This window comes from Halomonas sp. 113 (assembly GCF_904067645.1).
GTDB classification, from domain to species: Bacteria; Pseudomonadota; Gammaproteobacteria; order Pseudomonadales; family Halomonadaceae; genus Vreelandella; species Vreelandella titanicae.
In genome coordinates this window covers 227,436-340,002 of sequence record NZ_LR881453.1, presented here as the reverse complement: position 1 = coordinate 340,002, position 112,567 = coordinate 227,436, and the positions used below count along the sequence as shown (strand labels likewise).

Here is a 112,567-nt window from a genome sequence, read left to right as displayed (position 1 = left end):
ACATCCAGTGACTCCCAGCGCTCCAGTGAGCCTAACGAGACGCGGCTAATACGCCGCCCCTCCAGCAGCACCGGATTAAGCCACACCAGCGGCGTCACACGCCCAGTGCGCCCAACGCGAAACTCAATGCCGCGCACTTCCGCTAGCGCCTGCTGGGCGGGATATTTCCAGGCAATGGCCCATTCAGGCGGTGATGATGACCAGCGGCGTACACCGGGTCGCTCGGCTTGCTTAATCACCACCCCGTCGGTAGCAAACGGCAACGGCCCGTTAAACCAACTATCGCGCCAATAACCGGCATCATGGCGGTCATCCAGCGGATGAGTGTAGTCAGCGCTATCAAAGCCCAGTTCACTTAGCCGTGCTAAACGTTCCTGCATTGCGGTAGGGCCATCGGGCCAGCCCCAGACAAACAGGCCAATACGCTCAAGGGTGGCCGCTGTGGGGGAGGCTTGTGCCATTGCTCCCGCCACGGCACCCCGTGCACCCGATGCGGGTGAACGCGACTGCACGTGTTGGCTTAACCGCCAATACAGCTCGCCTTGGAGTACTGCAGAAATAGGCTCGGGTAGCGTATTGGGAATGGCAGGGAGTTGCCGGGCACGGGCCGTCCAATCCTGGCCCCGCTCGCCATCGCCACGGCTAACGGCTTCGACCAGTTCGCCATTTTCATAGCGCAACGTAATCGCCACGCCGTCCACTTTGGGCTGGATCCACAGGTCTTCGCGGCGGCTGGTAAAACGTCTGACGCCATCGTCATCGGCTTTATCAAGCCCACGCTGCGCAGCCGGATGCTCAAGAGTGCCGCTGCTACGTGTAACGCGTGTAAGCGGGCGATGATCCGGTACAGTGCCCAGGCAACGCTGCCAAGTGGCTAGGCGCTCAACCGCTTGGTCGTAAAGGGCATCATCGATCAGCGCGGCGCCCTCGTCATGGTAGGCAGTGTCCCAGCGGTGAACCTGCTCAGCCAGCGCCTTGCTTTCGCGGCTTAGGCGCTCCTCCGGCCAATCAGGGCATTGGGCAGCCTGTGCGGAAAAAGTGACAAGCCAGATCAGGCTACCCAATAGCCAAATTCGTACACTCAACAACATTGCTTACCCCCGCGGTAACACATCAGCTTTTAGGCTTAGCCTAGCGCAACGGACATAAAAAAAGCCCCTCGGCCGAAGCCAAAGGGGCGATTTAATCCATTTCTTACAAACGGTGTAGCGAATCTCTTACAAACCGGCGGCCTTACGCAGTGCTTCAGCCTTATCAATCTTTTCCCACGGGAAGGCGGTAAAGGTTTCGGTATGCGCTTGGCCTTTATCGTCGTTCCAGGTGTAGCTGTGCTCGAACGGTGCCCGGCCAAAGTGGCCGTAAGCGGCGGTGAGCTGATACATCGGGTGCAGCAGATCAAGCATTTTGGTGATCGCGTAGGGGCGCAGGTCAAAGTGCTCGCGAACCAGTGCAACGATCTTGGCATCGTCAATTTTACCGGTGCCGAAAGTGTCGATGGAGACCGAGGTCGGCTCGGCAACGCCAATCGCGTAGGAGACCTGAATCTCACACTTGTCAGCCAGGCCTGAGGCTACTACGTTCTTGGCCACATAGCGGCCCGCATAGGCGGCGCTGCGATCCACTTTAGAGGGGTCTTTGCCCGAGAACGCGCCACCACCGTGGCGTGCCATGCCGCCGTAGGTGTCGACGATAATTTTACGTCCAGTCAGCCCACAATCACCTACCGGGCCACCAATCACGAATTTGCCGGTCGGGTTGATATGGTACTGGGTGCTGTCATCCAACCACTCAGCGGGGATCACCTGCTCGATGACCTCGCGCTTGATCATTTTGCGCAGGTCTTCCTGATCAATATCTGGGTCGTGCTGGGTAGAGAGAACGATGGCATCGACACCGCAGGGCTGGCCTTCGGCGTTATAGCGGAAGGTTACCTGACTCTTGGCATCCGGGCGCAGCCACGGCAACAGGCCATTTTTACGCAGTTCGGCCTGACGTTCGACCAGCCGGTGAGAGTAGTGGATCGGTGCCGGCATAAAAGAGTCGGTTTCGTTAGTCGCGTAGCCAAACATCAAGCCCTGGTCGCCAGCGCCCTGATCTTCCGGTTTGCTGCGGTCAACGCCTTGGGCAATCTCGACACTCTGCTTGCCAATCAGGTTAACCACGCCGCAGGTCGCGCCGTCAAAGCCCACGTCGGACGAGTTATAGCCAATGCTGATAATCACATCACGCACGAGGGTTTCTAAATCGACCCAGGCGGAGGTGGTAATTTCACCGGCAATGATCGCCACCCCGGTTTTCACCATGGTTTCACAGGCAACGCGGGCCTGTTTATCGCGGGCGATAATGGCATCTAGCACTGCGTCAGAGATCTGATCGGCAATCTTATCGGGATGACCTTCGGAGACGGACTCGGAGGTAAACAGGGAATATTCGCTCATCGCGCACTCTACCCTCTGTATGACGGCTGTATTTAATCCACAGCATCAGCAGGAAATCATGGCAGGTGTCCCCTGCCCGTATTAGTGAAGCGATAGCATTACTTTTCTACCGCGTCGGGAGGCAGAGTCTACACGCTGTCGGCGATGCTTCCCAGAACGTGATCCCCAGAATTTGCCGCTACATTTGCCGCAACATGGGAAGTCAGCGACAATAGCGCCTTTATAATTTCTGTTTTCAGGCGAGGAGCACCCCCATGCCGTCCCGTTTTGAGCTAGCCAATGCCATTCGCGCCCTGTCCATGGATGCCGTTCAGAAGGTCAAATCCGGCCACCCGGGCGCCCCCATGGGTATGGCTGATATCGCCGAGGTGCTATGGAATGACTACCTCAAGCACAATCCCGAAGACCCCAAGTGGGCCGATCGTGACCGCTTTGTGCTCTCCAATGGCCACGGCTCCATGCTGCTTTACTCGCTGCTCCACCTCAGCGGCTACGAGCTAAGCCTGGAACAGCTGCAGAATTTCCGCCAGCTGCATTCGCCCACCGCGGGCCACCCGGAATTCGGCTACGCGCCCGGCATTGAAACCACCACTGGCCCACTGGGTCAGGGTTTTGCCAATGCCGTGGGCTTTGCCATCGCGGAAAAAACTCTGGCGGCGCAGTTTAACCGCCCCGGCCACACCATCGTTGACCACCACACATGGTGCTTTGTAGGTGACGGCTGCTTAATGGAAGGGATCTCCCACGAAGCGGCCTCCCTGGCCGGTACTCAGCAGCTGGGTAAGCTGATCACTGTATACGACGATAACGGCATCTCTATCGATGGTGAAGTGGAAGGCTGGTTTACCGACGATACCGCCAAGCGTTTTGAAGCTTACGGCTGGCACGTGGTGCCCAATGTAGATGGTCACAAGCCTGAAGAAGTGAAAGCCGCTATTGAGCTGGCCAAGAGCCACGACGATAAGCCGAGCCTGATTATCTGCAAAACCATTATCGGCTTTGGTGCGCCCAACAAGCAGGGCAAAGAGGACGCCCACGGTGCGCCCTTAGGCGATGACGAAGTGGCTCTGGCGCGTACCCAGCTCGACTGGCCCCATGCCCCGTTCCATATTCCCGAGCCGATCTACTCCGCTTGGGATGCTCGTGAAGCTGGCAAAGCAGCTCAACAGGCGTGGGACGCGCGTTTCGCCCGCTATGCAGAAGCCTTCCCCACGGAAGCGCGGGAGTTCACCCGCCGGATGAAGCGCCAGCTGCCCGCGGAACTGCCCACTGAAGCCTTAATTGAGCAGGCCCAAGAGCGTGGCGAGACCATTGCCTCACGCAAAGCCTCGTTTGAAGCACTCAATGTGATCGGCCCGCAAATGCCGGAACTGTTGGGTGGCAGTGCCGACCTGGCGCCGTCTAACCTGACCTTCTGGAAAGGCGCCCAAGCGATCACCCCGGAAGACGCCAGCGGTAACTACCTGCACTACGGTGTCCGTGAGTTTGGCATGGGGGCGGTCATGAACGGCATCGCCCTACACGGCGGCCTGGTACCTTACGGCGCGACCTTCCTGATCTTTATGGAGTACATGCGTAACTCGATTCGCATGGCGTCGCTGATGGGCCAGCAGGTGATTTACGTGTTTACCCACGACTCCATCGGCCTGGGTGAAGATGGCCCGACTCACCAGCCCATTGAGCAGCTCACCAGCCTGCGTACCACGCCGAACCTCAATACCTGGCGTCCCTGTGATGCGGTGGAAACCGCCGCCGCCTGGGATGCGGCCATCAAGCGTCACTCTGGCCCCACGGCGCTGGTGCTGTCACGCCAGAACCTGCCCCACCAGCAGCGCACTAAAGCTCAGTTGGCAGCCATTCAGAACGGTGCGTACGTTCTTAAGGACAGCGAAGGAACGCCCGAGTTGATACTGATTGCCACTGGTTCTGAAGTCGGCCTGGCCATGGACGCCGCCGCCGAGCTCGAGCAGCAGGGCAAAGCGGTACGCGTGGTCTCCATGCCCTCGGCCTATCGCTTTAACGGCCAGGACGCCGAGTACCGTGAGAGCGTGTTGCCCAAGGCGGTGACCAAGCGTATCGCCATCGAAGCCGCCCATGCCGACTACTGGTACAAGTATGTGGGTCTTGACGGCCGCGTGATCGGCATGACCACCTACGGTGAATCCGCACCAGCGGGGGATCTGTTCAAGCACTTCGGCTTTACCGTCGACAATGTGGTCAAGCAAGCCAACGAACTACTCGGCTAAGCCATGCCAGCACTCAGTGGCTTTCTATGGCTGATTAGCTACTGGCTTATCGGTGAAGTGGTAATCCATTTCACCGCTTTGCCGATCTCGTCAGGCGTGATCGGCATGTTGCTGCTCTGCGCTACGCTCGCCGTTCGAGGCCGAGTCCCTACTAGCATTGCCGCTGCCGCCCAACCACTCATTGCGCTACTCGCCATGCTGATTATGCCTGGCGTTGTGGGTGTGTTTTTCATCATCGGTGAACTGGCCGGGCAGTGGAGTGCCATTCTTATTGCCTTGGTGTTGGGTACGTTACTCAGCGTGATAACCACGCTGTGGCTGCTCAAGCGACTAATCGGGCAGCCGCATGTCCGCTGATACACCGCTGCTCACTCTATTAACCACCACCCCGCTATTTGCGGTGGGGTTAACGCTCGCCGCTTATTTGCTTGGTAGTGCTCTGTTCCAGCGTTTAAAGCGCCCTTCTTGGCTTCCCGCTATTTTGATCGCGGCGCTGCTACTGGCGGGAGCGTTAGCGCTGATAGGGCTGCCTTACGCTACCTATCAGCAGGGGGCCACATGGCTAACGGTGCTATTGGGGCCAGCCACGGTGGCGCTGGGTATGCCGCTTTATCAACAGTTGCCGCGGATTGTTGAATTATGGCGACCGCTGGCGATTTGTTTACCCATCGCCGCAACGCTGGCAGCTTGCTATTCACTGGCAATTGCTTGGTTACTGGGCAGCTCGGACACCATACTCGCTTCCATTGCCGCTAAATCGGTAACCGCGCCTATCGCTATCGGCATTACGGAACAGCTTGGTGGTACGGTAGCCCTGCTGTTGGGTGCGCTGCTGGTCACCGGGGTGATCACGATTCCCTGTGTCAGCCTCGCTGCGCGTTGGCTGCATATTGACGATGAGCGCTTGATCGGTTTCGCCCTGGGGCTTAACGGCCATGCCATTGGCACGGTAAGGGCATTTGAGATCAGCCCCACCGCTGGGGCTTTTGCATCACTGGGCATGAGCCTTACCGGTATTTTCACCGCAGTACTGCTGCCACTCGCCTGGCGATTAATAAGCATGGGCAGCTGATAGGCACCGGCAGTTAATAAGAATCGTCCGCTGAAATACGTTATCATCACAACGAGTTCTAGCCTATTTCGATTATTGTTGATTCACTTTTAAGAGCCACCCTTCTGCATGGCTAATTCTGCTCCCAGGTATCGCATCGCCATTAACGGTTACGGACGCATTGGCCAATGCGTGTTGCGGGCGCTCGTCGAGCGGCGACACCCCGAACTTGAAGTGGTCGCCATTAATGAACTCTCTGATCTCGCGACCATCACCTATCTAACCCGTTACGACACCACCCATGGCCGCTTTCCCGGTGACGTCGATAACGACGGTCAGTACCTTATCGTCAACGGCCAGCGCATCCAGGTACTCTGCGAACAAGATCCACACAAGTTACCCTGGAAGGCGCTTGATGTGGATCTGGTGCTGGAGTGCTCCGGGAGCTTTAAAGATCGTGCCATCGCTGAGCTGCACTTAGCGGCAGGCGCTAAGCGGCTGCTGTTTTCCCAGCCAGCGGAAAATGATGTCGATGCCACCATTGTGTGGGGCATTAATGAAGGCGAGCTGGCGCTTTCCCAGCGCATACTCTCTGCCGCTTCGTGCACCACCAACTGCCTGGTGCCGCTGTTGACCGTTCTGGATGAAGCTCTCGGCCTTGAGCACGGTGTCACCACGACGATTCATTCGGCGATGAATGACCAGCCGGTGATCGATGCCTACCACCAGACCGACCTGCGTCTGACCCGCTCGGCAATGCACTCCATTGTGCCGGTGGATACCGGCTTGGCGCTGGGTATTAGCCGCTTGATGCCCAATCTTGCGAACCGCTTTGAGTGCCTGCACGTACGTGTTCCCACTATCAATGTCTCTGCCATGGACGTGGCACTCACCGTCAGCCGCGACACTCACCGCGACGATGTAAATAACCTGCTGCTGGCCGCCAGTCAGCAGCGCTTAAAGGGCGTGCTTGGCTATACTGAAGCGCCTATGGCGTCGGTTGATTTTAATCACGACCCTCGCTCAGGCATCCTGGACGCTACCCAAACCCGAGTGGCTGGCAAGCGCCTTATCAAACTGCTGTGCTGGTTCGACAATGAGTGGGGGTTCGCTAACCGTATGCTCGATATTAGCCAGCGACTGGCCAGACTTTCGACAGAAACGTAACCTATTTGCATTAACTGTTTATATTGAGTTCCACGGCCTAAACACGAGGAAACCGCTTCCATGAATGTAAAAAAGATGACTGACCTTCCCCTGGAAGGACAACGCGTGCTGATTCGTGAAGATTTGAATGTGCCCATCAAACATGGCCGCGTCTCCAGCGATGCCCGCCTGCGCGCCGCACTGCCGACCATTCAAGCCGCCGCAAAGGCTGGGGCGAAGGTGATGTTGATGAGCCATTTAGGGCGCCCCACCGAAGGTGAACCCGCTGAGGAGTTTTCCCTCGCGCCGGTGGCTGAGCACTTGGGTGAACTGTTAGGCCGCTCAGTGCCGCTGATCAAAGCCTATCTCGGTGAAACGGTCGGCGAAACGCTGGATCTCGCCAATGGCGACGTCGTACTGTTAGAGAACGTGCGCTTTAACAGCGGCGAGAAAAAAGATGATGAGCAGTTGGCGAAACAGTACGCCGCGCTGTGCGATATTTTTGTGATGGACGCTTTTGGCACCGCCCACCGTGCCCAAGCCTCTACCCATGGCGTGGCGCGCTTTGCCCCCAGCGCGTGTGCTGGGCCTTTACTTGCCCAGGAACTCGATGCACTTGAGAAAGCCCTAGCACACCCGACTCGGCCCATGGCAGCCATCGTCGGTGGCTCAAAGGTCTCTACCAAGCTGGATGTCCTCACCGCGCTGGCGGATAAATGTGATCAACTGATTGTCGGCGGCGGTATCGCCAACACCTTTATTGCCGCCGCGGGGTACAATGTCGGTAAATCACTCCATGAGGCTGATTTGGTGGGCCAAGCCAAAGCACTGATGGAGAAGGTCTCGATTCCACTTCCTACCGATGTTGTCGTTGCCACCGAGTTTTCTGAGTCGGCCAAGGCCGTTGTCAAGCCGGTCGATCAGGTGGCTGATAACGAGATGATTCTGGATATTGGCCCAGACACCGCTGCACATTTGGCCAGCATGCTTAAGGATGCAGGCACTATTTTATGGAATGGGCCTGTCGGCGTCTTTGAAATCGACCAATTCGGTAAAGGTACCCAGGTAATCGCCCAGGCTATCGCTGATAGCGCAGGTTTCTCTATTGCCGGTGGCGGCGATACCTTAGCGGCCATTGATAAATATGCTATTGCGGATCGCGTTTCGTACATTTCAACCGGTGGCGGCGCCTTTCTTGAGTATGTCGAAGGCAAGCAGTTGCCTGCCGTTGCTGCACTCGAAGCCGCCGCCAAACGCGGTTAACATTACACGACTTGAATCTGAACACTCACCATCGTTCAAACTGGTAGCTCAGTCTTTAAACCCAATTTTGACAACCCAGTCTTTACAACATAGATAAGGTAACTTCATGGCTTTGATCAGCATGCGCCAGATGCTCGACCACGCCGCCGAATATGGTTACGGCATTCCGGCGTTCAACGTCAACAACCTTGAGCAGATGCGCGCCATTATGGAAGCCGCTGATGCCACCGATTCGCCGGTCATCGTGCAAGCATCTGCCGGTGCACGCAAGTACGCGGGTGCGCCCTTCCTGCGCCATCTGATTTTGGCGGCCGTCGAAGAGTTTCCGCATATCCCTGTGGTCATGCACCAGGATCACGGCACCAGCCCTGCGGTCTGCCAGCGTTCTATTCAGCTCGGCTTCTCCTCGGTGATGATGGATGGCTCGCTGGGTGAAGATGGTAAAACGCCCACCGACTACGATTATAACGTCAATGTTACCCGCCGCGCGGTGGAAATGGCTCACGCCTGTGGCGTTTCCGTCGAAGGCGAGTTGGGCTGCCTGGGCAGCCTGGAAACCGGCATGGCCGGTGAAGAAGACGGTATTGGCGCGGAAGGCAAGCTGGATATGGAGCAACTGCTTACCGACCCAGAAGAAGCCGCAGAGTTTGTGAAAGCGACCCATGTGGACGCACTGGCGATTGCCATTGGCACCAGCCACGGCGCTTACAAGTTCACTAAGCCGCCTACCGGTGACACGCTCTCTATCCAGCGTATTAAAGAGATCCACGCGCGGATTCCGGACACCCATCTGGTCATGCACGGCTCTTCTTCTGTTCCCCAGGAGTGGCTGGAAGTGATTAACCAGCACGGCGGTGAGATCCCCGAAACGTACGGCGTGCCAGTCGAAGAGATCGTTGAGGGCATTAAGCACGGCGTGCGTAAGGTCAACATCGACACCGACCTACGCTTGGCGTCTACCGGTGCCGTGCGTCGCTTCCTGGCTGAGAACCCGTCAGAATTCGACCCACGTAAGTTCTTGAAAGAGACCGTTACCGCGATGCGCGATCTATGTATCGCCCGCTACGAAGCCTTTGGTACGGCCGGCAATGCCAGTAAGATTAAGCCGCTCAGCTTGGAAGAGATGTTCCTGCGCTATGAGCGCGGCGAACTGGCTCCCGAGGTAAAATAAGCTTGTAATTGGCCCACTTTCGAAAAAGACGACCAACCGGTCGTCTTTTTTTGTGGCTAATTAAATAGATATTGCAATGCAGCATAGATGCGCTAACACTGGAGATGAGGTCACGATGTCTCGTGTTCCAGCAAGGAGGCCACAACGCTGATGAAACCCACAACTTCCCTTCCCCTAATGCCCACTCCCCCGGTAGCGATGTTCGATATATGGAAAGTCGGTATCATGGCCTTTGAGCTATGGTCGACGTCTTTGTCGACGATCACTATGCGAAATCATTTATGGCAAACACAGCCGTTTTTCAGCCCCAAAATGATGCAAGAAAATCAACGTATGGTCACCGAAAAACTCGAGGCCAGCATGGAAGCTGGCCTCGTCATGCAAAAAGCGCTGCTCAACTCAATGAGCGGCAAGCAGGCTCCCTGGTGGGTGACCAGCCAGCGCACAATGAAGCCTTACCATCAGCGTAGTAGCGCTAACTCGCGCCGACTCGCCAAGTAACGCTTAGGCACTGACGTTATGCATTATCGTCGGTGCCATCCTCGTCATCTTCGCTATTCTCTTCTTCGCTGCTATGAATGGCATCTTCTGGGCTGCCAGTGCCGCCCGTGCCCGCCTCTGGGTTTCGCTCTTCACTCTCACCCGATTCTAACTCGACGTCAGCTTCGCCCTCGCTAGTGGCTACTTCTTCGTTTTTCTCTTCTTCCTCTTCTTCTTCACGGACGCGTGCCTGCTCATCAGCGCCTTCGGAATCGCTAGAAGAAGCGCCTTCACCTTCATCACGCTTTACTGATCCCGCTTTAATGCCGTACTCCTCTTCAAGCGCTTCATCATCCAGAGGTTCGTGCTGTTCACCCTCAGGCGCATGATTATCAGCAAACACATAGCCAGTGGTCGTTAATAAGGCAGCGCTAAGTGCAAAGGGTAGAAACCAAGGGGTTAATCGCATTAGGCATTCTCCATGTCGTGGTTATGAAAGAATAGTGCATCCCCACTATCTCTTCAGCGCAGCTGAGGCATTTCCATCGCTTGTACTACTGCGTCTGCTGACGCTAGATGGCCTACAACAGTAGCCAGTAAAATGAGTGTAGCCATTTAAGCTGGCTCAAGAGTCACGTTCAGGCAAGCAAAAAATAACAAAACAGTGTTCACAAATGACGTAAAATCCCGTTCAATAGCAGTATGGATGGCTTCAACTAACACTGGCAGTGCATCAGCCGCTGCAAGGAACCACAATGCCGCTCCCACTTTTGCTGTTTGACTGTGATGGCACTCTTGTCGATAGTGAGCCGCTACTGGCTGAAGAGATGGCTGCCGGGCTCAATTCAGTAGGCCTGCCTTTCGCGTCTACTGATTATCTTGGCGAATTTCGTGGAGCGCGCTTTCGACGCATCGTTGCTGAACTGCAACAACGCTACGGTAACGTTGACCCTGACCAGCTTGACCGCATGGAAGTCTCTATGCGAGCCAATCTAGCCACCCGGCTTGCCCAAGAGCTGACCACCATCCCCGGCGCCCAAGAAGCGCTGGATACTCTGGCGGCTTATCCCAGTGCAGTGGTTTCTAATGGACCTGAAAGCAAAATTCATACGGCTTTAGAAGCGACAGGGCTCAGCCACTACTTCGGTAAACGTTTTTTCAGTGGCTATACCGCTAATTGCTGGAAGCCCGAACCCTGTTTACATCTACATGCAGCGAGTATCATGGGCTATTCAGCGCATGACTGCATTGCCATAGACGATGCCTTAGTAGGCGTACGCGCGGCGCTTCAGGCGGGAATGACGGTGATCCACTTAAACCGTTTCCCGGATGCCGAGACAACGCCTGAAAACGCTATCATGATTAGTAATATGTATCAGCTACCCGCTGTAGTGGAGCGACTCACCCGTGAGTATTGGCAAACCCCTGTGCCCCAACACTCAATTGGAGGATAAAAATGGCCTCTTTACGAGACCAGCTCGGTGGGCTGGTTTATTCCACCGAACATGGCAAAACCTGCCCCACTTGCCGCGAGCCACTCAATGACTGCCACTGCGATGATCTGAGCGAACAGCAGCGGCTGGCGGCGCTTGATGGCATAGTACGCATTCGCCGCGAAACGAGTGGCCGTAAAGGTAAAGGCGTAACCACCGTCAGTGGCATTCCTCTGCCTGGCGAAGAGCTTAAAACGTTAGCTAAAACGCTTAAAAAGCGGTGTGGAACGGGTGGGGCAATTAAAGAGGGTATTATTGAAATTCAAGGCGACCACCGAGACACCCTGCGTCAGGAGTTAAGCGCCCTTGGCTACCAAGTTAAACTCGCTGGGGGTTAGCCTCTACGCCACTATAACTTTCCATCGGGGCTTACCATCGGGTAAGTCGCTATAGAGCAAGGCACTGCAATGGCTTGGCTGGAATACGTGCTACCCCTAATTTTTTTATTCCCCATGGCGGCAATGGCCAGTATTGTCCTTGCGCTGCGCAGCCTGCATGATGCTCGCGTTCACTCCCCATTCAACGCCCCCCTTCATGAGCCGGGCCAAGCGTTGCGACACCGCCTTGACCAGGCGTTTTCCAGCTTATTTTTAAACGGTGCCTTAGGGCCGATTATCAGTCTTGCCCCGCTTGTGTATGGTATGGGACGCATGCTGTTTGTGGATAAACAGGATTGGGTTGAGTGGGCGCTGTATGGGCTACTTAGTACGTTGCTGGTACTGACTTTTTCATTATTGCTGGTACGCGACTATCAGCGTATCCGACGGCTAAAGTTAGGCTTAGCCTGTGAGCTCGCCGTTGGCCAAGAGCTGGAGCGCTTAGTCCGCCCTGATGCACACCCTTACTATGTATTTCACGATGTGCCTACCGATAGCTTCACGATCGATCACGTCGTAGTAACGCCCCATGGCGTATTTGTGGTTGAGACACGGGCAAGAACACTCGCTATCGGCACCGATGGCAATGAGCTCAATACAGTCGCGGTGGAACGCGAGCGGTTGCGCTTTCCCCATTGGCAAGAGCGTCGGCCACTGCATAAAACTCGCCAAGGGGTTAACTGGCTGACTCACTGGTTAGAGCGGCGCTGTGGCGTGCCCGTCCCGGTACGGGGCGTATTGGTGCTGCCGGGTTGGAAAATAGATAACAGCGAAGCCGCTCCTGATATTTTAGTGGTCAGCGGGGACACGCTTGCTAAGCAGCTGACCGAGCTGACCCCAGGCCCACTCAACGATGCCATCCATGACAAGGTCATTAATGTGCTTCTTGAGCGCGCTCAGTTGATGGAGTTGAAGCACCTGAGCCAACCTTCGGTTTAATTAAACAGTACTCAATCACCGCGCAGTCGGCCGCCCATCTCCTGGGCTAGATCCACCGCGTAGTGGTCTGTCATCCCACCGATAAAGTCCAGCATTCGCCGATAGCTATCGTAGAGTGACCAAGATGGCAGGGGCGTGTTTTCACCTATCAGGGCCAGTACACGCTGGTGTTTAAACGATGAGTGCCCTGTGTGGTGAAGCTCGTGTGCAGCGCCAATAAAGGCTTCCAACAGGATACCCAGTGTCGTATAGGCGCCAATCTCGAGCTTCGCCTTACGCTCATTCTGGAAAATGCGCTCTCGAGCCAACTGCTTCGCCGCTTGAACACCCCATCCCAGGTCAGGGTGGCACAGCTCCAACAGATCCTCACTGAGTGTGCCGCTCAGCAGGGCCTGCTCGTGCTGCACAAACACCGTGCCAACATCATTGACCGCGCGCTCCATCGCAGCTCCTCGCAGCAGTGCAATGCGGCGCCGCTGTGACACATTACGATCTTGCATTTCGGCATACTCGGGCGGAAACTCTCCGGCAATTTGGCGCAGTATTTCGACAACCTCTTCATAGCGCAAGATGCCCATCTCCAAACCATCTTCCAGATCCAACAGGGCATAGCAGATATCATCTGCCGCCTCGACCAGCCACGCCAGTGGATGGCGACACCAGCGCTGCTCGCCTTGGGGCAACAACCCTACCGCTTCAGCCACCTCTTTGAGCAGCACCTGCTCTGACTGATAGGCGCCAAACTTGCCCGCTCGACCACCATAACGAACCGTCCAAGGGTATTTAAGCAATGCACCCAAGGTGGCCGCAGAAAGCCGCATACCGCCATTAAACTGGTTATATTCGATCTGGGTAATCACCCGAAAACCCTGGGCGTTGCCTTCATAGGTCAACAGATCTTCGCGCTCAGCGTTTGAAAGGCCTTCTAACAGGCCACTGCTTTGAGCGCGCTGAAACCAATCACGGATTGCATACTCTCCCGCATGGCCAAAAGGGGGATTCCCGATGTCATGTCCCAGGCACGCTGTTTGGACAATGACGCCAAGGTCAGCAGGCGTAATCCATTCAGGCAGGCGATCGCGCAGCAACTCCCCCACAATCATGCCCAAGGAGCGGCCTACACAGCCAACCTCCAGCGAGTGAGTTAGGCGCGTATGAATATGATCGTTTTCGGTTAGCGGATGCACCTGGGTCTTGCGCCCTAGGCGTCTAAATGAACCTGAGAAAACAATACGGTCGTGATCTTTATGAAACGGGCTACGACCGATTTCACGGGTACTTGTTGAGCGTTGATCGTGAAGACGTCGTGGGGAAAGTAACTGTTCCCAGCGCATCTGAGTCATGGGCATTCCTCCTGAGGAGTGCATTCTGACATAAAACGCCGGAAAACCGCACGTTAGTGTGAGGCGTGAGGCGTGAGGCGTGAGGCGTGAGGCGTGAGGCGTGAGGCGTGAGGCGTGAGGCGTGAGGCGTGAGGCGTGAGGCGTGAGGCGTGAGGCGTGAGGTGGTTGAGTCGCTTGCCTTGATATTTGATGATTTGTCACCAACATCAGCAAGCGCCCACATGAATTACCTGATCAAATTGTTAAAGAGCTGTTTCGCTGTGGTGGCTAGCTAATAAACCAACTGGGCCACACGGCTTGCCGTTGAACTGGCTTGCCTCAGCGAGGAAGGCGTATTCTACGCATTTCCTGGTGGTTGTCAAGGGCGTTGTTTTCGATGCAAACCTGACCACATCCAAAACCGCTGGCTTTCGTAAAAGCACTAACTACCTGACAAACCGAAGCTTTTACACTTCATTCACCGCTGGTAACGCTTGGCGTCCCCGGCAGCGGATGCGTACTTTACGGATTCGCTGACGGGTTGGCAAGGGCTTTTTGACAGAAAGTTCAAATAAGCGTCACACGAGCGTAACGTTTCTTACCAGCTTGAATAACATAGCTCTTACCTGTCGCCAGCATAGTGTCTTTGGCAACGACGTCGCCGTCGACTTTAACTCGGCCATTACCCAGCATGTCTTTGGCTTGGGCACTGTTATTCGCAAGCTCAGCTCTATTAAGCACTGCTGCAATAGGTGCTTGCTCACTGCCCTCAAAATCGACCGTGACTTCCGGCAGATCTTCTGGCAGCTCGCCATCAGCCAGTTGATTACCCGCTGACTTGTGCGCACTGGCGGCTGCTTCATCGCCGTGGTAGCGGGCAATTAGCTCACGGGCCAGCTCCATTTTGATATCCCGCGGGTTCGCGCCCTGCTCAACGCTCTGCTTGAGCGCGTCAATCTCTTCGTTCGATTTCAAAGAGAGCAGCTCAAAATAGCGCCACATCAAGCTATCCGGCATGGAGACCAGCTTATTGAACATGGAGCCCGGCGCTTCATCGACACCAATGTAGTTGCCCAGGGACTTCGACATCTTCTGCACGCCGTCTAACCCTTCCAACAGCGGCATGGTAATGACCACCTGGGGCTCCTGGCCGAAGTGTTTTTGAATTTCGCGCCCCATCAGCAGGTTGAACTTCTGGTCAGTGCCGCCCAGCTCCACGTCCGCCTCAAGCGCTACCGAGTCGTAGCCCTGTACCAGCGGGTAGAGAAATTCGTGAATGGCAATGGACTGATTGGCTTTATAGCGCTTTTCAAAGTCATCCCGTTCCAGCATACGGGCGACGGTGCTTTGGGCAGCCAGCTCAATCATTTTGGCAGCGGAGAGCTCGCCAAACCATTCGGCGTTAAAACGTACCTCGGTCTTTTCAGGGTCGAGGATTTTAAACACTTGCTCTTTATAGGTTTCGGCGTTGGCTTTCACATCCTCTTCAGTGAGCGGTTTGCGCGTCACGTTCTTACCGGTAGGGTCACCAATACGCCCGGTAAAGTCACCGATCAAAAAGATAACCGTGTGCCCCAAATCCTGAAACTGGCGCATTTTGGTCAGCAATACGCTGTGCCCCAGGTGTAAGTCAGGGGCCGTGGGATCAAAACCCGCTTTGATACGCAGTTTGCGGCCTGAAGCCAGCTTCTGTTTTAGCTCATCCTCTACCAGGATTTCATGCGTACCCCGCGACAGCAGCGCTAAAGCCTGATCCACCTCACTCATTGCCTCTCTCCACTATAAAGAACCGCCCTTACCGGGCTCAGGTGATAAATAGCCGACGATGTTACCATGCTCGCTCGCCTTGGTTGAGCCTTGGTTTCGCTCTCACCCTGGTTTAGTCTCAGCCCAGCTTTGTACGAGTTCGCTTATGAAAACGCCTACCGCTACGCCGCTTTACTATATTGGCCTGATGTCCGGCACTAGTCTGGACGGTATCGATGCAGCACTTATCGCCATCGAAGGTGATTCGCCGCCGCACCTGTTGGCAACCCATGCCGAACCGATGCCGGACGAGCTTCATCGCCTACTGTTTAAACTGTGCCATGCAGAGCAGGTCAGTTTTGCGCAGCTCGCAGCAGCGGAACACGCGTTCTGCCAATGCCAGGCCCAAGCCGTGCAGCACTTATTAGCACCCCTTTCAGTGGGTATAGAACAGATCAGTGCTATCGGCAGTCACGGCCAAACCATTGAGCATGCCCCCGCAGGCCACGGCGACGGCCCGGCGTATACACTGCAGTTGGATAATCCAAGCTTGCTGGCAGAACTCACCGGCTGCACGGTGGTCGCCGATTTTCGTCGCAGAGACTTAGCCGCAGGAGGTCAAGCTGCACCGCTGGCACCAGCGTTTCATCAGGCGCTATTTGGGCGAGCAGATGCGCATCAGCTGGTGCTTAATTTAGGCGGCTTTGCCAACTTCACTTGGCTTTCTAGCCAGCCAAGCGACCCCGTGATCGGTTTCGATACCGGGCCCGCAAATGTTTTATTGGATGGCTGGTTTGCCTTGCATCAGGGCGGTCGCTTTGATCAAGATGGCGCCTGGGCCGCTAGCGGCAAGGTAGATGAAGCGCTGTTAGCTCGGTTGTTATCAGAACCGTTTTTCCAGCAGCCGCCGCCGAGAAGTACGGGGCGTGAGCTTTTCCACCTGGCTTGGCTCCGCCAACATCTCAGCGGCCAGGAATCCGCCGCCGATGTTCAGGCGACGTTGGCCGAACTCACTGCCGTCAGTGTTGCTCAAGGCATTGAGCAACTGCAGATCAGTGACGGTTCACTAACGCTGATCACCGCTGGTGGCGGCGCTCACAACGGCTACTTAATGCAGCGCCTTGCCTATCATCTCCCGCGCGCAACGCTCACTTCGCCAGCGGCGTACGGCTGGCCTGAAGACTGGATTGAAGCGGGCGCCTTTGCCTGGTTGGCGCACCAGCGTCTGCACCACCTGCCAGGCAACTTGCCCTCAGTCACCGGCGCGCAGGGCCCCCGGGTATTGGGCGGAATCTATGCCCCCTAATACTCATTGTTTGAATACGCCCCTAGACCTCAAAGAAAAGCAGTGGGTACGTCACAAGGCTTAGGCTTTTATACGAAAAGTCGGCGAGCGAAGGTCAGGCAAGGCAAAAAAACGGCGAAAAAGCGGAGTTTACGGAGTGTAAATGAGCATTTTGATCGGACTCGCGCACGAGCCGTTATTTAACACAGCATGGCCGAGCGCAGGCAGTTTTCGTACAAAGCCTAAATTATTCATCTTTTGCGGCGAGAGTGCCTTTAGCCTGAGCCTGGGCTTCCTCTATGCTTACAACGCCCTCATTGACTAACCGAGACAGCGCGGCATCCAGCGTTTGCATACCCAGGCTACCACCGGTTTGAATGGCTGAGTACATCTGTGCCACTTTGTCTTCGCGGATCAAGTTGCGCACTGCAGAAGTGGCCATGAGGATTTCGTGGGCCGCTACGCGCCCGCCGCCCTGACGTTTAAGCAGCGATTGCGACACCACTGCCTGGAGCGATTCCGAAAGCATGGAGCGCACCATGGCTTTCTCTTCGCTGGGAAAAACATCGATGATCCGGTCGATTGTCTTGACGGCAGAGGTGGTATGCAGCGTTCCCAGCACCAGATGACCGGTTTCAGCAGCGGTCAGTGCTAAGCGGATAGTCTCCAGATCACGCAGCTCGCCGACCAGAATCACATCCGGGTCTTCACGCAGCGCGCTACGCAACGCATCGGCAAAGCTATGGGTGTCGCGATGCACTTCGCGTTGGTTAATCAAACAGCGCTTGCTAACGTGGACAAACTCGACGGGGTCTTCAATGGTGAGAATGTGCTCGTAACGATGATCGTTAATGTAATCGATCATGGCGGCCAGCGTGGTGCTTTTGCCCGACCCCGTTGGCCCAGTCACCAGCACCAGTCCCCGCGGTAACATCGCCAGGCGCTCGAACACCTCACCGAGCCCAAGGGTTTGTATGGAAAGTACTTGATTGGGAATGGTGCGAAACACCGCCCCCGCCCCGCGAGCTTGCGTAAAGGCGTTAACACGAAAGCGGGCGATCCCCGGCACTTCAAAGGAAAAATCAATTTCCAGGTGCTCTTCGTAGTCGCGCCGCTGACGATCATTCATGATGGCGTAGATCAATTTACGAACATCGTTATTATCGATAGCGGGCACATTGAGCCGACGAATATCGCCATCAACACGTATCATGGGCGGCAAACCGGCCGAAAGGTGCAAGTCAGAGGCATTCTGCTTTGCCGAGAATGCTAGCAGTTCGGTAATATCCATCTCTCTTCCCAGCTGCGGTAAGGTGCTTGAGTATGACAGACATCGCGCTTAACGAGTCACTCGGCCATTCATACGCTCAGGCGCTTGAACGCCTGCATAATGCATTAGAAAACGCGGGGCGCGCCCAGGGTGCAGCCAAGCTACTGGCCGTCAGCAAAACCAAGCCTGCGGCGATGATTCGTCAGGTTTGGCAGTTGGGTCAGCGTGAATTTGGTGAAAACTATTTGCAAGAAGCGCTGGAAAAGCAGGCCGAACTTACTGATCTTGACGGCATTGTATGGCATTTCATTGGCCCCCTGCAGTCCAACAAAACCCGCTCTGTGGCCGAGCACTTTGACTGGGTACACAGCGTCGATCGGCTAAAAATTGCCAAACGCCTTAACGAGCAGCGCCCAACGCACCTTGCGCCGCTCAATATCTGCCTGCAGATTAATATCAGCCGAGAAGAGAGCAAAGCTGGTGTGCTGCCCGAGGAGTTAGAGGAATTGGCCAAAGAAGTCGCCACGCTGCCTAATCTGCGCCTGCGCGGTTTAATGGCGATCCCCGCTCCAACAGAGGATATAAGTGCTCAGCGCCAGCCTTTGGCAGCACTACGCGAAGCTTTTACCGCCTTACAAAGCAGCTTGCCAGACGCGCCCCTTGATACGCTCTCGATGGGCATGAGCGACGATTTAGAAGCAGCGGTGCTGGAAGGCGCCACGCTGGTGCGTTTGGGCACTGCAATTTTCGGCGCTCGCCCATCGGCTTAGACGAAAAGTAGCCCACTTTTTTACGTAGAACACTTTTACTTAAGGGACACCTACCATGGCGAATAAGATTACCTTCATTGGGGCCGGCAATATGGCCAGCGCCATTATCGGCGGCCTAATCGACAGCGGCGTCGCGCCTTCTACTATTACCGCCACCGCGCCGAATGACAGCGAACTGACATCGATTAAACAACGCTTAGGCATCAATACAGACACCGACAACAATGCGGCGGTGGCTGAGGCCGATGTGGTGGTACTCGCGGTGAAGCCGCAAATCATGCGCAACGTATGCGAAGCGTTGCGCGACAGCGTTCAGCGCCAGCAGCCGTTGGTCATCTCGATTGCTGCCGGCCTGGATGCCGGCACGATCGACCAGTGGCTAGGCGGCCAGAATGCCATCGTACGCTGCATGCCCAATACGCCCTCGCTGGTCGGTTATGGCGCCAGCGGCCTCTATGCCAATGCCAACGTCAGCGATGCCCAGCGTGACGTGGCCACCCAGTTAATGGAAGCGGTCGGCATTGTGGAGTGGGTGGAAGAAGAAGCCCTGTTAGACGCAGTCACCGCTGTTTCTGGTAGCGCCCCGGCCTACTTCTTTCTGATGTTCGAAGCCATGGAAGAAGCCGCGGTTAAACTCGGCCTACCTGCCGCTACCGCGCGCCGCCTGGCTATTCAAACCGCGCTGGGTGCCGCCACCATGGCGCAGCAGAGTGATAAAGACCCCGCCACGCTGAAACAGAACGTTATGTCGCCGGGCGGCACCACCGAACGTGCCATTCAACATATGGAAGAGGCACAATTGCGCACCACGATTGCCGACGCCATGCAGGCCTGCGCCGACCGCGCCCAGGCAATGGCCAAGGAACTAAGCGGCAGCTAATGCAGCCATTCGGCTAACACAGCCTAAGCTACCGGATCATCAAGGAGACATAATAATGGGCAATGAATTGGGCAGTGCAGGGTTAATGCTGGTAAATACCCTCATCAATATTTACCTCTTTTTACTCATGCTGCGCTTCCTGCTGCAAGCGTCGCGGGCGGATTACTACAACCCGTTAAGCCAATCGGTGGTCAAAATCACCCAGCCGGTAGTGGGGCTATTTCAAGGCTTTTTAGGCCCTGTGGCTGGCCGCTTCGACCTCGCCACCTTAGCAGCAGGCTTTGTATTGAAAGTGGCTAGCATCATCGCCATTTTTATGGTGATTGGCGTTGGCATGCCACCCATTGCTGGACTGCTGATTGCCGGTGCGGCCGCCTTGGCGAATGCAATTTTAAAAATCTACTTCTTCGCCCTGATTGTGATGATTATTTTGAGCTGGGTAGCGCCCAACGCCAGCCATCCAGGTGCGCTGCTGGTTATGCAGTTGGTAGAGCCGATTATGGCCCCGGTACGCAAAGTGATTCCTCCGCTGGGCATGATCGATCTATCGCCTATCGTGGTGTTTATCGCCATTAACCTGATCGATGGTTTGGTGGTCGGCGCCCTGATTCGTGCGGCGGGCATTTCCGGCGCGCTGGTCGGGCTGTGATGGCAACTGCCATCTCCGTATTCTTAGCAAGGAAGCCTCTGATTAACGTAATGAGTGCAGGCCAGACAAGGCAAAAATCAACGAAAAAGCGGAATTTACAGGTTGTAAATGAGCATTTTGAGGCGATTTTTAACGCCGTATGGGCAAGCGCAATAGTTAATCAGAGGTTTACAGGATCTACTTCAGTCGCCCTCTTTCAGCAGGACTAGCGCCTTCAATGCCTGACTCAGATACGCTTGCATTTGCAGACCGACCGGCGGGCTCCGTCGGCGTGGTCACCCCGCACGTGGCACGCTTCGACACGCCGCTCGCTCTCGCCTGCGGCAAAGTGCTGCCTGCCTACGAGCTGATTTACGAAACCTACGGCACATTGAATGCCGATCGCAGTAACGCGGTACTGATTTGCCACGCGCTCTCGGGTCACCACCACGCCGCGGGCTACCACAGCGAAGAAGACCGCAAGCCCGGCTGGTGGGATGCCCATATTGGCCCCGGCAAAGCGATCGACACCAACCGTTTTTTTGTTGTGTCGCTTAATAACCTTGGGGGCTGCCATGGCAGCACCGGGCCGGTCAGTCATAACCCCGACACCGGTCGACAATGGGGGCCTGAGTTCCCCATGGTCACGGTGAGCGATTGGGTAGCTAGCCAGGCGCGGCTTGCCGACCACCTGGGGATTGAGCGCTGGGCCGCCGCGGTGGGCGGCAGCTTGGGCGGCATGCAGGTGATGCAGTGGACAATGACCTACCCGGAACGGGTGGCTAATGCGGTGGTGATTGCCGCCACGCCACGGCTCTCGGCGCAAAATATCGCTTTCAACGAAGTAGCCCGTCAGGCGATTCGCTCTGATCCGGAGTTTTTTGACGGCTGGTATGCCGAGCATGACACCGTACCCAAACGCGGGCTTAAGCTCGCGCGCATGGTGGGCCATATCACCTATCTGTCCGAAGACGCCATGGGCAGCAAGTTTGGCCGCGATTTGCGTAGCGACGACCTTAACTTCGGCTTTGACGTTGAGTTCCAGGTGGAGTCCTACTTGCGCTATCAGGGCGATACCTTCTCCACCGCCTTTGATGCCAATACTTACCTGCTGATGACCAAAGCGCTGGACTACTTTGACCCATCCGCCACCCAAGGGGGCGACTTAGCCAAAGCCCTGGCCCCAGCGCAGTGCCCGTTTTTGATTGTTAGCTTTACCACCGACTGGCGCTTTCCGCCCTCGCGCTCCCGCGAGCTGGTCGATGCGCTCATTCGTGCGGGCAAAGCGGTTAGCTACGCCAACATCGACTCGCCCCATGGGCACGATGCCTTCTTACTCTCAGAGCCGCGCTACGACGCCATCTTCAGCGCCTTTATGAACCGCGCTGCCGGCGAACTTAGCCTCGCCGAAGCGGGTACAGATGAAGCAAGCGAAGATGCAAAGAGCTCAGAGGAAACGCCATGATGCGCGCCGATCTTGAACTGATTTATGACTGGGTGCCCGAAGGAGCGCACGTGCTCGACCTCGCCTGTGGCGACGGCGAGCTGCTGGAGACCCTGGCGAACAATAAAGGCGTGACCGGCTATGGCTTAGAGATCGACCATGACGGCATTAATGCCTGCGTCGCCCGGGGCGTCAGCGTGATTGAGCACAACCTGGATGACGGTTTAAGCAGCTTCTGCGATAACAGTTATGACCAGGTGATTATGACCCAGGCGCTGCAGGCGCTGCGCCGTCCGGACAGGATGCTCGATGAAATGCTGCGTGTCGCCGAAGAGGGCATCATCACTTTCCCCAACTTCGCCTACTGGCGTCACCGTGTTCATTTGGGTCTGCGCGGCTATATGCCGGTATCCAAATCGCTGCCCCACGCCTGGTACGACACGCCCAATATCCATCTCTCAACGTTCAACGACTTTGAGCATCTGTGCCGCGAGAAGGGCTTGATGATTGTTGATCGCGCGGTGGGCGTGGGGGATCATCAAGGTCACTGGAAATCGCGGCTATGGCCCAATCTATTTGGTGAAATTGCCATTTTCCGCGTTCGTCGCCGCTAGATATTCATCGCTCTTAAACGCAACCCAAGGAGCCACGCCATGTTACGCAGATTAATGATGAGTGCCGCCCTTGTCGGCATGCTCTTCGCCGCCGCTGGGGCCCACGCTGAGCAGTTCGTCAGCGTGGGTGATTACGAGATTCACTACAGCGCGGTGAACAGCAGCTTTTTGACCCCGGAAGTGGCCCAAGCGAACAATCTCCAGCGCAGCGCCAACCGCGGCCTGGTCAATGTGAGCGTGCGCGAACGCCAGGAGGATGGCAGTACCCGCCCCGTTAACGCCAGCGTACAGGGCCACGTAAGCGGCTTGACGGGCGCTCAGGAGTCGCTCAGCTTTCGCACCGTGCACGACGGCGATGCCACCTACCACCTGGCGCCTTTTACCCTACTCGACGATGAGAACATGCGCTTTGAGCTAAGCGTGCGCTACGACCGCAACGCCGCCCCCGAACCGGTGAACTTTATTCAGCGTTTTTATATTGATCGCTAAGTCGTACCTAGAAACATATAAATTAGCATCCAAAGCGCCGAGGGTTGGTGTAAGCAAGGGTCTTTCGCCATGGATGGCGAAAGTAGCGCCCAAGGAAGGGTTCACAGCGCCCTTGCGTCACCTGCCCTCGGCAAGCTCATGCCACTTTAAAGCCGTACAGGCAGGCTGCGGGTTAACCGCACTCCAATGGGGCGCTCTTGCTCCCGCACCACCTCAATACCATAGGCCAGCACTTCCACCCCGCTGGCCGAGACCTCCGCTAGGGCTGCCGCATAAGTCGCGTCGATATGGGCTGCGGCGGCCACATCGGCAATACCTTCGTGGGCGACACAAAACAGCAGCACCGCCCGTTCGCCCTGCTCTGCCAGCACTCGCAGCGAATGCAGATGCTTGGTACCGCGCACACTTACCGAGTCCGGAAAGTAGCCGTGGCCGTCCTGCTCTTTGAGGGTGACCTGCTTCACCTCGATATACGCCCGCCCCCGCTCTGGGTCATCCAGCCTAAAATCGAGGCGGGCGTCGGCCACTTTCACCTCCCGGCGCAGAGTGGCGTAGCCTGCCAACGGTGCCAAAGCCCCCGCCTCCAGCGCCGCTTCCACGATGCGGTTAGCGCGGCCGGTATGCACCGAGGCGAGCGCCACCTGCCCATCCGCTTGCGGCAGCTCGATAAGCTCCCACGTCCAGGCAAGCTTGCGCTTGGGGTTATCGCTGGGTGACAGCCACACTCGGCACCCTGGCACGTTCACCGCCTTCATCGAGCCGGTATTGGGGCAGTGGGCGACGACTTCGCGACCATCATCCAAACGCACATCGGCGAGAAAGCGCTTATAACGCTTGATCAGCGTGCCCGGCACCAGCGCCGGATAAGTCAGCATCACAGCCTGCCCACAAAGCGTGCAATCCGAGCCACCGCCTCTTCCAGCCGAGCCACATCATTGGTGAACGCAATGCGCACATGGTGTTCGCCGCCACGTACGGCAAAATCAATACCCGGGGTAATCGCCACGTTCTCCTCCTGCAATAAGCGCTCGCAGAAGGCCTGGCTATCGCGGCTGTAGCGGGAGATATCCAACCACAAATAAAACGCCCCCTGGGGCGGGAGATCCGGTGCCAACCCCAAGCCTGCAAGGCCCTCCAGCAGCACTTGGCGGCGCTCTTTCAGGGTTTCACGGCGCTGTTCAAGAACACCACGACACTCGGGCGTAAACGCCGCCAGGGCGGCATGCTGCGAAGGCGTCGGCGCGGCCAGAAACATGTTCTGCGCCAGCCGCGTTAATGGCTCCACTGCATGCTCTGGCGCCACCAGCCAGCCCAGGCGCCAGCCGGTCATACCAAAATATTTTGAGAAGCTGTTGACCACAAAGGCGTTGGCGGAGAGCGAGGTCGCTGAGAGCGGTGCATCGTCGTAGTTGAGGCCCTGGTAGATCTCATCGACGATGACCTCGCCTTCGCGCTCAGCGACCGCTGCCAGCACTGCAGAGAGCTGTTGCGCGCTCAACGTGTGGCCGGTAGGGTTAGAGGGCGACGCCAACATCGCCAGGCTTGTGTCCTCATGCCAATGCTGGGCGACCAGGGCAGCGTCCAACTGCCAGCCGCTATCTCGCCCCACGGATACCGCATCAATCTCAGCGCCAGCTAGCGCCATAAAGTGACGATTGCAGGGGTAGTTAGGGTCAGCCATCAGCACCCGCGAGCCGGTTTCGACTAATAACTGGCTGGCCAGCAGCAGCGCCCCCGACGCCCCGGGCGTTACCAAAATACGCGCAGGATCCACCGTAGCGTTAAAGTGCTCGGCGTAATGTCCGGCGATCGCCTCGCGCAGTGCGGGCAGCCCAGCCGCTGGGGTGTAGCGGGTATGGCCACTGGCCAACGCCTGCTGCCCGGCAGCGATAATTGGCTCGGGGGTAGCAAAATCCGGCTCGCCTACTTCCAGGTGAATCACATCGTGGCCGGCGGCTTCCCGCGCCTGGGCCATTTCCAGCAAACGCATGACCCGAAAAGGGGCAACGTGATCGACACGCGAATTCCAGGCCATAACGGCTCCTTCATCTAATCATTTTTGAAACTGGACAAATATTGAAAAACTAACTAAAACATGGCGCTAGTCATATTCAAGGCCAAACATTCATCGAAAGCTCACCATTATGCTTGCAACCCAGTCATTTTTCAGCTAAACAAGCATCCCTTTGGCGTGAGATCGTGACAATCGCTCATGGTCGATCAGTAGTCACATATGTAAGGGGCAGTCCCATGCCAGTAGCAGAAAAGAAACCGGAAGCGTCCAAGTCCTTCACACCGTATGAGCCAGCGCCGGGTGAAGAGTATATGAACGAGCAGCAGCTAGCGCACTTCCGTCAGCTGCTGCTGGATTGGAAACAGGATCTCATGGAAGAGGTGGATCGTACCGTACGCCACCTGCAGGAAGATGCGAACAACTACGCCGACCCCGCCGACCGTGCTACCCAGGAAGAGGGCTTTAGCCTGGAACTGCGTACCCGGGATCGCGAGCGTAAGCTGCTCAAGAAAATTAACGAGACGCTAGATAACATCGATGATGATGATTATGGCTTCTGCGAAGCCTGCGGCGTTGAAATCGGCATTCGTCGTTTAGAAGCTCGCCCCACCGCCACCCTTTGTGTGGATTGCAAAACCCTGGCGGAACTCAAAGAGAAACAGCTAGGCGGCTGAGCACTAAAAGACCGTGCTACTCGAACGCGGGCACCTTAGGGTGCCCGTTTTTGTGAATGGCTTTTTGTAAATAACCAGCCCCTCTCAACAATGACGCTACCATGATTGATTTTGCTCGCTACCGGGGGCGCTTTGCCCCTACGCCCTCTGGCCCGCTGCACTTTGGCTCTTTGGTCGCCGCCTTAGGCAGCTATTTAGATGCCCGCGCGGCCGATGGGCAGTGGCTGGTGCGCATTGAAGATATCGACCCACCGCGCTGCCCTGAAGGTGCGGCGAGCACTATTCTTCGCCAGCTGGAAACCTTCGGGCTGGAGTGGGACGAAGCGGTAATGTGGCAGCACACTCGCGGCGATGCTTACCAACAGACGCTTGACCAGCTTGTCCAACTCGGCTTGGCCTATCCCTGCAGCTGTTCGCGCAAGCAGTGGCAGGCGTTTGATATCTACCCCGGCTGGTGCCGCGATGGCGTTTGCGATGCGAATAAACCGGTGGCCTGGCGGCTGCGCAGCGACCGTGGCGAACGCCCTATCCGCTGGCAAGACCGGCTGTTCGGCGAGCAGCAGTTTGACCCGGCTGAACTAGGCGATGTGGTATTAAAGCGCAAAGATGACCTATGGGCGTATCAGCTCGCCGTGGTAGTGGATGACGCCGAGCAGCAGATTACCGATGTGGTACGCGGGCTCGATTTGCTCGATAACACCCCTTGGCAGCGCCAATTGCAGAGCGCACTTCAGCTACCGCAGCCGCGTTACCTGCATCTGCCACTCATTGTGACCGCTGAAGGGCAAAAGCTCTCCAAGCAAAACCTGGCCCCGGCCCTGGCAGAAGACGAGCAGAAAGTGCGCCAGCAGCTCTTTCAGGCGCTGGAAGCGCTTGATCAAGCGCCGCCACAAGAACTGGCCTCAGAGCCCTCCGCGACTCAGCTACACTGGGCGGTAGCGAACTGGTCGTTGGCACGTTTAAACCCAACGGCACACCGTTTAAATCCCTCTTCACCTCCAGTAGGAGATTGATATGTATGTCTATCGCATCATGCTGTTTTTGGTGTTTGGCGGCTACCTGCTCTCTCCGCTGCTGATGAATGGCTGGAGCGACCCTGAGGCCGCCTGGTACCGACCGTTTGCGATTTGGGGCGGATTGATTGCGTTAACTCTCTGGCTGGAGCAGAAGAGAAAGCTTGATGAACGTTGAGATGCACGTTGAGATAGTCGGCGTCCTACTGCTTGGGCTGGGTTACCTGGCACTGCTGTTTGGCTGCGGTTTTGCGGTAGAGCGCGGCTGGGTGCCGGTGCGTATTACCCGCCACCCGATTGTTTACACCCTTGCCCTGGGTGTTTATGCCAGCGCCTGGGCGATTTACGGCAGCGTGGAAATGGCTGCCCACGCGGGGTTTGGCTTCCTCGCCTACTACCTAGGCGCAGCGGGCGCCTTCTTGCTCGCCCCTGTGCTACTGGTGCCCATCCAGCGCATCACCCGCACCTATCAACTAACGTCATTGGCGGATCTGTTTGCCTTTCGCTTTCGCTCTCGTTGGGCGGGTACGCTGGTCACCATCGTCAGTCTACTGGCGGTGCTGCCACTGCTCGGCATTCAAGTCCAAACCCTGGGCGAAGCCATCAATATCATCACCGCCAGCCAAGCGGGAGGTAGCGTTGCGCTACTTTTTTGCGCCGTAATTGCCGCCTTTGCGGTTATTTTCGGTGCCCGCCACAGCCAGTCTCACGGCCGCCACGACACTCTGCTTAGCGCCATTGCGTTTGAATCCATTGTTAAACTGCTGGCCATGCTGGGGCTCGGCGTGGTGGCACTATGGATGGTGTTTGACGGCCCAGGCGACCTGCAGCTGTGGCTGGAGGGCCCTGGCGCTCTCCTCCAACAACAGACACCCAAACTTGACCCGGCCCAGTGGCGAACCCTCCTGCTGCTGTTTTTTGCGGCGGCGTTTATGATGCCGCATCTGTTTCATATCAGTTTTTCAGAAAGTCTATCCCGGCATACCCTGCTACAAGCGAGCTGGGCGCTGCCGCTTTTCCTGCTATTAATGGCGCTACCCGTACCGTTGATTTGGTGGGCTGCGCAGTCGGTCAATCCCGACATACCCATCGCCGCCTATGCCGCCTACCTAATGACCGAACACTGGTGGGTAGGGGCACTGGCGTTTATCGGCGGGCTAGCCGCCGCCAGCGGCACCATGATTATGATTGCGCTGGCGCTTTCCGGCATGGTGCTTAATCATATTGTACTGGTAGCGAGGCCCCCGGAAGCGCGCAGTGATCTTTACGGCTGGCTGCTGTGGCTGCGCCGTGGGCTAGTGGTCGCTGTGATTATCAGCGGCTGGGTGTTTTACCAGTGGGTAGGTCGCCATCATGGGCTTATCGGTTTGGGATTAGCCGCATTTGTGGGGATGGCCCAGTGCCTGCCTGGCATGCTGGCGCTGCTCTACTGGCCGGGCGCTAACCGTAAAGGCATGATTATTGGCCTCATCGCAGGCGTCGGCGTATGGCTATGGGGGCTATGGCTGCCGCTCATGCTCTCGCTACCCGTACCGACGCTGCCCTTTACCCCACTTACCGACGCTGGTGCGCCGGTTTGGTACAACGTCACGCTGCTCTCGTTAGCGGTCAATATCCTGTTGTTGATTGTGATATCGCTGTTTACGCGTATTTCTGAAGGTGAGCAGTCCGCCGCGGAAGCGTGCTCCGTCGATGCCGTTATCCGCTCCAAGCGCTTTCCACTGGAAGCCGCCATGGCGAGCGATTTTTCGACTCACTTAGCCCATGCCCTCGGCGATGAGGCGGCTAGCCGTGAAGTGAATCGGGCATTGCAAGCACTCAACTTAACGCCTCAGGAGCGCCGTCCCTACGCGCTGCGTCGCTTGCGTGACCGTATTCAGGCCAATCTCTCGGGCCTAATGGGCCCATCGGTGGCACGGGATATTGTTGATCGCTATCTACCCTACCGCCACGACGACACCCCTGAAACCGACGATATTCACTTTGTTGAAAGTCGCCTGGAAGCCTACCGTTCGCGGTTAACGGGGCTAGCCCGGGAACTCGACGGCTTGCGCCGCCACCACCGCCAAACCCTGGCCTATCTGCCTGTGGGGCTGTGCGTGCTAGGCGATGACGATGAACTACTAATGTGGAATCAGGCGCTCTCTCAACTCTCGGGTATTAGCGGTGAAAGCGTGATCGGTTCACGCCGCGACAGCCTACCTGCCCCCTGGCCCGGCCTACTCGGTGGCGTGCTGGAAACCACGTCAACACCGCTCTACAAACAGGCGGTCACGCTGCACGGTAAAGACTATTTTTTGACCCTGCACAAAGCGATTCTCAGCGGTAGTGACAGCCGTGGCGGCAGCGTTATTCTGATTGAAGACCATACCGAAATGAAGTGGTTAGAAGATGAGTTGGTGCATGCAGCACGCCTTGCCTCCATCGGCCAGTTAGCCGCTGGGGTCGCCCACGAAATTGGCAACCCGATTACCGGCATCTCGTCGCTGGCGCAAAACCTTCGCTACGACACCAACGACCCCGCCCTGCTGGAGACCGCCGACCAAATCCAGCAGCTAACCCAGCGGGTCACCAAAATCGTTAACTCACTGGTTGGTTTTGCCCATGGGGGACGCCAATCGGTACCGCTCCCTGCCTCACCTGTGGCACTTGCATCCATTAGCGAAGATGCACTGCACTTGATCCACCTCGCCCGCTCGGGAGAGGATGTTACCTTAACCAATGAAACGCCTGACGACGTGGTGGTGCGCGGCGATGCCCAGCGATTAACGCAAGTGATGGTCAACCTGCTGAGCAATGCCCGGGATGCCTGCGGCAAGGGGGGAGAAGTTCACATGACCGCAGGGCGCCACGAGCAGCTTGCCTGGTGGCGGATAACCGATAACGGTCAGGGCATCGATCCGCGAGTTCGCGAGCACCTATTCGAGCCCTTTACCACCACCAAACCCGCTGGCGAGGGCACCGGTCTGGGCCTTTCATTGGCCTACCAGATTATCAATGAGCACCAGGGTAAAATAGACGTGGCTTCGCCACCCCCCGGACAGCCTCGCGGCACGGCCATTACGTTATGGCTGCCGCTTTACCAACAGGATGATCAGCCAACCCATGCCCAGGATTCTGATTGTTGAAGATGAAGCGATTATTCGCAGCGCGCTAAAGCGCCTTCTGGAACGCCACGACTATACGGTCAGCGAAGCAGGCAGCGCTGAGGAGGCCAGCCAGCTTGAGCTCGCAGGGTTCGACCTCATCATCAGCGACCTGCGTCTGCCGGGCGAACCGGGCACCTCGCTGATCACCGCCGCAGCCCCCGTGCCGGTATTGATCATGACCAGCTACGCCAGCATGCGCTCTGCGGTGGAAGCGCTCAAACAGGGGGCCGTGGACTACGTTGCCAAGCCCTTTGACCACGCGGAGCTATTGGAGACCGTTGAGCGGATCCTGCACAAGCAGTCGATGCAGCAGAGTCCGCCCCCGGATATCACCGATGCAGGCGGCAGCCGGCAAACCATGATCGGCAACTGCGTTGCCATGCAGCAGGTCTACACCCGTATTAGTAAAACCGCCCCGGCCGATGTCACCGTATTGATTCTTGGCGAGTCAGGTACCGGCAAGGAGCTGGTGGCACGCGCCATTCACCAGCAGAGCAAGCGCGCCAAGGCACCGTTGATCTGCGTCAACTGCGCGGCGATTCCTGAAACGCTGATCGAGTCAGAGCTGTTTGGCCATGAGAAAGGCGCTTTTACCGGCGCCAGCGCTGCGCGCACCGGGTTAGTCGAAGCCGCTGATGGCGGTACGCTATTTTTGGATGAGATTGGTGAACTACCGCTGGATGCCCAGGCGCGTCTGCTGCGCGTTCTTCAAGAGGGTGAAATTCGTAAAATTGGCTCGGTGGAAACCCGCCACGTCAATGTCCGCCTGATTGCGGCCACCCATCGTGACCTGCGAGCACTGTCAAAAACCGGCGAATTCCGCCTTGATCTTTACTACCGGCTGAACGTGATGCAGATCGAACTGCCGCCGCTACGCGAGCGCGAGGACGACGTGCTTGAGATCGCCGACATTCTGCTCGACAAGGCGTGTAAGCGCCACGAACGCACGGGCCTGCGTTTGTCCCGCGCAGCCCGCCAGGATCTGCGCGACTACCCTTGGCCGGGTAACGTTCGCGAGCTGGAAAATGCCCTTGAGCGCGGGGTGATTCTTGCCGAAGGGCATCTGATCCACCCGGATGACCTGGGCCTAGCGCCGACCACCCCACGCCCCCATCCGTCCTCTGGCGCGTCCAGCACACCTGCTGCCAGTGGTGGCGGTGATAAAAGTGCTGAAGAGAATGAAGATGATCTCTCTTTAGAAGATTATTTTCAGCACTTTGTCCTCGAACACCAAGACCAAATGAGTGAAACCGAATTGGCACAAAAACTGGGCATTAGCCGTAAAAACCTTTGGGAACGACGCCAGCGGCTTGGCATACCGCGCAAAAAAACCGCCCGGCGCCCAGGTTAAGCACCTGGGCATTGCTATCCACTCGCGCCTCCACACCACCCCTACGACCATCGTCTAATATACTGATTTAAATAAGAAATATTCTGCCTTTCGCTACCCAGGTACTGTTACCTTCCCACACAACGCCGCGCACAAACGGGCGCGAAAGGGGTAACACTTCTCGCGCCGTAAAGTTCCGCAGCGACTTAAAAAACTCCAACCTTCTGAAATTTATAATTTATTAAATAGGTGGCACAGGGTCTGCAGTATTACTGGGTAAGAAAAACAAACTGGGCATAGCGCCAGGTCACCAACAAAAACAACATGACCTCGCCACAACCTGAGCCACAACAAAAACAACAGGGCCAGGTAGAGATAACGGTACTAACAAGAACAACAGGCTTGAATCTCATTACTTGCTTGCGCAGGCAACACAGGCGCAGCGAACAACAACAAAAGTTAGCAAGTGGCCCGAAAGGACGCGACGTACAATGTGACTTGGCATCCTAACAACAACAATAGCTGTCAGTGTGTACACCCCGGCGCCAATAATAATACCCCGGGGGGAGAAAAGTTCGCGGTTGGATTATTGTTTTGAATACGAGGCGGTCGGAACCATCGTGATCCTTACGCCTACCGACTGCGGTGCGTATTCAGGGCGATGTGCCATCATGAAGAAAAATAGCAGCACGGACGCTGATTAATTGCTTGATAGGGGAGGCTCTTTTAGCCTCCCCTTTCCGTGTTTGGAGCCTGGGTTTAAAACCTGTGTTAGCCCCCGCCAGCGTCAAGTGCTTTGCAAGCCGCTACTTTGCAAGCCGCTCTTTGCAAGCCATGAAGGGTCGGCTACACTCAGCCACTCGTGGTTTATGTTCAGTACTCGTTTGAAGTGTTTTCTAACGACTATTTTTACGACCATTTTTTCGTACCTGCGAGTTGAAATCGTCGCATGTTTAAAGGATTTACCCGTTTCCTACACAGCCCGGGGGAGCAATTGAAAACCTTGCTTGATCCCCAAGAGAGCACCACCAGCGCCCTCACTCCGCGCAACATCCCTCGGTCAGAGCACCCTGTTTCTCGCCAGCATATTAGCGATGCCGCGTTAAAAGTGCTTTATCGCCTTAGCGGCGCGGGTTTCGACGCCTATTTGGTGGGCGGTTGCATTCGTGATGCGCTGCTGGGCAAGATGCCCAAAGATTTTGATGTCGCCACCAACGCCACTCCAGAGCAGGTTCGCGATCTATTTCGTAACTCGCGCCTGATCGGCCGCCGTTTTCGGATTGTCCATGTGCGCTTTGGCCGCGAGGTCATTGAGGTCACCACCTTCCGTGGCAAACCCCAAGACGAGCATGGCGACCACATTGCCCACCAGTCCGATGAAGGGTTACTGCTGCGCGACAATGTATGGGGCAATATCGAAGAAGACGCGCTGCGCCGCGACTTTACCGTTAATGCGCTCTACTACAATATCGCCGACTTCAGCATCACTGATTTTGCCAATGGTGCCGAGGATATTAAGACCCGCACCCTGCGCCTGATTGGCGACCCGGCGACACGCTACCGCGAAGACCCGGTACGGATGCTGCGGGCGGTGCGCTTTGCGGCTAAGCTCGACTTCACGCTAGACCCCGCCACCGAAGCACCGATGTACGATCAGGCACCGCTGCTGCTGCAGATTCCACCAGCACGGCTATTCGATGAAGTCCTCAAGCTGTTTATGTCGGGCCACGGTTTGGTCACCTTCCGGCTACTCAGCCACTACGGCCTGTTCGGCATGCTGTTCCCCGAGGCCGAAGAAGCCATGGCCGATGCCGCCTGGGCCGAAGAGCTGATTGAGCAGGCGCTGACCAACACCGATAAACGTATTGCCGAAGAGCGCCCCGTCACCCCGGCCTTCCTGCTGGCAGCGTTTTTATGGGCCCCGGTCAAGCATCGCCAGGAAGCGCTGGAGCAAGAGGGCATGCCGCCCATTCCGGCGCTTCAAGCAGCCGCTCAGCAGGTGGTCTCCCGTCAGTTAGAGTTCACATCGATTCCCAAGCGCTTTGGCATCCCGATGCGGGAAATTTGGGAATTACAGCAGCGCCTACCCCAGCGGCGCGGTAAAAAGGCCTTTCAAACCCGCGAACATTCGCGTTTCAGAGCGGGCTATGACCTGCTGCTGCTGCGCGAACAGGCGGGCGAGATACCCAGTGGTTTAGGCGAATGGTGGACGGCGTTTCAGCGCGGCGATGAGCACGAACAGCGTCGCCTGCTGCAAAAAGTTGGCGGCGACCCCGCCAGCCAGGGCGATCGTCGCCGCAAACGGCGCCGTAAGCCGAGCGCGCCAGAGTAGTGGGAACTCCTCCCCAGCTCGCCTATATTGGCTTGGGTAGCAATCTAGAGTCGCCTATCGAGCAGGTTCGCGAGGCCCTCAACGAGCTGGCAATGCTACCGCTAAGTCGATTAGTGGCAGCATCATCGCTTTACGCCAGCCGCCCGGTGGGGCCGCAGGATCAGCCGGACTTTATCAACGCGGTGGCCGCGCTGGAGACACGGCTCTCGCCGCTGGCGCTACTCGACCAGCTTCAGGCGTTAGAGCAGCAGCATCGCCGCCGCCGCCAGCGCCACTGGGGGCCCCGCACGCTCGATCTTGACCTGCTGCTCTACGCCAATGAGCACATCAACTCGCCGCGTTTACGCGTACCGCACCCGCAAATGACTGCCCGGGCCTTTGTACTGCTCCCCCTCGCAGAGATCGCCCCCTCTCTAGACCTTCTCCAACAGCCGCTATCCACCTGGCTTGAACGTGTTGAGAACCAAGGCTTGGAACGCTTATCTAACGCCTAATGTGCGGCTAACGCTACCATTTGACACAAATCTCGACACCGACACCCCATTCAGGTAACAATTGCCGGTTACGCCACTTCGCGTATGCAGGGATGCAGCATCAATAATGGTCGGCTGCCTATGTCGCAGCGGCCTCACGTAAAACATGAGAGCACGCCATGAAAACCGTCACCCTAAGCACGCTGCAGGCCTATAAGCAGGCTGGCGAGACATTCAGTTGCCTAACCGCTTACGACGCCTCCTTTGCCCATGCGGCAAGCCAAGCAGGCATTGATGTCCTGCTCGTCGGTGATTCGCTGGGCATGGTGCTACAGGGCCATAACAGCACTCTGCCCGTCACTATTGAAGACATCGTTTACCACACCCGCTGCGCTGCGCGTGGTAAAGGCCATAGCCTGTTGATGGTGGATCTACCTTTTATGAGCAACGCTACCACCGAGCGCCTGCTGGAAGATGCCGGTGCCGTGATGCGCGCGGGGGCGGAGCTGGTCAAACTGGAAGGCGAAGCGTGGATGGCCGATGGCATTCGTGAACTCACCCGCCGCGGCGTACCGGTATGTGCCCACCTGGGCTTAACCCCACAAACCGTGCATCAGCTAGGTGGCTATAAAGTGCAGGGGCGCGACGCTGCTCACGCTGAGCGCATCATTAATGACGCAAAAGTGCTTGTCGAGGCGGGCGCCTCGGTGATTCTGCTTGAGTGCGTCCCTGCCAGCCTGGGCAAAGCGGTCACCGAAGCGCTGGATGTACCGGTGATTGGCATTGGCGCAGGGCCGGATACCGATGGTCAGATTCTGGTAATGCACGATGTGCTCGGCATCACCCATGGCCGCACACCGCGCTTTGTAAAAAACTTCATGGCTGAGGCTGATAGCATTCAAGCAGCTTTCCAGGACTACCACGAAGCCGTCAAAACCCGCGCCTTCCCGGCTCAAGAGCATTGTTTTTAAGAACCGTTTTTAACAACTGTTTTTAAAACAGCTCGACTATCGACCATTTTTTGTTATTGACGCGAAACGACTATGCGCACTTTGCGAGACATTGATCAGCTACGCAGCACGCTGCGAGATTACCGCCAACGCGGCCAGCGTATTGCCCTGGTACCCACCATGGGCAACCTACATGCCGGGCACCTAGCGCTGGTCGCCTGCGCGCGCCAGCACGCCGATATCGTGGTCACAAGCCTGTTTGTCAATCCGATGCAGTTTGGCCCAGGCGAAGATTTAGACGGTTACCCGCGTACCTTTGATGCCGATCAAGCGCAGCTTATCGAGGCCGGCTGCAACGTGCTGTTCGCCCCGACGGTGAGCTCGCTCTACCCCAACGGCTTGGACGCCCAGACCCGCGTGCATGTGCCCGTGGTGGGTGAGGGTCTGTGTGGCGGCTCACGACCCGGCCATTTTGACGGTGTCTCCACCGTGGTTAGCATGCTGTTTAATTTGGTGCAGCCCGACGTCGCCTGCTTTGGGGAGAAGGATTACCAACAGCTGGCGGTGATTCGTAAGCTGGTGTACGACCTGCACATGCCGATCGAGATTATCGGCGTGCCCATCGTGCGCGCAGAAGATGGCCTGGCACTGTCATCACGCAATGGCTATTTAAGTAGCGAGGAGCGTGCAATCGCCCCTGCGCTTTACCGCACGCTGTGTACGCTTCGCGATGCGCTAGAGCGCGGAGAACCTATCGAAAAGGTACTACACCAGGGCAACACCGCGCTGTATGATGCGGGCTTTACGCTAGACTATTTGGAACTGCGCGATGTCACGCTAGGCCCCATTAACCTAGCGACCCGCCATGCGGTACTGCTGGCCGCCGCCAAGCTGGGCCCGGCGCGATTAATCGATAACCTCACTGTTCAACTCCCGGCCAGCGCTGCCACTACTGGCAGAGAATAAACAAACAACGGGTAAAAATAGGAACTCACATGCATACCATCATGCTCAAAGCCAAGCTGCACATGGCACGCGTCACTCACGCGGTACTCAACTACGAAGGCTCTTGCGCCATCGATGGCGACCTGCTGGATATGGCGGGTATTCGTGAAAATGAGCAGATCCAGATTTACAACGTCGAGAATGGCGAACGCTTCACCACTTACGCTATTCGCGGTGAGGAAGGCTCCAAGCTCATTTCGATCAACGGCGCTGCGGCCCACCTCGCCGCCCCTGGCCACCGGATCATTATCTGCAGCTATGCCCACTACTCCGAAGCCGAACTGGAAAACCACCAGCCTGCTTTGGTGTATCTCCAGGAAGGCAACCACGTCAGCCACACCAGCAATATTATCCCGGTACAGTTGGCCTGATCACAACTGGCCTAATCTTAGCGCCTCTAATGCTTTCTTCTGACGGGCCACATGTTGGCCCGTTTTTATTTGCCCATAAAGGTTTATTGCCGCAACGCACCACCTTCCCCTATGCTGAAGAGACGGCTGACAGAGTACGAATAAAAGAGTACGGCTGACAGAGCACGCCTATCGGGCATCTGGTATCAGACTGTCTGTTAATTACTCCAGGAGTCATCTTATGCAAGAAGTAGTCATTGTTGCGGCACGCCGCACCGCTGTGGGCGCTTTCGGCGGCTCCCTCGCAGGTATTCCAGCGAGCGACCTAGGCGCTTTGGTGATCAAGGATATCCTTGCCTCAACCGGCGTTTCTCCCGATCAGGTTGACGAAGTACTGCTGGGCCAGGTGCTCACCGCGGGCGTTGGTCAAAACCCGGCGCGCCAAGCGGCTATTAAAGGCGGCCTACCGGACTCGGTACCGGCCATGACCATCAACAAAGTGTGTGGCTCAGGCCTTAAGGCACTGCATCTCGCTACGCAGGCCATTCGCTGCGGCGATGCCGAACTGATTCTGGCCGGCGGTCAGGAGAATATGTCTGCCTCGCCCCACGTACTGCCCAACTCCCGCAACGGTCAGCGCATGGGCGATTGGAAGGCAATTGATTCCATGGTACACGACGGCCTGTGGGATGCGTTCAACAACTACCATATGGGTATTACCGCCGAGAATTTAGCCGAGAAGTACGGTATCACCCGCGAAGCGATGGATGAGTTCGCCGCAGCGTCACAGCAGAAAGCCGCTGCCGCCATCAAAGAAGGTAAGTTCAAAGGCCAGATCGTGCCGGTGGAAATTCCCCAGCGCAAAGGCGACCCGGTGGTGTTTGATACCGACGAGAACCCACGGGAAGTTACCGCGGAGAAGCTTGGCGGCATGCGCCCTGCGTTTAAGAAAGACGGCACCGTTACCGCCGGTAACGCCTCGGCGCTCAACGACGGCGCGGCGGTGGTTATGCTCTGCTCCGCCGAAAAAGCTAAGCAGTTGGGGCTAGAGCCACTGGCACGCATAGCGGCTTACTCCAACGCAGGCGTTGACCCTGCCATTATGGGTATCGGCCCCGCACCGGCCACTCGCCGCTGCCTGGAAAAAGCCGGCTGGAGCCTGGATGATCTGGACTTGGTCGAAGCCAACGAAGCGTTTGCCGCCCAGGCGCTATCCGTCAACAAAGAGCTCGGCTGGGATACGTCTAAAGTGAACGTCAACGGCGGCGCGATCGCTCTAGGCCACCCCATTGGTGCCTCCGGCTGCCGCGTACTGGTCACGCTGCTCCACGAAATGATCGCCCGCGACGCCAAGAAAGGCCTCGCGACGCTGTGCATCGGCGGCGGTCAGGGCGTAGCCTTGGCTATCGAGCGGCCTTAAAAACCTACCCTTCGCTCGCTTAGCTAAGAGCTAATATAAGCCCTCGTCAATTGACGAGGGCTTTTTCCGTTCGGGATACACAAATTTCTTTATCTTGTTCTACTAACATCATCATTACCGGGCTAAATGGCACTAGTCGTCATTGGTCTCTGACGCGACAAGAGAAAATCGTTGTTGAGTCGCCCATCTCCCCTCAGTATTCACGATCAACGCAAAATTGTTGCAGTAACACTGAATCGCTCTCTGCTTCGCCATCAACAAACGCACCTCATCTTCTATTCGCTCAAGCGCCTCTGGCTCACTCTCTCTGGCGACGGTGAGGTGAGGTATGCTGCCCGTATGGAGACCACCGTAGGGTGGGTAGTCTGGGAAGGCATCGACGAATGCTTTAATCAGCGAGATAAAAGGAGCGCTAGGGCTTGGCTGAAGATACACCGTGTCCGTGAATCGGCCCACACCCGATAGCCAAAACTCAAAAGCAGTGGCTTGTTTAGCAATCGCTTTAAGCTTGCGAAGATCTTTCTCGACAATCTCGTTAGGTGATACAAAGGGATAAAGTAGTGTTATGTGCGCGGGCACGCCTATAGCCGCTGTGGCGTCATAGCGCTGACGAAGCTCGTCAACCACGGGTTCGGCTTCGCGAACAGGAACGATCAAGGCCGCTTGCGGTGCCACTCGGGTCATGTGCACATCGTCCAGTTAGGCCAGCCCGCAGGGCTGTTAGCGTGAATACCCCGCTCGCAGGCAGCAAGCGCCGCGGTGGCGCCAACGGCAAACGACGATGGGAAAACGGGATCATGGCCGGTCAACGTGATCTTGTCCAAAGCCTCCGCCGGCAAACCACCCAGTGACCAGAGCGCAGTCAGTGCATCGCGTGCTGTCATCGTATGAAAACTCATGCTAATGCCTCCAACAACGCCCACCCCTGAGGCCACTCCCCCAACTGACTTGCGGCGTTGATATGCCCGCAGGCGCCCACGTCAACAAAGTCGGCTTGCCATGTCGCAGCCTGCTGCCGGGCATAGTCCGTCGTCGCGTAGGGGTCGTCACGGCTGGCTACAACCAGCGCTGGAAATGGCAGAGGCCGAGCAGGAGCGTTGCGGAAATCGCTCGCTTCGGGTGGGAAAGCCTTTGCGCCAGGGTCAGGTACTGCCACCAGCAACGCGCCGCTTACCTGCGCCACTCGATGAGATCTCTCATCGCTGCTCTTCTTATCGCTAATAGTGACCTCCTGTACCCAGTGCGCCACCAGCAGGCACGCAAGACTGTGAGCAACGAGCAACACCGGTGCCTCAGCTTCATCAATGGCGGTATCCAATGCCTGCAGCCAATCGTTGAGATTCGGCTCATCCCAGGAGCCAGGCTGAAAACGGAGGCTATTAGGCCGCTTTAGCCCCCATAGTGACTGCCAGTGGTCGGCATCAGAATTGCCGAGACCGGGCAGAAATAGCAGCTGGGTCGCTGGCTTGTTAGTTGTCATTGCAGGTCTCCTTACGCGGTCGATAGCGCAGCTCGCCAGGAAAAGTCGTGGGCGGATTACCGGTGCGCAGCCACTCCATGGCAAGTGGCCAGAGCACGTCGCGAAAGCGCTTATGGAAAAAAGCGAAATGACCGATGCTTGGCTGGCCCACCGCAGTTGGCGCTAGCCGCAGGTGATAGCGTTCGCTACTACTGTAATACTCTAGAAGGCGATCAAGCGCGGGACGAGTGCCGAAAGGGTCATCATCGATGCCCAGCGCCAAAATCGGTGCCTGCACACGCGTGAAGCCCCGCACCAGCATCTCAGCTTCGGGCTCGCCCTCAGGTGTTTCACGTTTACGCCGCACGTTGTGCTCAAAGCGCGGCCCCATTCGCGCCCAATCCAGTGCTACGCCTTTGGGTGTATCTTCCATCCACCCCAGACGCTTGGCGGGTACGTAGCCGACAAAAAGTGCCAACAGTGGCATCGCTAGATGCCAACGCAAGAACATAGATCGCCGAGCCTCGGGTGCGTAGTCCCGCCAGTAGGCATACTGTGCGCCCATGGTGAAGATGCGACGCACGCGATGGGCGGACTGGGCAAGGCCAATCACGAAACCGCCCGCAGAGTGACCCACCACATCGATAGGCTGACCAGGAAAACGTCTGGCGACGTAGCGTAGAACGCCTTCAAAATCATGCTGCCCCCAGTCGATCCAGTCGGCCTTGAGTTTGCGCAGCGAATGGTGGCGCGAATCGCCGATTCCCCGGTAGTCGTAGGTCACTACGTCCCACCCTTGCTGATACAAATAATCAGCAAAGGGCATGTAATAGCGGCAGCGCACCGAGGTGGCGGTGTTAATGATCACCACAGGGCCAGGGTGAGACGACGAAACACAAGGTCGGCGCCATACCCACCCGCGCAGCGCATAACTATCCGCCGCGCTGATATAGACGGGCTCAGGCATCAATGTTCTGTCGCCTTGCAGCTATACCGTTCTTAGCCCCAGTAACCGTAGCATGAAAGTCCGCAATCAGTTGCTGGGTGACAGGGCCCACGGGCCATTCGGTCTTCACCTTATCTTCCACCAATGCCACCACCGGCTGAAGCTCGACCGAGGTGCCGGCAGTCAACACTTCGGTTGCAGCACGCAGTTCCTCGAGTGTAACCGCTCGCTCCTCTACCGGCAGGCCTCTCTGACGTGCCAAACCCAACACATGGCGCTTGGTGATGCCATCAAGAAAACAGGTCGGCAGTGGGGTTACCAGTACGCCATCACTGACCAAAAGCAGATTAGTGGCTGTCGTTTCAGCGACTAAGCCGTCGCTATCGAGCAGTAACGCATCATCACAGCCTACTGCCAAGGCCGCATGGCGGGCTAGCGTGCCGATCATATACAGTCCAGAACACTTAGAGGCAGTAGGCGCCGTATTAGGGGGCGGGCGTCGCCAGTTGGCCAACTGCAGCCGAATACCTACCTCTGCCCGCCCCTGGGACGCCGCCGTAGGCCAATCCCAAGCGGCAATCGCCACATGGACACGTGCTTGAGGCGCCGCGATAGACACACTATCCGCGCCACGCCAGGCGATAGGGCGGATATACGCATCGGTTAGCTGATTGGCCCATAGCACCGCGTCAATCGCTTGGCTGAGCTCGCGGTGCGACCAGGGCAGCCGATAGTCCAGTAGTGCGGCGGAACGCTCTAAACGCTCCAAATGCGCGTCACCCAGAAAAACACGCCGCCCGTAGGCACGCATGCCTTCGAATACCGCTCCCCCCATGTGTAACGCATGACTAAGCACGTGCAGGCGCGCCTCACGCCAAGGAAGCAGCTCACCATCGAGCCAGATCAACCCATCTCGGTCATCAAGAGCGTTTAGCATGGCACCCACCCAGTAGCAGATTATCGATATCGTCAGTCTGTCCTCTGTATGTTTTAAAAACGAGTGAGTAAATCTCAAACTGGGCTGAGTTTTGCTCAGCGATTTTTACAGCGTGGTCAGCGCGGCTTCTTGTATGATCTGTTTATCAACCTTCGAGGGTGGGGGTAGCGATTATGCGGATTCCCGTGCCATTAAATGCTCTACGCGCTTTTGAGGCGACGGCGCGGCATCTTTCAATCAAGGAAGCGGCCATGGAGCTTTCGGTCACTCCTTCGGCAGTCAGTCACCAACTGCGCATACTGGAGGAGTTGTTTGGCGTCGTGCTTCTGCGCCGAACAGGAACGCGTCTTGAGCTTACCGACGCGGGACACAAGCTAACACCTTACCTGCAACAAGGCTTTACGCAGATTGCCAAGGGGGTTGACTCACTTCGCCAAAAGCGCCGTGACGGGCCGCTACGTCTCAACATGTTGCCTACTTTTGCAACCAACTGGCTGTCGCCACGGTTAAGCCTGTATCCCTTCGAGCGGCGTGGATTCTCGCTTGAGATATCCACTACGCAGGATGAGGTAGACCTTGCCGCGGGGGTGGCCGATGTGGGCATCTGGTACGGCAACGGGCATTGGCCGGAATTACAGGCCGATCTCCTCTTTGAAGCAACCATCGACCTTTATGCCCGTCCAGGCTTTGCTACCGGCTCCCATCGCGATCGCCTTGACCGTGTCAGCCAGGCCAATCTGTTTGTCTCCCGCCACTGCCTGACATGGCAACGCTGGATGGAGAGCCTTCCCGACGGCCCCTTCAAACCCGCTGTGGTCACGCAGGTGGATTCCGGCGGATTAACCCTGCAGGCCGCCGCCGATGGGGTGGGTGTATCGATAGTGGTCTGCGAGCTGGCCGATAGCGCCGTGCGATTGGGGCGGCTAACGTCGGTATTCGAACATCCAGTCAACGCAGACGTTGGTTTCTGGTTAGTCTACCCAGATGCACTGCGCGAGGATCGCCGTTTGGATAATTTGCGTAGTTGGCTGCGCGAGCAGCCAACATAGCCAGATACTTGCGCATTATTTATCGCTTACTTAACGACGCTTCTCCCCCACGATGCGTGACGGTGTTCGCCAGACCAACAGCGCCCCCAACAGGAATAATCCGGATGCGGCCCACATGGCAATGGGAAGGCTAGTGCCATCGACGATACGCCCACCCAACATGGCACCCAAACCAATCGACATATTGAAGGTAAACGCCATCAACGCTGTGGCGGCTTCGGTGTTGGGTGCTGTGCGTATAATCCAAGTTTGAATGCTGACTGATACGCTGCCAAACACCGCGCCCCACACCATGAGTAGCATGACGCCGCTACTCGGTTGAACCCCCAGCAGAGGGAAGACAGCCACTACGATGAGCAGCAGGCTGGGAATCGCCAGCACCGCGCGGTAGGGATGCCGCCCGGCGAACATGCCCGCCGCGATATTACCCACAATGCCCGCCGCCCCGTAAAGCAGCAGCAGACTGCTCACATGGCGCTGGGAAATACCGCTGATCTCTTGCAGGATGGGGCTAATAAAGGTGTAGGCGGCAAAGTGGCCAACCACTACAAAGGCGGTGGTTAACACCGCGACTCGCACACCGCGATTGCTAAACTGCTGCGCCAATACCCGCAAACGCACAGGTTCTCGCGGTGGTAGCGGCGGTAGCCAAAACCACAGCGCAGCTGCCGTTAACAGGCTTAGCCCTCCCAGCGCCCCAAAGGCGACCCGCCAGTTGCTTAGATCCCCCAGCAGCGTGCCCAGTGGCACACCCAGCACCGAGGCCGCCGCGACACCACCAAAAATCATCGTCATCGCTTTTGGCACCTGAGCCTCTGGCACTAGGCGTGGGGCAATGCTGCCCGCCACCGCCCAAAAGCCACCAATACTAAGCCCCACAAGCACGCGGGCGGCAAGCAACAGGATAAAGCTGCTGGCCAATGCCGATAGCACACTCCCGGCCACCATTACGGCCATCAATGCCGTGAGCATAATGCGCCTGTCCAAGCGCCCCACCGCTACCGGCAACAAAGGAGCTGAAAAGGCAGCGACCACGCCGGGCACGGTGACCATTAAGCCTGCCATGCCAGGGGTAACGCCCATGCTCGATGCCACTTGAGAAAGCAACCCAATCGGCAGTTGCTCTGCGGTCACCAGTAAAAAAATGCCGATCATCACGGCCACCACCGCCCACCAACGCGGCGCTTGTTGCTGCTCCATCTGCTGCTCCCTGACTGTCTAAATCCCGGCGAACCAAGCGATACCTAACCACAAAACACTATCTAGCAAAAACAGTACCCAGCAAAAACAACGCCCCCGCAGCCAGAGGCTACGAGGGCGGTCTCAGAAACCTAGCTAGCGATTTAAATCGCCGCTTCAGTTTCCGCTGCTTCCGCGGTAAAAGCGGCTTTCTCTTCTTCGCTGATCTCTTTCATCGACAGCTTCACGCGGTTGCGGTTGTCGATATCCAGCACCTTAACGACCACGTCATCGCCTTCGTTCAAGAAGTCGCGCACGTTGTTAACCCGCTCGGCAACGATTTGCGAGATGTGAACCAGGCCATCGGTGCCGGGCATGATGTTAACGAACGCACCGAAGTCAGCAATACGCACGACCTTGCCATGATATAGCTTGCCGATTTCCGCTTCAGCGGTAATCGCCAGTACGGTGTCGATGGCGCGCTTGGCGGCGGCTTTATCTTCCGCGTAAATACGCACGGTGCCATCGTCGTCGAGATCAATAGAGGCGCCGGTGTCTTCGCAGATTTTGCGAATGGTTGCGCCACCTTTACCGATAACGTCACGGATCTTGTCCGGATCGATTTTGATCGTTGCCATGGACGGCGCGTTGTCGGAGACATCGCTACGGCTCTGGCTGATCACGACATTCATTTGCTCGAGAATACTCAGTCGCGCGGTCAGTGCTTGCTGCAGCGCGAGCTCCATAATCTCTTCGTTGATGCCTTCGATCTTGATGTCCATCTGCAGGGCGGTGACGCCCTCTTCGGAACCGGCAACTTTAAAGTCCATATCGCCGAGGTGATCTTCGTCACCCAGGATATCAGTCAATACCGCAAAACCGTCCGGGTCTTTTACCAAGCCCATGGCAATACCGGCGACCGGTGCTTTTAACGGCACGCCTGCGTCCATCAGGGCCAGCGAAGAGCCACATACAGAGGCCATGGAGCTGGAGCCGTTAGACTCGGTAATTTCAGACACCACACGAATGGTGTAGGGGAAGACGTCTTCTGACGGCAGCATTGCCTGCACACCACGACGCGCTAAGCGGCCATGGCCGATTTCGCGACGCTTCGGGCCACCCATGAAGCCAGCTTCACCCACCGAGTAGGGAGGGAAGTTGTAGTGCAGCATAAAGCGGTCTTTACGCTCACCTTCCAGTGATTCGATTAGCTGTGAATCACGCAGCGTGCCCAGTGTTGCTACGGCAATCGCCTGGGTCTCACCACGCGTAAAGATGGCAGAACCGTGAGCTTTCGGCAGCACACCGACTTCAATCGCCAGCGGACGAACGGTTTGATTGTCACGACCGTCAATACGCGGCTCACCTTTTACCACCCGTGAACGCACAACGCGTTTTTCCAGGCTAGCAAAGGCACCTTTGACGTCATCTTTACTGAACTTGTCGTTAACCGGTTCGCCTTCATCGGCTGCCAGTTGTTCAATCGCCTGGTCTTTCAACTCAGCCAATGCATCCTGGCGCTGCATTTTGTCGGTGATGCGGTAAGCATCGCCCACTTTCGCTTCAAACGCATCGGCCATGGCGGCTTTGAGCGCCTGGTTCTCTTCGGCGGCCTGCCACTCCCAGCGCGGCTTGCCCGCTTCAGCAACCAGTTCGTTAATGGCACTGATCGCGACCTGCATTTCCTGGTGACCGAACAGAACGGCTCCCAGCATTTCGTCTTCGAGCAGTTCTTTGGCTTCCGACTCAACCATCAGCACGGCTTTTTCAGTACCGGCGACGACCATGTCGAGCTCAGAGGTGGCCAGTTCTTCAACCGTTGGGTTGAGGAAGTAGCCTTTCTCTTCGTTAAAACCAACCCGGGCTGCGCCAATCGGGCCACTAAACGGCACGCCAGAGATACTCAGCGCCGCGGAGGTGCCAAGCAGTGCGGCGATATCCGGATCGTGGTTACGGTCGGTGGAGAGAACGGTACAGACGACCTGCACTTCGTTCATAAAGCCTTTAGGGAACAGCGGACGGATTGGGCGATCAATCAGACGCGAGGTCAGCGTCTCTTTTTCAGTGGGACGCCCTTCGCGCTTGAAGAAGCCGCCAGGAATCTTGCCCACTGCGTAGGTCTTCTCTTGGTAGTGTACCGAGAGAGGGAAAAAGGGTTGGCTCGGGTTTGCCTCTTTGCGAGCGACAACGGTACACAGCACGACGGTGTCATCCATGGTAACCATGACAGCGCCGGTAGCTTGGCGAGCAATACGCCCGGTTTCGAGCGTGACGGTGCTACGACCGTACTGGAACGTTTTCTTTACCGGATTCACAGCGACTTCCTTCAGCATTATCAATATCTACTTGTCTATTCGTTTAGGTCGTTTTGACTCGTTACCATTCTAGGCGCTGGAGCGCGATAGGGCTACCAGTTCCCTACTTGCCGTAAACACGAAACATAAAAAAACGGGCAGCTCACAAGGAGCTGCCCGTTTCTAATCGTTGCCGTTAACGCTTAACGACGCAGACCCAGACGCTGAATCAGGGACTGATAGCGTTCGAAATCTTTACGCTTTAGGTAGTCCAGCAACTTACGACGCTGGTTAACCATGCGGATCAGACCACGACGAGAGTGGTGATCCTGTTTGTTGGTCTTGAAGTGATCCTGCAGGCCATTGATGTTGGCGCTCAGCAGTGCAACCTGCACTTCAGGGGAACCGGTATCGTTATCGCCGCGGCCGTATTCAGTGACGATCTCGGCCTTCTTCTCAGCGGTTAAAGCCATCTGTCTCTCCAGTAAGCAATATGCCTAAAAATGAATGGGTGAGACCACGCATATTTGCAGTCTCAAGCTACTATTTTCTACGTACACGTTTCGACGTGCACGTCGGATCTTGCAATTTTCACGTAGACGGTCGCCTCCTTGCAACGCTGTTTACGAGATAGCGACAGTACTTAACAGTCGCTTAGGTGCCACTTCCTGAGCACCTTTCACTACGCCAAGGCCGATAAACGTCTCGGCGTAATAAAGTCGGGCTACTTCGTCCGCGGCTAATGCGCCGGTTTCGAGAGCAGCGGGCTGACCATGAGCCAAACGAGAATGGGCGGTGTCGTCTACCTTCAGTAACGGTAAATGGTCCACCAACACATCCACGGGCATGAGCTCAGCTTCCAGTGCCGCTTGGCCGGCCAATGCTTCCAAGGCCTCTAGCGTCCACATCGCGTCGGCTAAAAAAGGCCCCGTTTTGAGCCTTCTTAGTTGACTGATGTGTGCACCACAGCCAAGCGCTTGGCCAATATCTTCGGCTAACGTGCGGATGTAAGTGCCTTTACTGCAGCTTACTTCCAGCTCAAAAGCAGTGCCTTCAAACGATAGCAGGCGCGCATCATACACGCTTACGCGCCGGGCTGCACGCTCTACCTGCTTGCCTTCCCGGGCCAGCTCGTAAAGTTTTTTGCCCTGATGCTTGAGAGCCGAATACATCGGCGGCACTTGGTCAATCTCACCGCGAAAACGGGTGAGCACAGCTTCCACGTCATCGACGCTTAGGCTGGGAACCTCATGCTGCTCAATAATCGTGCCTTCCGCATCGCCGGTATCGGTGATCACCCCTAGCTCTACCCGGGTGCGATACACCTTGTCGGCTTCCAGCAAGTGCGATGAAAACTTGGTCGCTTCGCCTAGGCAAATCGGCAATAAGCCGGTTGCCATCGGGTCTAGCGTGCCGGTGTGCCCGGCTTTTTGAGCCTGGAACAGCCGACGTACACGCTGCAGCGCATGGTTGCTGGAAACGCCCTTGGGCTTATCCAGCAGCAGTACGCCATTAACGGGCAAACCTCGACGTTGACGCGCCACTAGCGAGTTTCCTCACTTTGCTGGGCGTCGCCGTCTGGGTCACTGTCTTGGCCAGCGTCTTGATAATCGTCATCATCGTTTTGATAGCGTGCACGATCCGTCGTCACCGCTTCATCAATCAATGAAGAAAGCTGCTGACCGCGCACCACGCTCTCATCGAAATGAAAACGCAGCTCCGGTACGTGACGTAGCTTGATGCGCTTGGCAATCTGGCTTCTTAGAAAACCAGCAGCACGCTTAAGCACCTGCAGATTCTCTTTAATACGCTCGGGCTCTTGCTCACCCAACAGAGTGACGTAGACGTCAGAGTAGCCAAGGTCACGGCTAACGGTGACACCGCTAACCGTGACCATGCCCAAACGCGGGTCTTTCACTTCTCGTTGGATCAGCACCGCCAGCTCCTTTTGGAGCTGGTCGGCTACCCGGTCGGTACGCTTAAATTCGCGCATGTTTAGCTCCTCGCAACCTTACAGGCTACGCTCGACCTTCACTTGGTCGAAGACTTCGATCTTATCGCCGACTTGGACATCGTTGTAGTTCTTCACGCCGATACCACACTCCATGCCGTTGCGCACTTCCTGCACATCGTCTTTGAAGCGGCGCAGCGATTCGAGCTCGCCTTCGTAGATCACCACGTCATCACGCAACACGCGGATCTTCTTATTACGATGCACGCTGCCTTCAACCACCATACAGCCGGCGATGGCACCAATCTTCGGCGCACGGAAGACATCACGCACTTCGGCAATACCGACGATTTCTTCTTTCCACTCAGGTGCGAGCATACCGCTCATCGCCTGTTTGACCTCGTCGATCAGCTGGTAAATAACGCTGTAGTAACGCAGATCCAAGCCTTCGCGCTCAACGATCTCGCGGGCAGCGGCGTCAGCACGGACGTTAAAGCCGACTACGATGGCTTCCGACGCAAGCGCCAGGTTGGCATCGGTACCGGTGATACCACCGACACCCGAAGAGACCACGGCGACTTCAACTTCACCGGTGGAGAGCTCTTCCAGGGCGCCTTTGATCGCTTCCAGAGAACCTTGAACGTCGGCTTTGAGGACGATGTTGACCTTGGCCACTTCGTCTTGGCCCATCTGGCTGAACATGTTCTCCAGCTTGGCCTTCTGCTGACGCGCCAGGCGCACTTCGCGGTATTTGCCTTGACGGAAGTTAGCCACTTCGCGGGCTTTCTTCTCGTCTGCAACGACCATAAAGTCATCACCGGCATCCGGCGTGCCGCCCAAGCCTTGAATCTCTACCGGCATGGCCGGGCCAACCGCATCGACTTGCTGGGCAAGTTCGTTGGTCAGCGCACGTACACGACCGTAGTGCAGGCCAGCCAGGACGATATCGCCCTTTTTCAGCGTACCGTTCTGAACCAGTACGGTAGCGACTGGACCACGACCTTTATCAAGGCGCGATTCAACCACCACGCCTTTACCCGGCGCAGAAGGAACGGCTTTAAGCTCAAGCACTTCAGAGACCAGTTGGATTGCTTCCAACAGTTCTTCAATACCTTCACCGGTCTTGGCGGAAACGTGAACAAACTGAGTATCACCGCCCCACTCTTCGGAGATCACGCCGTGCTGCGAAAGCTCATTCTTAATGCGATCAAGATCGATACCATCTTTATCGATCTTGTTGACCGCTACCACCATGGGCACTTCAGCGGCTTTGGAGTGTTCAATCGCCTCAATCGTCTGAGGCATCACGCCATCGTCGGCAGCCACAACCAGAATAACCACATCTGTCGCCTTGGCACCACGGGCACGCATGGCGGTAAACGCCGCGTGGCCTGGGGTATCCAGGAAGGTCACGCCACCGTGGTTATCTTCCACGTGGTAGGCACCGATATGCTGGGTAATACCACCGGCTTCACCGGTCGCCACTTTCGCTTTACGGATGTAATCCAGCAGCGAGGTTTTACCGTGGTCAACGTGGCCCATCACCGTAACAACGGGTGAACGCGTGATCTCTTCGCCTTCATAGGAGATGCCTTCGAGCATTTCCGTTTCCAGCGCGTCATCTTTAACCAGCTTCGGTGTATGGCCCATCTCTTCCACCACGATCGCAGCCGTATCCTGATCGATGGTTTGGTTGATGGTAACCGCCGCGCCCATGTTAAACATGGCCTTGATCACTTCATTGGCCTTGATCGACATCTTATCGGCCAATTCTGCCACGCTGATCGATTCAGGGATCGATACTTCACGCACGATCGGCTGAGTCGGCTTCTGGAAAGCGTGCTTGCCATTGCCGGTCTGGTTGCCACCACGGCGACCACCGCGACGCTGTTCGGCACGTTTTACCTTCTTACCGCCGCCGCGCTTGCGCTCTTCGCGATCACCACGATCTTCATCGTCACGGCGACCTTTGTTCTTCGCCGCCGTCTTCTTGGGCGGAGCGGTACGACGGTCAGTGCGGCCCTCTTTCGGCGGCGCTGGCGGCATATCGTCACCGGACGGCGTATCGTCGATTTCAAGATTCGGCACAGGAATGTCTGGCGTAGCCGGTGCTTTGGCTGCCGCAGGCGCTTTCGGCTTGGCTTCAGACTCTTTATTGCTACGCGCCGTGTTACTTTGCGCCGTCGCTTCAGCTTCTTTATTGCTACGCGCGGTGGCTTCCGCTACCTGTGCAGCGCGGGCTTTCTTAGCAGCAGCTTTTTCTTCGGCTTCACGCGCATCAGACACTTTGCGCTCAGCTTCGGCTTCCGCCATATCGCCCACTAGCTGGCGCGGGCCAGTATAGCTAGGCTCCGGCGCTTTCGGCTTCTCATCTTCAGCGCTTTTGACGTAGGTCTTTTTCTTACGTACCTGCACTTCAATGGTTTTGCCGCGCTCGCCGGTATTGATACGGCTACGGGTTTTGCGCGTCAGCGTGATGCGGTTTTTGCCCGCTTCAGGGGTGTCGCTACCGCCGTGGCTCTTCTTCAAGAAACTCAGTAGCTTCTGCTTATCTTCTTCAGACACAGCATCGCTTTCAGAAGCGTGCTTCAAACCCGCTTCTTTCATTTGCTCTAGTAGGCGAGGCACATCACGGCCCACCTTTCCTGCGAAATCTTTAACTGTCATATCTGACATATTGACCCTCCTCAGCCCGTGACCTGTTTACTGTGTGTTCGAATCCGATGCGTCATCGACTTCAAACCAGGGCGCACGGGCAGTCATGATCAGTGCCGCTGCGCGCGCTTCGTCCAACTCCTCGATATCGACCAGATCGTCGACAGACTGCTCGGCGAGATCTTCCATGGTAACGATGCCGCGACTGGCCAGAATGAAGGCCAGGTGGCGCGCCATGCCATCCATCTCCAGCAGATCTGCTGCTGGCTGGGCACCGTCTAGCGCTTCTTCCGTGGCAATTGCCATCGTCAGCAGCTCGTCTTTCGCACGTGCACGAAGCGCTTCGACTAAATCTTCATCGAACTCTTCGATTTCGAGCATCTCTTCCATCGGCACGTAGGCGACTTCTTCCAGGGTAGTGAACCCCTCATCCACCAACAGGCGAGCGACATCTTCATCCACATCGAGGTGCTGGATAAAAGAGTCCACCAGGCTATCAATCTCTTGATCGCGCTTAGACTCCGCTTCCTCTTCGGTCATGACATTAATGCGCCAGCCGGTAAGTTCAGAAGCCAAACGCACGTTCTGACCGCTCCGGCCAATCGCCTGAGCAAGGTTATCCTGCGCCACGGCCACGTCCATTGCGTGGGCGTCCTCGTCCACAAGGATAGACCCAACATCGGCAGGTGCCATGGCGTTAATCACCAATTGGGCGGGATTGTCATCCCACAGCACGATATCAACGCGTTCGTTTTGCAGCTCCGAAGAGACCGCCTGAACGCGCGAACCGCGCATACCCACACAGGCACCGACCGGGTCGATGCGGCGATCATTGGTTTTTACCGCAATTTTGGCCCGTGAACCGGGGTCACGCGCAGCACCTTTGATCTCAATCAACTGCTCTGCAATCTCTGGCACTTCAATTTTGAACAGCTCGATGATCAGCTCGGGACACGTCCGCGATAGCTGAAGCTGGGCACCGCGTGCATCGGGATCCACTTTGACCAACAGGGCGCGCACCCGCTCGTTCATGCGGTAACGCTCGCCGTGAATCATTTCATTGCGCGGCAAAAACGCCTCAGCGTTTTCGCCCAAATCAATGATAAGGCCATCACGTGTGGTCTTTTTAACGATGCCCGCAACCAGTTCACCTTCGCGATCGGCATATTGGCGCACGACTTCAGCCCGCTCGGCTTCGCGTACTTTCTGTACGATCACCTGTTTGGCGGTTTGTGCAGCAATACGGCCAAACGACGCATTTTCGATGCTTTTTTCGACCACATCGCCTAATTTCAGCGGCGGATCGCGCTGCTCGGCGATGCTCTCTTTAATTTCATAATCTGGCGTTTCGAATTCGTCATCTTCCACAACGGTCCAGGTGCGGAAGGTTTCGTATTCACCAGTGCGGCGGTCAATATGCACGCGCACATTGGCTTCTTCTCTTTCAAAACGCTTGCGTGACGCACTCGCAAGAGCGGCTTCTACCGCCTCGAAGATGACATCACGTGGGACGCCCTTCTCATTGGAGATCGCGTCAACGACCATTAAAATTTCTTTACTCATGCGTATGCCTCGCCAGAAAACCTATCCTTATGTGCATCACCCCGGCAGCCTGCCGGCAGCGCCGCCACCCGGTCAATCGTCGAACTGCGGTACAATGTGTGCAGAATCAATACTCTCAATTGGAAAGCAGTACTCTTCGCCATCCAGTTGTAGCAGTACTTCATCCCCCTCAACACCGACCAAAAGCCCTTGATACTTGCGCCGCCCGTCAAAGGCAGTGCGCAATTTCAGCGCGACGTGATGACCTTGAAAGCGGGTAAACTGATCCAGGGAATACAAGGGACGTGCCATGCCTGGCGAGGAGACTTCCAACCGGTACTCACCGGGAATGGGGTCTTCTACATCCATAACGGCACTGACTTGGCGGCTAATATCTGCGCAGTCTTCCACGCTGACACCACTCTCGCGCTCGATATAGATCACCAGCCGCGAATTTTTGCCCTGGGAAAGATGGTCGATGCCCCATAGCTCAAAGCCCATGGCAGCAACAACAGGTTCGATCAGCGCGTGAAGCGCAGCGTGTTTAGTGGCCACAGACAAAGCTCCTATAGCCGTTGCATCAGGCACCTGGCCAGGAGTTATTAGAAAAGCTAGGTGGCTGATTGGCGTTACTCGGGAATGTGTCTCCGGTTTTCCGGACGACATCCGCTATTAAGATATTCGTGCTAACGATATTCTGGCTAACAAAGCGGGGGGCGCCAATAAAACAGCGACCAGGCGCGCTTGCTAGCCAAAAGCTGCTAACAAAAAGCCCCTTCACTGGAAGGGGCTTTTTGAAAGAAACCTTGTGTACCATTTCTTAAGTACTACTTCCAGTACCGTCTTAGCAACATGTAACAGGCTGTACCTGAAATGACCGTTATTTCCAATACGTCTTAAAAATAACAATCTAGAACATGCTACTAGAAAATGGTAGCGGGGACCGGATTTGAACCGATGACCTTCGGGTTATGAGCCCGACGAGCTACCAGACTGCTCCACCCCGCATCAATCTAGGTCGACGATAATAGACACTAAAGCCACTTACGTCAAGAACTACTTGCTTCAAGAACCACTTACTTAAAGCTGTCTTTTTCGCCTCAGGTGCCAATGGGCATTCTGGTAACAAAAGAAACTTTCTGGGAAGCTGGCGTGCCAGCAAAACAGATGGTGCCGAAGGCGGGACTTGAACCCGCACGACCATACGGTCACTACCCCCTCAAGATAGCGTGTCTACCAATTCCACCACTTCGGCATCAGGGGAGGCTAAAGAAACGTTATCTGTCTAAACAACGAGACTACTTACTCGCTGCTTTCCTCTAGCACTGGCGCGGTATTATCCACGTCCGCAGGCCTGTCGTCAAGCGTCGGGACGCTTTGCTGCTGCTCGATCAAGCGTGAATCGGGAATACCTGCTTCCGGTGCCTGGCCCGCCTGGGTGGCAAAGTAAGCTAGCGTCATTGAGGTGACGAAGAAACCCGCCGCCAAAATAGCCGTTGTGCGCGACAGGAAGTTACCACTACCCCGCGAACCGAATACCGTTTGTGATGCACCGCCCCCGAAAGCTGCACCGGCTTCGGCACCTTTACCCTGCTGAAGCAGAATGAGTACCACCAGGGCGACCGCAATCACCACATGAATCATAAGAATTGCAACTTGCATGGCGTTATCCTGCTGACTGACAAATGGCATAAAAATCATCGATCTTGAGTGAGGCTCCGCCCACTAGACCGCCGTCGATATCTGGCTGAGCAAGCAGCTCAGCCGCATTGCTTGCGTTCATACTGCCGCCGTAAAGCAAACGCAGTTGCTCGGCGAGGCCCTTATCGAAACCCGCCTGGTAGGCACGGATGCCTGCCATAACGTCCTGGGCTTGCTCAGGCGTTGCCGTGCGCCCAGTGCCAATGGCCCAAACAGGCTCATAGGCAATCACGACCTGCTTACGCTGGTCGGGCTCTAAACGGGACATTACATAGCCCACTTGACGAAGCACCACATCCATCGTGCGCCCTGCGTCGCGCTCCTCCAGGGACTCACCCACACAGAGGATCGGCGTGATATCCACGCTCAATGCTGCTAGCAGGCGTGCAAAGATCTGTTCATCGCTCTCTTTGTAGAGCTGACGTCGTTCAGAGTGCCCCACCAATACGTAAGAGACCGCAAACTCTTTTAGCATGCGGCCACTTACTTCGCCGGTATGCGCCCCAGAGTGAATAGGGTTCAACGTTTGCGCGCCCAATGAAAGCACCGTACCTTCAAACGCGTGGCGCGCCGCATCCAAATAGGGGAACGGCGGAATGATAACGACATCCACGCTCGTTGGCGATACGGCGGCGGAGAAGGCCTGGCCGAACTCATTGATCAACGCCACGGAACCGTTCATTTTCCAGTTACCGGCGATTAAAGGCGTACGCATCGACTCTCCTCACTCAAGGTGGAGCGAAATGGTATAGGAGCGGCCTTGTCAAGACAACCGCTGTTATAGCCACAAGCTGGGTTTACCAAACCAGTTTACTGAACCGGTTAGCTGAACACATTTAATTAAGTAGCGCCTGAACCTGATCGGCCAAGCTATGCGCCAATTGATCGACGTCTAAATGGGCGCGTCCTTCCACCATTACTCGAATAAGCGGCTCAGTACCTGAGGGACGTAGCAACACTCGCCCCTCATCGCCTAACTCATGCTCTAACGCAGCCACTGCCTGCTGAAGCGGTGCAGATGCCATCACCTCTTTGGCGCTGGCATGAGCGGGCAAACGTACATTAACCAGCGCTTGGGGCACTTTCTCCAACTCTTTTAACAGTGTCGGGAGGCTTTTTTGCTCGCGCATCATCAGCGCCAATACCTGCAACGCGGAGACAATGCCGTCGCCGGTGGTCTGCACGTGGGCGCACACAATATGCCCCGACGACTCACCGCCCAGCTCCCAACCATTGGCGGCCATACGCTCCATCACAAAGCGGTCACCCACCTTTGCGCGCTCAAAGGGGATTCCCAGCTTATCCAGCGCCATCGACAGGCCAAAGTTTGACATCAGGGTGCCCACCACGCCGCCTTGAAGCAAGCCACGCTCGTGGCGATCTCGGGCAATCAGATAGAGAATATCGTCGCCGTCGACTTCCCGCCCGTCGCCATCTACCAGCAGCACGCGGTCGCCATCGCCATCAAAGGCGATCCCCAAATCAGCATTTTGCTGAATCACGGAAGCACGCAGAGCCGCGGGGTGCGTTGAGCCCACCTGCTGATTAATGTTTAACCCGTCAGGCGCAGAGCCAATGGTGGTGACATCAGCCCCCAGCTCGCGGAACACATTGGGCGCGATATGGTATGTGGCACCGTGAGCACAATCCAAGACGATTTTAAGGCCGTGCAGGCTAAGCCGGTCAGGCAAGGTCGATTTACAAAACTCGATATAACGGCCTGCAGCGTCGTCGATGCGCGTTGCCTTACCCAACTGCGCGGCCTCGGCCGTGGTCAGCGGCGCTTCCAGCATCGCTTCGATACGATCTTCCGTGTCATCGGGAAGCTTCTTACCCTCAGCGGAGAAGAACTTGATGCCGTTATCATCAAACGGATTATGCGATGCCGAAATGACGATGCCTGCATCGGCACGAAATGTGCGCGTTAAATAGGCAATACCCGGCGTGGGCATTGGCCCCAGCAGTGATACATCGACACCCGCTGCAGAGAGCCCCGCCTCTAGGGCGGATTCGAACATATAGCCGGAGATCCGGGTATCTTTGCCGATCAGTACCCGCGTTCGACCTTTATCACGGCGCAGCACCTGACCCGCCGCCCAGCCCAACTTGAGCATAAAATCAGCGGTAATCGGTGATTTACCCACCGTGCCGCGAATACCATCCGTCCCAAAATAGCGCCTTGTCATGCGTCAAACTCCTTATTTAGCGGCGGCTCGCAGCCTTCTTGTAGTACCGCCCACGCCATATTGACTGCATCGACCGTTGCAGCTACGTCATGCACGCGCAAAATATTTGCCCCACGCTCAACCGCCATGGCAGCAAGCGCCAGACCACCGGAGAGACGCTCCTCCACTGGTCGACCCAACACTTTACCAATCATGCTCTTGCGCGACATACCCACCAGCACTGGAAGCTCCAGCGATTGCAGAGACTCCATGTATTTGAGTAAGCGTAGATTGTGTTCGACGGTTTTGCCGAAGCCAAAACCAGGGTCGATCAGTAGACGGTTGCGGCGTAGCCCTGCAGCCTCGCATTCAGCAATCCGACGGGCCAAATAATCCGCCACCTCTTCCTCGACCGGGCGCTGATACGCGGGTGACTGCTGCATATCCTGCGGCTCGCCCTGGCGATGCATCAGGCAGACGGGCAACCCGCTACCCACCGCAGCCAGCAGGGCTCCCTCGCGCTCTAAGGCGCGCACATCATTAATCATACCAGCGCCCAGCTCGCTCGCCTCGCGTATAACCGTCGGGCAACTGGTATCCACCGACACCAACGCATCCAGCTCGCGCACCAGGACCTCCACCACCGGCGCCACCCGGTCTAGCTCTTCCTGGGGGCTGACAGGGATAGCCCCAGGGCGGGTCGATTCGCCGCCCACATCTATCATCGCCGCCCCTTCGGCCAGCATCCGCTCAGCGTGGCGCAAAGCGTCATCCAATGCCACGTGCTGGCCACCGTCAGAAAAAGAGTCCGGGGTCACATTAAGAATACCCATTACCCTGGGAAAGGAGAGATCCAACAGATGGCGCCCGCAACGCAGTTGGAGAGCATTTTCTGCGTTTCGTGAAGAGGACGTGTCCAGAATTGATTTCATGCTGCAGCCTGATCAAGAAATGAAACATTGCTGTTATGTATACAGCATATCAAAAAAGGCGCCCCATGACGGGGCGCCTTTGGCTCATACGGCAGTGCTGGCTTATGAGCCTGCAGGGCCACCTAGCGGGTCTGAGGGACGGCGACGCGGCCCGTCGTCATCTTCTTCACTGTCACCACCGGACGCATCGCCTCCAGAAGCGTTTGAAGAAGCATCGTCTTCAGCCTTCGCTTGCGGCTTGTCATCGTTGACAGGCGTACCGCCACCGGATGAGTCACCGTCATCCCAACCTTCCGGCGGGCGCGGCTCACGACCTTCCATGATGTCCTTCAACTGCGTGGCATCAATGGTCTCGTACTTCATCAAGGCCTCGGCCATGGCGTCCAGCTTATCGCGATTATCGGTCAGGATTTGGCGTGCCTGCTCGTAGCAACCGTCGATGATTTTGCGGACTTCCTTATCAAGGCGCGTGGTGGTGTCACCAGACTTCATCTTGCCACCACCCTGACCCGGGCCACCGAGGAACTGATGCGACTCATCCTCGTCGTACATGATCGGGCCCATTTCGTCCGACAAGCCCCACTTGGCAACCATGTTATGGGCCAGCTCAGTAGCACGCTTGATGTCGTTTGAGGCGCCGGTCGTTACACCATTCGGGCCTAACGTCATTTCTTCGGCAATACGGCCACCAAACAGCGAGCAGATCTGCCCCAGAATTTGCTGACGGGAGAGGCTGTAGCGATCCTCTTCCGGCAGGAACATGGTGACACCCAGCGCACGGCCACGGGGAATAATCGTTACCTTATAGACCGGATCATGGGAAGGCACGACCAGACCGATAATGGCGTGACCCGACTCATGGTAAGCGGTATTGAGCTTCTCTTTGTCGGTCATGACCATCGATTTGCGCTCAGCGCCCATCATGATCTTGTCCTTCGCGAGTTCAAGCTCTTCCATGCTGACCAGGCGCTTATTACGGCGCGCGGCAAACAGAGCGGCTTCGTTGACCAGGTTGGCCAAATCCGCACCAGAGAAACCAGGCGTACCACGTGCGATCAGCTGCGGTTTTACGTCATCACCCAGCGGCACTTTACGTAGGTGAACGCCCAGAATATGCTCACGGCCACGGATATCCGGCAAGCCGACCGTTACCTGACGGTCAAAGCGGCCTGGGCGCATTAACGCAGGGTCAAGTACGTCAGGACGGTTGGTCGCAGCAATAACGATGATGCCTTCGTTGGCTTCAAAGCCATCCATCTCGACCAGAAGTTGATTCAACGTCTGCTCGCGCTCGTCGTTACCGCCACCCATACCGGTGCCACGTGAACGGCCCACGGCGTCAATCTCATCGATAAAGATAATGCACGGCGCCTGCTTTTTGGCCTGCTCGAACATGTCGCGCACACGCGATGCACCGACACCGACAAACATTTCAACGAAGTCAGAACCCGAAATAGAGAAGAACGGCACTTTGGCTTCGCCCGCAATGGACTTCGCCAGCAGCGTTTTACCGGTACCCGGGGGCCCTACCATCAGCACGCCGCGGGGAATCATACCGCCCAGGCGCTGGAATTTGGTTGGGTCACGCAGGAAGTCGACCAGCTCTTCTACTTCTTCCTTGGCTTCATCACAGCCTGCCACATCGGCAAAGGTGGTTTTGATCTGATCTTGAGAGAGCAGTTTGGCCTTCGATTTACCAAAGCTCATCGGGCCGCCTTTACCGCCACCGGCTCCGCCCTGCATTTGGCGCATGAAGAACATAAAGATGCCCAAAATCAGCAGAATCGGGAAGCTGGCGATCAGTAGCCGAGTCCAGATACTTTGCTGCTCTGGCTCTTTGCCCACCACCGTCACATTGTTGCTCAACAGGTCGTCCATCAGCTTTGGATCTTCCGCCGCTGGGCGGATGGTCTGGAACTGAGTGCCGTCCGTGCGCTCACCGCTGATGGTGTAACCATCAATCGTTACGCTACGTACCTGCTGATTTTGCACCTGCTGCACAAACTGGGAATAGTTTGTGTTTTGCGGTGCGCTTTCCGTACTGAAATTATTGAACACTGTCAGTAGGACGGCCGCGATGACCAACCACAGAATCAGGTTCTTCGCCATATCATTCAAGGGGCTACCCTCATTACAAGAATCCGTCAGTTAAACCCTGGTGCTTCATAAAGTCTTTTACCAATAAGCTTAGTAATACGACATTACATCAGCATCAAGCGTTCAACCATTGCCAAAGCGTCTTATGCCTCGGGCCATCTGTGTCACGCGCACTTATGGCGACTAATGTGACACACGTTGCGCTTGCCTGTCTGGCAATCGCGCTGATAAATCTTGGCTATGAACCACACGGGCAGCCTCTCATGTTAAGGAGAGTCACCCGCGAAACCCTTCGGCCAGAAAATAGACTTCACGGGAACGCGCCCGGGAGGCGTCTGGCTTACGGGTTACTACCTTGTTAAAGCTGCCGCGCAATTCTTTCAAATAGGCGTCAAACCCTTCCCCCTGGAATACTTTAGCTAAAAACCGGCCACCAGGTGACAACGTTTCGCGGGCAAGTTCTAACGCTAGCTCCACTAAATACATCGCCTGGGGCTGATCAATCGCCGCCATACCACTCATATTGGGGGCCATATCCGACATCACAAGGTCTACACGGCGATTATCCAGGCATTTTAGTATCGCCTCCAGCACCGCCTCTTCAGTGAAATCACCTTGGATAAAATCCACCCCGGCCAGTGCATCCATCTCCAGAATATCAGAGGCAATCACCACACCTTCAGGCCCTACCCTTTCCGCTGCAATTTGACTCCACCCGCCGGGGGCGGCGCCCAGATCAATCACCGTCATACCGGGACGCAGCAGTTTATCTTTTTCATCCAACTCAATCAGCTTATAGCTGGCACGGGAACGGTAGCCATCTTGCCAGCTCTGCTTCACGTACTGGTCGTCAAAATGCTCCTTCTTCCAGTTATTGCTGGTCTTGCTAACGGAATGTTTTCGGTTCGGGGGCTTTTGCTGCATGTGGGAATCTAACACTGGAATAAGAGATGGGCGCATTCACGCGATCACTTTCACTCGGTGACGTTTCACCGTAAGATGGAGCGTTAAGCGCTAACCGGGATACCGCAAGATACCATGAGCTTGTCACAGGCACAAAAGAAAGCATTTCGTAGCATTGGCCACCATCTTAACCCAGTGGTCACCGTTTCTGAGAACGGCGTCTCCGAAAATTTGCTCGCAGAACTCAACCGCGCACTCACTGATCACGAACTGATCAAAGTGAAACTTGCCCTTCCTGAGAGGGATGATCGTGCTGCCATGATAGCCGAACTGATCGCCAACAGCCGTGCCGACTTGGTGCAAACCATTGGCAAAATGGCGCTGCTCTATCGCAGAAATCCGCAGGTGAACCCGAAGCTTTCTAACGTTACCCGCTTTGAGAACCACCACGGCCGCCATTAAGCGTTAAATTCAACGCGTGCAATAGAGTGTCGCCGTACGAAAGCGCCCCTTCAACCGACTCCAGAGTCAATCGAAGGGGCGTTTTTTGTCATACGTGTTCGACGCTACCTACTTCGTACTCCACGTCACCGCCAGGTGTTTTGACCACCACGACATCACCCTCTTCTTTGCCGATCAGGGCACGGGCAATCGGTGAAGTAACCGAGATACGGCCAGACTTAATGTCCGCCTCATCTTCGCCGACGATACGGTAAGTGACTTCCGCATCAGTATCCAGATTCATTAGCGATACGGTAACGCCGAAAATCACTTTGCCGGTTTTGGGCAGCTTGGTGACATCAATCACTTGAGCGACGGAGAGCTTACTTTCGATCTCCTGAATCCGCCCTTCGATAAACCCTTGCTGCTCGCGAGCGGCGTGATACTCGGCGTTCTCTTTAAGATCACCGTGTTCACGTGCTTCGGCGATGGCCGCGATCACCTGCGGACGAGCTTCGCTTTTAAGGTGGTCGAGCTCTTCACGAAGGCTTCTTTCTCCCGCAACTGTCATCGGGACCTTGTTCATTGACTTGCTCCTGCATGCAGATCCTGAAGGCGCCGCACCGTAATCTCCCTACCGTACTCAAGCGCCATGCAAACAGCATTAGCGCCCGCCAAGGTGGTCGCATAGGGCACCTTGCGCGAGAGAGCAGTACGGCGAATGACCGAAGAGTCGTTAATAGCCTGACGACCTTCAGTAGTGTTCACAATGTAGGCGATTTCGTCGTTCTTAAGCAGATCGACAATATGGGGACGGCCTTCGTAGACTTTATTGACGTGTTCCACGGCAAGCCCGGCAGCTTCCAAAGCAGCCGCTGTTCCCCGTGTAGCACATAGCGTAAAGCCTAATGCTAACAGAGAACGCCCCACTTCGATAATCCCCGCCTTGTCCGGTTCGCGCACGGAAAGGAATGCCTTACGCTCACCGGTAAGCCCAGGAATGGCCTCACCTGCCCCCAGTTGCGCCTTGAAGAAGGCTTCTGCAAAGGTGTCGCCAGAGCCCATCACTTCACCGGTGGACTTCATTTCCGGCGAGAGAATCGGGTCGACACCGGGGAATTTATTGAACGGGAAGACCGCCTCTTTAACACTATAGAAGTGCGGTACGATTTCCTGCTCAAAGCCCTGCTCAGCCAGGGTTTTACCGGCCATGCAGCGCGCTGCGATCTGCGCCAGCGAGGTGCCAATGCACTTGGACACAAAGGGCACCGTACGCGAAGCGCGGGGATTCACCTCGATCACATAGATCTCGCCATCCTGCCAGGCCAACTGCACGTTCATTAAGCCTTTAACGCCCAGCTCAACCGCCATCTGCTTCACCTGATGGCGCATCTCGTCCTGCACATCCGCAGGCAGCGAGTAAGGCGGCAGCGCGCAGGCAGAGTCGCCGGAGTGAACGCCCGCTTGCTCTACGTGCTGCATGATGCCGCCGATCACCACCTGCTGGCCATCCGACACCGCATCGATATCGATCTCGATTGCAGCACTCAGGAAGTGATCCAACAGTACCGGGGAGTCGTTTGAGACCTTCACCGCGTGGGTCATGTAATTTTCAAGCTCGGAGGCATCGTAGACGATCTCCATGGCCCGACCACCCAGCACGTAGCTCGGGCGCACCACCAACGGGTAGCCAATCGCTTCGGCTTTATCGAAGGCTTCCGCAAAGCTGCGCGCCGTGGCATTGGGCGGCTGCTTCAGGCCCAGCTTGTCGATCATCACCTGGAAGCGTTCACGGTCTTCTGCGCGGTCGATAGCATCCGGCGTGGTACCAATGATCGGCACACCGGCAGCTTCTAGCTCACGGGCCAGTTTCAGCGGCGTCTGACCACCGAACTGAACGATCACACCCACCGGCTTCTCTTTGTCGGCGATTTCCAGCACGTCTTCCAGCGTTACCGGCTCGAAGTAGAGACGATCAGAGGTGTCGTAATCGGTCGAGACGGTTTCCGGGTTGCAGTTGACCATGATGGTTTCATAGCCGTCATCGCGCATGGCGAAGGCGGCGTGAACGCAGCAGTAATCGAACTCGATACCCTGGCCAATACGGTTAGGGCCACCGCCCAGCACCATGATCTTCTGACGGTCAGAAACATCCGCCTCGCACTCCTCTTCGTATGTGGAGTACATATAGGCAGTATCAGAGGCAAACTCCGCGGCACAGGTATCGACACGCTTATAAACCGGGCGAATGCCGGCGGCCTGGCGGGTTTGACGGAACTCTTTTTCGCTGACATTCAGCAATTTGGCCAGGCGTGCATCGCCGAAACCTTTGCGCTTGAGCTGATAGAGCTCACGGGCAGAGAAGTCAGCCAGCGTACGTTTGGCGACGGCGTTTTCAGTCAGCACCAAATCTTCCAACTGCACCAGGAACCAAGGGTCGATATTGGTCAGGGCAAAGACGTCATCGACGCTCATGCCGGAACGCATGGCGTCTGCCACGTAGAAAATACGCTCTGCGCCGGCGGCCTGCAGCTCGCCCTGGATAATTGCCATGTTGTCCGGCGTGAAATCGGTAATGATCGGATCAAGACCATCGTTACCAGTTTCCAGGCCACGCAGGGCTTTCTGCAGCGACTCCTGGAAGGTGCGACCAATCGCCATCACCTCACCCACTGACTTCATCTGGGTGGTCAGGCGGTCGTTGGCCTGGGGGAATTTCTCGAAGGTGAAGCGCGGAATTTTGGTGACCACGTAATCGATAGACGGCTCGAACGATGCCGGCGTTTGACCACCGGTAATATCGTTCTGCAGCTCGTCCAGGGTATAGCCAATCGCCAATTTCGCGGCGATTTTAGCAATCGGGAAACCGGTCGCCTTTGAGGCCAGCGCTGAAGAGCGTGACACCCGCGGGTTCATCTCGATAACTACCAAACGGCCGGTTTTGGGATCCATACCAAACTGGACGTTAGAGCCACCGGTCTCTACGCCAATCTCGCGCAGTACCGCGAGGCTGGCGTCACGCATGATCTGATACTCTTTATCGGTCAGCGTTTGCGCCGGCGCCACGGTGATGGAGTCGCCGGTGTGCACGCCCATGGGGTCGAAGTTCTCAATCGCGCAGACGATGATGCAGTTGTCGTTTTTATCACGCACAACTTCCATCTCGTACTCTTTCCACCCCAGCAGCGACTCATCGATGAGTAGCTCGTGGTTGTTGGAGAGCTCGAAACCGCGGGTACAGATTTCTTCGAACTCTTCCTTGTTGTACGCCACGCCGCCGCCAGAGCCGCCCATGGTGTAGGAAGGACGAATAATGGTCGGAAAACCCAGTTCAGCCTGAATCTCCCAGGCTTCATCCATGGTGTGGGCGACTTTCGCTTTCGGGCACTCCAAGCCAATGCGCTTCATGGCCTGATCGAACAGATCGCGGTCTTCGGCCATGTTAATCGCATCGGCGTTGGCACCGATCATCTCCACGCCGAACTTCTCCAGCACGCCATGCTTTTCAAGCTCGAGGGCGCAATTCAGCGCCGTCTGACCACCCATGGTCGGCAGAATGGCATCAGGGCGCTCGGCTTCGATGATCTTCTCCACCGCCTGCCAGGTAATTGGCTCGATGTAGGTGGCATCGGCCATGGCCGGGTCAGTCATGATGGTGGCGGGGTTGGAGTTAACCAAAATAACCCGGTAACCCTCCTCGCGCAGCGCTTTACACGCCTGGGCGCCGGAGTAGTCGAATTCGCAGGCCTGGCCGATCACAATCGGGCCAGCGCCAATGATCAAGATACTGTTGATGTCGGTACGCTTAGGCATAACGGTTCCCGCAAAAAATGGTGACGATGAGCGACAAAAGACGGCAATACGGTGATGCTAGGGACGCGTTAACGGCGTGCCTGCATCATAGCCACGAAGCGATCAAACAGCGGCGCCACATCACGCGGACCGGGGCTCGCTTCCGGGTGGCCTTGAAAGCTGAACGCCGGTCGGTCGGTAAGCTCGATTCCCTGCAAGGTGCCGTCGAACAGCGAACGGTGCGTGGCGCGCACGTTAGCGGGTAGGGTCGCTTCATCCGCCGCAAAGCCGTGGTTCTGGCTGGTGATCATCACAGTGCCACTATCCAGATCCTGCACCGGGTGGTTGGCACCGTGGTGGCCGTGGCTCATTTTGACCGTCTTCGCCCCGGCGGCGAGCGCCAGCAGTTGGTGGCCCAGGCAGATACCAAACACCGGAATATTGGTTTCCAGCACGTCCTGAATTGCCTTGATGGCGTAATCGCAGGGCTCCGGGTCACCAGGGCCGTTGGCTAAAAACACGCCATCCGGATTCATCGCCAGCACCTCAGCAGCAGGCGTTTGCGCGGGCACGACTGTCAAGCGGCAGCCGCGAGCGGCCAGCATGCGCAGGATGTTGAATTTCACACCGTAGTCGTACGCCACCACATGGTAGGGGCGCTCGCTTTTGGAAGCATCAGCGTAGCCTTCACCCAACGTCCACTCACCTTCCGACCACTCGTAGGCTTGTTTACACGACACCTCTTTGGCCAGATCCATCCCCTTCAGGCCAGGGAAAGCCTTGGCGGCTTCCAGCGCCCGTGTGACCGCATCATCGCCCTCAGCATCTACCCCGGCCAGAATCGCCCCGTTCTGCGCACCTTTATCACGCAAAATGCGCGTTAGGCGGCGGGTATCGATATCGGCAATACCCAGCACGTTCTGGCTTTTCAGGTAGTCCGACAGCGACTGCTCAGAGCGGAAGCTGCTGGCCATTAGCGGTAAATCGCGAATCACCAAACCTGCTGCGGCAATAGAAGCTGACTCAATGTCTTCAGCGTTAATGCCAGTATTGCCGATATGGGGATAGGTGAGGGTAACGATTTGGCGGGTGTAGGAAGGGTCGGTGAGGATTTCTTGATAGCCGGTCATGGCCGTATTGAACACCACCTCACCGCTTGTTAATCCGTCCGCGCCAATGGCAATGCCGTGGAACACGCTGCCATCTTCCAGGGCCAATATTGCGGGTTTGCTCAATGCGGGGTTATTCAAAACAAGATCCTCCCATGCTGGTGGGAGCCTGTGGGGCGCAGGCTCAGCAATTTCTTGATTATCCGCGACGTAACACTATCGCTAATAAAAACTATCACTAGTAAAACTGGGGTCGTAAAAAAGCGGGACGAAGCCGATAAAAAGAATCGGTTTCATCCCGCTTGTTGTTCGATGCCTTTCTGATTTGCTTAGCCTCTAGCGTTACGCTTAACAGCAGCACCGCTTTATAGCAGCAAACCCTGAGGAGGCAGGCTTTGGGTTGACCAACGCAACAAGCGCGCCGTTTAAGATTTCCAGGCCACCCGGCCAAAATTTTTGAAATGTTACAGGAATTCTTGGTCGAAGACTACCCCTTGATGACAGGACTGTTCTAGCGCCCTGCTCAAGCAGTGACAGGCAATCCCTTACTCTAGCCCCAATACATCCTGCATGTCGTAACGGCCGCTCTCTTTACCAGCGACCCAGCGCGCCGCGCGAACCGCACCTTTGGCAAAGGTCATCCGGCTGGAGGCCTTGTGAGTGATTTCGATGCGCTCACCTTCGGTAGCAAACATTACCGTGTGTTCACCCACGATATCGCCCGCACGCACGGTGGCAAAGCCGATCTCTTTGTCGGTGCGTGGGCCGCACTGCCCGACTCGCTCAAACACGCCGTGCTCTTTAAGGTTACGCCCCAGGCTGTCGGCAATTACTTCGCCCATTTTGATCGCGGTGCCGGAAGGCGCATCAACCTTATGGCGGTGGTGAGACTCGATCACTTCAATATCGTAGCCTTCATCGCCCAGCGCTTTGGCAGCGGTTTCGAGCAGTTTCAGGGTCAAATTAACCCCGACGCTCATATTGGGCGCGAACACCATGGCTACCTTGTCGCGGTAGCTATCGAGCTGAGCCAACTCATCATCGCTCATGCCAGTAGTACCAATCACGATACGTTTGCCGTGCTCTGCGCAGAACGCCAGATTACCAAGCGTGACCTGAGGGGCCGTGAAGTCGATCAACACATCAAAATCATCGGCAATCGACGTGAGCGAATCGACCGCGACAACGCCGCGCTTCCCGACACCTGCAAGCTCGCCAATATCAGCGCCCGCCAAGGAGCTGCCTGGCTCCACGATCCCGCCAGCTAGCGTCGCCTCAGCATCTTGCTCTACAGCATTTACCAACGTACGGCCCATGCGGCCAGCCACGCCTACAATGGCAATTCGGGTCATGCGAACTCCTGAGCTCTAGGTTTCAGTGCGTAAGACTTATGTTTCAAAATCAGCGCGATTATAGCAGACCCATCGATGCCTTCGACGCTCTCCGTTTATAGCTGACCAGTCGTTATCTAGTTCTCCCACACAATCGCCAACTCTTCATCACCGGCCATACGCATCAGGTGGCGCTCGACGACCCCCTCCAACTCATCCAGATGCTCCTCTTCCAGGGTTTCGAGGGCCACCACCAATTTATCGGCCTCAGCAACCATTAAGCAGGTGCCAGTGGCAAACGTAATGGTGGCCTGCTGATCGCTTTGCTCGACCTCCAGCTTATGCGCCCAGTGTTTACAGAGCCGATTAATTAAACGCTCGGCGGAAGGCGTGGCAACTTCGACACGAGATAAAGGCATAGCGGCCTCTCCAAAAATGTAAGTACTTACAAACCAAGTAATCCTTCAACAATGAGCCGTTAGAGCCAAATATGTGAAGCCATCACCGTAGGATAAATGCTCAGTATAAAGCGTAGCATGTTGACCATTAAGCGCGGCACCCTAATAATGCCGCCCAAACGCTAATCAGTTACAATAGCAATTGCATCTCTGTGCTATCACCGTTAATGCGCATCAGCGATGCCGCCCTGTTAACCAATATCGACCAACGAGTTAAAAAATGCTCAATTCTCCGCGCTTAAAAATCCTGCTTGGTACGCTTATCACGTTTGCTTGCGGCGCCACTGCTATGGCTGACGCTATCACCGTCACCGATGTCGCTGGCCGCGAAATCACTCTGGATGGCCCTGCCGAGCGGGTTATTTTAGGCGAAGGGCGGCAAATTTATCTGCTCGGTTTACTCGAACCTGAAGCTCCTTTTGCCCACGTGGTCGGTTGGCGCGAAGACTTTTCTCAAGCGGATCCCGACAACTATGCCCGTTACGCCGAACGCTTCCCAGAGATTGAAGCGATCCCCACCTTTGGCGGCTTTAAAGACGGCACTTTTGACGTAGAGCAGGCCGCCTCGCTTAATCCTGACGTAGTGCTGATGAACATCGAGGCCAAAGCCGCCACAGAAGACGCCGCCTACGACGACAAGCTGGCACAACTCGGCATTCCCATCGTCTATGTGGATTTTCGCGAAGACCCGATTGAACACACCATTCCCTCCATGCGCATCATCGGCCAGATCATGGACGATGAAGAAGCGGCGGAAGAGTTCATCGAGTTTGCCGAGACACAGTTGGCACGGGTAACCGATGTCATCGCCGAAGCGAACCCAGAGCGCCCCAGCGTGTTTATTGACCGGGCCGGTGGCTACTCCGACGAGTGCTGCATGAGCTTTGGCCCTGCCAACTTTGGCGACTATGTCACCCTGGCTGGCGGTAGCAATATTGCCGAGGGCATCATTCCTAACAGTTTCGGCAACCTGAACCCTGAACAGATTATTGCTGCCAACCCTGATCATGTGGTTGTCACCGGCGGCAACTGGGATGCCTATGTGCCGGGTGGCAACTGGGTCGGCGTAGGCCCTGGGTCTGATATGCAAAGCGCTCGCGCTAAGCTTGAAGCACTGACCGAGCGCACCGCGATGACCGGCATCAAGGCGGTGGAATCCGGTAACTTCCACGCCATTTGGCACCAGTTTTACAATAGCCCCTACTACTTTGTGGCCGTGCAGCAGTTAGCCAAATGGCTACACCCAGAGCTGTTTGAAGACCTGGATCCCAACGCCACGATGGAAGAGCTACACGAGCGTTTCTTGCCCATCGATTATGAACCCGGCTATTGGATCTCGCTCCATGACGACTGAAACGAAGTTCACTGAAGCCAGTCTTTCAGAGACCAGGCACCCAGAAACTGCGTTAGCAGAGCATGTTTCACAGGGTCGCGCCTTCTACCATAGCCAGGTTTTCCGCCGCCAGATGATACTGGTGGCACTGGTTTTAGCGCTGTTTTTTAGCCTCTGTGTTGACCTGGCGCTGGGGCCTGCCCGCTATAGCCTGGGTGAAGTCATCGCAGCGCTGTTTACGCCAGACAGCGTTAGCCAGCAGGCGCGAGTCATTCTGTGGGAAATTCGTATGCCAGTGGCGCTGATGGCGCTAGTAGTGGGCGCCAGCTTGTCGGTGGCCGGGGCACAGATGCAAACCATTCTGAGCAACCCGCTAGCCAGCCCATTCACCCTGGGGATCTCCGCCGGGGCCAGTTTTGGCGCCGCGTTGGGGCTTGCTTTTGGTGTCGCCATTGTTCCCGCAGCCATTGAGTTTGTGGTGCCCATCAATGCCTTCGTGATGGCCATGTTCACCGCGTTCTTAATTCATGCTTTAAGCCTTAAGCGCGGCGTGACGGTAGAGACGATTGTGCTGCTCGGCATCGCCATGGTGTTTATCTTCAACTCGCTGATGGCGCTGATTCAGTTCTTTGCAAGCCAGGAAGCGGTCTCCGCGGTGGTGTTTTGGACGATGGGCAGCTTAACCAAAGCCACCTGGCCCAAGTTCTGGATCGCCCTTAGCATTCTTGCCTTATCCATGCCGCTGCTTGCCCGGCATGGTTGGGCGCTGACGGCCATGCGCCTGGGCGACGCCAAAGCCGAGAGCATGGGCGTCAATCCCCGCGCGCTGCGTTTGGAAGTGCTGGTGCTGGTGTCACTACTTGCCGCCATCGCGGTGGCGTTCGTGGGCACCATTGGGTTTATTGGCTTGGTGGGGCCGCATATCGCGCGCATTTTACTGGGCGAGGATCAGCGTTTCTTCCTACCAGGCTCGGCCCTGTGCGGCGCACTGATCCTCTCCGTTGGCTCGGTCATCTCCAAGATTATTATTCCTGGCACCATTATTCCCATTGGCATTATCACCTCGCTGGTGGGCATTCCCTTCTTTCTATTTCTGGTGCTTAACCACAAGAAGGCCTCATGGTAACCCTACAACTGAACCGTGTATCCGCTCGCTACGGGCGTCGCCCTATTCTGGAAGAGATCACCACGCCTTGCTTTCAAGGTGGGCAAGTCGTGGCCTTGCTGGGGCCCAATGCGGCGGGTAAATCGACACTTTTTCGCCGCGTGTTAGGATTATTGAAAGGCGAAGGCGAAGTGATCATCAGCGGCACCAGCGCCGAGCGCCCCGTGGGCTATATGCCCCAGGACACCGGTGCCAAGGCCGTGCTGACGGTCTATGAATCAGTGCTTTTGGCACGTATGCAGGGGCGCGGATTAAAAGTGCAGCCTGAGGATTTAGCGCAGGTTGATCGCGCGCTGGAGGAACTCAGCATTACGGCTCTTGGCGAACGCGATATCGGCGACCTTAGCGGCGGCCAGCGCCAGTTGGTCAGCGCTGCCCAGGCCCTGGTGCAAGAGCCCGAGATTCTGATGCTGGACGAGCCCACCTCGGCACTCGACCTTAACCGTCAGATCAGCCTGTTGACGGTGCTGCGCCGGTTAGCCGACGAGCGCCAAATGCTGATTCTGGTAGCACTCCATGACCTAGGGCATGCGCTACGCTTCGCCGATGCCGCCATGATGCTCGAAAATGGTCGCTTGATTGCCTGCGGCCCCACTGCCGAAGTGATTACCCCTGCGCTGCTACGTCAGGTTTATCGGGTATCTACGCGTATCGAGTCCTGCTCGAAAGGTCAGCCGCAGCTTATCGTCGAAGCCGCTATCTAGCCCTTTTCCTAAGCCGCCGCCCTTCCATCGCCGCTAGCGCTACCCCACTTAACATCAGCGGTAGCGCTAGCAGGAAGCCGCTGGAGACCGGTATTCCAAACAGCACCCAATCGGCGAGGACGGGCCACACCAGGGCAATATATTCAAAAGGTGCCAAACGCGACGCCTCGGCGTAGCGTAGAGCTAATGTCATCGCGATATGCGCAGCACCGCCAAACAGGCCCGAGAGCACCAACAGCGAAAACTCTACCTGATTGAGTGCCGCCCAGCCCAGTGGGAGCGTTGCCAGCCCGGCTAGCGCGGCCACTAAAATAAAGTAGAAGGCAATTGAAGCCGCTGTCTCGGTGCGTGAAATACGCCTGACGGTTAATAAAGCACCTGCCGTTAGCAGCGCACCCAACGCCCCTAGCGCATACCCGACCACTTGGCCGTTACTGGAACTGGCATTGAGCCCAGGCAAAATCAGCACGGCCACCCCGGCAAGCGCCAGCACCACACCACCCGCGCGATTAAGCGAGCAGCGCTCCCCCAGCAGCAGAACACCACCAATCGCCATAAAGACCGGGGTAAGCTGAGCGAGCAATGTTGCCTCGGCCACTGGCAACAGCGCCACCGCAGCAAAGGAGGCAAACATTGCCGCCGCCCCCAACCCAGAGCGCAGCGCATGACCCAGCGGGCGGCGCGTAGCCAACCCACGTGGAAACTCCCGCCGCAGCAAAAGGAAAACGACGATAGGCAGCAGCGCAAACAGCGAGCGGTAAAATACCGACTGCCCCACAGGCACTTCGTCACTGACTGCCTTAATACACACCAGCATCCCGGTAAACAGGGCACCTGACAGTATCCGCAGCAAAATACCCATGGTGGGCCTTTCTTCAAGGTGATCCATTGCGTGCAGTATTTCCTAAACAGCAAAAACCCCCGGTGAACCGAGGGTTTTTGGACTAAACACCTAACTGCTTACTATTATCTCAGACTTACGGCTTCATATCTTCAAAGAAGCTTTTCACGCTATCAAAGAAGCCGGTTTTCTTCGGCGAGTGGTTGTGGCTATTGCTGTCGTCGAAGCTTTGTTGCAGCTTGCGCAACAGGTCGCGCTGCTCGTCGTTAAGCTTCACCGGTGTTTCCACTACCACTTTGCACAGCAGGTCGCCGGGCATCCCACCGCGCACGGGCTTCACGCCTTTACCGCGCAGGCGGAACAACTTGCCTGTTTGGGTTTCCGGCGGAATCTTCAGCTTCACGCGGCCATCTAGCGTCGGCACTTCAAGCTCGCCACCTAGCGCTGCATCAACAAAGTTGATCGGCACATCGCACTGCAGGTGCTTGCCGTCACGCTGGAAGATGTGGTGCGGCTTGATCGCCACCTGCACATACAGATCCCCAGGCGGGCCACCGTTCACGCCGCTTTCGCCTTCGCCATTCAAGCGAATACGGTCGCCGGTATCCACACCGGGCGGAATCTTAACGGACAGCGTGCGTGTCTCACGTACACGGCCTTCGCCATTACACTTATGGCACGGCACTTTAATGTGCTGGCCAGAGCCATGACAGGTCGGGCAAGTCTGCTGCACAGCAAAGAAGCCTTGCTGCATACGTACTTGACCGTGACCGTGGCAGGTAGGGCACGTCTCTTTAGAAGAGCCGGGCTCAGCGCCGCCGCCATCACAACGATCACACTCGATATGCCGCGGCACACGGATATCCACCGTGGTGCCTGAAACGGCGTTTTCCAGATCCAGCTCTAGGTTATAACGCAGGTCGGAACCGCGTGCCGGGGCATTGGGGCCACGGCGGCGACCGCCACCTCCGCCAAAAATATCGCCAAACACATCGCCGAAAATGTCGCTGAAATCACCAGCGCCAGCACCGCCGAAACCGCCGCCACCTTGGCCATCAACGCCCGCATGGCCGAACTGGTCATAAGCAGCGCGTTTTTCGCCGTCGCTAAGCACTTCATACGCTTCGGACACTTCGCGGAATTTTTCCGCGGAGGTGGTATCGTCCGGGTTTCGATCAGGGTGGAATTTTTGCGCCAGACGGCGATAGGCCTTCTTGATCTCTTTCTGATCGGCCCCTTTTTCGACACCCAGGACTTCGTAATAATCGCGTTTGGACATAGGCCCTACGCCTCCTGGTTAGCTACGCACTCAACTGCACATTTAGCTATGTATTCAACTGTATATTTAACTACGTGATACTTAACTACGTGCGTCTTGGCCGCGGAAACAGCAACGCGGGAGTAAGCTCCCGCGTCACCGCTTTCCTTGGCAGAAAGAGGATGTTACTGCTTTTTCTGATCGTCGTTGACTTCTTCGTACTCGGCGTCAACTACGTCTTCTTCCGGCTTGGTGCCCGCGTTTTCGGCACCTTCACCGCCCTCTTGCTGCGCCGCTTCGGCCTGCTCGGCGTACATCTTCTGGGCTAGCTGGCCAGAGGCTTCGGTCAGTGCATCCAGTTTCTTCTGAATGTTATCGACGTCGTCACCTTTAACCGCTTCTTCCAGCTCGCTGATGGCCGTTTCAATCGCCTGCTTCTCGTCGTCAGTCGCTTTGTCGCCAGCTTCTTCCAACGTTTTGCGCGTAGCGTGAATCATACCGTCAGCTTGGTTACGCAGCTGCACCAGCTCTTCGAACTTTTTGTCCTCTTCGGCGTGAGCTTCGGCATCACGTACCATTTGCTCGACTTCTTCCTCGGACAGACCGCTAGACGCCTTGATGACAATCGACTGCTCTTTGCCAGTGGCCTTGTCTTTTGCCGATACGTTCAGAATACCGTTGGCATCCAAGTCGAAGGCGACTTCGATCTGCGGCACACCGCGCGGTGCAGGCGGAATGTCAGCAAGATCAAAACGACCCAGCGACTTATTCTGCGACACTTGCTTGCGCTCACCCTGCACTGCGTGAATGGTCACCGCCGTTTGGTTGTCATCCGCCGTTGAGAAGGTTTGTGTCTTCTTGGTCGGGATGGTGGTGTTCTTTTCGATCAGCGGCGTCATCACGCCACCCAGGGTTTCGATACCCAGGGTAAGCGGGGTAACGTCGAGCAGCAGAACGTCTTTAACGTCGCCACCCAGTACGCCGCCCTGAATCGCGGCACCAACGGCAACCGCTTCGTCCGGGTTAACGTCTTTACGTGCTTCTTTGCCGAAGAAGTCAGCGGCTTTCTTCTGCACCATCGGCATACGTGTCTGGCCACCGACCAGGATCACTTCGTCGATTTCAGAGGCAGATAGGCCTGCATCTTTCAGGGCCATTTTGCACGGCTCGAGCGAGCGCTGAACCAGCTCTTCGACCAGTGACTCCAGCTTGGCACGAGTCACCTTAACGTTAAGGTGTTTCGGGCCAGTGTTGTCGGCGGTGATGTAAGGCAGGTTCACATCGGTCTGCTGAGCGCTAGACAGCTCAATTTTGGCTTTTTCGGCAGCTTCTTTCAGACGCTGCATGGCCAGGTTGTCGCCAGACAGATCAATGCCGCTGTCAGACTTGAACTGGTCTACCAGGTAGTTGATCAGCGCCAAGTCAAAGTCTTCGCCGCCCAAGAAGGTATCACCGTTGGTGGCCAACACTTCAAACTGGGTTTCGCCGTCGACATCGGCAATTTCGATGATCGAGATATCGAAGGTGCCGCCACCCAGGTCGTAGACCGCGATGGTTTTGTCGCCGCGGGATTTGTCCATACCGTAGGCCAGTGCGGCAGCGGTCGGCTCGTTAATAATGCGCTTAACGTCCAGACCGGCAATGCGGCCGGCGTCTTTGGTCGCCTGACGCTGGCTGTCGTTGAAGTAGGCCGGTACGGTAATGACCGCTTCGGTGACTGCTTCGCCCAGGTAGTCTTCGGCAGTCTTCTTCATTTTCTTCAGCACTTCCGCGCTTACCTGCGGCGGTGCCATTTTTTTGCCTTTTACTTCAACCCAGGCATCACCGTTATCAGCTTCGCTGATTTTGTACGGCACCATCTTGATGTCTTTCTGGACAACGTCGTCTTTAAAGCGACGGCCAATTAGACGCTTGATGGCGTACAGGGTGTTTTCTGGGTTAGTAACGGCCTGACGTTTAGCCGCCTGACCTACCAGCGTTTCACCATCATCGGTGTAGGCGATGATAGAAGGCGTCGTACGACCGCCTTCGGCGTTTTCGATAACTTTAGCGCTGTCACCATCGAGCACGGCCACACAAGAGTTAGTGGTGCCCAGGTCGATACCAATTATACGTCCCATAGCAATACCTCGAATTCGGTTGTTACAAAACTGAAAATTTAGTTTTTAAAGCTTGTCTGCGGGTTTCCCCGCGGGGTTGCCCTTTATTTGGGGGCCGCCGCTGACATTTCAAGGGCTTTTTTTCACACACTTTTTTCAAACTCTGTGCCGCCAGTGGCTTAATCGGCTTTTTTACTCACTACAACCATCGCTGGGCGCACCAAGCGTCCATTGAGTAAATAGCCTTTCTGCATAACGTCCATCACGGTGTTCGGTTCGAGATCCGGGTTAGGCACCATGGTCATGGCTTCGTGCACTTGCGGGTCGAAGGGTTCACCATGGGGTTCAATGCTTTCAACGCCGAACTTGTTGAGTACATCCAGCTGCATTTTCAAGGTCATGGAAACACCTTCACGATGAACTTCCGATGCACCCTCTTCCATGGTCTCAAGCGCTTTTTCCAGGCTATCCACCACTGGCAGCAGCTCTTTAACGAACTTCTCCAGGGCAAACTTGCGGGCTTTTTCCGCTTCCTGCTCCGCACGGCGGCGCACGTTTTGCGCTTCAGCGGCGGCGCGCAGGGCCTGATCCTTGGCTTCGGCCAAGCTCTGCTCTAACTCACCTACTTGGGCTGCCAGCATTTCCGCTTCCGGGTTGTCGACGCTGTCTTCTAGCGCCTCTTCGTCATTGATCAATCCTTCCAGTTCGCCCTCCATCAAGCGCTCTTCAGCAACCTTCTCAGCTGCTTGCTCGGCGCCATCGGCGTCTTGCTCGTGGCGGGCCAGCTCATCGTCCATTGGTGTTTGCGGTTCTTTCGCCATGTTGTGCTCCTAAAAAGTAGAGCGCGGCCACGCGGGCGGCGCGCAAAGAAGTAAGCTTTAAGTCACTAGCTTTGACTGATCATGCACGCTATATGGGGGCCATAAATTCCATCTCAAGAGGTGCATTGAAGTGAGTTATTAACTACTGTATAAATCAACAACTATTGGATAAGTATCCAGCTTCTATGCTGTACCGCCTCAGGAGGCGCCATGCTTACTCAGCTAGCTATTCAAGATTTCGCCATTGTCGATCACTTAGAACTCGACTTGACCGGCGGTATGACCGCGATTACCGGGGAAACCGGCGCGGGCAAATCGATCCTGTTAGGCGCCCTTGGGCTCTGCCTGGGCGAGCGTGCCGACGCCGGAAGCGTGCGTCACGGCCGCGAGCGTACGGACCTCTCCGCACGCTTCGACATTCAGCACCTGCCTGCCGCCGTCGAGTGGCTAACGGCGCGGGAGCTTCCCGCCGAGGAGTGCTTGCTGCGCCGTGTGGTCACCGCCAACGGCCGTTCCAAAGCCTGGATTAACGGCCAACCCGCGACTATCTCGGATCTAAAATCCCTCGGCGAGCAGCTGATTCAGATTCATGGACAGCATGCCCACCATGCGCTGATGCGCGAAGAGACCCATCTTGCCCTGCTGGACGATTACGCAGGCCTAAACGATGCCACCACTCAATTAGCTGAAACGTTCCGCGAGTGGCGCAGTGCGCGTCGGCAGTTGAAGAAGCTAAGCGAAGAAGGCAGTGAAGTTGAGGCCAAACGGCAGCTGTTGCGTTACCAAGTAGAAGAGCTGGATCAGCTCGGTTTAGCGGAAGGTGAATTAGCCACGCTAGAGGAAGAGCAGCACACCCTGGCTCACGCGGAAGAGACCCTGCGCGAAACCCAGTTTGCCGCCGACTGCTGCGCCAGTGACGAGGGCGGCGCTCTCTCTTTGCTCAACCAAGCGTTCACCCACTTAAGCGCCCTGCCAGGTAGCGACAAAGGCACCCTGGCGAACACGCTTGCCATGCTGAGCGATGCGCGCATTCAAGTGGAAGAGGCCTCCAGCGAACTCAATCGCCTCGCCAGCACCACCGAATTAGACCCTGAGCGGCTCGCCTGGGTTGAAGAGCGTATGACCGACGTCCATCGGATTGCCCGCAAGCACCACGTTGCTCCTGATGAGCTATGCGCCCTGCATGCTGACCTACAGCGGGAAGTCGCGCAGTTAGAAGAGGGTGGCAATGACCTGGAGGCACTCAGTGCGCGGGTCGTCGAGCTACGCGAAGACTATCGCCAAGAGGCGAAAAAACTCAGCGAGAGCCGTCAAAAAGCCGCACTTCGCTTGGGTAAAGAGGTGCAGCAGCAACTGGGCTTTTTGGCCATGGGCAAAGCCCGTTTTGAAGTGGAGGTCACCGCTAAAGACGCGCCCTCCCCTGAAGGTCTCGATCGCGTGCAGTTTTTGATTAGCGCCAACCCCGGCCAACCCGCTCGCCCATTGACCAAAGTCGCCTCCGGCGGTGAGTTGTCGCGGATTAGCCTGGCGATTCAAGTGGTCGCGGCGACGCACTCAACGGTGCCCAGCCTGGTGTTTGACGAAGTGGATGTGGGTATCTCGGGGGCCACCGCAGAGATCGTTGGCCAACTGCTGCGCAAACTGGGCGAAAACGGCCAGGTCATGACCGTGACCCACCTACCCCAGGTGGCAGCACAGGCGCACCAGCACCTGCATATCGAGAAACAGGCGAAGCGCGATACAACGCTGACCCAGATGGCGCTACTCGACGAACAGGGCCGCATCAGCGAACTGGCGCGCATGCTGGGCGGCGTCACGCTTTCTGACCAAACCCTCGCCCACGCTCGGGAGATGCTGCACGCCAGCCAACGCCCGCCGCACTGATTGAGCGGGCGCCCTGCGCCGTTTCTGTGCATTTCTATAGCGCACAGCTATACAGCACATCTGCACACAGCAAAACAAACGCCCCTGATCCACTTGGCGAATTCAGTTAACCAGGAATTCGGCCAAATGGCTCAGGGGCGCTTATATTTCGAACCGCGATTAACGGTCTGCGACTAACAGCGACCTACGAACACTATTTCTTGTTCGTCGGCCCGCTGTCCTGGCGCGTCACGTCGGAACCGCGCGGACGTACATAGAGCACCAGAGCATGATCCACTAGTTCGTAGCCGTGCTCTTCAGCGATTTCTTGCTGACGGCGTTCAATGATTTCATCAACGAACTCAATGATTTCACCGCTTTCTAGGCACACCATGTGGTCATGGTGATCCTCTTGGGTCATCTCGAATACCGCATGGCCTCCGTCGAAATTATGACGAATTACCAAGCCCGCTGACTCGAACTGAGTCAATACGCGGTATACGGTTGCCAAGCCAACATCTTCGCCCGCATCAATCAGTGTTTTGTACACTTCTTCCGCGCTAAGGTGGTGCTGACCCGAAACATTTTCGAGAATTTGAAGTATCTTGACGCGCGGCAGGGTCACTTTTAGACCGGCTTTGCGCAATTCATGGTTCTGATCGGCCATGGTCGCTCTTCGCAGTAACTGGTTAGGTCGGGTATGATCAACCGAAACCACGATAGTGAAGAATAGGCCCAAATGCAAAAATTGACTCAAATCATCACGCTCTCCGTTGCCCTTACTGTCATTAGCGGCTGCAGCTACGTAGGCGTGTACAAGCGCGATATTCCCCAAGGCAACCTGGTCACTCAGGAAATGGTCAGCCAGCTTCAGCCAGGCATGACCCAAGAGCAGGTGACTTACGTAATGGGCAGGCCATTGCTGGAAGCGCCCTTTGACGCCAGCCAGTGGGATTATGTGTTTCGTTTAGATAAAGCGTATGGCGACGTAGAGCAGCGTCGCGTAACGCTCACCTTCGATCCCCAGGGCCGCCTGGTGAACATTGAGCAAGAAGGGGATCTATCCAAAGAGCTACCGCTTGAAGGCGATAGCAGCATGGGGCCTGCAACGGAAGGCGTTGATCCAATGGATGCCCTCCCTACAGAGAGCACCCAGACGCGGCCACCTGAGGGCACACAGCCTGTTCAACAGCCTTAAAAGCGGTTAACGCTTCGGGTCGCTCGCTTGACGCTTAGCGCGCTCTAGGCGAGCGGCCTTGGGGTCGATCGCCAACGGCCGGTAAACTTCGACCCGATCCCCGTCGCGTAATAGATGGGTATCGGGTTCGCGTAGCGCTTTACCGAAAATGCCCAGCGGCGCCTGAGCAAAGGTTTCGCCGGGCACATCAGGAAAGAGCGTGGGCAAATCGGCCAAGGCAACGGCCTGACGTGCCGTAGTGCCCTCAGGCACGCGCAGAGCCACTATGCGCTGTTTGGAAGGCAACGCGAAGGCTACCTCAACCGTAAGCGCTTCAGCGCCCATACAGCTCGTTTGCGCGCTTGGTGAAGGCATCGACTAGCTGGCCAGCGATTTGCTGAAAGAGTTTGCCGAACGCCATACTGAGCAGCCGGTTGGCGAACTCAAACTCCATCTCAAGGCTCACCTTGCAGGCATCCTCCCCCATGGGGATAAACAGCCAGCGACCTTTAAGCCGCTTGAACGGCCCTTTTACCAGCGACAGCTCAATACGCTCGGGCGCAAAAAGTTCGTTGCGCGTGGTGATGGTTTGCTCAACACCGGCACGACCCAGGGTCATTTCGCCGATCAGATGCACATCATCATGTTCGAGCAAACGCGCCTGGCGGCAGCCTGGCAAAAACTCCGGGTAGCGTTCGAAGTCGTTAACCAGATCGAACATTTTCTGGGGGGTGTGCCGCACTAAGGCGGAACGATTGACGGTTGGCATTGACCTCTCCGCTGACTTCACAGTGCCCAAAGCGTATCATGGGAAACATTTTTCAGACCCTAAATGGTATCACGCCTCCCCAAATAACGAAGGGGAAGCCACTGACAGATTAATTATGAGGTTCCATGGCCACTAAGAAAGGTAACAGTAAGGGCCCCGGTAGCAGCGTTATTGCCCAAAACAAGAAGGCACGGTTTGAGTACCATATCGATGAGACCTTCGAGGCGGGGCTATCGCTCGCTGGCTGGGAAGTGAAGAGCCTGCGCGCCGGTAAGGCTCAGCTCACCGATACCTATATTTTGGTTCGTAACGGCGAAGCGTTTCTGCTGGGTAGTCATATCATGCCGCTGAATACTGCGAGCACACACGAGATTGCTGACCCGACGCGCACCCGCAAACTGCTGCTGCATCGCAAAGAGATCGCCAAAATCTTTTCGATCACCCAGGACAAAGGCCACACCTGTGTGCCCCTCAAGCTTTACTGGAAACGCAATAAAGTGAAGTGCGAGCTGGCGCTAGTGACCGGTAAACAGCTGCATGACAAACGCGCAACAGAAAAAGATCGCGACTGGAGCCGCCAAAAAGGTCGAATTATGCGGGAACATAACAAGGCATAACTGGTCAATCAGGTGTGAGCACGTTAGAATGCTCAACTGAAATAAGGGGGCGACATGGTTTCGACGCCGGTGACAACCCTTGCGGTGCATGCCGAGAGCGTGATGTATCTCGTAAATCCCACATCACGAAAAATAGTCGCAAATGACGAAAACTACGCTCAAGGCGCGCTAGCAGCTTAAACACTGTTAGCTTCTTGTCTGGCCCCAAGGTGATGTGCCTATTCATCGCTGAGGGGATACGAGCTAAAGCTGATAGGATCGCGTTTGGTGGTGTCTTCTCGCCAAGCGCTAAACTTTAGAAGACTCGCGTGGCTGAATCCTGATCGTCGGAGTCAGTTGCGTTAAATCAAATGACGAAATCTAAGCATGTAGAGCCAATAGGCGCGTGCTGGCGGACGCGGGTTCAATTCCCGCCGCCTCCACCACCTTACTATACAAATCAAGCACCTACGGGTGCTTTTTTTGTGCCTGTGGGCTGAAAAGGGCCTGTTTAGGCATAGTGTGGTCAGCTTTTTGGTCAACATTTCTGATTTATATTTTACTTATCCACTATCTGCATGTATTCCATAAAATCGTCCGATGCATAGCCTAACCCGCAATTCGCATCAAACCGTTCATTGATCCTGAAGAGGGTCATTTTATTGGCTTGTGCTGGTGACGTTGGAAAGAAGGCTCCACCTGGCTCACTGTGCATGAAAAAGTCTCCAAGCTTCGCCCCGCAATGTTGGCAGTGATTCATGAAGTATCTGGCTCCAGCTGTTTTGCTGTATGCCAACTTGAAGCTCTCAGTGAATCGACGAATTTTTTTCACTACACGAGGGGAGAGCTTATGAACGTTCGACACAGTGCTTCGAAGGCCGTAGCTTTGCCATTCGCCTAAATTCCTAGTGAGCGCGAACTCCTCTTCTTCGTCCTCAAAGTACTGAAACTCTTCATGTTCCTCGGGAAGTTTGAATGAGAAAACACGAGTCAGGGCCTTGCATTTCCAACAATCGGATACCGACTCCATCACGTAGTAGTAGGGCGATCTGACACAAAACTCAGGCTCGTGTTCTAGTTCGATGTCATCGGGTATCGGCAACCACCGTGCCAGCGGGCCGACTTCAGCCCCGTCAGGGATATACCACACCTTCGCCTGCGGATCCCATCGCGCGCCGAGAGACTTTGCTTCATCCTTTTGAGAAAAAGGGACATCAAGATCAATTCTTGCCATCAACAATATCCATATCGATTTCCGAATCGAATGATCGTCTCATGTTTGTGCTCACGTATTGAAGATGCCCCGGCTTCGCTCAGCTTCCGGCGAAGCCTTGAGATATGCGAGTCCAGCGTATTCGATTGCACCTCGTCATCGAAACCGAAAACTGCCTGCTCCAGCGACTCGCGCAGCACTGTTCTGCCGCGTCGCTTCATCAGTGCCGCGAGCACACGCAGTTCACGGCGTGGGAGTTCCATACGCACTCCTGCCACCGTTACCCCCTCGTTCGAGAGATCGAAGACGAGGGAGCCCGCGTGGATCTCCTCACCGGCCAGATCGGCAGGGCGCCGCCGTATTGCGCGAATGCGCGCTAACATTTCGTCGAGTGAGAACGGCTTGATGAGGTAGTCATCGGCACCTTCATCGAGACCCACGACACGGTCAGAAACCTCCCCGCTCGCGCTGAGCACGATGATAGGAAGACCGGGGTTACTCGCACGCATGGCAGGAACGAGGGACAGCCCATCCCCGTCCGGCAGGGTGCGGTCTAGCAAGACCAAGTCGAAGGAAGCAAGCATCAACGCCTCGCGCGCGGTAGCCAACCGGTCGGCATGGTCGACGACGAAGCGCTCCCGCTCCAACACAGCGCGCAACGTCTCAGCCAATTGAAGCTCGTCCTCGACCAGTAAAATTCTCACCATAGCCCCTCATATCGACGCCGCCGAACGCTTGCCAGGGCGAGGACGGCTGTAAACGCGACACACTAGGTTGCGACAACATTGCATCCCCAGCAAGAAGCCGTTGCGGCCACCATTAGCGGCGTGCCTTCGAACATGCGCGTCAACACAGCATCCTGCCAGGCTTTTAGCAGCGACGGCGTGGAATAATGGGGAACTGCAGCACGATACGGTCGGCTTCAAGCAGCCGCGGGGATGAGCTACTGGAGCGCGGCCGCGGTACGATTCGCCTAACGCTAGCTGTAACCGTCACCGAAGCGGAGCGTAGGGAACCATAGCCCGCAAGGGATATGGTGTCCGGTTGACCGCCTGGTTATGGGCCCGTTCACCCATTGTTTTGGCACCCGATAGCGAATGCCGACTCCCTGATACTTTGCACCAACAGAACCCATGGCGCTACGAACCAGAACACTGAATGTGCGGGTTTACCCGGAGGACTCGCCGGATGGCATGATTGGGTGCCTGTCCACCAACCGGCTTCGCTTCCTACCGGCTAGTTTTCCGGCGTTCCATCGCCGCGGCAATGTCCTCTTCGTGCTCTTCGCCCCAGCCGCAAAGCGGCTCCATGGCCCGCACCAGACTTGCCCCGAAGGGCGTCAGCGAGTAGTCGACGCGCAGTGGGATCTCTCCATAGTCGGTTCGCTGGACGATGCCGTCGGACTCGAGCTCCTTCAACTGCTGGATCAACATTTTGTCGCTCACGCCCCGGACGCTTCGCTTGAGCTCGCCGTAACGCGTCGGGCCCTTGTTTAAAAAGAACAGAATCAAAGGCTTCCACTTCCCGGAGATCACGTGCAGCGTCGCATGCAGGCCGCAAATGAAACGTGGGTTTGCTGAGTTTTCTGTGTTTTCTTTCGCCATAACGGATACTTACCAAAAGGTGCATACTTGAACATTTGTAAGTGGGTATATACCGTAAAAGCGAACCGAGTCAATACACACGGAGACCCAACCATGAGTCGGCTAAACGGTAAAATCGCACTGATCACAGGCGGAGCCAGCGGCATCGGCCTGGCCTCGGCCCAACGCCTCATCGACGAAGGCGCCTTCGTCTTTATCGCCGGACGGCGCCAGGACGTCCTCGACAACGCGGCTGAGGCACTGGGATCTAGCGCCCAGGGCGTCCAGGCGGATGTGACAAAGCCAGAGGATCTCGACCGCGTCTTCGAAACGATCCAGAAAGAAAAAGGACACCTGGACGTACTGGTGGCCAACGCGGGCGTCGGCGAATTCGCCAGCCTGGGACAGATCACCGAGGAGCACTACGACTACATCTTCGACATCAACGTCAAAGGCACCCTCTTCACCGTCCAGAAGGCCCTTCCCCTGATGACGAACGGCGGCTCCATCATCCTCACCGGTTCCACGGTCGGCAGCATGGGAACCCCCGCCATGAGCATCTACAGCGCCTCCAAGGCGGCCGTCCGAAACCTGGCGCGCAGTTGGGCCCATGATCTCAGGGGCACCGGCATTCGCGTGAACGTCATGTCTCCTGGCCCAACCAAAACAGACAAGTTAATCGAATTGCTCCCATCCGACGCCCTGAGCGAGATGAAACGGAGCGTACCCCTTGAGCGTCTGGGCGATCCCCAAGAAACCGCAGGCGCGGTGGCGTTCCTGGCGTCCGACGATAGCAGCTTTATGACAGGAAGCGAGGTGTTCGTTGACGGGGGCTACGCGCAGGTTTAGGGGCTAGGCGGAGAACGGGAGGCAATGAACCAAAAGGGGTCAGATAGATTTTAAATCAGCCAGCTTGGTTAAAACAAATCAACCTGCCCCATTTACATGGATCAAAATAAAATCGATCTGACCCCTTTAATTTTGGTTTCCCTTACACATAACGCAGAGCGCACCGGTGGCCTTGGCGCAGCGAAGCGGAGACAAGGGCATCCGAGTGACGCGCATTGTTAGAGAATCCTCGAGGATTACTCGTGCTGTAAGACATTAATGAGCTTCCCGAATGGATCTCGTACATAAAACCGGCGGACACCCCATGGCTCACTTACTGGTCCGTACTCAATTGCAATATTTCCGCCTGTCACTCTCTCCAAAGCAACCTCCAAGTTATCGACTTCTATAGAGAGATCAGGGACTGGCGTGCCAGAGCCACCTTCCGACGCCACGCTTACCTGAGTGGTCATTTCCTCGCCCGAGCTATAGGTCCTTATCCACCCATGATCCATCACAACCTTGAGCCCAAAGATGTCCGCATAGAACCTCTCTGCTTCTGATGGGTTAGCTGCCGCGATATTGGAGACTATGCGTTTTACTATCATTCTGGCTCCAAAAGGTTGAACTCAACTCGCTCTAACAGGTATTCGCGCGTCTGCTGCATTACCCGGCACCTCCGCCTTGGGCGGTTTACCTGTCTTGCTGCTTTAACTGATTCACATACCCAATCCAGATTAGCACAGGCTTCTTAAGACGGTTGACTATCTTAGCTTTAGGCTTTCAACGCCGACGCTGTCAGTTAAGCAGGAGCTGCTAGGGATAAAAAAAGCTCTCAGTAAACGCGATATCCGCGCCCATTCGTTGCCCTTGCGAGGACGCAAACGGGTTGGGATACTCAGACGCAGATGCGGGAAGAAGTAACGTTAACGCTGGGCGGGTTAGCTGCTCAGCTATATCAGCAATTAGCTTATTGCAGGCAACAACCATCACCTGGGTGATGGCATCGTTGCACGGGGTGGGAATAACGCGGGATTGGAGATAGTGGTGGTCGACTGCTTACCGTTTTCCCCTCCACTTACGTGGATCAATGCGGCCTTCATACATGGGTAATTCCAGCACTGGGTCATCGTCTCGGAACTGAGACCACATACGGTTCAACCCCGCAGTGCCGAAGGTACGCACCCGCTTAACCTCATCCAGGTTGAGTACATCGGTAAGAGTGCCCGGGGTAGCGCCGGACATCCTCGCGCGGATACGGCCTTCGGGATCGACGATCAAACTCTGGCCTTCCCCCGCAGGCGCGGCTGAATTGGCGCTCACCATATACACTTGGTTGAAAATAGCATTGGCCTGCACAAGGATTTGCTCCTGGGCGCGGTCGCAGGTGGTGGTGGCCACTTGGTTGATGATCACCTCCGCCCCCAGCCACGCTAGCTGACGCACCATCTCGGGAAACCAGATGTCGTAGCAGATGGCCAGGCCGACCCGGCCTATGCCCGGCACTTCGAACACTTCAAAGCGATCTCCCGGCTGATAAGGCTCGTAAGGCCGCCAGGGGAAACACTTACGGTAGGCGGCCACTCGCTCACCTTCGGGCGAATACACCGGCGCGGTGTTGTACAGGTGCCCGTCCTCTCCCCGCTCGCATACTGTGCCGGGCAGCAGCCATACTCCCAGGTTGCGGGCGATACGTGATAAGTGCTGGTCACGGGGGCCATCGATCGGTTCAGCAGCGGCTTCCAGTTGCTCCCTGCGCTGCTGAGGCGTACCCGTGGCACCGCATAAATGGAGTTCTGGATAAACCACCATCCTTGGCTGTTCAAAATCAGCACCGAAATCGCTCAGATGTACCGCCAGCTCGGCCTCGAAGTCCAGCAGTTCGGAGTCAGTGCCGTGCGGTCGCGAGGCTTCCTGCACCACAAGGACAGGCAAATTTCTGGACATAGTGGATCTCCGTTTAAAGGGACGCTTTTACCGAGGCGATTGTTGACTCGGGCTCTGAGTCATCAAAGGCCACTTCCGGCGGCTCGCGACGGAAGAATCGGGTCAGATAGGCCAGCTGTGCGAGACCGATGGAAAGCCAGATCAGGCCAAGAATAAAAGCGTTGATATCCAGTTTACTCATCAGCCAAAGGTTAACCAGGGCACCGATGAGCGGCACCAGCATCCCTCTAATCACACCATACTGGCGCTTTGCATCGGCGTCTTTGCTGACCAGAAAGATCACTGACAGGTTCACCATCGTGAAGGCGATAAAGGCACCGAAGTTGATAAACGAGGCGGCAGATAACACATCAAGGAACAAGGCAATGATGCCGATAGCACCCGTGAGGACGATGTTGAACACTGGCGTGTGGAAACGCGCGTGCAGCGCACCGAACAGCTTAGGCGGCAGTACTGCGTCCCGCCCCATGGCAAACAGCAGCCGAGAGGCACTCGCTTGGGCGGCCAGGCCAGACGTGAATTGAGCGAGCACCATACCGGCCAGAAAGATAGCCCCGAAGAGATCCGCACCGATGGTTGTAGCAATCTCGAAGGCAGCGGAGTCAGCATTTACGAAACTGCCACCTGGGTGAACCAGTTGAGTTGTGTAACCTACCAGCACGTAGATACCGCCACCGATCAGTGCAGTCAGCATGATGGCTCTGGGAATATTACGCTTTGGCTCGATGGTCTCCTCGGTCAGCGTGGTGACGGCATCAAAGCCAAGAAAAGAGTAAGCGGCCACCGCGGCGCCCGCGGCAATCGCAGTGAAACCAGCCTCTTCACCCAAGAACGGCCCCAGGCTAAAAAGCGAATCAGCGCCACCGGTCGCAAATACGTGACGAATTGAAAGCAGTACGAAGAACGCGATCACCAGTATTTGGAAGACCATCAACAACGAGTTCACTTTGGACGCGAGCTTGATGCCGTAGATATTCAAGAAGGTGGTGATACCGATGAAGCCGAGCAGGAATATCCAGCTCGGCACTTCAGGAAAGCGCGCGTTCAAATAAGCAGCGCCGATCAACCAAATCACCATCGGCAGGAAGAAATAATCCAGCAGCACGCTCCATCCCACCATGAAGCCAACCCGCGAGTCGATGGCTCTGCGTGCGTAAGTATAGGCAGACCCGGCTACCGGATAAGTACGCGCCATAATGCCGTAGCTGTATGCCGTGAATAGCATGGCAACGGTAGTGATGAGGTAAGCAGTGGGTACGGCGCCATTGCTAGTGCTGGCAATCACACCGAAAGTGCCCAGCACGATCAATGGCGTCATGTAGGCAAGGCCAAACAACACCACGGCTTTTAGGGATAGGGTTCTTTCCAGTTTGATATTGTTATCCGTCATGATCCATCTCCAGGAAACGTTGGAACCGACAGCGGGCAATCGCTGAGCCGGCGCAAAACGAAGAGGTGGTTTATCAAGCCAGCCGCCGAGGCTAGACCAGCTTGCTACCGTTAATGATCGGCTAATAACCCTCAGTTGCTGGCGTTGCAGCTGTCCAGCTAGACTGAGGTGCCTAGTAGCCAACCTATCTAGAACGGTATTGGCAGCTCATCGGATCGTATATAACCCCAGCGTGGTATGGGCCTGCGGATGTGGAATTGGTGACTCATAGCGAAATTGACGAAGTACTGGCCAATACCCTCATGGCGTTGGCGACCCCTGCGTTGCCTCAACACTTCTCCACATTGGTGAAACGTCTAGCGGCATTCGATAACTTGATCATCATCGCTTATCACGGCGAACACCGGCCAGCGGTGATCTATCGGGAATACACCGACCCTGTCGTTTATCTACCGATGGATAGCCAATATCTAGGGGGAGATTACCTGCTGGATCCGTTTTACCGCGAGCACCTCAGAGGCGGTGTTCAGGGTATACGCCGATTGAGGGATATAGCGCCCGATCACTTTCGACGCACGCATTACTATAAGAATTACTACCAGCAGACCACACTACTGGATGAAGTAGCGGTTTTCGCCAATATCACTGAGAGTGATACGATAACCGCTTGTTTCGGTAGGGATCGTTCCAGTGGTAAGCCCTTTAACAGGCGTGAGCTTGAGGTTCTGCAACAGTACGAGTTAACCCTTAGCTCGTTGCTGAAAAAACACTGGCAAGATTACCGCTCTGACGATGTGATGAAAGCGGCACCAGCCCCTTTAGAGGAACGCCTGAGAGAGACGCTGAATCAGCAACACAGCATCCGGCTAAGCCCGCGCCAGGCAGAGGTGGCGCTGTTTATTCTAAGAGGCCACTCATCCCTATCGATCAGCCTACACCTGGGCGTCAGCCTTCAGACAGTTAAGGTCTTCCGCCGCCAACTCTACGCCAAGTGCTGCATCTCCTCCCAGGCGGAGCTGTTCGCGCTGCTTATGCCGCTGTTCGCTCGGCTGACCGAGCACGGATGACACCTTTACCTCGGGGCAACGGTTTGCATTCTAGCGCTTGACCGCCGTTTACCGAGAGCAGCTGAGATCGCCCTCTTCACAACTAGCATGCTCACGCAGTTGCTCGGTACGTTCCGCTGTCAGCGTTTCCAGACAGCCGTTACGCACCATGGGTTGGGCGCTACCGCCTTCCACAGCACTACTTTCAAACGCGCACTCAGCATCACGAAAGCCGATCCACGCCCGCTGCGCCGCTCTGAGCTTTTCGAGTGACGCTGAATTGTCCTCCAGACGGCTAACAACGGTTTGGTAAACCGCGTTGAGCTCATCATCCGCCGCTTGATAGGCCTGCGCCGTGCACTGGTTTAGCTCGGTTTGCGTATTGGCGCTAGCACACGAATCATCCGCGGTAGCAAAGCTATTTGATAGCAAAAACCCGACACTCAGAAAGAGAGACGATAAGCGCATAGTGACACCTCTTGATGCTGGTTAAATCCGAACCGGAAAAAGTTAGCACATGTCCACGAAGCTGTATTTACCCTGTACTAATAAAGCAAAGCGCTGGCATCTCGGCCAGCGCTTTCTAGGTACACATCAAAAGATGTTTTTCGCTTACGCGGTAACCGCTAGTGCGCAATCATCTCTTCGACAATCTCTTCACCGCTCAACTCGTATGGGTAATAAGTCGGCCAGTTGGTAACTTCTTCTAACAGCGCCTCACGGTCATCGCCCCAATAGAGATGGAAGTGATGCGCATCGGTGGGGTAAATACTGTGGTCACTAAATTGGATGTACTGGGGTAGATCATCGGATGCTTCTTCAAGCGCGTAGATGAACCGCACACCCCGGTTACCGGCTTGGTAAGTTAAAATTTCATAGCCATCGTATTGGTATTCACCCGTGCGCTCTTGGCCATTTTCAAAGAAAGTGACGTCGCTTCCATCAATAACGATACGCTCTACATCCGTTTGATAACCGGTATCGTAATACGCTTTATACTCTTCGGCGGTCTTGTCGCCATTTTCTGCTTTATGCGCAAACACTTCGTCAAGGGTGCCATCTTGTAGGTAGGGATAAACGGACTGCCAATCACCCTCCCAGTCAGATAGCGCGCGATCCTCAACCTGGTCGTCATCAAAATAGCCCGAGTAGATATCGCTATCGCTATCGTGGTCGTGGTCGTGGTCGTGGTCGTGGTCGTGGTCGTGGTCGTGGTCGTTATGAGTATGGTCGTGATCATGCTCGCTGGCGCTAACGCCTTGAACGCCCGTTAGTATCAGTGCACTCAATACAAGCGCGCTGGCGGCCTTAAGTGGCAATGGTGTCATATTCGGTTTTCCTTTGGCTGCTCGTGAAACAAGTCGCCAAAAAAGATACAATATAACATACCAACCAATCAAGCTCGTTTTTTACATTACGCGAATAAACACCTATAAAGCTAAGGGATTGATCGCAGAGCTTTTGCTGATCTAATAACAGGCGCAGCTGTGCTTGATGGAAAATATTTTTTGGCAGGCACAAACGCATCGGGCCCCGCCTAAGCGGGGCCCGATCATCGAATCTAAACGATTCGAGAACTTAAATAATCGCTAGGATTAAGAAAGCAGCTTAATGTTTGAAGCTTGAAGGCCTTTCTGACCTTGGGTAACGTCAAAAGAGACGTTAGCGCCTTCAGGCAGAGTTTTGAAGCCATCAGACTGAATTTCAGAAAAATGAGCAAAAACGTCATCGCTGCCGTCAGAAGGAGCAATGAAACCGAAACCTTTAGAATCGTTGAACCACTTAACTGTGCCAGTTGCCATGATATTAAATCCTTTTCGCAAGTCGCGAATTGTAGAAATCCTGGTATTACCCAGATAAATAGTGAGTAGAACAAGGAATACAATTACAGACTACCGAAAGAATTCGAATGTTTCTGGAACCATGCTTGCTTGCTAACTTACTAACTGCCGACATCCTGCCACGTGGGCAGTCGCAGGTCAAAGCCTTTGTGCTTTTTAATTTGTTGTTCTGCCTCTTATAGCCGTTTAAAAACCGCGCAAATTCGCAAAAATAGCCTTAATCTTGCCAATGAGCCAGGCACTACTAATCCGACCGCCTGGCGCGCTTTGCTTGCTCGCTAAAACTCGCTTCATTCGCGTCCTGGTGAGCATTCTGGAAGAGGTTTCAACATGCTATACGGACTTAGTTTATTGGCGGGTATCGCCCTTTTGACACTTGGAGGGGAGTCGCTTATCCGCGGCGCGGTGGCGGGTGCGCGAAGAGTCGGCGTCTCGCCACTGTTAACAGGGTTGGTAGTGGTTGGTTTTGGCACCTCGGCCCCTGAACTTGTCGTCTCGATTGATGCCGCGATTAACCAGCAGCCTGACATTGCGGTTGGCAACATCGTGGGCAGCAATATCGGCAATATCTTATTGATTCTAGGCCTATGCGCGGTTATTTGCCCAATGGTGGTTCAGCCTTTAGCACTGCGCCGGGATGGGCTGGTCGTGGTGTTGGCCAGCCTGCTGTTTATTGGGCTCTCCTTCGGCGGCGCACTGGGTCGCATCGATGCAGCAATTTTTATAGCGGGCCTGGTCGGCTATCTTGTTTGGGCCTACTTAAGTGAAAGCCGTCAGCACATTCCCGCGGCAGAAATGCACGCTTCAGAAGCGGAGGAGATGACCAAACTACCCACTACAGGCTGGATGATCGTCGTAGCGTTAGTGATTGGCTTGGGCATGCTGATTGGCGGGTCACAGCTACTCTTATATGGCGCCATTGGGTTGGCACAGGCCATGGGCATTTCCGAAGCAGTCATCGGTTTAACCATCGTCGCCGTTGGTACCTCACTGCCGGAGATGGCCGTGTCGGTGGTTGCTGCGTTACGACGTCATGCGGATGTTGCCATCGGGAATATTCTGGGCAGCAATATTTTCAACCTGTTAGGCATCCTGGGTATCTCCGCGTTTTTACAGCCGCTACCCCTTGCGCCACGCGTGGCCCTGTTTGACCAATGGGTAATGCTGGGAGCCGCTGGCATACTGGTGCTGTTTTTGTATACCGGTATGCGCCTGTCGCGCTGGGAGGGAGCCGCACTGCTTGCAGGCTATGCCGCTTATATAGCGTTAAGCTTTACGATCTTTTGAGATGGCCTAATCGTTGATTGCGCTGAGCCAAAACCCCATCGTTTTTGGCTCAATGACTTGATTGTTTATCGTGGAGAAACGTCACCGTGCACATTGCAACCTTGGGGCCTAGTGGCAATAACCATGAACTGATTGCCAAGCGCTATCTCAGAATGCGTTGCTCAGGCGAAGGCAGCGTGACTCTGTTTAGCCAGTTTGAGGCGGCCTTTCAGGCGCTCCTCGCGGGTCATGTGAGCCACGTTCTACAGTGCACCGCCCATGCAACGCATAGCGACTGCGTGGGCCGCTATATGCATCGAGCCTATCCCGTAGACACCTTTATAGCGGGCAGCAAGCCGCTGGCGCTGATTGCCCAGCGCGACTCTGTTCGCCCCACCCAAGTAGCGCTACAACCAGCGACCCGCTACTACACCGACTTAACGGCTTATACAGAGATCATAGACGCTCCCACCACAGTGGCGGTGGCAGAAGGGCTTCTTGCGGGACGTTTTGAGGCGGGCATTTGCGCTGAAGAGGTGCTAGGCCAAGCCCCCGAGCAACTGCGTTTGGTGCAATCACTGGGGCCTGCGCTGGATACCTGGGTAATGTTTGCCACCACTCCACTGGCAGCCTCTTCGCCGCTACGGTTAGACGCTGACGCTTAAACAACCGGGCTAAACCACAAAGATCAGGATAATCCCTCCCACGGCCAACGCGCTCCGCTGCCAAAGTGCTTTTCGTGCAATCACCCCGTAAGAGATCGCCCCTAAACCAATCGCCACTTTTAGCGCATACAACAAGGCGCCGGAAGGATTGAAGGCCAGTTGGATCATCTCTGGGTTGGCCACCATGGCTAGAGGAATAATATACAGCCCTATTCCTAACGCCATGGCTTTGAATGCGACTTTTAGCCAGTTCTCCCCCACCATGCCCGCAGCAATGAACACGCCGCCACACACCGGCGGCGTGATCGTCGAGAGCAGCGCGTACCAAAAGACAAAAAGGTGCGCCAGAAGCGGTTCCAAACCTAGCGAGGTCAGGGCAGGCCCGGCGACAGAGACACAAATCACATAGGCGGCGGTGGTGGGCACCTCCATGCCTAAAATCAAGCAGGCGAGCGCCGTTAGTAGCAAGGCTGGCCAGAGCATGTCGTTGGAGAGCGATAGAATGCCCGAGGTGATCTTGACGCCCAACCCTGTCAACGACAGCACGCCGACCACCAACGAGGCACATAGAATAATGGAACCAATGACGGCAATCTGACGCCCAGCGGTGACCACTGCGTCGGATAAACGGGTGGCAAAGCCGGGGAGCGAAAAGCGCAGCGTCACGTTAAAGAAGAGCAGCGCAATGCCCGCGAAAATCGCAACACTGGCGGCGTACTGAGGGGTAAAACCGCCATTAAAGATGCGCTCTAACAGCAGCACGAAGGGGATGGCAAAAAACAGCGAGGTAATCAGCACCTCTTTCGCGCTGGGTCGCTCGCTTTCGGCCACGGGCTTTAGATCATGCCGGGTCGCATAGGCATTAATACCCACCCAGACCGTCAAAAAGTACAGCACCGCTGGAAGCATCGCCGCGGCCATGATCTGGGTATAGGGCGTGCCCGTCAGTTCCACCATCACGAATGCCCCGGCGCCCATCAGCGGCGGCATAATTTGCCCGCCGGAGGAGGCAACGGCTTCCACCGCACCCGCCAGCGAACGCGGGTAACGCAGGCGCACCATGGAGGGAATGGTAATTGCCCCAGTGGAAGCAACGTTGGCAGACGCCGAGCCGGAGATAGAGCCCATCAGCGCCGACGAAATCACCGCCACTTTAGCGGCCCCACCGGTGAGCCGCCCCGCCACCGCACTGGCCAGATTCATAAAGCCCTGGCCCGCCTCTCCCGCATTGAGCACCGCGCCGAAAATCACAAAAATCGCCACCACACTGACGCTTACCCCCGTCAGCGAACCCCATAATCCGCCTTCGGCAATCGTGAGCGTACCCACCATACTGGCCAGCGGCAGCCCAGGGTGACCAAAAGCGCCTGGAATATATTGACCAAAGGCGCCATACATCAACGCCAGCAAGGCAACCAACGGCAGAGGCCAACCGATGGCTCGGCGCGCCGCTTCAAGCGCTAGAGCAATCAAAAACAGGCCAATCCCCATCTGTAGGTGGGTATCAATAAAGCCGTACTGGTTGGCTAGCGCAGCTTCGTTAAACGCAATATAGCCACAGGCAGCAACACCCAATACCGTCAGCAGCCAGCCGCTGACTCGCTGCGCCGGTGTATTGGCCATATAAATCAGTACCCATGGCAACAGCAGCGCCATATGCAGCGGCCGGCTGACCAGCGCAGGCGTTAAGCCATAAAAAATCAAGCCAAGATGGAATATTACACTGACTGCGCCTAACGCCATCCAGCCAGGCGCTACTGAGCGATCATCCTCAGGGCTCGACGCCTGAGAAGAAGTAAAAACACGCATGCCACACTGCCTATCAATACTGTATCAATACAGGACTGCCACAGCGCAAGCACCGTGGCAGCAAGAAGATGGATAATGGAAGAAAACGACTAGCGCAGCGCGTCAGGTACCTCGATACCCGCTTCCTCGTAGTAACGCAGTGCGCCTGGGTGAAGCGTGCCGGTCATGTTTTCCAACATATCAGGGCTAATACTGCTCCACCACGCCGCCTCTTCGGCCATGGCGTCGCGGCGCTCCCAAAACGTTTTGGTCAGCGTGTAGGCGGTGTCATCGTCCATATACGTTGTGGTGTAGGCGATCACCGGTAGCGATGTGGTTTCAACGTCTTTATCCACGCCGGGATAAGTGCCGCCGGGGATCGTTTGGCGTGGCGCTCCCGTTTGCTCGATTTGTTGATCAGTCAGGCTAACCAAGGTCACCGGCATGCTGGCGGCTGTCTCAATCACATTGGGTGAGGGAAAGGAACTGGCGGTCACAAAGCCATCAATCTGGCCGTTTTTAAGTGCATCGGGGCCGCTGCCCATCGCTGCATCGGCAATTTTCACGCTCTCTTCCAGGCCAAACAGTTCCAGGTAACGAGCCGCTTCACGGGCGCCAAAGGTGCCTCGACCAATCAATAAGTGCTTGCCTTCCAGCGTGGAAATATCGGTCACGCCGTCATCACCCGCTAATACAAAGTGCATGGTGATAGAGGGGATCGGGAACAACCCCCGGATCTCTTGAAAACGCGGATTCTGACGCTCGGCAAAGGCACCCTCCCCACCCATGGCCTGATCGACTAACGCGGGCGGCGTGGTAAATACATAGTTGCCCTGGCGAGCCATGACTTCCATCACGTTCTGTACCGAACCCTGGCTTTCTTCCAGGGTAAGGATGATAGCGTCATCGGTTCCCTGGCGAATCGCTTCTGAGAGTTCTACGCCCATTTGATAATAGGCGGTACCCGCTGAAGCCGATTTATAGGTCACACGCGTTTCTGCGTGGGCGGAGAAGGCGGCACTTGTCAGCACTAACGTAGCAGCCGAGACGAAAAGCGTGCGGTGTAGGGAGCGAAAGGGATTGCGCATCGTTATATTCCTCAACGTATCCAGCGGCCACTTCTAATCGGCCTCGTTTTTATCTTACCCAGTTGTTATATGACCAAGCTGAGAGCGTGGCGCGCATTAAAATAGCACGACTGCCCTCGGACAGGCACTCTCCGCGGTCGCCCTCCCCATGCCCTCCAGGGTGTTTTATTGACATCTAATATTAGCTTAAAAAGATATAAATTCTGAATCTTTTTCAACAATGCTATGCGTCAATAGTATAATTCTTAAACCGCTATTAACTTTTTTATAAAACTATTACTGCACGATTTACCATTACCTAAAAGATTAATTTCCTAAAAAAAGATGCTATTACCTTAAGAAGAACTACTTCCGTTCGTTTTAATAAGGTATTGCGGCGCAATATAGACTGATAAAATGAGGCCGCTTTTATACCACTCCTGACAACTTAACCATGAGGAAGAACGTCACATGCCTACGTTGTGCCAACCCTCTTGCCAGCCTCGATTATATCGTCGCTGGCTTTTTTTGTTAGCGGCCTTACTATTAGGCGTAAGTCCCAGTGCATTTGCAGTGACCGGTGAACTAGATCTAACCACCTCTACCGTTGGCTTTTTTGCTGTTGCGATTTTCGTCCTGGCGTATGCATTAGTCATGGCGGAAGAAAAGATCCATATGCGCAAGTCTAAACCGGTGTTGGTGGCAGCCGGTATCATCTGGAGCCTCATCGGCTGGGTGTATGTCCAAAACGGCATGTCGGACGCGTCTGAGTACGCTTTCCGCGTCACGCTGTTGGAGTTCACCGAGCTGATGCTGTTCTTGCTGGTGGCCATGACCTATATCAATGCCATGGAAGAGCGTCGGGTCTTCGATGCATTGCGTTCCTGGATGCTGCGTAAAGGCTTTAACTACCGAACCCTTTTTTGGCTGACCGGCGGTCTCGCCTTTGTGTTATCCCCCATTGCCGACAACCTTACCACCGCACTCTTGATGTGCGCGGTAGTGACCAAGGTGGCCGAAGGCAACCAGCGCTATATCAACCTGGCCTGTATCAATATCGTGGTGGCCGCCAACGCGGGGGGTGCGTTTAGTCCCTTTGGCGATATCACCACTCTAATGGTATGGCAAGCGGGCATGGTGGAGTTCCAGGAGTTCTTTATTCTGTTCTTCCCCGCCCTGGTCAACTTCATGATTCCAGCATGCATCATGAGCCTGTTTATCAAGGATGAAAAACCCGCAAGTGTTTATGAAGATGTGTGGATGAAGCGTGGCGCCCGGCGCATTGTGCTGCTGTTTTTATTGACGATCGTGACCGCCGTACTGTGTCACGTGGTGCTCCATCTACCCCCGGTGTTGGGCATGATGACCGGCCTTGGCTACTTGCAGTTCTTCGGTTACTACCTGCGCCGCAGCCTGCCCCGCTCCTTGGAGCGCAAGCGCGAGCGGTATAGCCGTGAAGGTGATAACCGTAAGCTGGCGCAACTGGGTAGCGTGGTGCCGTTTGATGTTTTTAACCGCGTTGCCCGGGCTGAGTGGGACACACTGCTGTTCTTCTACGGGGTGGTAATGTGCGTTGGCGGGCTTGGCTTCATGGGCTATCTAGGCTTGCTGTCGGAAGCACTGTATACCGGTTGGAACGCGACTGCTGCCAATATTGTATTAGGCATTGTTTCGGCCGTGGTAGACAACATTCCGGTGATGTTTGCAGTGCTGACCATGGAGCCCGATATGTCCCACGGCCAGTGGCTACTGATTACCTTAACCGCTGGCGTTGGTGGCAGCTTGCTATCGATTGGTTCCGCGGCCGGTGTGGCGGTCATGGGTCAGGCAAGGGGCTCCTATACCTTTATGGGCCACTTGCGCTGGTCGCCGGTTATTCTGCTCGGCTACATCGCCAGTATTCTGGTGCATATGTGGCTCAACGCTGAGAGCTTTGCGCTCTTCAGCTAAGCCCGATCAAAAGAGAAATAGATGGCACTATTTCTTTTCCTTGTATCTCTTTACCCCTTTTCAGCGTGCTGGAAAGGGGTTTTGGTATAGCCGTTTAATAGCTTTCGAAAAGATACTCAATGGGTGTCGGGCGGCCAAATAGATAGCCCTGATAGCGGTAACAGCCGTGGCCTCTTAGCCAATCGAACTGCTCTTTTTTCTCCACTCCTTCCGCGACCACGGTTAAGCCTAAACTTACCGCAAGTAGAATCGTGGTATCGACAATCGCTGCGTCTGTCTTATCGGTCAGCAGCTCGCGAATAAACGATTGGTCAATTTTCAATTCATCCAGCGGTAAGCGCTTCAGGTAACTCAGCGATGAGTAACCGGTACCAAAGTCATCCAACGCAAAGCGAATCCCCCTAGCACGCAGTTTCAACATCGTGCTACGCACCCTCACCGGCTCGTGCATCAACAGGCTCTCGGTGACTTCAAGCACCAAGCGGTTCGGCGGCGCCAGGGTTTCTGCTAATAGCTCTTCAACATCACGTACAAACTCCGGCTGCTGAAACTGCACCGAACTCACGTTGACGGAAATACTTAACGGCGCATAGGCCGGTTGATGAGACCATTTCGCTAGCTGCTCGCAAGCTGACCGCAGCACCCAGTAACCGATCGGCACAATCAACCGATTCTCTTCCGCAAGCGGGATAAACGTTGCGGGGGATACCCAGCCACGCTGAGGATGATACCACCGCAGCAGCGCTTCAACGCCGGTAGTCACGCCCTGATGGTCGACCTGCACTTGGTAATGCAGCGCCAGCTCGTTGCGCTTGAGCGCCTGATGCAAATCAGCTTCTAAACTGGCCCGTTCCAATACGCTGGTCTGCATTTCGCTGTTAAAAAAGCGCAGCGTATTGCCGCCCGCGCTTTTCGCCTGCTGCAACGCCATATCTGCCTGTTGCAGCACGCTATCCATACTGTACTCACCAGCTCCCGTAAACAGCGAAATGCCAATGCTGGCACTGATCGGTAACGAGTGACTGCTTCTTAATTGCGCAATGACTTCCAGCAGTTGCCGCCCCACACGCTCGGCTTTTAGTGCGGCGTCTTTTTGCTCCTCGCCCAGGTTCTTGATCAGCACCACAAACTCATCGCTACTGAAGCGGGCTAGCGTTACCTCTTCATCAAGCCGCTGGCGTAGCTGTTCAGCCACGCTGACCAAAAGCTGGTCACCGCTCTCATGGCCCTGAATATCATTCACTAAGCGAAAATTATCCAGGTCGATCACCAGCACCGCACTGAAAAATGTGGCCCACTCATCATGATCAATGGTTGCCGTTAAGGAGTCCATCAGTAGCCGTCGATTGGGCAGCCCGGTTAGCGAGTCATAGAAGGCCAGGTAGTGGGTGCGTGACTGCATTTCGAGGTAGTCAGTCAGTTCGGTCGAAATACCGCATAGGGAGGGAGGTGCGCCAGGGGACATGGAAAGCGGCATTTTAATCGATAAGAACGTTCTTACCCGGCTTTCACCCCGCAAAACGTTGCTCTCTTCTACCGTTACTTTTTTCCCCGAATCTAATACGTTGCGATCAACCTGGTTGATTTCCGCAGCGCTCCCGGCATCAAAAAACGCCGCATCGCGCTTACCGATAATTTTGTCGGCTGGCAGGCCAAATAGATCGCTCATGCGACGATTAACGTATTGATACTCCAAGCTTGGGGATTTGATATAGATAAAGGCATCGACGCTATCCAGAATAGTCGCCAGCATCTCTTTATTGGATTGCAGTAACGCCCGGTTATGCTGCATGCGCCGCTTGAGCAACAGGTTGCCCAGCAGCGCCAAAAGAAGGAACACAAGCAGCAAGGCGATGCCCCATCGCCCCAAGTAGCTGTCAATGCTGCGCAGAAGCTCCGCCGGAAGAGCTGCAGACGAGGCAAAATAGTACATAGTGGCTGTTCACTGGCCAGGCATGGTCAACGGGCCTGCCCGCTCGACCACTCGCTGCCAGGCAGCGTCTTTTTCAATACGTGACACAAACGCAGCGATGGCAGGATACTTTTCCAACGACTGCACGGCGGCCATGGCCTGTAACGGGAAACTCATTTGAATATCAGCACCACTGGGCCACGGCCCGGCAAAATTACCCTGCGCCAACAAGTGCTGGTTTATGAAGTTCAGGTGCTGTTTAAGCTGCGGTGCTAAGAAGCGCTTGCTTACCGTATCGCTAATTCCCTTAGCCAGTGGCTTAATCAGCCAGGGCGACTGTTTGGGAATTTGACTAAACACAAGCTGCATCACCAGCAGCGGCATTAATGACCCTTCGGCATAGTGCAACCAGTAGCGGTAGTCCACCCACGCACTCATATCATCGATGGGAGGCTGACAGCGCCCCTGCCCATAGCGTTGAACAAGGTAATCTATGATGGCGCCTGATTCGGCCACGGTAAAATCGCCGTCGGTAATCACCGGAGATTTACCCAGCGGGTGAATTTTTTTCAGCGAATCTGGCGCTTGCTGGGTTTTGCCATCGCGTTGGTAAACCACCAACTCGTAGTCCAGTTCAAGGGCTTCAAGTAGCCACAGGATGCGATGCGAACGAGACTTTTCCAGATGGTGAACGTGGATCATAAACACTCCGTGGGGCTGAGTTGCGCGCCAGCATTGCACTGGCGACACGTATTCCTTTTCTAATGGCACATTTAGCTTAGTACCATAAAGCCCATCATCATAGGAGCATTAGTATCAACGCAACGTCAAAATTAATGCTTATTAATTAGGTGCGTTATAAACGGTGCGCATGGCGCCAACGCGCCAGCAGATCCAGCGGTGACCACTTACCTTGCAGCCAGGGCGCAAGTAAACGCATAGAGAGCGGAATAAACACAAATACCATCACTGGCGTCAGCATTAGGGTGCTCACCACCACCCGCGGCAGCAACGCCCAATCGGCCAATACGCCGCCGAACACGAACTGAAAGATCAGCGAGATAGGAAAGAAAGCCAGCCAGACAGCCACGGCCTGCTTCCAGCGCGGCGGTGCACTGCTGCCGGTTTGAAACCACGCATCCAACCCGGTGGCCCGGTGCTCATGGGGCGCCTCATATAAGCCTTTACCACGCGCCAACCACGCATGCCGTGAAGCGGAGTGCTCCCAAGCGGCTAAGGTCTCGCTGCTGCTAAAGCGGAATATAATCTGGTATTCATCGTCATCAGCCGGTGGCGACAGTACGCCAGAACCGAGGTAGCCAGCGAAGTCGGCCGCCAGTTCGCGTCCTTCATTAAGCCAACGATTAAAATCGGCGTAGCGGCCGTGCTCAACGCGACGAGCCACCATCAACGTGACGGGTGAGGCAGACATGGTATATCTCCTAATGTGTCTACAGCCAGCGCCGGGTAGGCAGGCTGTTTGCTTTCAAGGGGATAACCCTGAAAGTCCAATTGCCACATTATACAAGCAATGTTGATGCCATGTGATAAATGATGCGCTATACCCGTTGGCGCGACATGGATTCGCGCCCAGGCACAGGGTGGGGGCGCTCGCCGCGTTGAAAGGCGCATACATGAACATAGATATCCACAGCGCTGCGAATGGCATCGGCCTCTTGGGCGTCGGGCTCTACTACCGGGCCGGTATACTCACCTTCGCTACGCAGCACAGCCTCTAACTCGGTGCGGTAACGGTCGAGCAGGTGCTCCAGGTTGATGCGAATACGATGAACTTCCAGACCAAACGCTTGGCGTTGATCGGTGCGTTTAAGGATGTCCAAAGGATTTGAAGCGGCTTCGATCAAGCTTTCTAACGTAGCGAAAACTAACTTTTCAGCACTGTTTAAATTAGGAATAATGGAATAAATGAGGTCATTTAAAGTGATCGGTGTTCCATGGCGGTGCATAGGCGGTTCAACGTCCGGTTAAGGGGTCAATGCTAATAAATCGGCCCTGCTCAGAAAAACTTAATCGATAAATACCGCGCACACCGTCCCGGCCCACCACCCGCCGAATTGCTTCGGCGGGAAATATCACCCAACGGCCATCTACGCTGCGGGTTCGCACGTTGGCGATACGCCCTTCGTAATGGGCTAGACATTCATCATAATTAAGATTAATGACCACATCAATGGTTTGCATAGGGCAGGGATAGACTTGGCATAGGCTGGCATCGTGTCAGAAAAGTGTTGGCATCGCACAGCGCAAACTTGCACTGTCGGCGTTGCTCGCTAATACTTCATGGTATCCCAACTCGTACTTAGTCGGTAATGACCTATGGCCGTTTCTTCCATTAGCACTGTTTCTCACGCTGCCGGGACGTACCCTTCAGCGAATACAATGTCCCCGCGCGTTGAGCAAGCCGCTAAAGGCCGTGCTCTAGAAGAAGATACGGCGTCTACCGACGACCCAAAAACGACTAGTGCTAGTGAAGAGAGCAGCAGTGCCGAGGCTGGCCCCAAACGGGCTGACGGTACGCCCATGGCGCCGGATGAGATTCGGCTACTAGACCAGCTTAAACAGAACGACCGCGAAGTTCGCCAGCACGAGATGGCGCACCAAACCGTGGGCGGTGCCTATGCAGGCGGCGCCAGCTACGAGTATGAAGTTGGCCCCGATGGCAAGCGCTACGCGGTCGCGGGAGAAGTACCGATCGATTATGGCCCGGTACCCAATGACCCCCAAGCCACTATCGAAAAAATGCAAACCGTGATCGCCGCAGCCATGGCGCCTGCAGATCCCTCTCCCAAAGATCATCAAGTGGCTGCCCAAGCGCGTCAGTACTTGTTGGAAGCCAAGCTCGAAGCGTCCATGCAGCGCAGTGAAATGGAGCAAGCCCGCAGCAACGGCGCCGAGGCAACTTCTTCTGCTGATGAATCAGCCGCTAACGAGCAACCTTCAGAGGAACAAGCTGCTTAATTGTCCGCTAGCGCAAGAGAGCTCCACTCTTCACGGCTAGGCCAATTTGCCAACCAGGTAGGTAATGACTCGGCGGGCATAGGCCGCGCAATACCATAGCCTTGGGCTAAATCGCAGCCTAGCGCCATCAAGGCTTTGGCATGGTCTAAGGTTTCTACCCCCTCTGCCAGCATGGGCCGCTTAAAGCGATTAGCCATGTAAATGACGCTTTCTACAATCGCCATATCATCCTGATCGGTGAGCATATCGCGGACAAAGCTCTGATCAATTTTGATCAGGCTGACCGGCAACTGCCGCAGATGGGTTAACGACGAAAACCCGGTGCCAAAATCATCAATAGCAAAACTCACCCCCAGCGACTGGCAGCGCGCCATATTTTGCAGCGCAGCCTGGATATCGTGCATTGCGGCGCTCTCCAGCACTTCGAGCTTGAGCATTACGGGCGGTACATCAGGGTAGCGTGCCAATAACTCGCCAAGCCGCTGGCTAAAATCACTCACTAACAGATGCGTAGGGCTTATATTCACATTGATCGGCAGCGCGATGCCCTGAACTTGCCACTCACTCAACTGACGCAGTGCTCGTTCAATGACCCACTCGCCAAGATCCACCTCCAACGGCGTGGTATCGATGATGGGTAAAAACTGCCCAGGTGCCAGCAGCCCATCTTCAGGGTGCTGCCAACGAATCAGCGCCTCTAGACCGACCACTTTGCCACTGCGCATGTCGACCTGGGGCTGATAGTAAAGGCACAGCTCATTGTGAGTGAGGGCATCAATAAAACGCTGGCGCTGCTCATGGCGCACCTGCAGCAAGCGGTCATGGTTAGGGTCAAACAGGTGGAACGTGTCGCGGCCACGCTGTTTGGCACGATACATGGCCTGATTGGCATGCCGCAGCAGCACATCGCCCTGAACGTGGTCATTAGGGTAGAGCGTAACCCCCAGGCTCGCCGTCAGATGAACACTCTGGCCCTCAATCATCATCGGTTGTCGAATGGAGCCCAGCAACTTCTCGAAAAAGTCATCGTCGACACCGTGGTGCAGTAACAGCACGAACTCATCGCCACCCACCCGCGCCAGCACGTCATCGCCAAACAGCAGATGGCTGATGCGCTGTGAAAAAGAAGACAGCAGCGCATCGCCTACGGAGGGACCCAGCCGGTCATTAATATTTTTGAAGAAGTCGATATCCAGCGAACACACCGCCAAGGGGAGCTGCTTGGCTTCTGCATGCTGCATGGACTCTTGAATCAACTGCGTCAGCAGTTGCAGGTTGGGTAGCCCCGTGAGGGCATCAAAGTAGACTTCTCGATTAAGGTGGCGGGCATGGGCCGGAATGGCCGAAAGATCTGCGAGCACAATCACATGGTGATCGATCTCGCCGTGCTCATTGCGCACACGATTGATCGACATCATGCCGGGATAAAACTGGCCATCGTGACTACGGTAGCTCACCTGGCTTTTGCTACGGTCACGCAACTGCAGCTCTTCCCGCATCAACCGCGTGGTGCGGCTATCGTCCAGCGGTAAAATGCTGAACGCTTCTGGTGTTTTGCCCTGTACATCGCCCTGCGTAATCCCCGTTAATTCACAAAAAGCGGGGTTCACCTCCACCACCCGATTTTCCGCATCAGTAATAATGATCGCTTCGTTGGCGTAACTAAATACCGATTCAGCGGGTGACGCCGAATGGCTTACGGATGCCGTTGGCATCACGTTCGAGCGGGGCAGTGAAGGCGCTGGCTGGGAGTGCTGTTGAGACAAAGACTGTTCCTTCGATAAATTCAAGGATTCATACATATGTCTTTGCTCTCCTCGTCGTTTTTATAGAGCCGTCGCTAAATAGGTTCGTTGTTATATAGAGCCGTTATTAGGTCAATAGAACCGTTATTATGAAGACAGTAGTACTGCTAGGCATAATAACACCCTATGACGGCGAAGGTACTTTGCACTGCAAAGTACCTTATCGGCTGACGAGGTAATTAGTTAAAGAGTTTGCTCAATATAATGACAGGTAAGCTACGCGGGAGAGAGGGCTAAACGCTGGGTGGCCAACGCCGTATCGCGCACTTGGTAATCGCTCACTTTGCTGGTCATATCATCGGCCTGATCATCAAGGGAGCGGCTCGCCGCGGCCATTTCCTCAACCAATGCAGCGTTTTGCTGGGTCACCTCCTCTAACTGGGCCATGGCACGGTTAATTTGCTCAATACCCGCCGACTGCTCATGGGTAGCCGACGCCATTTCATCCATCAGGCTTGCCATTTGCCCTACCCGTTGAGCAATCCGCCCCAGAGTTTCATTGGTGGTAGTCACCAGGCTTTCGCCTTCTGAAATTTTTGTCACATTATTATCGATCAATTGACGAATCTGGCTGGCCTCCTGGGCGCTGCGGCTAGCCAATTTGCGTACTTCATCGGCAACCACTGCAAAACCGCGCCCATGCTCACCGGCTCTCGCCGCTTCAACCGAGGCATTAAGCGCCAGCAAATTGGTTTGGAAAGCGATGTTATCGATAGTCGCCACAATGCTAGTTACCTGCTCGTTGGCTTGCAGGATAAGCTGCATGGCTGTTTGGGCTTGAGAAGCGACTGCAGTGGCTTCTTTTGCCTCTTGAGCCACCTCCCCAGTCATCTGCTGGGCTTGCTGCGCGTTTTCAGCACTCTGCCGCACCGTGGCGGTAATCTGCTCCATGCTCGACGCGGTTTGCACCAGCGAGGCGGACTGCTCTTCGGTTCGCTGGGCAAGGTCTTGATTACCCTGCGCCATCTGATTGCTGGCCACCGCCACCGACTGCGCATTGCGCTTAACGTCAGCGACCAGCGCTTCGGTAACTTCCGACGATTCATTAAACGCCTGATATAGCTTTGATAACTCATCGCTACCCGGCACCACTAAGCGCTGTGTCAAATCGCTACCCCGGGTCGCGATACTGGTTAGCGCTTGGTTAAGCGATTGGGTAATGACGCGTACGATCAATACGGCAGCGACAATCGCCATCAAGCTGGCCACGAGCGCAATTACCGCATACTGCCAAAGTGCCTGTTGGGCCGACTCACGCAGCGCGACAGTCTGGGCCACCACTGTATCTGCCACGCTATCCTCTAACGCTTTAAGGCGGGCAATTTTCACCGTTTGCCACTCAAACCACTGTTCCGGGTCGACACCATAACCGCCGGCTTGCGCTTGACTGATCGCCAATTCGCGCCGAGCCAAGAGACGCTCGATCTCTGCACCGCTCAATGCCTGGTCAAGCTGGTCGCGGCTTTCATCTCCAGCCAACAGGCGGAAGCTTGTCAAGAATGCCTGTTCCTCGCCCAGCAAGGACAAGAAACGGCGTAACGTAGCGTCGGGCATGCCGTCACTGGCGAAGGCATTGGAAAGCAGAGCCCGCTCAATCCCCGCTAAATCTTTGGCTTCCAGCAGTTGGTAGTAGGCACTTAGCTGGCGAGCAATACCCCCTTCGCTGGTTAGATGCGACAACGTACCCACAAAGGCCATTAGTTGACCGTTGATGCCAGTGTAGTGGCTTAACGCATCACCCATCGCCATATCAAGGCCATCGACACGCTTGCGTAAGGCTGCCTGGCGCTGCCACTGGGCGTCGATTTCGTTGAGTCGTTGCTGGACAGCAGGTGTTAACAGCGCTGGATCCAAGGCATCACGCTGAGCTTGGAAAGCCTGGACAGCGGCGTCGGTGTTGGGACGCTGCTGATTAAGCTGATCGCCAAAGGCATTACCTTCGCTGCCCAGAAAGCCAGCGGTCATGCCCCGTTCAAGCTGCATTTGGTGCACGGCGTCACCGGCACGCTGGGCCAGTTGGGTCAAGGCGTGAAGACGATCAAACTCCTGCACCGTCTCGCGCCGTTCCATAATGCCCTGCGCAGCAAACCAAGCCAGGGCAAGCAAGGGAAGCAGCAATACACAGACAAATTTAAACCGCATCGACATGCGGTTAACGATAGTTTTCATAGCTTAGCCTCAAACAGATAGCGTCGTTGGGGAGGTAAGCGGCGTGCTCGATTATTATTGTCCGCATCAGCTGACGCGTTTAGCTAAGTCTGCCGCACTTTGCCGTTTAGTGAAATACGATTAATTTTAGTGGATAAAATAACGACAAGCGGCGCGAGTATAGGGCGTTTGGGGAACTCTATATTGATTCAAATCATAAAGTCTGGCGAATTTTCAGGCCTAACAAGCGGCTGAATTGAGCGCTCCTTAAGGCGCTGGACTGGCGGCACCCAAAAAGCGCGCCTGCCAGTAATCGATCTCTAACGGCACGCTGACTACTGCACGGCCCTTACCAGGTGCATGAATCATTTGGCCGTTGCCACGATAAATTCCTACGTGGGTCGCTTTGCGACGGTCGCCAAAGAAAAGCAGATCACCAGGGCGTGGTTTTTTCACCTGTGGCAAGGCACGGAACTGTTCATCGGCGGAACGCGGAACACGAATACCCGCCGCCCGGTAGGTCATTTCCACTAAGCCAGAGCAGTCCAGACCATCGGGCGTATTTCCCCCAAAACGATACGGTGTGCCAATGGCCTGCTGAGCATGGGAGAGAATCAGCGCACGCTCCATAGAGAGTCCTGCGCGGTTAGGAGGCGCCTCAATGGGGGTAAGATCGCGGCTGGCACAACCCGCTAGTGCCAGTAGTAACAGGCAGGTAAGCAGCCACCTTCCAGAAGGTGCCAACCCGCAAGGTAGAGGCCACAGGCGAACCAGTAGCATGGGCAGCCGCTCCAATAAATCAACATGCTTTCATGATGGCGCAAAGCATGCCTAGCCGCCAATGGTTAGCGGCCAATCCACTCGACAAAGCTGGTTTCACCCAGCGCATGGCGTTCATGCCGCACCCGGCTCATTGCCGCGTAGGGTAAATCCATTGCCAGTACCCGCGAAAGCGGCTGCTCGATCACCTGGCGCAGCAGGCCATTGCAGACAAATAGATGCGCCACTACCAGCACATGCTTGCCAGGCGGGTTACTTAACAGCTGCTGCCAGGCCTCGGCTAATCGCGCGTCAAAGGCTTGCAGGGTTTCGCCACCGGGGGGAGACACCGCGGCAGGATCGAACCAAAAGGCACTCATTCGCTCGGTGCCCTCTTCGGCAAACACCTGGGCGTGGGTTTTGCCCTCCCACTGCCCCAAATGCAGCTCGGCGAAATCGTCTTCCACCTGAACGGGCAGATCAAACTCTTCCCCCAGCCATAAGGCGAATTCGCGGCAGCGCGTTAACGGAGAGGTAACGATCGCATCGTAGGGCAAATGCCCGTCGACCGTCTGCCGCATGACTGCATCGGTCACCTGCTGCCAGCCGGTTTCACTCAGCGGATGGTCGGTGGAGCCGCGGAGCATACGCCCGCCCACCGGCTCACCATGGCGCAGTAAATCTATCGTTGTTTGTTCGGCTTCAGGAAAGCGCATAGGGGTAACCTCGCCGATTTAGGCAGCTTGCAGTTTAGATAATTGCGTGACGCACGCGTGCGGAAATCCACTCCGACACCAGCACGGTAGCGAAAATCATAATAAAGATGACGCTAACTTGATCCCAGGCGAGGCTATTGATCGAGGCATTCAACTGCAGACCAATACCACCTGCCCCGACCAAGCCCAACACCGTCGACTCACGGATATTAATGTCCCAGCGGTAAACGCTAATCCCCGCGAACGCGGGCATCACCTGGGGCAGCACGCCGTAGTTCATCACCTGCAGTCGACTCGCGCCGGTAGCACTAATCGCCTCAACGGGCGTGGGATGGATCTCTTCAATCGCTTCGTAAAGCAGCTTGCCCACAAAGCCGATGGAGCGCAGGGCAATGGCAATAATCCCCGCCAGTACGCCGGGGCCAAGAATGGTGACCAGTAGCATCGCCCAAATCAGCGAGTTAATGGAGCGCGATGAAACAATCACCATCAGCGCCAAACTGCGCACCAGCGGATGCGGCGTCGTGTTACGGGCGGCTAAAAATGCCACCGGAAACGCCATCATAATCCCTAACGCGGTGCCCAAAGTGGCGATATTGATGGTGTCCCACATGGGCTTCCAGAGCACATTGGCGTAGCCCCATTCGGGAGGGGTCATGCGGCTGATCAGATCTGCTCCCTGGCGGCCGGCATCTTCCACAAACACCCACATGGTATTGTCGGAAATCATCTTCCAGCAGAGCAGAAATAGGCTGACACCTGCCAGCCAAGCCAGGTACTGCAACCATTGAGCGCGAGTAGTGCGCCGCCGCCAAACCGGCTGACCCTGGGGTGTAGTGGAAACAGGCATTTAAACTCTCGACAAATTAAGGGGCCAGAACTTACGGATCCAGCAGTTACTGAATCAGCGTTTACTGAGTCCAGCGGCGGACATGGCTTGAGCTGTACTCGCACAGCAGCACGATGGCGATGATAATCAGCAGAATCGCCGCGGAGGTGTCGTACTCATAGCGGCTCAGCGAGGTATTCAGCGTGGCGCCAATACCGCCTGCGCCGACAATGCCAATCACCGAGGACTCACGGAAGTTGATATCCAAACGGTACATGGAGAGCCCGATCAAACGCGGCATGACCTGGGGCTGCACGGCGTGGTTCATGGTTTGCCACCAACTGGCGCCCGTGGCGCGTACCGCTTCTACCTGCCGCCAATCCAAATCTTCAATATCTTCCGCCAGTAGCTTGGCCATAAAGCCAATCGTCGCGAAGGCCAGAGTAATCATGCCCGCAAAGGGCCCGAAGCCGAACATCACCACAAACAGAATCGCGATGATGATCTCCTGGAACGTGCGCGAAACGGCGATAATCGCGCGGCACACAAAGTAGATCGGCAGTGGTGAAATGTTACGCGCTGCCCCTAAACCCACGGGTATCGCCAGCAGTACACCCAATACCGTGGAGGTGAGCGTCATGGTCAAACTTTCCAGCAAGCCCGCGACGATATCGTCGTAGCGGCTGACAAAGTCAGGCTGCATAAAGGCGCCTAAAAAATTAACCGCCCGGCCTGCGCCTTCCGCCACCCGCTCCCAGTTCACCTCTACCGAGGCAAGCGCTAAAAACAGATACACCACTGCACCAATGGCAAGCCCCCAGCGCAAGCGAGGACTTTCAATTAGCGGTAGTCGCCGCCACTGACCGCGCTGCGCCGCCTGCTGGCGTGCCTGCTCGCTCATCGTGCTGCCCCCGCTTCGATTGACGACATCACCCGCGCGTAGGGAGGATTAATCGGAGCAGTGTTAGTCGTCTCATCGCCGCTGACTTCTTCGTCCATTGGCTCAGGCGTGGTGTCCCAGTCCTCTTCACCATAAATCGTGGTGAGGATCTCACTGGTGAGTTCGCTGGGAAGGCCATCAAAGACGATTTCACCCGCCCGCAGGCCGACAATGCGGTCAGCAAATTGCTGGGCCAGCGCTACGTCGTGAATATTGATGATCGCCGCCAGTTCGCGCTCTGCGCACAGCTCACGAATCAAACGCATGATTTGGCGCGAAGTTTTTGGGTCAAGGCTGGCGGTGGGTTCATCCACCAGCAACAGCTTAGGACTTTGCAGGAGCGCCCTGGCGATACCCACCCGCTGGCGCTGGCCGCCAGACAGGGCATCGGCACGTTTATCGATGGCATGCGGCAACCCCACTCGCTCCAATAGACGGAAGGCTTCAATCACAGCCTCCTGCGGGTAGCGGCGCAGGAAGCTGCGCCAAAATCCCACATAACCGAGCTGACCTGAAAGCACGTTCTCCATCACGGTTAGGCGGTCTACTAACGCATACTCTTGAAAAATCATTCCCATGGAGCGGCGGGCATGACGCAGCTTATGTCCCGAGAGCTTCGTCAGTTCCGTGCCGTCCAGACGAATGCTGCCCTGAGTAGGCTCAACCAGCCGGTTCACACAGCGAATCAGTGTGCTTTTACCCGCGCCAGATGGGCCAATCAGCGCCATCACTTGGCCTTTTGGCAGCGTGAGTTCAATATCCGTCAGCGCTCGATCCCCGGTAGGGTAACGTTTACCAACGCCGGTGAGTGTCAACATGGAAGTGCCTCATCTACATAGCGGTTCGGCCAGAAGGTTGCCCTCCTGGCCGATCGTATTGGGGTACTGCTTAAAGATTAATCGCAGTCGTAGGTCACGCCGTTGGCGTCAGCGATGGTGCGAATAACTTCCCAGTTTTCCTGATAAGTAATCGGAATAAACTGTGCTTCACCTGAGTTAGCGAATTCTGACTCTAGGGCAGTGCCTTCCCAGTCGTAGCTGAAGAACGCATCCTGAATCTTCTCGGCAAGTTCCGGGTTCAGGTTATTCGCCAGCCCGTAAGCGGTGGTGGGGAAGGTTTGTGAGGTGTAGATAATGTCGTAATCACCTTCGTTCACCACACCGCGGGAAATCATCCGTTTGCCTACGGAGTTAGCAATCGCCGCCGCGTCGTAATCTTCGTTGACCACGCCGAGAATGGAGTTGTCGTGAGAACCAGAGAAAGCGGTCTCAAAATCTTCCCCCGCTTCCATACCGTACTCAGAGCGCAGCAGCGCAGAGGGGGCGCGGAAGCCAGAGTTGGAAGTCTCTGAGGTAAACGCTAGTTGGCGACCCTGCAAGTCTTCAACGGCTTCAATGCCGCTTCCTGGGTAGGTGATAATCTCCATCTCATAGCCAAAGCTGCCATCTTCCGCGGCCATCATGGCGAAAGGGCGGAAACCACCGCAGTTAACCGCGACCGGGACGCCACCGGTATTGAAACCGGCTACGTGGAGACGGCCAGCGCGCAGCGCTTCCTGCTGGGCAGCATTGGACTGCACCGGGAAGAACTGGACTTTTTTGCCCGTAGCTTCGCTCAGGTGATCCAGAAAGTCAGACCAGACATCCGCGTAAACCGCGGGGTCTTCAACCGGCGTGTAGGCAAACACTAAAGTATCCGGGTCTACCCACTGAGACTCATCGCTGGGAACATCAGCGACCATATCGCCATCGTTATCCACATAGCGTGAAGACAGATCCGCAGAGGCGTTCACCGCGGCCAAGGCGAAGGCACTGGCAACGGCGGCACTGATTAACGTGCGGGAGAGGGATAATGTCTGCATGGGTCACCTGTAGCGTTCTGTAGAGTTATTAAAAGATGACAACATCCTGACGACTCCAGATGACAAAAATGGGGCACTTATATGACCACTTCGTGACGTTTTGGCGAAGAACAGTTAATCTACAGCTTGAAAAGCCTCGTGACCGCGGCGCTCTACAAACAGGCTGTTACCGGGAATTTTTTTCGCCTGATGCTTCAGCTCAGAAAGCTCGCCTGCGATATCCAGCGATTGGCAGGTAGTCGTATCATGGATGGGTTTTACCGCAATCGAGACGCTCACAAAGGGAAAAAACGTCATTCTATTTTGACGGTTTTCGATGTGAATCCCGCCCTGAAGGCGGTCAGCCTCTTCATAGAAGCCCGGTGCCATCACCTCGAATGAGTGCAGAATTTGCTGGCAAACACTTTCCCAGTGCTCAAGCGGCAGCAACATCATAAAATCATCGCCGCCAATATGGCCAATAAAGCCCCCGGCATTCTCTACCTGTGCTTGCAGCAGCCGCGATAGCGAAATGATGATGTGGTCACCTCGGGCGTAGCCATAGGCATCGTTGAAGGCTTTAAAGTTATCCAAGTCAACATAGGCCGCAGCAAACCCATGCCCGGAGGCCAAATAAGCCGCCAGTGTTTCATTGATCAGGATATTACCCGGCAGGCCGGTGAGCGGGTTGGCATGCCGCGCTTGGCGCACCTGAATCGCGGTAATCTCACGCAAAAGGTCAACGATATTGCCCATCCCCAGGTAGTCACCGTTAGCGTTAACGATGACAAAGTCCTCTTGCTCAATATCCCGGCTGTCGGTCAACTTCTGACTCAAAATCTCAAGCGGAGTATCCGCTTCGGCCACCAGCATGCGTGCATCAGCAACGTCCAGCACACGGCGCTTGGCATAAAGCGAATGGCTATAGGGGTTGGTAAATAGAGTTAAAAACGAGTTGCGTCGCACCACCGCCACGGGCTTACCATTCTCCAGCACGGCCACGCAGCGCAAGCTGGGTTGTTGGCGAAATCGCTCGGAGATATACGGCACTGCGCAATCCGTCGTTATGGCATCGGTAGCCCGTAAAATCGAGCGCGTGGTGCGACCCGCAGGGCTTTTTAATTGGGTGCTCGCTGGCAGCACCAGATTGAGTTCTAAAGGCGGCTGCTGGTTGGGTCGGGCGAAATAGAAGCCTTGTAGTAGTGCGAGCCCACGGTCGAGTTCCCACAAGCAAAGATGCTCAGCAGCGGTCTCCACCCCTTCGGCGATCACTTGGCAGTCCAGGCTACGCGCCACATCGAGAATCGAACGCAGGAACTCTCGCTTGGCAGGATCCTGGTCAATGCCGGAGATAAAGTGTCGGTCGAGTTTAACGAAATCCGGGCGCAGCTCCGACCAGTGGCGCAGGCTTGAGTGCCCTGCACCGAGATCATCCAGTGCGACTTGAAAGCCCATAGTGCGGTAGTGATCCACCGCTTGGCGCATTAGCTCGTAGTCGTGGATTGGCACGTGTTCAGTGAGCTCGATCACCACCCGCTCTGGGGGCAAGCCGCTGTCACGAATAAAGCCAAGCGTTAAGCCTTCGCGAAAATCACGCTCTACGATCGTCAACGGCATAACGTTAAGAAACAGCAGGCCCGGCAGATCGAGCTCTGCAAAGCGGTAGATGGCTAACCGTCGGCAGAGTATATCTAATTCCACCAGCTTTCCGGCCTGAGTGGCTACTTCAAACAGTCGTAACGGCGAGTGAAGCGGCGATGTTTTAGGCCCACGAATCAGTGCTTCGTAGCCATAAATCGCCTGCTGGCTGGCATCCACAATGGGCTGAAAGAGCACGTGCAACTCTTCTGTTGCAATAATCTTTTGCAACCACTGCGATTCTTGTGCGGTCATTTGCCTGCTGCCCTATTCTGCCACCCTAATAACCAGCGGTGGTTCCTATGATGTGTCACCTTCCCTGGAGTTGGTTGATAAGCTGCAAGCAAGCGTGCGTCATTTTTGTGACGCTATAATGACAATCATCAAGGACATCAGTCAGTTGACGCTACACTGACGTTAAATGAGCGGTTTCTCCCGCGCCGGAAAGACCACCTCGCTACCGTCGGCGTCGAGCTGTCGGATATCGATAGGGTGGCCTTTTTCATCCAGCGTTACTAAGCCAATGCCGCTGGCGTTCCACAGCCGTTCACCCGCGCTGGCGCGGTCAGGATCGCGGGGGTGAACGCTTAGTTTGCGGCGCTTGGTGAACCAATTAAGCGGCGACCACGGCGCGTAGAGCCAGCGATTGAGCCGGTCAAAGGTATTGAGCAGGTTTTTGGGAAAGGTGTTTTTGATCCCGCTTGAGGTGATCTGCCACAGATGGGGAGAACGGCGCTGATGACGCACCACAATGTCGTAGACAAACGAGTAGTGCACGTCGCCAGATAGAATCACGTAGTTGCCTGGGGTTTTGGAGTGCTGCCAAATTTGCAGCAGCGTATTGGCCGCTCCCCGGTGAGCCATCCAGTTTTCGGCATCCACCACCAGCGGCTTACCAGCAAGGGTAAACAGCTTTTGGATTCCCTCTATCAACTTGACGCCGAACATCGGTGCGGGAGAGACAATCACCGCACTTTTGGCCCCCATTAGCGCCTGCTGCATTTCCATTAGCGCCTCCCAGTCCATCAAGCCTGAAGGCCGATGCGGGCTGCGTTCGCTGCGCCAGCGCCGGGTGCGGGTATCCAGCA

Annotated in this window: 107 protein-coding genes, 2 tRNA genes and 1 other RNA gene (2 of these 110 only partly in view); 43 read left to right on the top strand and 67 right to left on the bottom strand. The window is 55.9% G+C overall.

Annotated elements, in window-relative coordinates; all coding sequences use genetic code 11:
* Positions 1–1,091, bottom strand: the 5' portion of a protein-coding gene (gene ligB, locus YERSI8AC_RS01805; protein WP_159175974.1) for an NAD-dependent DNA ligase LigB. The gene continues 586 nt to the left of window position 1, outside the view; only the first 1,091 of its 1,677 coding nucleotides appear in the window; its start codon is at positions 1,089–1,091; its stop codon lies off the left edge, out of view.
* A gap of 126 nt (positions 1,092–1,217) precedes the next feature.
* Positions 1,218–2,438 carry a methionine adenosyltransferase gene (metK, locus tag YERSI8AC_RS01800; RefSeq protein WP_027958904.1) on the bottom strand — a complete coding sequence of 407 codons (1,221 nt, stop codon included), beginning with the start codon at positions 2,436–2,438 and terminating at the stop codon, positions 1,218–1,220.
* A 254-nt stretch (positions 2,439–2,692) separates the two neighbouring features.
* Between metK and tkt the strand changes: the two genes are divergently transcribed.
* The 7 genes from tkt to YERSI8AC_RS01765 all read left to right on the top strand — a co-directional run bounded on the left by tkt (position 2,693) and on the right by YERSI8AC_RS01765 (position 9,816).
* Positions 2,693–4,684, top strand: a complete 1,992-nt coding sequence (gene tkt / locus YERSI8AC_RS01795) for a transketolase (RefSeq protein ID WP_159175973.1) — start codon at positions 2,693–2,695, stop codon at positions 4,682–4,684.
* A 3-nt stretch (positions 4,685–4,687) separates the two neighbouring features.
* Positions 4,688–5,041 carry a CidA/LrgA family protein gene (locus YERSI8AC_RS01790; protein ID WP_159175972.1) on the top strand — a complete coding sequence of 118 codons (354 nt, stop codon included), beginning with the start codon at positions 4,688–4,690 and terminating at the stop codon, positions 5,039–5,041.
* Positions 5,031–5,756, top strand: coding sequence for an LrgB family protein (locus YERSI8AC_RS01785; RefSeq protein WP_009288691.1), 726 nt, complete (start codon positions 5,031–5,033; stop codon positions 5,754–5,756). Before YERSI8AC_RS01790 ends, YERSI8AC_RS01785 begins: the two co-directional genes overlap by 11 nt.
* Before the next feature lie 108 nt (positions 5,757–5,864).
* On the top strand, positions 5,865–6,902 hold the full coding sequence (locus tag YERSI8AC_RS01780; RefSeq protein WP_159175971.1) for a type I glyceraldehyde-3-phosphate dehydrogenase: 1,038 nt from the start codon (positions 5,865–5,867) through the stop codon (positions 6,900–6,902).
* Between the two features lie 60 nt (positions 6,903–6,962).
* On the top strand, positions 6,963–8,144 hold the full coding sequence (locus YERSI8AC_RS01775) for a phosphoglycerate kinase (RefSeq protein ID WP_159175970.1): 1,182 nt from the start codon (positions 6,963–6,965) through the stop codon (positions 8,142–8,144).
* Positions 8,145–8,250: 106 nt separating this feature from the next.
* On the top strand, positions 8,251–9,315 hold the full coding sequence (fba, locus tag YERSI8AC_RS01770) for a class II fructose-bisphosphate aldolase (RefSeq protein ID WP_159175969.1): 1,065 nt from the start codon (positions 8,251–8,253) through the stop codon (positions 9,313–9,315).
* 150 nt (positions 9,316–9,465) lie between these two features.
* A complete protein-coding gene (locus YERSI8AC_RS01765) occupies positions 9,466–9,816 on the top strand; it encodes a hypothetical protein (protein WP_027958962.1) in 351 nt (116 codons plus the stop codon).
* Between the two features lie 16 nt (positions 9,817–9,832).
* Here YERSI8AC_RS01765 and YERSI8AC_RS01760 read toward each other — a convergent pair whose 3' ends face one another.
* Entirely contained in the window at positions 9,833–10,264 is a 432-nt protein-coding gene (locus YERSI8AC_RS01760; RefSeq protein WP_159175968.1) for a hypothetical protein, read from the bottom strand.
* Positions 10,265–10,550: 286 nt separating this feature from the next.
* Between YERSI8AC_RS01760 and YERSI8AC_RS01755 the strand changes: the two genes are divergently transcribed.
* The 3 genes from YERSI8AC_RS01755 to YERSI8AC_RS01745 all read left to right on the top strand — a co-directional run bounded on the left by YERSI8AC_RS01755 (position 10,551) and on the right by YERSI8AC_RS01745 (position 12,604).
* On the top strand, positions 10,551–11,249 hold the full coding sequence (locus YERSI8AC_RS01755; protein ID WP_027958964.1) for an HAD family hydrolase: 699 nt from the start codon (positions 10,551–10,553) through the stop codon (positions 11,247–11,249).
* Positions 11,250–11,251: 2 nt separating this feature from the next.
* Positions 11,252–11,626 carry a translation initiation factor Sui1 gene (locus YERSI8AC_RS01750; protein ID WP_159175967.1) on the top strand — a complete coding sequence of 125 codons (375 nt, stop codon included), beginning with the start codon at positions 11,252–11,254 and terminating at the stop codon, positions 11,624–11,626.
* Positions 11,627–11,695: 69 nt separating this feature from the next.
* A complete protein-coding gene (locus YERSI8AC_RS01745) occupies positions 11,696–12,604 on the top strand; it encodes a nuclease-related domain-containing protein (RefSeq protein ID WP_159175966.1) in 909 nt (302 codons plus the stop codon).
* A gap of 11 nt (positions 12,605–12,615) precedes the next feature.
* Here YERSI8AC_RS01745 and YERSI8AC_RS01740 read toward each other — a convergent pair whose 3' ends face one another.
* Positions 12,616–13,947 (bottom strand): deoxyguanosinetriphosphate triphosphohydrolase, encoded by a 1,332-nt coding sequence (locus tag YERSI8AC_RS01740; RefSeq protein ID WP_138801697.1) that lies wholly within the window; start codon positions 13,945–13,947, stop codon positions 12,616–12,618.
* A gap of 546 nt (positions 13,948–14,493) precedes the next feature.
* Positions 14,494–15,693: a tyrosine--tRNA ligase gene (tyrS, locus tag YERSI8AC_RS01735; RefSeq protein WP_009287950.1), complete on the bottom strand. Its 1,200-nt coding sequence runs from the start codon at positions 15,691–15,693 to the stop codon at positions 14,494–14,496.
* 145 nt (positions 15,694–15,838) lie between these two features.
* Between tyrS and YERSI8AC_RS01730 the strand changes: the two genes are divergently transcribed.
* Entirely contained in the window at positions 15,839–16,978 is a 1,140-nt protein-coding gene (locus YERSI8AC_RS01730) for an anhydro-N-acetylmuramic acid kinase (protein ID WP_138801350.1), read from the top strand.
* Between the two features lie 226 nt (positions 16,979–17,204).
* Here the strand turns inward: YERSI8AC_RS01730 and YERSI8AC_RS01725 are convergent, their stop codons facing one another.
* Positions 17,205–18,248, bottom strand: coding sequence for a type IV pilus twitching motility protein PilT (locus YERSI8AC_RS01725; RefSeq protein ID WP_138801351.1), 1,044 nt, complete (start codon positions 18,246–18,248; stop codon positions 17,205–17,207).
* 32 nt (positions 18,249–18,280) lie between these two features.
* Here YERSI8AC_RS01725 and YERSI8AC_RS01720 point away from each other — a divergent pair, with 32 nt between their 5' ends.
* The 6 genes from YERSI8AC_RS01720 to YERSI8AC_RS01695 all read left to right on the top strand — a co-directional run bounded on the left by YERSI8AC_RS01720 (position 18,281) and on the right by YERSI8AC_RS01695 (position 23,052).
* Complete coding sequence (locus YERSI8AC_RS01720; RefSeq protein WP_138801352.1) at positions 18,281–18,997, top strand: YggS family pyridoxal phosphate-dependent enzyme; 717 nt, start codon at positions 18,281–18,283, stop codon at positions 18,995–18,997.
* A gap of 55 nt (positions 18,998–19,052) precedes the next feature.
* Positions 19,053–19,877 carry a pyrroline-5-carboxylate reductase gene (proC, locus tag YERSI8AC_RS01715; RefSeq protein ID WP_009287946.1) on the top strand — a complete coding sequence of 275 codons (825 nt, stop codon included), beginning with the start codon at positions 19,053–19,055 and terminating at the stop codon, positions 19,875–19,877.
* Positions 19,878–19,932: 55 nt separating this feature from the next.
* Entirely contained in the window at positions 19,933–20,526 is a 594-nt protein-coding gene (locus tag YERSI8AC_RS01710; RefSeq protein ID WP_009287945.1) for a YggT family protein, read from the top strand.
* 217 nt (positions 20,527–20,743) lie between these two features.
* On the top strand, positions 20,744–21,970 hold the full coding sequence (metX, locus tag YERSI8AC_RS01705) for a homoserine O-succinyltransferase MetX (protein ID WP_138801354.1): 1,227 nt from the start codon (positions 20,744–20,746) through the stop codon (positions 21,968–21,970).
* Complete coding sequence (gene metW / locus YERSI8AC_RS01700; protein ID WP_041159454.1) at positions 21,970–22,563, top strand: methionine biosynthesis protein MetW; 594 nt, start codon at positions 21,970–21,972, stop codon at positions 22,561–22,563. The genes metX and metW overlap by 1 nt, the downstream gene beginning before the upstream one ends.
* 39 nt (positions 22,564–22,602) lie before the next feature.
* Positions 22,603–23,052 carry a DUF4426 domain-containing protein gene (locus YERSI8AC_RS01695; RefSeq protein ID WP_022520688.1) on the top strand — a complete coding sequence of 150 codons (450 nt, stop codon included), beginning with the start codon at positions 22,603–22,605 and terminating at the stop codon, positions 23,050–23,052.
* A gap of 146 nt (positions 23,053–23,198) precedes the next feature.
* Here YERSI8AC_RS01695 and sfsA read toward each other — a convergent pair whose 3' ends face one another.
* A complete protein-coding gene (sfsA, locus tag YERSI8AC_RS01690; RefSeq protein ID WP_171051217.1) occupies positions 23,199–23,927 on the bottom strand; it encodes a DNA/RNA nuclease SfsA in 729 nt (242 codons plus the stop codon).
* Complete coding sequence (locus YERSI8AC_RS01685) at positions 23,927–25,087, bottom strand: aminotransferase class I/II-fold pyridoxal phosphate-dependent enzyme (RefSeq protein WP_138801356.1); 1,161 nt, start codon at positions 25,085–25,087, stop codon at positions 23,927–23,929. Before YERSI8AC_RS01685 ends, sfsA begins: the two co-directional genes overlap by 1 nt.
* Positions 25,088–25,302: 215 nt before the next feature.
* On the opposite strand from YERSI8AC_RS01685, the gene dksA reads away from it, so the two are divergent.
* From dksA to YERSI8AC_RS01630, 11 genes are all read left to right on the top strand, one after another.
* Positions 25,303–25,740 carry an RNA polymerase-binding protein DksA gene (gene dksA, locus YERSI8AC_RS01680; protein WP_007111809.1) on the top strand — a complete coding sequence of 146 codons (438 nt, stop codon included), beginning with the start codon at positions 25,303–25,305 and terminating at the stop codon, positions 25,738–25,740.
* A gap of 101 nt (positions 25,741–25,841) precedes the next feature.
* Positions 25,842–26,753 (top strand): tRNA glutamyl-Q(34) synthetase GluQRS, encoded by a 912-nt coding sequence (gene gluQRS, locus YERSI8AC_RS01675; protein ID WP_159175965.1) that lies wholly within the window; start codon positions 25,842–25,844, stop codon positions 26,751–26,753.
* Between the two features lies 1 nt (position 26,754).
* Positions 26,755–26,931 (top strand): hypothetical protein, encoded by a 177-nt coding sequence (locus tag YERSI8AC_RS01670; protein ID WP_007111811.1) that lies wholly within the window; start codon positions 26,755–26,757, stop codon positions 26,929–26,931.
* 1 nt (position 26,932) lies between these two features.
* On the top strand, positions 26,933–29,881 hold the full coding sequence (locus YERSI8AC_RS01665) for an ATP-binding protein (protein WP_159177885.1): 2,949 nt from the start codon (positions 26,933–26,935) through the stop codon (positions 29,879–29,881).
* Positions 29,859–31,253 carry a sigma-54-dependent transcriptional regulator gene (locus YERSI8AC_RS01660; RefSeq protein ID WP_138801358.1) on the top strand — a complete coding sequence of 465 codons (1,395 nt, stop codon included), beginning with the start codon at positions 29,859–29,861 and terminating at the stop codon, positions 31,251–31,253. The genes YERSI8AC_RS01665 and YERSI8AC_RS01660 overlap by 23 nt, the downstream gene beginning before the upstream one ends.
* 928 nt (positions 31,254–32,181) lie before the next feature.
* Positions 32,182–33,564 (top strand): polynucleotide adenylyltransferase PcnB, encoded by a 1,383-nt coding sequence (gene pcnB, locus YERSI8AC_RS01655; protein WP_009287938.1) that lies wholly within the window; start codon positions 32,182–32,184, stop codon positions 33,562–33,564.
* Positions 33,564–34,058: a 2-amino-4-hydroxy-6-hydroxymethyldihydropteridine diphosphokinase gene (gene folK, locus YERSI8AC_RS01650; RefSeq protein WP_138801359.1), complete on the top strand. Its 495-nt coding sequence runs from the start codon at positions 33,564–33,566 to the stop codon at positions 34,056–34,058. Before pcnB ends, folK begins: the two co-directional genes overlap by 1 nt.
* A 158-nt stretch (positions 34,059–34,216) precedes the next feature.
* The gene (gene panB, locus YERSI8AC_RS01645) at positions 34,217–35,008 is read left to right on the top strand and encodes a 3-methyl-2-oxobutanoate hydroxymethyltransferase (protein WP_138801360.1); all 792 of its coding nucleotides are present in this window, start codon (positions 34,217–34,219) and stop codon (positions 35,006–35,008) included.
* 72 nt (positions 35,009–35,080) lie between these two features.
* Complete coding sequence (gene panC, locus YERSI8AC_RS01640; RefSeq protein WP_138801361.1) at positions 35,081–35,953, top strand: pantoate--beta-alanine ligase; 873 nt, start codon at positions 35,081–35,083, stop codon at positions 35,951–35,953.
* A gap of 29 nt (positions 35,954–35,982) precedes the next feature.
* On the top strand, positions 35,983–36,363 hold the full coding sequence (panD, locus tag YERSI8AC_RS01635; protein WP_007111819.1) for an aspartate 1-decarboxylase: 381 nt from the start codon (positions 35,983–35,985) through the stop codon (positions 36,361–36,363).
* 220 nt (positions 36,364–36,583) lie between these two features.
* Entirely contained in the window at positions 36,584–37,762 is a 1,179-nt protein-coding gene (locus YERSI8AC_RS01630) for an acetyl-CoA C-acetyltransferase (RefSeq protein WP_022520696.1), read from the top strand.
* A 132-nt stretch (positions 37,763–37,894) separates the two neighbouring features.
* Here YERSI8AC_RS01630 and YERSI8AC_RS01625 read toward each other — a convergent pair whose 3' ends face one another.
* From YERSI8AC_RS01625 to YERSI8AC_RS01605, 5 genes are read right to left on the bottom strand one after another with little or no spacing between them, the layout of a single operon-like run.
* Complete coding sequence (locus tag YERSI8AC_RS01625) at positions 37,895–38,446, bottom strand: 2'-5' RNA ligase family protein (protein WP_138801362.1); 552 nt, start codon at positions 38,444–38,446, stop codon at positions 37,895–37,897.
* Entirely contained in the window at positions 38,443–38,661 is a 219-nt protein-coding gene (locus YERSI8AC_RS01620; RefSeq protein ID WP_039860014.1) for a hypothetical protein, read from the bottom strand. Before YERSI8AC_RS01620 ends, YERSI8AC_RS01625 begins: the two co-directional genes overlap by 4 nt.
* Entirely contained in the window at positions 38,658–39,242 is a 585-nt protein-coding gene (locus YERSI8AC_RS01615) for an RBBP9/YdeN family alpha/beta hydrolase (protein WP_159175964.1), read from the bottom strand. The genes YERSI8AC_RS01620 and YERSI8AC_RS01615 overlap by 4 nt, the downstream gene beginning before the upstream one ends.
* On the bottom strand, positions 39,232–40,188 hold the full coding sequence (locus YERSI8AC_RS01610) for an alpha/beta hydrolase family protein (protein WP_159175963.1): 957 nt from the start codon (positions 40,186–40,188) through the stop codon (positions 39,232–39,234). The genes YERSI8AC_RS01615 and YERSI8AC_RS01610 overlap by 11 nt, the downstream gene beginning before the upstream one ends.
* Complete coding sequence (locus YERSI8AC_RS01605) at positions 40,181–41,104, bottom strand: aminotransferase class IV (protein ID WP_159175962.1); 924 nt, start codon at positions 41,102–41,104, stop codon at positions 40,181–40,183. The genes YERSI8AC_RS01610 and YERSI8AC_RS01605 overlap by 8 nt, the downstream gene beginning before the upstream one ends.
* 173 nt (positions 41,105–41,277) lie before the next feature.
* Between YERSI8AC_RS01605 and YERSI8AC_RS01600 the strand changes: the two genes are divergently transcribed.
* Positions 41,278–42,153: a LysR substrate-binding domain-containing protein gene (locus tag YERSI8AC_RS01600; protein WP_159175961.1), complete on the top strand. Its 876-nt coding sequence runs from the start codon at positions 41,278–41,280 to the stop codon at positions 42,151–42,153.
* A gap of 30 nt (positions 42,154–42,183) precedes the next feature.
* Here the strand turns inward: YERSI8AC_RS01600 and YERSI8AC_RS01595 are convergent, their stop codons facing one another.
* The 16 genes from YERSI8AC_RS01595 to rlmE all read right to left on the bottom strand — a co-directional run bounded on the left by YERSI8AC_RS01595 (position 42,184) and on the right by rlmE (position 59,593).
* The gene (locus YERSI8AC_RS01595; RefSeq protein WP_159175960.1) at positions 42,184–43,353 is read right to left on the bottom strand and encodes an MFS transporter; all 1,170 of its coding nucleotides are present in this window, start codon (positions 43,351–43,353) and stop codon (positions 42,184–42,186) included.
* A 143-nt stretch (positions 43,354–43,496) separates the two neighbouring features.
* Positions 43,497–45,665, bottom strand: coding sequence for a polyribonucleotide nucleotidyltransferase (gene pnp / locus YERSI8AC_RS01590; protein ID WP_022520704.1), 2,169 nt, complete (start codon positions 45,663–45,665; stop codon positions 43,497–43,499).
* A 164-nt stretch (positions 45,666–45,829) separates the two neighbouring features.
* Positions 45,830–46,099, bottom strand: a complete 270-nt coding sequence (rpsO, locus tag YERSI8AC_RS01585) for a 30S ribosomal protein S15 (protein WP_007111823.1) — start codon at positions 46,097–46,099, stop codon at positions 45,830–45,832.
* Positions 46,100–46,249: 150 nt separating this feature from the next.
* Positions 46,250–47,170, bottom strand: coding sequence for a tRNA pseudouridine(55) synthase TruB (gene truB, locus YERSI8AC_RS01580; RefSeq protein ID WP_159175959.1), 921 nt, complete (start codon positions 47,168–47,170; stop codon positions 46,250–46,252).
* Positions 47,170–47,619, bottom strand: coding sequence for a 30S ribosome-binding factor RbfA (gene rbfA, locus YERSI8AC_RS01575; RefSeq protein WP_027958247.1), 450 nt, complete (start codon positions 47,617–47,619; stop codon positions 47,170–47,172). Before rbfA ends, truB begins: the two co-directional genes overlap by 1 nt.
* An 18-nt stretch (positions 47,620–47,637) precedes the next feature.
* Positions 47,638–50,253 (bottom strand): translation initiation factor IF-2, encoded by a 2,616-nt coding sequence (gene infB / locus YERSI8AC_RS01570; RefSeq protein WP_159175958.1) that lies wholly within the window; start codon positions 50,251–50,253, stop codon positions 47,638–47,640.
* A gap of 27 nt (positions 50,254–50,280) precedes the next feature.
* On the bottom strand, positions 50,281–51,795 hold the full coding sequence (nusA, locus tag YERSI8AC_RS01565) for a transcription termination factor NusA (RefSeq protein WP_159175957.1): 1,515 nt from the start codon (positions 51,793–51,795) through the stop codon (positions 50,281–50,283).
* 72 nt (positions 51,796–51,867) lie between these two features.
* Positions 51,868–52,329 carry a ribosome maturation factor RimP gene (gene rimP / locus YERSI8AC_RS01560; protein ID WP_022520707.1) on the bottom strand — a complete coding sequence of 154 codons (462 nt, stop codon included), beginning with the start codon at positions 52,327–52,329 and terminating at the stop codon, positions 51,868–51,870.
* Positions 52,330–52,705: 376 nt separating this feature from the next.
* Positions 52,706–52,782 (bottom strand) — tRNA-Met (locus YERSI8AC_RS01555).
* A gap of 160 nt (positions 52,783–52,942) precedes the next feature.
* Positions 52,943–53,029, bottom strand: a tRNA-Leu gene (locus tag YERSI8AC_RS01550).
* 47 nt (positions 53,030–53,076) lie between these two features.
* Positions 53,077–53,436 (bottom strand): preprotein translocase subunit SecG, encoded by a 360-nt coding sequence (gene secG, locus YERSI8AC_RS01545; RefSeq protein ID WP_159175956.1) that lies wholly within the window; start codon positions 53,434–53,436, stop codon positions 53,077–53,079.
* 4 nt (positions 53,437–53,440) lie between these two features.
* The gene (tpiA, locus tag YERSI8AC_RS01540) at positions 53,441–54,190 is read right to left on the bottom strand and encodes a triose-phosphate isomerase (RefSeq protein WP_009287925.1); all 750 of its coding nucleotides are present in this window, start codon (positions 54,188–54,190) and stop codon (positions 53,441–53,443) included.
* Positions 54,191–54,311: 121 nt separating this feature from the next.
* A complete protein-coding gene (glmM, locus tag YERSI8AC_RS01535; protein ID WP_009287924.1) occupies positions 54,312–55,661 on the bottom strand; it encodes a phosphoglucosamine mutase in 1,350 nt (449 codons plus the stop codon).
* Positions 55,658–56,572 carry a dihydropteroate synthase gene (gene folP / locus YERSI8AC_RS01530; protein ID WP_009287923.1) on the bottom strand — a complete coding sequence of 305 codons (915 nt, stop codon included), beginning with the start codon at positions 56,570–56,572 and terminating at the stop codon, positions 55,658–55,660. Before folP ends, glmM begins: the two co-directional genes overlap by 4 nt.
* A gap of 102 nt (positions 56,573–56,674) precedes the next feature.
* Positions 56,675–58,690: an ATP-dependent zinc metalloprotease FtsH gene (gene ftsH, locus YERSI8AC_RS01525; protein ID WP_022520711.1), complete on the bottom strand. Its 2,016-nt coding sequence runs from the start codon at positions 58,688–58,690 to the stop codon at positions 56,675–56,677.
* 255 nt (positions 58,691–58,945) lie between these two features.
* A complete protein-coding gene (gene rlmE, locus YERSI8AC_RS01520) occupies positions 58,946–59,593 on the bottom strand; it encodes a 23S rRNA (uridine(2552)-2'-O)-methyltransferase RlmE (protein ID WP_027958245.1) in 648 nt (215 codons plus the stop codon).
* A gap of 114 nt (positions 59,594–59,707) precedes the next feature.
* Between rlmE and yhbY the strand changes: the two genes are divergently transcribed.
* Positions 59,708–60,034: a ribosome assembly RNA-binding protein YhbY gene (gene yhbY, locus YERSI8AC_RS01515; protein ID WP_022520713.1), complete on the top strand. Its 327-nt coding sequence runs from the start codon at positions 59,708–59,710 to the stop codon at positions 60,032–60,034.
* An 88-nt stretch (positions 60,035–60,122) separates the two neighbouring features.
* Here yhbY and greA read toward each other — a convergent pair whose 3' ends face one another.
* The 5 genes from greA to YERSI8AC_RS01490 form a co-directional block, all read right to left on the bottom strand.
* The gene (greA, locus tag YERSI8AC_RS01510; protein WP_009287920.1) at positions 60,123–60,599 is read right to left on the bottom strand and encodes a transcription elongation factor GreA; all 477 of its coding nucleotides are present in this window, start codon (positions 60,597–60,599) and stop codon (positions 60,123–60,125) included.
* Positions 60,596–63,826 carry a carbamoyl-phosphate synthase large subunit gene (gene carB / locus YERSI8AC_RS01505; protein WP_022520714.1) on the bottom strand — a complete coding sequence of 1,077 codons (3,231 nt, stop codon included), beginning with the start codon at positions 63,824–63,826 and terminating at the stop codon, positions 60,596–60,598. The genes greA and carB overlap by 4 nt, the downstream gene beginning before the upstream one ends.
* Before the next feature lie 68 nt (positions 63,827–63,894).
* Positions 63,895–65,040 (bottom strand): glutamine-hydrolyzing carbamoyl-phosphate synthase small subunit, encoded by a 1,146-nt coding sequence (carA, locus tag YERSI8AC_RS01500; protein ID WP_170834124.1) that lies wholly within the window; start codon positions 65,038–65,040, stop codon positions 63,895–63,897.
* Positions 65,041–65,459: 419 nt separating this feature from the next.
* The gene (gene dapB, locus YERSI8AC_RS01495) at positions 65,460–66,266 is read right to left on the bottom strand and encodes a 4-hydroxy-tetrahydrodipicolinate reductase (protein WP_159175955.1); all 807 of its coding nucleotides are present in this window, start codon (positions 66,264–66,266) and stop codon (positions 65,460–65,462) included.
* 116 nt (positions 66,267–66,382) lie between these two features.
* Positions 66,383–66,664, bottom strand: coding sequence for a DUF2218 domain-containing protein (locus YERSI8AC_RS01490; protein ID WP_022520719.1), 282 nt, complete (start codon positions 66,662–66,664; stop codon positions 66,383–66,385).
* Between the two features lie 259 nt (positions 66,665–66,923).
* On the opposite strand from YERSI8AC_RS01490, the gene YERSI8AC_RS01485 reads away from it, so the two are divergent.
* The 3 genes from YERSI8AC_RS01485 to YERSI8AC_RS01475 are packed head-to-tail and all read left to right on the top strand — an operon-like array spanning position 66,924 to position 69,905.
* A complete protein-coding gene (locus YERSI8AC_RS01485; RefSeq protein ID WP_159175954.1) occupies positions 66,924–68,057 on the top strand; it encodes an ABC transporter substrate-binding protein in 1,134 nt (377 codons plus the stop codon).
* A complete protein-coding gene (locus YERSI8AC_RS01480) occupies positions 68,047–69,162 on the top strand; it encodes a FecCD family ABC transporter permease (RefSeq protein ID WP_051052127.1) in 1,116 nt (371 codons plus the stop codon). Before YERSI8AC_RS01485 ends, YERSI8AC_RS01480 begins: the two co-directional genes overlap by 11 nt.
* Positions 69,156–69,905 (top strand): ABC transporter ATP-binding protein, encoded by a 750-nt coding sequence (locus YERSI8AC_RS01475; RefSeq protein ID WP_159175953.1) that lies wholly within the window; start codon positions 69,156–69,158, stop codon positions 69,903–69,905. The genes YERSI8AC_RS01480 and YERSI8AC_RS01475 overlap by 7 nt, the downstream gene beginning before the upstream one ends.
* Here the strand turns inward: YERSI8AC_RS01475 and YERSI8AC_RS01470 are convergent.
* The 4 genes from YERSI8AC_RS01470 to grpE form a co-directional block, all read right to left on the bottom strand.
* Positions 69,898–70,794 carry a DMT family transporter gene (locus YERSI8AC_RS01470; protein ID WP_159175952.1) on the bottom strand — a complete coding sequence of 299 codons (897 nt, stop codon included), beginning with the start codon at positions 70,792–70,794 and terminating at the stop codon, positions 69,898–69,900. The two genes, YERSI8AC_RS01475 and YERSI8AC_RS01470, sit on opposite strands and share 8 nt — an antisense overlap.
* An 88-nt stretch (positions 70,795–70,882) precedes the next feature.
* On the bottom strand, positions 70,883–72,025 hold the full coding sequence (gene dnaJ, locus YERSI8AC_RS01465; protein WP_022520724.1) for a molecular chaperone DnaJ: 1,143 nt from the start codon (positions 72,023–72,025) through the stop codon (positions 70,883–70,885).
* A 164-nt stretch (positions 72,026–72,189) separates the two neighbouring features.
* The gene (dnaK, locus tag YERSI8AC_RS01460) at positions 72,190–74,124 is read right to left on the bottom strand and encodes a molecular chaperone DnaK (protein WP_009287914.1); all 1,935 of its coding nucleotides are present in this window, start codon (positions 74,122–74,124) and stop codon (positions 72,190–72,192) included.
* Between the two features lie 158 nt (positions 74,125–74,282).
* Positions 74,283–74,924 (bottom strand): nucleotide exchange factor GrpE, encoded by a 642-nt coding sequence (gene grpE / locus YERSI8AC_RS01455; RefSeq protein WP_027958234.1) that lies wholly within the window; start codon positions 74,922–74,924, stop codon positions 74,283–74,285.
* A 210-nt stretch (positions 74,925–75,134) separates the two neighbouring features.
* On the opposite strand from grpE, the gene recN reads away from it, so the two are divergent.
* A complete protein-coding gene (gene recN, locus YERSI8AC_RS01450) occupies positions 75,135–76,808 on the top strand; it encodes a DNA repair protein RecN (RefSeq protein WP_159175951.1) in 1,674 nt (557 codons plus the stop codon).
* A 193-nt stretch (positions 76,809–77,001) separates the two neighbouring features.
* On the opposite strand, the gene fur is transcribed toward recN, so the two are convergent.
* The gene (gene fur, locus YERSI8AC_RS01445; protein ID WP_007111850.1) at positions 77,002–77,454 is read right to left on the bottom strand and encodes a ferric iron uptake transcriptional regulator; all 453 of its coding nucleotides are present in this window, start codon (positions 77,452–77,454) and stop codon (positions 77,002–77,004) included.
* A gap of 72 nt (positions 77,455–77,526) precedes the next feature.
* Here fur and bamE point away from each other — a divergent pair, with 72 nt between their 5' ends.
* Positions 77,527–77,985 carry an outer membrane protein assembly factor BamE gene (gene bamE, locus YERSI8AC_RS01440; RefSeq protein ID WP_027958232.1) on the top strand — a complete coding sequence of 153 codons (459 nt, stop codon included), beginning with the start codon at positions 77,527–77,529 and terminating at the stop codon, positions 77,983–77,985.
* A gap of 6 nt (positions 77,986–77,991) precedes the next feature.
* Here the strand turns inward: bamE and YERSI8AC_RS01435 are convergent, their stop codons facing one another.
* Both YERSI8AC_RS01435 and YERSI8AC_RS01430 read right to left on the bottom strand, forming a co-directional pair.
* Complete coding sequence (locus YERSI8AC_RS01435; RefSeq protein ID WP_133731610.1) at positions 77,992–78,309, bottom strand: RnfH family protein; 318 nt, start codon at positions 78,307–78,309, stop codon at positions 77,992–77,994.
* Complete coding sequence (locus YERSI8AC_RS01430; RefSeq protein ID WP_022520728.1) at positions 78,299–78,733, bottom strand: type II toxin-antitoxin system RatA family toxin; 435 nt, start codon at positions 78,731–78,733, stop codon at positions 78,299–78,301. Before YERSI8AC_RS01430 ends, YERSI8AC_RS01435 begins: the two co-directional genes overlap by 11 nt.
* Positions 78,734–78,858: 125 nt before the next feature.
* Here YERSI8AC_RS01430 and smpB point away from each other — a divergent pair, with 125 nt between their 5' ends.
* Together smpB and ssrA are read left to right on the top strand one after the other, a co-directional pair.
* Positions 78,859–79,350, top strand: a complete 492-nt coding sequence (gene smpB, locus YERSI8AC_RS01425) for an SsrA-binding protein SmpB (protein ID WP_008958772.1) — start codon at positions 78,859–78,861, stop codon at positions 79,348–79,350.
* 45 nt (positions 79,351–79,395) lie between these two features.
* Positions 79,396–79,775, top strand: a transfer-messenger RNA (tmRNA) gene (ssrA, locus tag YERSI8AC_RS01420).
* 113 nt (positions 79,776–79,888) lie between these two features.
* Here ssrA and YERSI8AC_RS01415 read toward each other — a convergent pair.
* From YERSI8AC_RS01415 to YERSI8AC_RS01405, 3 genes are all read right to left on the bottom strand, one after another.
* Complete coding sequence (locus tag YERSI8AC_RS01415; RefSeq protein WP_159175950.1) at positions 79,889–80,563, bottom strand: DUF5710 domain-containing protein; 675 nt, start codon at positions 80,561–80,563, stop codon at positions 79,889–79,891.
* Positions 80,563–81,249 (bottom strand): response regulator transcription factor, encoded by a 687-nt coding sequence (locus tag YERSI8AC_RS01410; protein ID WP_236557223.1) that lies wholly within the window; start codon positions 81,247–81,249, stop codon positions 80,563–80,565. Before YERSI8AC_RS01410 ends, YERSI8AC_RS01415 begins: the two co-directional genes overlap by 1 nt.
* Before the next feature lie 522 nt (positions 81,250–81,771).
* Positions 81,772–82,146 (bottom strand): winged helix-turn-helix transcriptional regulator, encoded by a 375-nt coding sequence (locus tag YERSI8AC_RS01405; RefSeq protein WP_159175949.1) that lies wholly within the window; start codon positions 82,144–82,146, stop codon positions 81,772–81,774.
* Positions 82,147–82,239: 93 nt separating this feature from the next.
* Here YERSI8AC_RS01405 and YERSI8AC_RS01400 point away from each other — a divergent pair, with 93 nt between their 5' ends.
* Positions 82,240–82,974, top strand: coding sequence for an SDR family NAD(P)-dependent oxidoreductase (locus tag YERSI8AC_RS01400; protein WP_159175948.1), 735 nt, complete (start codon positions 82,240–82,242; stop codon positions 82,972–82,974).
* Between the two features lie 236 nt (positions 82,975–83,210).
* On the opposite strand, the gene YERSI8AC_RS01395 is transcribed toward YERSI8AC_RS01400, so the two are convergent.
* The 3 genes from YERSI8AC_RS01395 to YERSI8AC_RS01385 all read right to left on the bottom strand — a co-directional run bounded on the left by YERSI8AC_RS01395 (position 83,211) and on the right by YERSI8AC_RS01385 (position 86,290).
* Positions 83,211–83,561: a VOC family protein gene (locus YERSI8AC_RS01395; protein WP_022520733.1), complete on the bottom strand. Its 351-nt coding sequence runs from the start codon at positions 83,559–83,561 to the stop codon at positions 83,211–83,213.
* Positions 83,562–84,012: 451 nt separating this feature from the next.
* Positions 84,013–84,900, bottom strand: coding sequence for a carbon-nitrogen hydrolase family protein (locus YERSI8AC_RS01390; protein ID WP_201304171.1), 888 nt, complete (start codon positions 84,898–84,900; stop codon positions 84,013–84,015).
* A gap of 13 nt (positions 84,901–84,913) precedes the next feature.
* Complete coding sequence (locus YERSI8AC_RS01385; protein ID WP_159175947.1) at positions 84,914–86,290, bottom strand: APC family permease; 1,377 nt, start codon at positions 86,288–86,290, stop codon at positions 84,914–84,916.
* A gap of 260 nt (positions 86,291–86,550) precedes the next feature.
* Between YERSI8AC_RS01385 and YERSI8AC_RS01380 the strand changes: the two genes are divergently transcribed.
* The gene (locus YERSI8AC_RS01380; protein WP_236557222.1) at positions 86,551–87,357 is read left to right on the top strand and encodes a LuxR family transcriptional regulator; all 807 of its coding nucleotides are present in this window, start codon (positions 86,551–86,553) and stop codon (positions 87,355–87,357) included.
* Positions 87,358–87,405: 48 nt separating this feature from the next.
* Here YERSI8AC_RS01380 and YERSI8AC_RS01375 read toward each other — a convergent pair whose 3' ends face one another.
* The 3 genes from YERSI8AC_RS01375 to YERSI8AC_RS01365 form a co-directional block, all read right to left on the bottom strand.
* The gene (locus tag YERSI8AC_RS01375; RefSeq protein WP_027958212.1) at positions 87,406–87,804 is read right to left on the bottom strand and encodes a lysozyme inhibitor LprI family protein; all 399 of its coding nucleotides are present in this window, start codon (positions 87,802–87,804) and stop codon (positions 87,406–87,408) included.
* Positions 87,805–87,962: 158 nt separating this feature from the next.
* Positions 87,963–88,664 (bottom strand): metal-binding protein ZinT, encoded by a 702-nt coding sequence (locus YERSI8AC_RS01370; protein ID WP_159175945.1) that lies wholly within the window; start codon positions 88,662–88,664, stop codon positions 87,963–87,965.
* 267 nt (positions 88,665–88,931) lie between these two features.
* Positions 88,932–89,138, bottom strand: coding sequence for a cold-shock protein (locus tag YERSI8AC_RS01365; protein ID WP_007111857.1), 207 nt, complete (start codon positions 89,136–89,138; stop codon positions 88,932–88,934).
* Between the two features lie 369 nt (positions 89,139–89,507).
* Here YERSI8AC_RS01365 and YERSI8AC_RS01360 point away from each other — a divergent pair, with 369 nt between their 5' ends.
* Positions 89,508–90,464 (top strand): calcium/sodium antiporter, encoded by a 957-nt coding sequence (locus YERSI8AC_RS01360; RefSeq protein ID WP_009287904.1) that lies wholly within the window; start codon positions 89,508–89,510, stop codon positions 90,462–90,464.
* An 86-nt stretch (positions 90,465–90,550) separates the two neighbouring features.
* Positions 90,551–91,108: a hypothetical protein gene (locus YERSI8AC_RS01355; protein WP_159175944.1), complete on the top strand. Its 558-nt coding sequence runs from the start codon at positions 90,551–90,553 to the stop codon at positions 91,106–91,108.
* A gap of 9 nt (positions 91,109–91,117) precedes the next feature.
* Here the strand turns inward: YERSI8AC_RS01355 and YERSI8AC_RS01350 are convergent, their stop codons facing one another.
* Both YERSI8AC_RS01350 and YERSI8AC_RS01345 read right to left on the bottom strand, forming a co-directional pair.
* Positions 91,118–92,917, bottom strand: coding sequence for a TRAP transporter permease (locus YERSI8AC_RS01350; protein WP_159175943.1), 1,800 nt, complete (start codon positions 92,915–92,917; stop codon positions 91,118–91,120).
* Between the two features lie 89 nt (positions 92,918–93,006).
* The gene (locus YERSI8AC_RS01345) at positions 93,007–93,984 is read right to left on the bottom strand and encodes a TAXI family TRAP transporter solute-binding subunit (protein WP_159175942.1); all 978 of its coding nucleotides are present in this window, start codon (positions 93,982–93,984) and stop codon (positions 93,007–93,009) included.
* A 450-nt stretch (positions 93,985–94,434) separates the two neighbouring features.
* Here YERSI8AC_RS01345 and nhaD point away from each other — a divergent pair, with 450 nt between their 5' ends.
* Positions 94,435–95,913, top strand: coding sequence for a sodium:proton antiporter NhaD (gene nhaD / locus YERSI8AC_RS01340; RefSeq protein WP_138800231.1), 1,479 nt, complete (start codon positions 94,435–94,437; stop codon positions 95,911–95,913).
* A gap of 94 nt (positions 95,914–96,007) precedes the next feature.
* Here nhaD and YERSI8AC_RS01335 read toward each other — a convergent pair whose 3' ends face one another.
* The 5 genes from YERSI8AC_RS01335 to YERSI8AC_RS01315 form a co-directional block, all read right to left on the bottom strand.
* Positions 96,008–97,846 (bottom strand): putative bifunctional diguanylate cyclase/phosphodiesterase, encoded by a 1,839-nt coding sequence (locus YERSI8AC_RS01335; RefSeq protein ID WP_022520743.1) that lies wholly within the window; start codon positions 97,844–97,846, stop codon positions 96,008–96,010.
* Positions 97,847–97,855: 9 nt separating this feature from the next.
* Positions 97,856–98,527, bottom strand: a complete 672-nt coding sequence (locus YERSI8AC_RS01330) for a glutathione S-transferase (protein WP_022520744.1) — start codon at positions 98,525–98,527, stop codon at positions 97,856–97,858.
* Positions 98,528–98,681: 154 nt separating this feature from the next.
* Positions 98,682–99,257: an antibiotic biosynthesis monooxygenase gene (locus YERSI8AC_RS01325; protein ID WP_009287898.1), complete on the bottom strand. Its 576-nt coding sequence runs from the start codon at positions 99,255–99,257 to the stop codon at positions 98,682–98,684.
* Positions 99,258–99,384: 127 nt separating this feature from the next.
* Positions 99,385–99,792 carry a hypothetical protein gene (locus tag YERSI8AC_RS01320; RefSeq protein ID WP_022520745.1) on the bottom strand — a complete coding sequence of 136 codons (408 nt, stop codon included), beginning with the start codon at positions 99,790–99,792 and terminating at the stop codon, positions 99,385–99,387.
* A gap of 7 nt (positions 99,793–99,799) precedes the next feature.
* Positions 99,800–100,027, bottom strand: coding sequence for a DUF2835 family protein (locus tag YERSI8AC_RS01315; protein ID WP_022520746.1), 228 nt, complete (start codon positions 100,025–100,027; stop codon positions 99,800–99,802).
* A 135-nt stretch (positions 100,028–100,162) separates the two neighbouring features.
* Between YERSI8AC_RS01315 and YERSI8AC_RS01310 the strand changes: the two genes are divergently transcribed.
* On the top strand, positions 100,163–100,804 hold the full coding sequence (locus YERSI8AC_RS01310) for a putative metalloprotease CJM1_0395 family protein (protein WP_009287897.1): 642 nt from the start codon (positions 100,163–100,165) through the stop codon (positions 100,802–100,804).
* On the opposite strand, the gene YERSI8AC_RS01305 is transcribed toward YERSI8AC_RS01310, so the two are convergent.
* The 10 genes from YERSI8AC_RS01305 to YERSI8AC_RS01260 form a co-directional block, all read right to left on the bottom strand.
* Complete coding sequence (locus YERSI8AC_RS01305) at positions 100,801–102,519, bottom strand: putative bifunctional diguanylate cyclase/phosphodiesterase (RefSeq protein ID WP_236557422.1); 1,719 nt, start codon at positions 102,517–102,519, stop codon at positions 100,801–100,803. The genes YERSI8AC_RS01310 and YERSI8AC_RS01305 overlap by 4 nt on opposite strands.
* 306 nt (positions 102,520–102,825) lie before the next feature.
* Positions 102,826–104,778: a methyl-accepting chemotaxis protein gene (locus tag YERSI8AC_RS01300; protein ID WP_159175940.1), complete on the bottom strand. Its 1,953-nt coding sequence runs from the start codon at positions 104,776–104,778 to the stop codon at positions 102,826–102,828.
* 246 nt (positions 104,779–105,024) lie between these two features.
* The gene (locus tag YERSI8AC_RS01295; protein WP_022520749.1) at positions 105,025–105,537 is read right to left on the bottom strand and encodes a C40 family peptidase; all 513 of its coding nucleotides are present in this window, start codon (positions 105,535–105,537) and stop codon (positions 105,025–105,027) included.
* Positions 105,538–105,602: 65 nt separating this feature from the next.
* Complete coding sequence (locus tag YERSI8AC_RS01290) at positions 105,603–106,232, bottom strand: histidine phosphatase family protein (RefSeq protein ID WP_027958201.1); 630 nt, start codon at positions 106,230–106,232, stop codon at positions 105,603–105,605.
* A 34-nt stretch (positions 106,233–106,266) separates the two neighbouring features.
* Positions 106,267–107,082 (bottom strand): phosphonate ABC transporter, permease protein PhnE, encoded by an 816-nt coding sequence (gene phnE / locus YERSI8AC_RS01285; RefSeq protein ID WP_159175939.1) that lies wholly within the window; start codon positions 107,080–107,082, stop codon positions 106,267–106,269.
* Positions 107,083–107,143: 61 nt separating this feature from the next.
* Positions 107,144–107,962 carry a phosphonate ABC transporter, permease protein PhnE gene (phnE, locus tag YERSI8AC_RS01280; protein ID WP_022520752.1) on the bottom strand — a complete coding sequence of 273 codons (819 nt, stop codon included), beginning with the start codon at positions 107,960–107,962 and terminating at the stop codon, positions 107,144–107,146.
* Positions 107,959–108,819, bottom strand: a complete 861-nt coding sequence (phnC, locus tag YERSI8AC_RS01275; protein WP_009287890.1) for a phosphonate ABC transporter ATP-binding protein — start codon at positions 108,817–108,819, stop codon at positions 107,959–107,961. The genes phnE (YERSI8AC_RS01280) and phnC overlap by 4 nt, the downstream gene beginning before the upstream one ends.
* Before the next feature lie 77 nt (positions 108,820–108,896).
* Positions 108,897–109,862 (bottom strand): phosphate/phosphite/phosphonate ABC transporter substrate-binding protein, encoded by a 966-nt coding sequence (gene phnD / locus YERSI8AC_RS01270; protein ID WP_159175938.1) that lies wholly within the window; start codon positions 109,860–109,862, stop codon positions 108,897–108,899.
* Between the two features lie 114 nt (positions 109,863–109,976).
* On the bottom strand, positions 109,977–111,734 hold the full coding sequence (locus tag YERSI8AC_RS01265) for an EAL domain-containing protein (RefSeq protein WP_159175937.1): 1,758 nt from the start codon (positions 111,732–111,734) through the stop codon (positions 109,977–109,979).
* 162 nt (positions 111,735–111,896) lie between these two features.
* Positions 111,897–112,567: the 3' portion of an alkaline phosphatase D family protein gene (locus YERSI8AC_RS01260; RefSeq protein WP_022520754.1), read on the bottom strand. The gene runs 1,249 nt beyond the window's last position; 671 of the gene's 1,920 nt are visible here — the last part of the coding sequence; its start codon lies off the right edge, out of view; it ends in the stop codon at positions 111,897–111,899.

Excerpts from the sequence above, each read along its gene's own strand:
- metK (WP_027958904.1), bottom strand. The coding sequence starts at position 2,438 with ATGAGCGAATATTCCCTGTTTACCTCCGAGTCCGTCTCCGAAGGTCAT.
- tkt (WP_159175973.1), top strand. The coding sequence starts at position 2,693 with ATGCCGTCCCGTTTTGAGCTAGCCAATGCCATTCGCGCCCTGTCCATG.
- YERSI8AC_RS01790 (WP_159175972.1), top strand. The coding sequence starts at position 4,688 with ATGCCAGCACTCAGTGGCTTTCTATGGCTGATTAGCTACTGGCTTATC.
- YERSI8AC_RS01785 (WP_009288691.1), top strand. The coding sequence starts at position 5,031 with ATGTCCGCTGATACACCGCTGCTCACTCTATTAACCACCACCCCGCTA.
- YERSI8AC_RS01780 (WP_159175971.1), top strand. The coding sequence starts at position 5,865 with ATGGCTAATTCTGCTCCCAGGTATCGCATCGCCATTAACGGTTACGGA.
- YERSI8AC_RS01775 (WP_159175970.1), top strand. The coding sequence starts at position 6,963 with ATGAATGTAAAAAAGATGACTGACCTTCCCCTGGAAGGACAACGCGTG.
- fba (WP_159175969.1), top strand. The coding sequence starts at position 8,251 with ATGGCTTTGATCAGCATGCGCCAGATGCTCGACCACGCCGCCGAATAT.
- YERSI8AC_RS01765 (WP_027958962.1), top strand. The coding sequence starts at position 9,466 with ATGAAACCCACAACTTCCCTTCCCCTAATGCCCACTCCCCCGGTAGCG.
- YERSI8AC_RS01760 (WP_159175968.1), bottom strand. The coding sequence starts at position 10,264 with ATGCGATTAACCCCTTGGTTTCTACCCTTTGCACTTAGCGCTGCCTTA.
- YERSI8AC_RS01755 (WP_027958964.1), top strand. The coding sequence starts at position 10,551 with ATGCCGCTCCCACTTTTGCTGTTTGACTGTGATGGCACTCTTGTCGAT.
- YERSI8AC_RS01750 (WP_159175967.1), top strand. The coding sequence starts at position 11,252 with ATGGCCTCTTTACGAGACCAGCTCGGTGGGCTGGTTTATTCCACCGAA.
- YERSI8AC_RS01745 (WP_159175966.1), top strand. The coding sequence starts at position 11,696 with ATGGCTTGGCTGGAATACGTGCTACCCCTAATTTTTTTATTCCCCATG.
- YERSI8AC_RS01740 (WP_138801697.1), bottom strand. The coding sequence starts at position 13,947 with ATGACTCAGATGCGCTGGGAACAGTTACTTTCCCCACGACGTCTTCAC.
- tyrS (WP_009287950.1), bottom strand. The coding sequence starts at position 15,693 with ATGAGTGAGGTGGATCAGGCTTTAGCGCTGCTGTCGCGGGGTACGCAT.
- YERSI8AC_RS01730 (WP_138801350.1), top strand. The coding sequence starts at position 15,839 with ATGAAAACGCCTACCGCTACGCCGCTTTACTATATTGGCCTGATGTCC.
- YERSI8AC_RS01725 (WP_138801351.1), bottom strand. The coding sequence starts at position 18,248 with ATGGATATTACCGAACTGCTAGCATTCTCGGCAAAGCAGAATGCCTCT.
- YERSI8AC_RS01720 (WP_138801352.1), top strand. The coding sequence starts at position 18,281 with ATGACAGACATCGCGCTTAACGAGTCACTCGGCCATTCATACGCTCAG.
- proC (WP_009287946.1), top strand. The coding sequence starts at position 19,053 with ATGGCGAATAAGATTACCTTCATTGGGGCCGGCAATATGGCCAGCGCC.
- YERSI8AC_RS01710 (WP_009287945.1), top strand. The coding sequence starts at position 19,933 with ATGGGCAATGAATTGGGCAGTGCAGGGTTAATGCTGGTAAATACCCTC.
- metX (WP_138801354.1), top strand. The coding sequence starts at position 20,744 with ATGCCTGACTCAGATACGCTTGCATTTGCAGACCGACCGGCGGGCTCC.
- metW (WP_041159454.1), top strand. The coding sequence starts at position 21,970 with ATGCGCGCCGATCTTGAACTGATTTATGACTGGGTGCCCGAAGGAGCG.
- YERSI8AC_RS01695 (WP_022520688.1), top strand. The coding sequence starts at position 22,603 with ATGTTACGCAGATTAATGATGAGTGCCGCCCTTGTCGGCATGCTCTTC.
- sfsA (WP_171051217.1), bottom strand. The coding sequence starts at position 23,927 with ATGCTGACTTATCCGGCGCTGGTGCCGGGCACGCTGATCAAGCGTTAT.
- YERSI8AC_RS01685 (WP_138801356.1), bottom strand. The coding sequence starts at position 25,087 with ATGGCCTGGAATTCGCGTGTCGATCACGTTGCCCCTTTTCGGGTCATG.
- dksA (WP_007111809.1), top strand. The coding sequence starts at position 25,303 with ATGCCAGTAGCAGAAAAGAAACCGGAAGCGTCCAAGTCCTTCACACCG.
- gluQRS (WP_159175965.1), top strand. The coding sequence starts at position 25,842 with ATGATTGATTTTGCTCGCTACCGGGGGCGCTTTGCCCCTACGCCCTCT.
- YERSI8AC_RS01670 (WP_007111811.1), top strand. The coding sequence starts at position 26,755 with ATGTATGTCTATCGCATCATGCTGTTTTTGGTGTTTGGCGGCTACCTG.
- YERSI8AC_RS01665 (WP_159177885.1), top strand. The coding sequence starts at position 26,933 with ATGCACGTTGAGATAGTCGGCGTCCTACTGCTTGGGCTGGGTTACCTG.
- YERSI8AC_RS01660 (WP_138801358.1), top strand. The coding sequence starts at position 29,859 with ATGCCCAGGATTCTGATTGTTGAAGATGAAGCGATTATTCGCAGCGCG.
- pcnB (WP_009287938.1), top strand. The coding sequence starts at position 32,182 with ATGTTTAAAGGATTTACCCGTTTCCTACACAGCCCGGGGGAGCAATTG.
- panB (WP_138801360.1), top strand. The coding sequence starts at position 34,217 with ATGAAAACCGTCACCCTAAGCACGCTGCAGGCCTATAAGCAGGCTGGC.
- panC (WP_138801361.1), top strand. The coding sequence starts at position 35,081 with ATGCGCACTTTGCGAGACATTGATCAGCTACGCAGCACGCTGCGAGAT.
- panD (WP_007111819.1), top strand. The coding sequence starts at position 35,983 with ATGCATACCATCATGCTCAAAGCCAAGCTGCACATGGCACGCGTCACT.
- YERSI8AC_RS01630 (WP_022520696.1), top strand. The coding sequence starts at position 36,584 with ATGCAAGAAGTAGTCATTGTTGCGGCACGCCGCACCGCTGTGGGCGCT.
- YERSI8AC_RS01625 (WP_138801362.1), bottom strand. The coding sequence starts at position 38,446 with ATGACCCGAGTGGCACCGCAAGCGGCCTTGATCGTTCCTGTTCGCGAA.
- YERSI8AC_RS01620 (WP_039860014.1), bottom strand. The coding sequence starts at position 38,661 with ATGAGTTTTCATACGATGACAGCACGCGATGCACTGACTGCGCTCTGG.
- YERSI8AC_RS01615 (WP_159175964.1), bottom strand. The coding sequence starts at position 39,242 with ATGACAACTAACAAGCCAGCGACCCAGCTGCTATTTCTGCCCGGTCTC.
- YERSI8AC_RS01610 (WP_159175963.1), bottom strand. The coding sequence starts at position 40,188 with ATGCCTGAGCCCGTCTATATCAGCGCGGCGGATAGTTATGCGCTGCGC.
- YERSI8AC_RS01605 (WP_159175962.1), bottom strand. The coding sequence starts at position 41,104 with ATGCTAAACGCTCTTGATGACCGAGATGGGTTGATCTGGCTCGATGGT.
- YERSI8AC_RS01600 (WP_159175961.1), top strand. The coding sequence starts at position 41,278 with ATGCGGATTCCCGTGCCATTAAATGCTCTACGCGCTTTTGAGGCGACG.
- YERSI8AC_RS01595 (WP_159175960.1), bottom strand. The coding sequence starts at position 43,353 with ATGGAGCAGCAACAAGCGCCGCGTTGGTGGGCGGTGGTGGCCGTGATG.
- pnp (WP_022520704.1), bottom strand. The coding sequence starts at position 45,665 with ATGCTGAAGGAAGTCGCTGTGAATCCGGTAAAGAAAACGTTCCAGTAC.
- rpsO (WP_007111823.1), bottom strand. The coding sequence starts at position 46,099 with ATGGCTTTAACCGCTGAGAAGAAGGCCGAGATCGTCACTGAATACGGC.
- rbfA (WP_027958247.1), bottom strand. The coding sequence starts at position 47,619 with ATGCGCGAATTTAAGCGTACCGACCGGGTAGCCGACCAGCTCCAAAAG.
- infB (WP_159175958.1), bottom strand. The coding sequence starts at position 50,253 with ATGTCAGATATGACAGTTAAAGATTTCGCAGGAAAGGTGGGCCGTGAT.
- nusA (WP_159175957.1), bottom strand. The coding sequence starts at position 51,795 with ATGAGTAAAGAAATTTTAATGGTCGTTGACGCGATCTCCAATGAGAAG.
- secG (WP_159175956.1), bottom strand. The coding sequence starts at position 53,436 with ATGCAAGTTGCAATTCTTATGATTCATGTGGTGATTGCGGTCGCCCTG.
- tpiA (WP_009287925.1), bottom strand. The coding sequence starts at position 54,190 with ATGCGTACGCCTTTAATCGCCGGTAACTGGAAAATGAACGGTTCCGTG.
- glmM (WP_009287924.1), bottom strand. The coding sequence starts at position 55,661 with ATGACAAGGCGCTATTTTGGGACGGATGGTATTCGCGGCACGGTGGGT.
- folP (WP_009287923.1), bottom strand. The coding sequence starts at position 56,572 with ATGAAATCAATTCTGGACACGTCCTCTTCACGAAACGCAGAAAATGCT.
- rlmE (WP_027958245.1), bottom strand. The coding sequence starts at position 59,593 with ATGCAGCAAAAGCCCCCGAACCGAAAACATTCCGTTAGCAAGACCAGC.
- yhbY (WP_022520713.1), top strand. The coding sequence starts at position 59,708 with ATGAGCTTGTCACAGGCACAAAAGAAAGCATTTCGTAGCATTGGCCAC.
- greA (WP_009287920.1), bottom strand. The coding sequence starts at position 60,599 with ATGAACAAGGTCCCGATGACAGTTGCGGGAGAAAGAAGCCTTCGTGAA.
- carB (WP_022520714.1), bottom strand. The coding sequence starts at position 63,826 with ATGCCTAAGCGTACCGACATCAACAGTATCTTGATCATTGGCGCTGGC.
- dapB (WP_159175955.1), bottom strand. The coding sequence starts at position 66,266 with ATGACCCGAATTGCCATTGTAGGCGTGGCTGGCCGCATGGGCCGTACG.
- YERSI8AC_RS01490 (WP_022520719.1), bottom strand. The coding sequence starts at position 66,664 with ATGCCTTTATCTCGTGTCGAAGTTGCCACGCCTTCCGCCGAGCGTTTA.
- YERSI8AC_RS01485 (WP_159175954.1), top strand. The coding sequence starts at position 66,924 with ATGCTCAATTCTCCGCGCTTAAAAATCCTGCTTGGTACGCTTATCACG.
- YERSI8AC_RS01480 (WP_051052127.1), top strand. The coding sequence starts at position 68,047 with ATGACGACTGAAACGAAGTTCACTGAAGCCAGTCTTTCAGAGACCAGG.
- YERSI8AC_RS01475 (WP_159175953.1), top strand. The coding sequence starts at position 69,156 with ATGGTAACCCTACAACTGAACCGTGTATCCGCTCGCTACGGGCGTCGC.
- YERSI8AC_RS01470 (WP_159175952.1), bottom strand. The coding sequence starts at position 70,794 with ATGGATCACCTTGAAGAAAGGCCCACCATGGGTATTTTGCTGCGGATA.
- dnaJ (WP_022520724.1), bottom strand. The coding sequence starts at position 72,025 with ATGTCCAAACGCGATTATTACGAAGTCCTGGGTGTCGAAAAAGGGGCC.
- dnaK (WP_009287914.1), bottom strand. The coding sequence starts at position 74,124 with ATGGGACGTATAATTGGTATCGACCTGGGCACCACTAACTCTTGTGTG.
- grpE (WP_027958234.1), bottom strand. The coding sequence starts at position 74,924 with ATGGCGAAAGAACCGCAAACACCAATGGACGATGAGCTGGCCCGCCAC.
- recN (WP_159175951.1), top strand. The coding sequence starts at position 75,135 with ATGCTTACTCAGCTAGCTATTCAAGATTTCGCCATTGTCGATCACTTA.
- fur (WP_007111850.1), bottom strand. The coding sequence starts at position 77,454 with ATGGCCGATCAGAACCATGAATTGCGCAAAGCCGGTCTAAAAGTGACC.
- bamE (WP_027958232.1), top strand. The coding sequence starts at position 77,527 with ATGCAAAAATTGACTCAAATCATCACGCTCTCCGTTGCCCTTACTGTC.
- YERSI8AC_RS01435 (WP_133731610.1), bottom strand. The coding sequence starts at position 78,309 with ATGGGCGCTGAAGCGCTTACGGTTGAGGTAGCCTTCGCGTTGCCTTCC.
- YERSI8AC_RS01430 (WP_022520728.1), bottom strand. The coding sequence starts at position 78,733 with ATGCCAACCGTCAATCGTTCCGCCTTAGTGCGGCACACCCCCCAGAAA.
- smpB (WP_008958772.1), top strand. The coding sequence starts at position 78,859 with ATGGCCACTAAGAAAGGTAACAGTAAGGGCCCCGGTAGCAGCGTTATT.
- YERSI8AC_RS01415 (WP_159175950.1), bottom strand. The coding sequence starts at position 80,563 with ATGGCAAGAATTGATCTTGATGTCCCTTTTTCTCAAAAGGATGAAGCA.
- YERSI8AC_RS01410 (WP_236557223.1), bottom strand. The coding sequence starts at position 81,249 with ATGGTGAGAATTTTACTGGTCGAGGACGAGCTTCAATTGGCTGAGACG.
- YERSI8AC_RS01405 (WP_159175949.1), bottom strand. The coding sequence starts at position 82,146 with ATGGCGAAAGAAAACACAGAAAACTCAGCAAACCCACGTTTCATTTGC.
- YERSI8AC_RS01400 (WP_159175948.1), top strand. The coding sequence starts at position 82,240 with ATGAGTCGGCTAAACGGTAAAATCGCACTGATCACAGGCGGAGCCAGC.
- YERSI8AC_RS01395 (WP_022520733.1), bottom strand. The coding sequence starts at position 83,561 with ATGATAGTAAAACGCATAGTCTCCAATATCGCGGCAGCTAACCCATCA.
- YERSI8AC_RS01390 (WP_201304171.1), bottom strand. The coding sequence starts at position 84,900 with ATGTCCAGAAATTTGCCTGTCCTTGTGGTGCAGGAAGCCTCGCGACCG.
- YERSI8AC_RS01385 (WP_159175947.1), bottom strand. The coding sequence starts at position 86,290 with ATGACGGATAACAATATCAAACTGGAAAGAACCCTATCCCTAAAAGCC.
- YERSI8AC_RS01375 (WP_027958212.1), bottom strand. The coding sequence starts at position 87,804 with ATGCGCTTATCGTCTCTCTTTCTGAGTGTCGGGTTTTTGCTATCAAAT.
- YERSI8AC_RS01370 (WP_159175945.1), bottom strand. The coding sequence starts at position 88,664 with ATGACACCATTGCCACTTAAGGCCGCCAGCGCGCTTGTATTGAGTGCA.
- YERSI8AC_RS01365 (WP_007111857.1), bottom strand. The coding sequence starts at position 89,138 with ATGGCAACTGGCACAGTTAAGTGGTTCAACGATTCTAAAGGTTTCGGT.
- YERSI8AC_RS01360 (WP_009287904.1), top strand. The coding sequence starts at position 89,508 with ATGCTATACGGACTTAGTTTATTGGCGGGTATCGCCCTTTTGACACTT.
- YERSI8AC_RS01350 (WP_159175943.1), bottom strand. The coding sequence starts at position 92,917 with ATGCGTGTTTTTACTTCTTCTCAGGCGTCGAGCCCTGAGGATGATCGC.
- YERSI8AC_RS01345 (WP_159175942.1), bottom strand. The coding sequence starts at position 93,984 with ATGCGCAATCCCTTTCGCTCCCTACACCGCACGCTTTTCGTCTCGGCT.
- nhaD (WP_138800231.1), top strand. The coding sequence starts at position 94,435 with ATGCCTACGTTGTGCCAACCCTCTTGCCAGCCTCGATTATATCGTCGC.
- YERSI8AC_RS01335 (WP_022520743.1), bottom strand. The coding sequence starts at position 97,846 with ATGTACTATTTTGCCTCGTCTGCAGCTCTTCCGGCGGAGCTTCTGCGC.
- YERSI8AC_RS01330 (WP_022520744.1), bottom strand. The coding sequence starts at position 98,527 with ATGATCCACGTTCACCATCTGGAAAAGTCTCGTTCGCATCGCATCCTG.
- YERSI8AC_RS01325 (WP_009287898.1), bottom strand. The coding sequence starts at position 99,257 with ATGTCTGCCTCACCCGTCACGTTGATGGTGGCTCGTCGCGTTGAGCAC.
- YERSI8AC_RS01320 (WP_022520745.1), bottom strand. The coding sequence starts at position 99,792 with ATGCACCGCCATGGAACACCGATCACTTTAAATGACCTCATTTATTCC.
- YERSI8AC_RS01315 (WP_022520746.1), bottom strand. The coding sequence starts at position 100,027 with ATGCAAACCATTGATGTGGTCATTAATCTTAATTATGATGAATGTCTA.
- YERSI8AC_RS01310 (WP_009287897.1), top strand. The coding sequence starts at position 100,163 with ATGGCCGTTTCTTCCATTAGCACTGTTTCTCACGCTGCCGGGACGTAC.
- YERSI8AC_RS01305 (WP_236557422.1), bottom strand. The coding sequence starts at position 102,519 with ATGCCAACGGCATCCGTAAGCCATTCGGCGTCACCCGCTGAATCGGTA.
- YERSI8AC_RS01300 (WP_159175940.1), bottom strand. The coding sequence starts at position 104,778 with ATGAAAACTATCGTTAACCGCATGTCGATGCGGTTTAAATTTGTCTGT.
- YERSI8AC_RS01295 (WP_022520749.1), bottom strand. The coding sequence starts at position 105,537 with ATGCTACTGGTTCGCCTGTGGCCTCTACCTTGCGGGTTGGCACCTTCT.
- YERSI8AC_RS01290 (WP_027958201.1), bottom strand. The coding sequence starts at position 106,232 with ATGCGCTTTCCTGAAGCCGAACAAACAACGATAGATTTACTGCGCCAT.
- phnE (WP_159175939.1), bottom strand. The coding sequence starts at position 107,082 with ATGCCTGTTTCCACTACACCCCAGGGTCAGCCGGTTTGGCGGCGGCGC.
- phnE (WP_022520752.1), bottom strand. The coding sequence starts at position 107,962 with ATGAGCGAGCAGGCACGCCAGCAGGCGGCGCAGCGCGGTCAGTGGCGG.
- phnC (WP_009287890.1), bottom strand. The coding sequence starts at position 108,819 with ATGTTGACACTCACCGGCGTTGGTAAACGTTACCCTACCGGGGATCGA.
- phnD (WP_159175938.1), bottom strand. The coding sequence starts at position 109,862 with ATGCAGACATTATCCCTCTCCCGCACGTTAATCAGTGCCGCCGTTGCC.
- YERSI8AC_RS01265 (WP_159175937.1), bottom strand. The coding sequence starts at position 111,734 with ATGACCGCACAAGAATCGCAGTGGTTGCAAAAGATTATTGCAACAGAA.